Consider the following 115,343-nt stretch of genomic DNA (forward strand, 5'->3'; position numbering starts at 1 on the left):
CAACGGGCCCCATGTCCGGTTCTGTCCATTCCCCACCGGGAATCAGAGGATATCTCCGCGATGCATGCCTTGCAAATCCTCCCGCGTCAAATCGTTCTGCCATTAGAATTCTCCGATTGCTCCATGGATGCCTATGAATACGCGGTCCAAATCGCCAAATGGTTTGATGTGCCTCTGACCCTGGTCCACGCCATCGAACCATTGTCTTACAGCTTGGACTTTACCCTGACGCATCCGCTTCAAGAAAAAACCAATCGGGATAAAGTCGAAAAGCGATTGGCTGACCTCACCGCTGTCCTGTCGGAACAGGGTCTATCCGCCCAATATGAGTTACTTGATAAGCCAACCGTTGATGGCATTCTGGAAACCAGTGCCATTCAGCAGGCCGATCTTATCGTCATGGGAACTCATGGCCGAAAGGGACTGACCCGCATGATCCTGGGGAGCACCGCCTATAAATTACTCGAACAAAGCCCCTACCCTGTCCTGACGATTAAAAGTCCAAAATTCGAAGGAGGACATCATCCATCGCTCGCCAATGACACGACCACATCCTCTCCAGCATAAACTCTAAGCGTGTGCCGATGGCAGACAATCACCCTCACCCTGTAGTCGGATCGGAAGAAGGCCTTCACAGTCTGTTAACCCGATTGGAGCATCAATCGCTCCAACCGGACTTTCAGCTACAGCGACAACTGGCCTTAAGCCACGCCCTACAGCCCTATTTCCATCCACTCATGGTTCCGCCCTTGGCTCCCTTGCCGGAAGAAGAGGATCTAGCCAGGTGGTTCGTCTATGCCGATTATTTGCCGACTGACGGACATGCTTCTCTCATCGAGCAAGTGCGAGACCTGGTAACGGAACATGTCCCGGAAGAGGAACGGGTCTGGCTGGATTCCTTGCGACATTCCTATATGGATCTGCTCGAGGTGCAAGCGCTGGATCAGGGGAAGCAGGCGACTCAAACCCGTCTGCAATCGTTGGGAGACCAACAGATATTTGATGTTTTCCCCCACACGCGACCGGTTCCCTACAAAGTTGGACAGGTCCTGCTCACCCGGCTCCTTCGGGGATTGGCCGACATACGCCTGCCTGGTCCCCCGCTCATCCTTTCCTCCAGCATGGGCAAAGCAGTCTTTGAATTGACCAATGAGATGCGACGGGACATCGAGATTGGCACGGGCAATTTTGCCCTTTCCGAATGGGCAGAATTCGCCAAGAGCTTCGGATATATGATGATGTGGAGTGTCGCCAAGGTGCGCCGAGGAGCCTGGACGGTCGTTGACTCACAGATTGATTATCAGAATTCCGAAGGCGAAATTTTTCTCTATGCCATCGCCTTATATGAACACCATGACTTCCGTGCAATGGCTGACGGACTTCGTGAGCTTGATCAATTCACTCCCGGGCAGGAGCACGCCGGCAAGCCCGCGTCAACGGCTTCAACAACCGATACCTTCACGTGGGTATGGCTCCCACCACGGGACCCATCAGGTGCCGGAGCATGCCCCGTCGCCCGCCTCACCTTGACACCCACTCAACTATTTGTCGAAACCGATTCTGCAGACCGGCTGGATACCGTCAAGCACCAACTGGCCGCAACCTTTGGTTTCTCATTGCACTTCCAGGGGGAGACCACCGTTCCCCCTCAACATCGAACTCCTGAAGTGGATCTCTTATCAGACAGCTACATCGCTCCCCCCACCATTGTCCCCAAGGAAGAAGAGCAACAGATCCTCGCAACGTGGCTTGAGACCGTCTATTTGGAATGGGCAGAAAGGCCTTCGCCGCTTCTAAAAGGACAAAGCCCTCGGCATTTCTGCTCTGCGCAACAGGACACAAATGAGGTTGCAGCCATCATTGACCAAATGGAACAACATGATCTGGGTCTGCGACGCACAGGCCAATCCGCCTATGATTACAACATTCTCCGGGGTCACATTGGTCTGTAAGTTATAAGGCAACCATGGCCACCGAATCTTTTGCACCTTCTCCGCCAGGACTCTTACACCGGCAGGATTTTTCTCATCTGATTCGCATTCTCCAGAAGCTTGGCTATCGGATCCTTGGGCCGGTCCTCTCCAACGGCGCGATTCAATGGGGCGAAATTACCCGGGGAGAAGACCTCCCGATCGGGTGGAAGGACCAGCAACGTCCAGGAAGCTATCGACTGGAACCAGACTCCAATCCCCGGTATTTTAATATCGTTCACGGCCCACAATCTCTCAAGCCACTGGTGTTTACTCCACGAGAAACCCTGTTAGTCTTGGATCGCAACGGAAAAACATTTTCAGTCAAAGAAACCGTTCCTGAGATACCACGAACCGCCGTGCTGGGAGTACGAGCGTGCGATCTTGCAGGACTCGGCATTCAAGATCAGATTCTCCTGAATGGCTCCTATCCTGATCCCTACTACCAACGTAGACGGAACAATCTCCTCCTCATCGCGGTCAACTGCACGAGGGCGCTGGAGACGTGCTTTTGTGCATCAATGGGGACCGGACCAAAAGCCCAGGAAGGGTACGATCTCAGTCTGACCGAAGCCGATGAAGACTTTCTGATTCAAGCCGGAAGCCCCACAGGACTGGAAGTATTGGAACACCTTGCGTGCGATGTGGCGTCTGAAGCGCGGATTCAGCAGGACGATGAACGGATAGCCGCCTGCGCCGCCAGCCAGACGAGGACCCTTCCTCATGCTTCGTTACCACATGGCTTGTATGAGGCTCACGATCACGCCAGATGGGAGGAGGTCGCTGCACGATGCCTGGCCTGCACCAACTGTACGATGGTTTGCCCAACCTGTTTTTGTCATGGGGTGGAAGAAACTCCAACGCTTGACCACCAACAATCGGAACATGCTCGAGTGTGGGATTCATGTTTCACGTCGGATCACGGCTACATCCACGGGAAAAATTTCCGGCCCACCACCAAAGACCGCTATCGCATGTGGCTGACTCACAAATTAGGGTCATGGATCGACCAATTCGGCATGTCGGGATGCGTCGGTTGTGGACGCTGCATCACCTGGTGTCCGGTGGGCATTGACCTCACCGAGGAAGTCCACCTCCTCTGCCAGCCACCCGAATAAGCCAAACGGCAGTGAATCCTGGCAGAGGTCCGTGCAATCGACCTCCCCCGGCTACTTATGCGCGATGGGTTTCTCTGTAAACAGATAGTCCTTCAAATGCTTCGAAAATGAAGGATCCTTCCGTCGAATCCATTCAAGCACCATAGACGCATGCTCCTTCTCCTCATCTCGATTGTGCTCAAGAATCGCCTTGAGTTCCTCATCCTTGCATGCATCGGCACGCTGGTTGTACCAATCAACCGCCTCCAGCTCTTCCATCAATGAGACAATAGCTCTGTGCATGTCACGCGTGTCATCGGATAACTCCTCAATAGGCTCGTGATACCCAACGCTAGCCATAGGCTTCTCCTCTCTAAATTGAAGTTAATGGATGATGGGAATACAAATCTCTCCCCAACCAGACACCCGAATTGAGTTCCTGTTTTTTGGCTACATGAGGTGGACTCTCACAGAGACTGTTGAAACCGCCATTTACTCATGGGTTTACCCAGGAACGTGGCTCCGAATCGTTGTCGAATGGCCTAAACCATCGCGTTCCCCGATTGTAGCAAGGTTGGTCCGTTTATTGTTTTCTCAGGTCTCCGCGAAAGCGTTGTCGATGACAAACAGCCAGGATCCATCCGGTTGTTGCCGGACGACTTCGGTTGTGCGGGACGAAAGTTCGAATGGTTTGCCCTCCGGACCAATCGCGGAAAGGCGCCATTTGGCTTGTAACAACGCAAGATCACCTGACCGAATGCACGAGAGCGTGTCAATCTCCATGCTACCTTTCAGATTGAGAAAGCCCATCAGCGCTTCCCGAATGTTAGAACTGCCTGCCACACGCTGCCCGGGCTGAGGAATCAACACAGCATCCGGTTCATACAGGGCAACCAAATCTTCAAGGTTCCCGGAGTTATAGGCTTCGGCAAATGCGGCATGCATACTTTCCGGATCAAGTTTTTTCATAGAATATCCTTTCCCATACTTTCACATGAATCATAACTCTTCGCGGAACATACGATTAATCCCACTCCACCGGCAACAGTGAATACAGAGTGCATCCCTCATGGGAGAATGGGATCCCCATCCATCCCTCTCGAACATATGGTATTCACACAAAAAATGTCGAATGGCCGGCAGACCCGTAGACACCTACTCAGATCTTTGCGGACTTGCCGATTTGCACTTCCAGTGAACACACTCCACCGGGACACCCGGATGCAGGCTTGCCTTGCAGAATGACATCAAGATTGGGAGGAACACTGAAGGTCCTAACGACTTCCTGAAATGTCAGAGGCGAATCCCGGTTCCATGGGAGCAAGGAAAGCCCGCGTGCCAGCAGACAGTACCCGGTGAAACACAGGATCAATGTGCCAATAGCCGGAACCCAATAAAGGAATCGGAGTGGCGGCAGATACAGCACGACGAGGAGAAGCAGATACGCGAGACGAAGTTGCGCAGGAAAAGACGAGGCATGTTCTTCGCGAGCAAAAAAAACCAAGGCTTGGATGGTGGAAATGAGGATAGCCAGAAAGAAATAAGTCGGGTCAACAATCAGGCCGGCCAGTAAGCACCCGGCGAGGCACAACCAGATCCACCAAGTGTAGTCGGACAGACGGATAAATCGCATCATGAACCATAGAATAGGACATATGGAAAAAAATGTAAAAACTTGGATTTCACCATTCAGACATTAAACAAACCCGTCATGCTTCGGTGAGGCCTCCATTAAATTGTCATCCTTGAATCTTAGGAGGTGCATGTGATGAGTATCCGTGTTCATTATTTGGGACGTGACAGACCGACCATCCTGAGGTCCCTGGAGACCGTGGCTCAGCGCGGGTCGTCACGTCCGTCTCTTCCTGACCCCGAACAGTTGCTGGGGCCACCAAGCCCGTATTGGCAAGGCTGGGTCGCCGGAGGGCTATCTTTTTCACCAAGGAGCATCGATGTCTACCTCGGGAAGTTTCATTGGGATTGCTATTTCGAAGATGCAGCTGGACCTGGCAGTCCATGGGACCGGGGCGCCCTGGCAGGTGCCCTACGACTCGGTTGGGCTCAAACAGGTCGTGACGCAACTGCGGACCTGGGCCCCCGCCTTGATTGTCCTCGAAGCCACGGGAGGGTTGGAGACCCGCGTGGCCAGTGCGTGGGCTGCCGCCCAGATGCCCGTGGTGGTGGTCAATCCACGCCAGGTTCGGGCCTTTGCCCAAGCCACCGGGATCCTGGCGAAAACGGATCGGCTGGATGCGCAGGTGTTGGCCCACTTTGCGGCGGTGATGCAGCCCACGCCACGGCCATTGCCGGATGCCGCTACCCAGCAGCTGAGTGCGGTGCTGACGCGCCGCCAGCAACTGGTGGACATGGTGACGGCTGAAAGCAATCGGCTGGCGTCGCAGCTCAACTCGGCTCTGCGTAAACGGGTCCGCGTGCATATCACGTGGCTGACTCAGGAATTGGGGCGGACCGAGAAGGAACTGGCCCAGTTGATTCAGCAGAGTCCCGTCTGGCGGGTCCAGGATGATCTGTTGCAGAGCGCGAACGGGGTGGGCCCGATCTTGTCGCAGACGTTGCTGGCGGAGGTACCCGAGTTGGGCCAATTGAACCGCAAGCAGATGGCGGCGTTGATTGGGGTGGCCCCGTTTAATCGGGATAGTGGGAGCCAGCGAGGCAAACGTCGTATTGGGGGTGGGCGCGCTCGCGTGCGGGCCGTCCTGTACATGGGGGCACTGGTGGCCACCCGCCATAATCCCGTCATCAAAGCGTTCTCTGAGCGCCTCCTGGCGGCCGGTAAAGAGAAAAAGGTCGCCTTGACCGCCTGTATGCGTAAGCTGCTGACCATTCTCCATGCGATGATCAAACAGCAGACAAAATGGCAAGACACACGTATGAGTGCTCATTGACATTCAAGACAGTTGCTGAGCCAGAGGCAAAGGATCTGTGCCCAGCAAAATGCCCTCGCACTGCAAAGCATATGCTTTTCATGGCTTATCCCACCGTTTAGCCGACGCTCTCCCACCGATGACACAAACGCCTCAACCCTCTCAATCATACCCATACAACCATGTGGTCGTCGCATGATAAATATTCTTTACTGAATGACAGGCTTCTTTCGGAATGAATACCTCATCTCCGGGTTCCGCGATAATCTCTTCGCCCTCAATGGTCATTCGCAATTTCCCTTCAACAACGGTGACCAGTTCGTTGGTCGAATGCACGAAATCATTCCATTCCCGCCCGGGAGGATCAATAAACACATCGCACGAATACCCCCGCTGATTCCATGACTGAGAAACCTCCCGGCGATTCAGAGGAACAGCAAATTTCTTAGAGATACAGTACTTCATGATGTTCTCCGTAAAGCAGGGTTTTGAGGCGATAAGTTGGGGAAATAAAGATAACAGTCACGATCATCGCTTTATTAGGCTAATCGTTGAACTCAAAATAAATCGCCAGACCAAAAAACAATGTCTTGGGGGACATACTCCACACCAAGCGTCGAACCAGGCGGCCTTGATTGTAAACATTCCATGACGGCTGATGGAAATTCCCTTACTATTGTATTCTTTATACACACTTTGAAGGGAAACACGTCAGGTCGACCATAATCAAATTACCACCGACACGAATCCAAAAATGGTTTGATGCGGCATACACGAACGAATTGATGTAGATGCCCAATTAGCACCACGATATCGACATTGGGAAACAAAACGGGTCGACCATCTTTTGTGCGAAAAAAAGTATTCTTGGTAAATAGACCACAAGACGGATGCAGAAGGGAGGAAATCGGCTCGAAGATAAAATTGTCCCACACAATAACCAAAGCCCCAATGAAATCTCGGCGTATAGCGCGAAACCCTGCGAACCTCCCGTCGGCACTGCTAAGGAAGCCCTTAATCGGGTTGTCGCGCGGAAGCGTAGTTTCCTGGTCCCCTGATGTGATCCTTCGTAGAGTTTGGTGCAGCAATGATCGAGCAGGAAGTTGCTGCGGATTCTCGGAACGCTTTCTGGAGTGATCAAACAATGAAGGTGTCTTCACCTCGATTCCGAAATGGAGGCAATTTCCTTTCACCGAAAGCTCGGGGTTCTTACCGTCCTTAATCAGACGTGGCTCCCACAAGAAATCGACGGCGGTCGGCCATGAAAACATTATCGCCTGGTGGATCACATGAATCTCTGCCATTCGCTGCAGAAGCTGTTCCCAGTGTGGATCATACTTCTTCCTATCACAAATCGTAGCAGGTTCATCGGCCATTTTTACTGCAAAACCCGGCAAGGATCGGTCGCAGACAAAAGGACACGGACAATGTCAGGAGCAAGAGGGTGATTCTCTCCTCTCAGACGGTGCTCGAAATGCCCGCGAAACCAATGCCACTCCTTAAACATTTTGGAGCCAAAGAAATGCGGCTAGATTTCATTTTCAGTCATTCATTCCCTTCAAGAATGATTTACGGGCCATTGAACGGTGCAGCCCCATAACGTCACGGAAATGATGTGGCATACGAAGCTCCCAGCCCAATCGCTGGCACCAAACATTATCCCAGGTCCAATAGAACCACAAGAGCCAAACAAGATGCATGGGAAGACATGTTCCTCCTCTGCCCTTTCCCCCCTACACAAACCGACAACCGACTAAGAGGCGACAGAACAGTTTTCAGATGCTTTCCGAACCTTTCCTGACCTTTACGCCAGAAAGTTTGGCGTTGAATTTGCTTTTTTATCCAAAATGGCGCATGAATCGTGGCGTTTTGAGGAAAAACGCCACACTGTTCATTAGTGTTCATAATGAAGAGTTTTCACTAACCAAGATCTGAGTGATTGAATTGGTTATGATGACTGATGAGTTTCCTGAACTGGTATTTTTGCTAAATTTATTCACTCAGAAATCCGCTACGGTATGTCCTATAATCCCTACCTTATCCATCCGGCTGTAATCCTGGACAGGAAACAGGAGTCCACTGACATCGTCACCTTTCGCCTGCAACTCACCGACCCTGATCACCGGAAGTCATTCCGGTTTGAGGCGGGGCAGTTCAACATGCTCTATGTGTTTGGTGTAGGCGAGGTAGCCATTTCCATTGTCTCGGACCCCGGCGAGCCGGAATTTCTGGACCACACCATTCGTGTGGTGGGACGGATCACGCAGGTATTGGGCGCGATGCAAGTGGGAGAGAGTGTGGGCGTTCGTGGGCCGTTTGGTATTGGATGGCCCATGAAGGAAGCGCAAGGAAAGGACGTGGTTATCGTCACCGGCGGATTGGGTTGTGCCCCGGTGGTGGGGGCCATTGAATATATGTTCCGCAGGCGGGAGGAGTATGGCGCCATGACCATTCTCCACGGGGTGAAAACCCCCCATGACTTGCTCTACCGGGAACGCTTCGATGCCTGGCGCCACCAACCCCGCACACAGGTCCTATTGACCAGCGATGAACCCGGCAAGACCTGGCATAGCCATGTAGGCGTGGTCACCGAATTGTTTGACCAACTGCAGTTGGACCCTGACAATACGCTGGTCATGATGTGCGGACCGGAGATCATGATGCGGATTGCCTGTCATACCCTCTCACATCAAGGGCTTCGCCCTGACGCCATGTATGTGTCGTTGGAGCGGCATATGGAATGCGGCATCGGACTTTGCGGACATTGTCAGCTCGGGCCGTTCTTTGTCTGTAAGGACGGGCCCGTGATGCGATTAGACCGGGTGGTGCCGTATTTCGGAAAAGTGGGTGTGTAGGAGAAACTCAAAACCAGATTTCCTCCCCTTTGTAAGGGGAGGATTGAGGTGAGGTAGAATTGTCAAAGGGAAAATCAGTCGCAATAGGAGAACATCTTTCAGCCTGGGAAACTCTACCTCCCCTCGCCCCTCCTTACAAAGGAGGGGGAACGAGAATAAATGGATTCCCGATGAAAAAAGTCGGGAATGACGCAGAAAAAGAATAAACAACTTTCTCTGCTTTGGGTGCTCAAAAATGGGATTTTGCCTGTTTAATGGCCGGTGATGAATATGAACGAAACAACCGCCGCGACTCAGCATCCTCCAGCCAGGCCTCGCCCTCGGGTTGCGGTGGTGAAGTTTGCCTCTTGTGACGGATGCCAGTTAAGCATCCTGAATATGGAGGACGATTTGCTGGCGTTGGGAGAGGCCCTCGACATTGCCTATTTCCCCGAAGCCTCCAGCAATATGCAGCCTGGCCCGTATGATATTACATTCGTTGAAGGCTCCATTACCTGTCCTGAAGATCTTTCTCGAGTTCTCGATCTCCGGCAACAGACCACCACCCTGATCACCATCGGTGCCTGTGCGACTTCAGGCGGCATTCAGGCTCTTCGAAACTGGGGCGATGTGGAAGCCTTCAAGCGAACAGTATATCCCAGCCACGAATACATCCACAGCCTAAGCACATCGACTCCAATTTCCGAACACGTCAAGGTGGACTATGAATTGTGGGGATGCCCGATTGATAAGTCACAACTTCTTCGAGTTCTCACCGATTTACTGAGAGGCATCACACCCAGTATTCCCGCACACAGTGTATGCCTGGACTGTAAACGCCAGGGACATGTCTGCGTCCTGGTCGCGAAGGGACTGTCCTGCCTTGGACCGGTGACGCGTACCGGGTGCGGGGCCATCTGCCCCGCTATGGGCCGGGAGTGTTATGGGTGCTTTGGCCCGGCCGAACAGGATTCAGTGATTCCCGGAGTGCCCCCAAATACCGGATCTCTGGCCAAACAATTTCATGAGCATCTGCAACTCATTCCTCTGGAAATGGTTCGCCGCTTTCGAGGAATCAACGGCTCGGTTCAGCCGTTCCGGAGGGAAAGCGATGCCTGGGACCCCAGATAGGGAATGTTGAAAAAGCATGCCCTGAATCTGGCCGATGGGGCCACCAGCGGCATTCTCCTTGTTCGTAGGACTTTTCTGGATGGACCTTTTTGATCATTCCCAGAGTACAGAATAGAAGGTAGACAAATGAACGATTTTTTAACAAACCCGGATCAATCCAGAACCATCAAAATCGACATGATGGCCAGGGTAGAAGGGGAAGGGGCCCTTCATATCACCGTTCAGGATGGTCAGGTGCGGGATGTGGAACTCCGGATTTTTGAACCGCCTCGTTTTTTTGAAGCCTTCCTCCAGGGACGTCACGTCACCGAAGTGCCCGATATCGTGGCCCGTATTTGCGGCATCTGCCCGGTGGCTTATCAAATGAGTGCGGTCCATGCCATGGAACAAATCTTCGCTGTGGAGATGCCACAAAGCCTTCGCGATTTACGTCGACTCCTGTATTGCGGGGAATGGATCGAAAGTCATGTTCTGCATATTTATATGCTCCAGGGTCCGGATTTTTTAGGATTCGACAGCGGGCTCGAAATGGCCCGTTCCCACCCCGATCTTGTGAAGCGAGGGCTTCGAATGAAAAAGGCCGGCAATGATCTGTTAACGCTGTTAGGGGGGCGATCGGTGCATCCGGTTTCGGTGAAGATCGGCGGATTCTCCCAAGTGCCGGCCAGGAATGCCTTACATGGGCTGAGGGACGAATTTCTTTGGGCCAGAGATGCCGCTGCGGAAACGCTTCGGTGGGTGAGCGGGTTTGAATTTCAAGATCCCGAACAGGCCTATACCTTCCTCGCCCTCCGGGGACCTTCTGAATATCCGATGAATGAAGGCGACGTGGTCACCAATAGGGGACACCGCATAGCCGCATCGGAGTTTGAACACCATTTTCATGAAGAACAGGTGCCTTATTCCAATGCCCTCCACTGCACGTTAAATGGACAATCTTATCTCACAGGGCCGTTAGCCCGACTCGCTCTCAACCATGACCAGCTCTCGTTGTTGGCCAAGGAGGTCTTACAGAGCACGGGCTTAGTTTTCCCATTCAACCGGGCGTCCATGGGTATCGTGGCACGATCGGTGGAAGTGCTCTATGCCTTTGACGAGGCCCTTCGACTCATCGACCAGTATGAGCGGCCACCTGCTCCAGACGTTCCAGTGACACTCCGCGCCGGGACCGGTATGGCCGCGACCGAAGCCCCGCGAGGCCTTTTATACCACCGTTATGAGGTTAAGGCCGATGGAACCATTCGGCTGGCCAAGATTGTGCCGCCAACCTCCCAAAATCAACGCCGCATGGAGGACGATCTTCGAAACCTCCTGCCAGGTATCCTTCACCTCACCGATCAGGAAACCGCGATGAAATGCGAAGCCCTGATTCGCAGCTATGATCCCTGCATCTCCTGCGCAACCCATTTTTTAACACTGACCAAAGAAAACCTCCCTCCGGCGATGTCATAATTCCCATAAAGAATTGCGGAAGGGAACTCGCCAGCGGAAAGACCAATTCAACCGATAGGGCTTCAGCCTATTGGCCAAATTCAAAAATGTTTACCTAATGTTTTCTTGGATATTTCCCTGGGTTTATCGTAAAGAACCCAGTCAGCAGGCCAAAATCCATCCTAGCGGGTAACTGCAGGAAAATTGAAAGGGAGGTCTTAAGGAAGGGTCGCCAAATGATGACCGGTCAGCCCAAAGTAGGCTTCATCGACCGTCGCAACTGGTGAGACCTGCATCAAAAACGGGGTTCGCCAATCACCATCCCGTACATCATACTCGCTTGGAACCAACACACGCTGAAAATGATTTTCGTAGGCAGCTAAAATTTTGAGTTGAAGCCCTCCCACGGCTCCGATTGATCCTTTTTCCGTGATCGTTCCCGTGAGGGCCCGACCTTCCAGGAGATGGTCTCCCTTGATCATGGACACCACGCTCAGTCCCACCATGGCCGAGAGGCTTTCCCCATACACTGTGAGGCCGTTATAGGGAAATTTCAGGAGGACTGTCCAGGATTCCGACGGAAGATTGGCAGCAGCCAGCGCCCGGGTGATGGCTGCATGGATCGACTTACGGGCAAACAAGGAAAAATTTCCTGGTTCGGTATGAAATTGAATTTGAAGGCCGTTGCGATCCTGACGCTCATAGACATCAATCACCACCTGGCTCACCATGCCCACCGGCCTGAAATGTTTATTGAGAGATGTCCCCAGGATGGGAATGATCAAATGCGGAATCTGGTGAACGGACGGACTGGCCCAAAGACTGTTGGCACACACCAGATTAAGGGTCAAGACAAACCCTAAAAACAGTGTAACCATTTTTCTGACCAATTTATTAAGCATGTATTGATATCCTTCTAAAAAGAGAAAATATTCCTCTTCTTCCTCAGTTTTCTATATTATAACGGACAATCTAGTTTCTTGTCGCCTGTCAACTTCTGAGCGCCTCGAAGGCCCCACCAGCCTATAAGGCACCCTGTCCTCCCCATACCCTCTATATATGGGACCGGAATGCCTCTATGAACACGTTTGTAAAACGCCCCCCCAATCTCTCAACGCAGATTCTTCAGGAATGTGGCCTGAACAGGCGGAAAAATTCGGCAGGCCCGGGGAGCCAGCTTCCAGTCTACCACTCCAATGGGACCGGATCGACCTCTTCCGGGAGTTCAGCCGGACAGGGTTGCACAGTCGACAAAAATTGTGTCGCCAGCGGATGCATGAGGACGTGCGACTGAAATCGAGATTGCCCTTACTGGCAGGGGCTGGGACACCAAAACACCAGATAGAGAAAAACTACCACGCCTATCGCAATTGCACCAATAAGGTACCAGGTTTTATGCATACAACCTCGGAAACGGATTATTTGTCCAGATTGATCCTTTACCGCACAAACAAAATTGAAGACTCAGTGTGATGCACCACGGAATGGGAGACGCTCCCCAAAAGAAAGCGGCTTACCCCGGATCGGCTATGTGTTCGCATCAGAATCACATCAGCAGCATATTTGTTCGCTTCTTCAATAATCGTGTGTGAGGGTGCCCCGACGACGACAACCCCTTTGGCCTCATGCCCCATCTGCTTCAATTCCGCGCTGAGCCTGTTCGTAAATTCTTCCCCATAGGCGATCATCTCTTTTCGAAATTCCGGAGAAATCATCGCACCCACCGGCCAGACCGGTTCTGAAAACGGAATGACATGCAAAACGGTCGCAACGATCGGCTCCCGGAATGGCTTTTTTTTCAAAAACCGCACCACCACCTCACCGTCCTCCTGACTTTCAACAGGAATTAATACCTGCCGGATCTGGCGAGTGGGCTTCTTAATGATCAGAGTCGAACACGACGCATGCGTCATCACACGATGCGAAACACTCCCGAACATCTGCTCCCGGATCTGACCAATACCTCTGGCCCCCAATACCACAAGATCGATTCCCTTCTCCTTGATCATGGTAAGGATGACCTCGGCAGGAGTACCCATTTCCAGTCGTCTCATGACCGATCCCGGATGAAGAGGCAGGAGGGACAATGCCTGCTCAATGATGCGTTCGCCTTCTTCCCTCATCGCCTTGTCCACCGCCAATCTCAAATCTTTCGCGATCCCCGCCCCGATGGACGGATAGGGGATACCCGGCACATTCACCACATGTAGTACCATTAGGCTCTCCGCCGGGCTCAGTGCTTCAAACGCACGTACCGCATCCACCGATTGATCCGATCCATCAACTGCTAATAGGTATTTCATACATCCTCTCCCGGGTATGACACATCCTTTGTGCCGTGTGTATTGCTGTCAAATAACTCCTCGTCCTTATTCCAACGACCAAACTCCGTTGTGTGCACCAATGTCCTCTTCCTATCTGACTTCCTTCACCATATCGATGGCGCCGCAGGGACATTCTTCCGCGCACACCCCACATCCCTTGCAATAGTCATAATTCACTTCGTACCGTTGACCGGGGCCCAATTTGATAATGGCGTTGTCCGGACACACGCCATAACAGGTATCGCACTCAAAGCAATTTCCGCAAGAGAGACAGCGTCGGGCTTCGAGCAAAGCCGTGTCCGTATCCAAACCGCCAACCACTTCTTCAAAGCTGGCGCGACGTCTGGCCAGATCCAGGTAGGGCTGCCGACTCTTATCCGCATCGGTGTAATACCAGGTATTGAGCCGGTCATACGTCGCAATGGTATTGGGCGATGGGTTCCGATACTCATTTCCGCGGAGATACGCATCAATATGCCGTGCCGCTTTTTTCCCATGGCCGGTGGCCACCGTCACCGTGCGTTCTGCAGGAACCATATCCCCCCCGGCAAACACTCCCGCACGCCCGGTCATCATTGAGGCATCGACTTGAATCACCCCATCGGAAGAAATATCCAATCCCGGCACATTCTCTAAAAACCCGGTATCTACCTCCTGGCCCACCGCCAGGATAACCGTGTCGGCTTCCAGGGTCTCAATCCGGCCGGTGGGTTGAGGGCGCCCCTGCTCATCCAGCGTCATTTCTTCAACGGTCAACGTCGTATTGTCCACTTGTCTGATGGTATGCAGCCATCGGGTAATCACACCCTCCTCCAAGGCTTCCGCCACTTCAAAATCATGGGCGGGCATGTGCCCCCGATCACGCCGATAAATCAGGATCGTTTCCTCGGCACCCAGGCGCGTGGCGGTTCGCGCGGCATCAATAGCCGTATCACCTCCACCATAAACGACGACCCGCCGACCGATCTTGGGAACAGTACGGCCATCCATTCCTTTAAGAAATCCCAAGGCATCGATCATCCGTCCGGCATCCCGGCCGGGAATATCAACCCGCTTACTCAGATGAGCCCCAATGGCCAGAAATACGGCATCGAATCCGCCCTTTTTGATGCAGGATTCTAAATTGTCGACTTTTTGGTTCAAATGGATCGAGACGCCCATGGCCACAATTCTGGCAATTTCGGCGTCCAGGACATTCCGGGGCAACCGGTATTGTGGAATCCCGAACCGCATCATGCCTCCCGGTTTTGGCCCCGCCTCAATAATTGTCACCGCATGTCCCAAACGGGCGAGATGATACGCAGCAGAAAGACCGCTCGGTCCCGCGCCGACGACCAGGACCCGCTTTCCGGTTGCCGCGCCTGCCTCCACCTGCCAACCCTGGTCAATCGCGTAATCGCCTAAAAATCGCTCAACGGCATGAATGCTGACGGGCTGATCCAGTTGGCCCCGATTACAGGCGGTTTCACACGGGTGATAACACACGCGACCATGAATCGCCGGGAAGGGATTCTCTTCCATAATTTTCCGCCAGGCCTGTTCATATTTCCCCTCCTCCGCCTCATACAACCAGTTTTGAATATTTTCGCCGGCCGGGCAGCCCTGATTGCAGGGCGGAAGGTGATCAACATAGACCGGACGCATCGTCCGCCAGTTGCCCGTATGGTTGGCCAGGCTTGAAGCGGGGTTCAAGGTAATGGCAAAGGGTTTCTGTTCCATCATCATGCCTTTACAGAAAGGAGCTGATACCGATCAATATTCGCATCCGCCATCGCCTGAATCGCGTCAAGAGCACGCTCATCCCGTGGATGCAAAAGATGTTTGAACCGACCTTGGAGATCGAGATATTGCTCGACAGGAACTTTTTTTCTAATAGGTGTCCGATCGGTCACTTCGCCCCCTTCGGCTTCAATCAAGGGAAAGAGACCACATTCCACCGCCAGGCGGGCGACCTTGATCGTATGCGCAGGATCGGACTTCCAGCCTAGCGGACAGGGCACATGGATATGAATATACCGTGCGCCCCTGAATTTCATGGCCTTCGTCACTTTGGCCTCCAGATCATGGAGATCGGCCACCGAGGCCGTGGCCACATAGGGAATACCGTGGGCCATCGCAATGCGTGGCAGATTTTTTCCAATTCCCATGGGATTGCCGGGGTCGGTTCCCACGGCCTGCGTGGTATTGGTCCAGGCTCGTGGCGGGGTGGATCCCGAACGCTGCACTCCCGTATTCATGTAGGCCTCGTTGTCGTAACAGACATACAACACGTCATCATTGCGTTCGAACATTCCCGACAAACACCCGAACCCGATATCAACCGTCGCACCATCTCCGCCCTGGGCGATGACTCGGACATCCGTCCTGTTTTTGGCCCGCAGGGCTGCCGCCACGCCGCTCGCCACCGCCGGTGCATTCCCGAATAACGAATGCAGCCAGGGAATCTGCCAGGCACTTTCCGGATAGGGACTGGAGAACACTTCCAAACAGCCGGTGGCATTCACCGCAACCATCTGCTGATGGGTGGCGCGCATCACCGCATCAAGCGCATAGCGGGCGCCCAGCGCTTCACCGCAACCCTGGCAGGCGCGATGGCCGGAATTGAGTGAATTCGTTCGATCCATCCCCGCTTGGACCGTGCGATCGGATTCATCCAGTAACCGGTTACCAACCGTGAAGGTTCCCGTTTGATAAAATTTCACTCGTTGATAGGACATGCCGGCCTCATAATTAAAAATTAAATGGGCGATGCACCGCGAGCACCAATTTCCCGGAGAATATTTTCTGCGGTGGGTCCCGAACGCCGCTGCGCCTGTTGTCTAGTCAATTCCCGATTAATGGCATCCCAATTCAGATCGAGAAAATGAGGTTCCTCCAATCCCTCCAGGCATGCTTGCTTCACCGTATCCATGACCGAGGCTTTAGGAATCGGACGACCTCCAAGTCCCGCGATCACCGTATCCACGATAGTTGGTAATCCCCGCAGTGCCATCTTCACATCGCTGGACACGATGCCCCCCTTCCCCACCGCCAGGTCTTTTTCAAAAACAATGATTCGCTTGGCATCCTGAACAACGTGGCGCAGAGCATGGGAGGGGAAGGGACGAAATGCACAGAGCGCAATAGAACCGACCGGCCATCCTTCTTTCCGCAAATCATCCACCGCGTCTTTAATGGTCCCGTTCACCGATCCCAATGCCACCAGAATGGTTTCCGCCTCATCCGTGTGATAGGCCTTCAACAGTCCACCAGAGCGACGCTGAAAAATATCCTCAAAATCCTGAGAGAGTCGTGGGATCGCCTCTAACGCTCGCAGATGCTTGTCATGCGCGAGATAACGCACCTCGGCATAGGCTTCCGGTCCGACCATTGCGCCAATGGACACCGGGTCTTGCGGGTCTAGCACCTGGACGGGTTCAAACGCCGGCAGATACGCATCCACCTGCTCTTGCGTGGGCAGATCCACCACCTCATAGGCATGAGTGAGGATATAGCCATCCATGCAGATCATAACCGGACAACTGAGTTCTTCCGCCAGGCGAAACGCTTGAATATGAAAATCCACGGCTTCTTGATTATCTTCCGCAAACAATTGAATCCAGCCGGCATCCCTCATGGACATGCTATCCGAATGATCGTTCCAGATATTGATCGGCGCGCCGAGGGCGCGATTGGCAATGGTCATGACAATGGGAAGACCCAATCCCGCCGCGTTATAGACGGCCTCGGCCATGAACAAAAGTCCCTGGCTTGTCGTCGCGGTGTAGGTTCGCGCGCCCATGGCCGAGGCGCCGATCAGCACACTTAAGGCCCCGAATTCCGATTCGACATTCAGGAATTGGCAATTACCGATTTCTCCGGCTTTCACCTTTCGAGAAAGGGTTTCGACAATATGGGTTTGAGGAGAGATCGGATAACAAGCCATCACTTCAGGCCGGCATAAAGCGACGGCATGGGCCACGGCTTGAGATCCTTCAATGTGATGTTTCATGGTCGTCTGTTGATTCCTCGATTGCATTACACCTTGGCCAGATTGACCGCCACATAATCATACACCTCTGCGGCCACCGCCCCGTTCAATTCTCCAATCCTTCCCGGAAACTTTTCTGTGATGGCCTGCGTCACGGAAGCTTTGCTGACTTCCCCCGTCAGGGCCGCATATCCGGCCACCATCCCGATATTGGCAAAGGGTCGCCCAAGATGTTTCAGGGCCAGATCTGATGCCGGGAGTGCTTGCATCTGCACTCCGGGATGTTGGGTGACAAAATCCGTGAGATGAAGCGCGTCGACATCTCGTGTTGAATTAATCAGAACAAAGGCTGACAGAGCCAATCCGGCAAAGACATCCACCTGATGCAGCAGTGTGGAGTCCTGTATGAGCAAGACATCCGGATGATAGACCGGCTCCCGACTGCGAATGGGTTGAGAATCGATGCGGCAGAATGCGGTCACCGGCGCACCCGTCCGTTCAGATCCAAAACTGGGAAAGGCCTGAGCTTCCTTCCCATCCCGGAATGCGGCTAAGGCAAGCAACTCCGCAGCAGTCACCACACCCTGCCCTCCCCGGCCATGAATACGGATTTGGATCATCGACCTCGTCTCAATTCACCTGAATGTATCCCTGTCGTCAGCACTCACTGATAAAGGTATTTGGCAAGAGATATGCCTTATTTCGTAAGAGCTTGAAATGCTAGATTCAACTAGCAAAACCTCAGCAATCTTGAATAGGCCCAACGCAGTGAGCTGAAAAATTGGGGAAAAGAGGTACAGTCGAAATCATTGGCCATGTAGAAAAATGCCCCAGTTGATTCCCTAAATGAAGTCCATTCCTGAACGCAGCAAGGCAGATGTCCACAGGTTATTAAAAAATTAAGGAGACTCCAGTTGTCATCTTCACCATTTTTCTCAAAAAATCTTTGCCGGATTGCTCTCATGCTCTGGATAGTCAGCGCCGGCCTGCTGGGCTGGTTCTTTTTTCAAGGGGCGACCACCCCTTCAGCCGATGGCCGAACTGTTGTGCATCTTGCTCCAACCGAACGTGACTTTATCCTGACGGAAATGCGGCAACTCCTTCAGGCCGTGCATGGCGTCGTGACGGGCCTGAGCGATCCTGACCGGACCCAAGGACAGGCTCAGGCTGCAGCGGCGGCCCGTTCGGCCGGAATGAAGATGGCCGTGGATGACAATCCCTCGCTCATGCTTAAACTTCCTCTTCCTCTCAAACAGCTTGGAATGTCCGTACATCGGGATTTTGACGAATTGGCGGATGCGATCACCGGGGGCACGACATCACAGGACATTCTTCAACGTCTGTCGACTATCACGACCAGATGCCTGGCATGCCACGAGATGTATCAAATTAAAGAGGAGTAACATGCCAAGCATTGGGTGAGCTCCGAGCAGAAATCCTCTGCTGAAAGGTGAACCAACAATGCAGGGCACGCGTTCAGGGAGACATTGTCATCCTGAGTGAAACGAAGGATCTGGCTGAGCCATAGCCTCGTCACCCAGTGAACAGATCTTCCCAGCCTGCCCTGAACGGAGTCGAAGAGGGCTCAAGATGACAACATGGTCAGGGGAAAACCGAATCATCAGGTGTTCATCCCAAGTCTGAAAATTGAAATCAACGTGATAACGGCATTCACGTTCCCCAATATTTGAAAAGTCCGCTAGAGTCACAACAGACAAGATGCCCAACAAACTCACCAATAGCGGGGAGACCCCTCCCTCATCGCCAGGCGACACGGTCTGGCATACTCTCTCTATTCCGGATGTTAGTCAACGACTGGAAGTCGATCCTCACACGGGACTGAATGCCGGGGAAGCCCGCCGCCGGTTGTACCAACATGGCCAAAACACCATTCCCGAACATCGCCAGCGCAGTCTCGCGCGAATCTTCGTTGATCAATTCACCGATTTTATGATCCTGGTGCTTATTGGGGCCGCCATTGTCTCGGGCATGTTGGGAGAGCGTCTGGATGCCCTGGCGATTATTATCATCGTGGTACTCAACGGCATCATCGGATTTGTGCAGGAATATCGGGCGGACCGAGCCATGCAGGCTATCAAAAAGCTCGCCACGCCTACAACGCGCATTCGACGTGAGCAACAGGTCGCTTCGCTCTCCACGCTCGATGTAGTACCGGGCGACATCGTCCTGCTGGAAGCCGGAGACCTCATCCCTGCCGATCTTCGCTTTATCGAAGCCGTTCAACTCAAAGTGGATGAATCGGCGCTCACAGGCGAAAGCGTCCCGGTGGACAAACAGATCGACCCCCTGGACGACCCGAAGCTTTCCCTGGGTGATCGACGGAATATGGCCTATAAAGGCACGCTCCTGACATATGGGCGCGGCACAGGGATCGTCATTGGCACCGGCCTGAAGACCGAGCTAGGACAAATCGCGTCGCTCCTGCATAAGGACGAAGACATCAAAACGCCCTTACAACAACGCCTGGCGGTGTTTGGACGACGCCTCGCGCTCGCCGTTCTGGCCATCTGTATTGTGTTGTTTGCTGTGGGCGTCTGGCGGGGTGAGCCGCCGGTGCTCATGTTCCTGACGGCCGTGAGTCTGGCCGTGGCCGCGATTCCTGAAGCCTTACCAGCCGTCGTCACCATTTCGCTGGCCTTGGGGGCACGAAAAATGGCGCGAAAGCAGGCGTTGATCCGGCGACTGCCCGCTGTGGAAACCTTAGGCTCCGTCACCTATATTTGCTCCGATAAAACAGGCACGCTCACCCAAAATTCCATGCGTGTGGAGCAAATGTCGGTGGCCGGGAACATGCTGCGCCCTTCTGCGGGTAGACAACCCGACAGCGACACCGACCTCCACAATCCCATTCATCTGTTTTTTCTGGGATTGGCGCTCAACAACGATGCAAAGGCACAGACCGAAGGCCAGACCTTGGGTGATCCCACGGAAGTGGCCTTGTATCTGGCGGCCGTGGAGGCCGGATATGACAAAGCCATTTTAAAGGCCACAAATCCCCGGATAGAAGAAATCCCCTTCGACTCAGATCGCCAATGCATGACGACAATGCATCGCATGCAGAAGGACACCATCTCTTTTACCAAAGGATCGCCGGAAAAACTTCTTCCGCTTTGCCAATCCATGCTCACACAGACCGGCCCTGTGGCACTAAACATCGACAGTCTATTAGAGCAGGCCGAACAGATGGCCAATGAAGGCTTACGGGTTATGGCGGTGGCCTATCGGCAATGGGATCAAGCACCCACGGAAATGACTTCCTCGACTGTCGAACGCGAACTCACCTTCCTCGGATTTGCCGGCATGATGGACCCGCCACGGGAAGAAGCCGCGCAGGCGGTCGCCCTCTGCCAATCAGCAGGGATCACCCCCGTCATGATCACCGGCGATCACCCCGGCACAGCCAAAGCCATCGCCTCACGCGTCGGCATTATCAATAAGGACACCACGGTGCTAACCGGCCGGGAGCTGGAACATCGTTCCCCTGAAGAACTGACCCAACTTGTTGAGCATACCCGGGTCTATGCCCGCATTACACCCACGCAAAAAATTGCCATCGTCAAAGCCCTGCAAAACAGAGGAGAGTTTGTCGCAATGACCGGTGACGGGGTGAATGACGCCCCCGCATTGAACCAGGCCAACATCGGCATTGCGATGGGGCAAACCGGCACCGACGTGGCCCGGGAAGCCTCCGACATGATTCTGCTGGATGATAACTTTGCGACCATCGTCACTGCGGTCCGGGACGGACGCCGGATCTATGACAACATCCGCAAGTTTGTGAAATACACGATGACAAGCAATTCCGGAGAAATCTGGACGATTTTCCTGGCCCCCTTATTCGGCCTGCCGATTCCCCTGCTCCCGATTCAGATCTTATGGATCAATCTCGTCACCGACGGCCTGCCCGGCCTCGCCCTCGCCATGGAACCCGAAGAACGCAACATCATGCAGCGCCCACCCCGCCCGCCGAATGAAAGCATCTTTGCCGGTGGCCTCTGGCAACATATCTTGTGGGTGGGCCTGCTCATGGGCGGTGTGTCGCTTATCACCGAAATGTGGGCCTATCAGGGTAATCAAGACCAATGGCAAACCATGGTGTTCACCGTTCTCACCTTGTCCCAAATGGGCAATGTGTTAGCCATTCGTTCAGAGAAGGAGTCGTTTCTGCAGCGAGGACCATTAAGTAATCCGTGGTTATTAGGAGCCGTGGTCCTCACATTCGCCCTTCAAATGGCCACCGTCTACCTGCCCTTCCTCAATCCCATCTTCCATACCATGCCCTTAACTCCGGACCAACTCGGCCTCTGTCTCATCCTTTCAACAATCGTGTTTTTTGCCGTTGAATTCGAAAAATGGATCAAGCGTCATGGTTGGTTGACCAGGTCATAATTTGGTAGTCCCATCTCTGTCATCATGACGAGAACCTTGCCATCATTGGAGGAAAGACGCTTAATGCCAAGTGAAGTTTGATTTGAGTCATGGCAGATTCAACGTATGACGAAACCACCGAGAGATTGTATCCGCAGACGATTTTTCAACCTTGAGCGAAAAGCGATCCGGATTTTCTGCTCGAGCATACGAAAGACCAACCAGATGGTAGGCCTCTTCAAGCTGCTGACGACTTGCCTGGCGATTACACCCATCCACTAACGATTCCATCCTAAGGGGTCGAGGAACCAACTCCGCCGCAATATCCGGCAAGTCTGCTATTCGCAACAATCCCCGAATGATAGAATCTGCTGGATGATACAGAAACGGTTCATTCAGCAATGCCTCAAAACTCATAAGTCCTCCATGAACGTATACCCCTTGAATCTGTGGTTCGAAAAGTGCGGCAAGGAGAGTTGCCACTCCACCGAGCGGCTCACCTCGCTCTGGAAACGGTGTCGCATCCAAGGGGACAGCTAGTTCGTTTCCAGCTACGTTATTGACAGCAAGAGAATCACCCCATAGGCCTATCTGCCTTCGATCTACATCCTCCCGGTTTCTGAGATAGTCAATCACGGTTCGCAGGTCACGAACCCGGGAACTTCCCAAACTTTCACCCAGCATCAGACTTGTTGCCGCGACACCGGCACTCGGACTGATTCTGCCGCGGTACATTTCGCCATGGCGACCATCCCCTATCCCCCGCAACTCGGTTAAACAGAGGGCGATCCCCTGCCCTAACAGACTCCGGATCAGCGAACGACGCTCTCTCCGCAGAGGAAAATTCCCCTCCTGCGCAATGCCAATTACCACCGGTAGCTTGGTTGAGTGCAAACCCGAAGGCCATAGAAGTTGCAAGCGTACAAAAAGGTTCTTTTCAACTTCCAACACAACATATTCGGACCGATTAAAACCTTTTCGAATGGATCGAACTCGATAGGGTGTGAAGGGAGTCATTGGCCCAAGAACCTCGACGAGTTCATGCTGCAATTGCACGGCCCGTGCATGTGACTCTTGTGATGCTCTCACCCTCCGCACGCTATTGAGCTGTTTTTGGCAGATCCTCTGTGTCACCTCATGAACGGAATACAGGCTGAATAACCTGCGCGTATCCAAATTCAAACATGCAAGTTTTGCCTTGGAAAGAGGTTCATTCACTTCTTGATCTGGTATGGGAATGCCAAACCATTCCTGAAAAATTGGATAGAGCTGCCCACGATGAACCGGTCCGACATTCGTGCAATGGGTATCCATAGAACCATGCCCTGATACTCGGCCTGAACCGTGAATCGTCCGAAGGAAATCGCGTTTACCATAAAGCTCATACACTTTTTCAAGACGCTTCCAAACGGGATCATGCTCCGGGTTCCAGCCAAATTCGTGGCCATAGACCAACCGGCGAGGGGCCAGGGAGGAAAGAATAGTCCATGGCCAAAAACCCGATTGCGCCGTATTAGGAAGATTTCTTGTGGAGTCCCAATCACCCATCGACAGGCGCCCAAAGTTGAACGCAACCAATGCCGCCACACGCTCATCCAAGGCTCCAACAACCGCCGCAAGATCCCCTCCACCTGCTACGGCCCCGAGGACAATAATGCGATCACGGTCAATCTGTGAATCGGCCCATAACAGGTCAATGCCACGTTTCACGTCTTGAACCATCCAACCCATCAAACTTTCGCCGACCAGATCCAATTGCATGCCAAGCACAGACCGGAAATAATAGTCTTGCCGATCAACACGAAAGGAGCGGCCATAGTCTGTCGGATCAACAAAGGGATGCTGTCGGCGCTCGCCGTGCCCGAGCAGATCCATCACGAAGACCACACATCCCTGCTGTGCCCAGGTCATCCCCATACATTGCAATTCCTCTTCGGTTTTTGCATCGTGATGGCTGTGACAGATGACAATTGCAGGGATTTTCTGGCTGGCTCGAACAGGTCGATAGAGATTGGCCGTCACTGGCAGATCCCGATGCCCCTGAAAAACGACATTATCAATCCGGCACCCGGCATGGTTCAGAGTGCCAGTGACCATGGAGGAAACCGTGCGCAAATTCTCTGAATGATCTGGTAACGAGCGACGGAGTGTCTCCAGGCGTTCTTCACGATAGATCTCCCACTCGCCATTCGAGAGAGCACGTTCAAATTGTATGAAATCCTGTTGCGCAGCCTGATGAATCCGATGTGAAAGATGGCAACCAAGCTCCCGGGTTCGGCGATTCCCAAACTCAACCTTTCGCGCCCAGAGCCAATCACGAAACTCGCGTGGGAGCCGTTCAGCTAACCATTTTTTGAACTGCATAGGGCCCCTTATGCTCTTCTAACGATGTGTTGACTCATTATTCACAGAAGAATCTGAATTTTCTGTCTCACTCGCACACCTCTATGAAGGCTGTCCCCTTACATTCAACCCACGCACCGCTTTTCCCGCCCGCCGAATGAAAGCATCTTTGCCGGTGGCCACTGGCCACATATCTTTTGGTTAGGACTAGATATGGGCGGTGTGTCACTGGCTACTGAAATGTGGGCCTATCAGGCTAACCAAGAACAAAGGCAAACCATGGTGTTCACCGTACTGCCCCTGTCCCAGATGGGCCATGTGTTGGCGATTCGTGCGGAGCAGGGATAATTTATTCAGGGGGGACTGTTGACCAAACTCTGGTTATTGGGAGACGTGCTCCTCACCTTGGCTCTTCAGATGGCCACCATCTACGTGTTTATCCTCAATCCCATCTTCCAAGCCATGCCCTTAACTCCGGACCAACTCGGCCTCTGTCTCATTCTTTCAACAATCGTGTTTTTGGCCGTTGAATTCGAAAAATTGGGTAGACAAAGAAAACGGGTTTCCCCGTAATAACCATTCCTGTTATACCACTCTCCTAAACAAAAATCGGAAGGCGCGCTGGTTGCTCTTCCGAACGCACGCTACCCCTCACCAGCGTATCAACAGACTCAAAGCTTCTCAATAATTTTTTGGTCACACATGATGCGGGGAGGCGGGCATATCTCATGGCCATGGGTCACACTGAATGGAACCCGTCGCACTCACAATTCAACATTCCCGAAACGATATACCCAACGTTTCAGCGTTGAAACGTAAATCAAAAACCGGTTAAACCACTTTAATTAAAAGATTATTTAAATGTTCCATCCCAATGCAATCGACAATGCAATACGCTCGAAACGCATCGCCGTCTTTCCCGCTCTGCAAGGTAATACTTGACTTTTTGCTGAATACCCATATTTTTTCCGATTCTTTCGTCCCTCCAGCCCCCGTTATGGCAATTTGATGAGTATCCCCATAAGACAGGCTGGACATGCTTTCATCGAAAACAAAGGTGATTCGCACTACCTGACCTTTCGGAATTTTCAGGAAATTTTTTGGACTAAACAATTTTCCTCGTTCGTCTGAAAACCCTTTTTGGTTGACTTTGACCATAATTTCAACATCTACCTTGGATGAAAGTACGGATGATGCCAAGGAAACCGGCAAATGCAGGCTGCCACCAAAGAATGTGAATGCGGTAGCGAACACGAAAATTTTAAATGCCTTTCCCTTCATGTATGGTCCCCCTTAATACGAGTGGTGAAATTTCCCTTTGACAATGTACTTTTGTTTCATTAATGATCTTGCGCTGAAGTAACTCCCTGGCCATCAATTACTACACATACACGCAGAGACATGCCGATTAAACATCTATCCAATGACATTGGGACCTATTTTCCCCAGCTCTTTTTGATGCTTGTGAACCTCTTCTTCATGAATATTTTTCGCCTGAGATGAATGGATACATTCCTGCCCGCAGGTTGGAGCCCCATTGTTGTGCAAAAATTCCGTGCAGGTGATGGCCTCCACACCCCCATGCGTCACTCCACGGAAGACATTTACTTCAAAATTGACTTCACATTTCCTTTTGGAGTTTGGACATTCCAAGTTTGTCGTGGTGTGAGGCGCTTTTCCATTCATTGGTTCATTCCTTTTCAATTAAAAAGTAAGGTGAAAGCCCGTGAGCACTTCACTGACGGTCCATCCATAGCTGTTTATTGTTTTGTATTTCCGCGAGAATTCACAGATATAGGAAAACGACCCGTCACATATCGGATATCTGCAGGAGAGGGTAACTCATATCCCTCATCGACGTGGAAGGAACTTTCCGGCCAAAGAAGCCCTACACCAGATAAGCCATCAAAGGTTATGTCCAATTGTTTTATCGGAATAGAAGGAAAAAACTTAAAGGGGTGAAAAGGGACAAAATCGAAGTCTGTAACTACCCAACCACTAATGAGACAAGATCCAATTTTATAGTACCAAGACAATCACCATGCCCACCTTGTCCCAAATGGGCCATGTGTTGGCGATTCGTGCGGAGCGGGAATCATGTATTCAGCGGGGACCGTTAAGCAATCTCTGGTTATGAGGAAGCGTGCTTCTCACCTTTGCGCTTCAGATGGTCACGGTCCATATGCCGTTCCTCAATCTCACTTTTACAATGACCTTAACCCTGGACCATTTAGCCCTCTGTCTTCTTCTCTCAACCGTCGTGATATTCGCGGTGGAACTCGAAAAATGGGTCCGGCGTCACGGCTGGCTGGCCCAACAACCTGAAAACCTAAATCTTCAATTTTCCAATGAAGTACCTGCTTAGGAAGAGGGGCATCCGAATGGGCCGCAGCTGTATTTCGGAGGCTTTGCAAACAAAGACGATGGCCAGAATGCACGGGACACGTTTTCGAAGTTATTACGAACGAAGATTACCTGGGCACATCCGGTCTGGGATCCGGCACGAAGCCGTTTCGGTTCGGCATGTGAACAGCGGGCAGTGTCTCGGCATCCAGCACGGTCCCGGTCGAGATGATGGTGTTTTGATACAGCAACCAGGCCACGACTGCATACACTTCGTCATTCGTGAGGGATTGTGGCGCGTTGAACGGCATCGCGCGACGAATATAGTCATAGAGCGTGGTAGCATAGGGCCAATAACTGCCGATCGTCTTGACCGGTTGTCGACTGGCAAGCGTGCCCTGTCCACCGACGAGACGATCCATCGGCCCTTCCCGGCCGGTCGCCCCATGACAGGATGCGCACTTCCCGGCAAACACGGTTGCGCCCTGGCTCACCGTTCCCTGGCCGGCAGGAAGGCCGGCTCCGGTCGGGCGGACATCAATATCCCAGCCTTGCAGTTCACGGTCGGAAGGCGCATGGCCGAATCCATAACCCATGATGGGGTGCGCTTCAGGGGCCGTAGCCAACCCCTTCTGCCATCCCATGCCAAGCGTGATCACAAGAACCGCCGCAACTACATTAAACCTGAACATTGGTGACGTGCCCCTCTCGCGAGATCTTCCAGCTCTGAATCGCGTTGTTATGATAGTCTGAGTTCATTCCCCGGACTGCGATTAACGCTGTCCGAGCGGGTTGCACGTAACCGGTTTCATCGATACAACGGCTTTGCAGGATTGTCTCTTCCCCATCCCAGCGCCAAGAAAACCGAAATCTGGTGTGACATTTGGGAAGAACCGGTTCCTGTAGCTGTGCCTCCTTCCACGAACGTCCTCCGTCCGTGCTGACCTCTGCCTTCATCACCGATCCACGACCACTCCACGCAAGACCTCTCACTTCAATAAAGCCGGGTCGGACCTTTTGGCCACCGGAAGGAGTGGTGATGACGGACTTGGCTTCCATGACCATCGTGAATTGTCGTGCGCTGCCGTCGGGCATCAAGTCGGTATACCGGGATGTTTCCTCCCTTGTCATGAACGGTGCCGTTCCCAGCTTCAGTCGACGCAGCCACTTAATACAGGTGTTGCCTTCCCAACCGGGAATGACCAGCCGTAGCGGATACCCTTGCTCCGGCCTAAGCGCCTCACCGTTTTGCGCATAACAGAGAAGGCCCTCCTCCATGATGTCGGCCACCGGCAGACTACGCGTCATGACCGCCGCATCACTGCCTTCCGCCAACATCCAGGTCGCCTCCGGTTTTAGGCCGGCTTCTTTGAGGACTGTCGCCAGCCGCACTCCCGTCCATTCACTTGTACTCATAAGCCCATGGGTCTGTTGGGCCGTCTGTCCGGTCGGAGCACGCCATTCAGAGCCGGAATTTCCCGAACATTCGATAAAGACGAGTCGCGAGACGGAGGGAAACCGTTTCAGATCATCCATGGATAGAATTAACCGCCGATCGACCAGACCATGAACGAGGAGCTTATGGTGCGACGGATCGATTAACGGCACCCCATTGTGGTGGCGCTCGAAGTGTAAGGAAGCGGGAGTGACCACCCCATCAAGATCCTGCAGAGGGGTAAGAGACCCCCACCAGGACTTCACCACACGCTCACTCTTTTCGAACGGCGAGCGATGACCGTACAGGGTGGGCGGGGTACCGGGTACTCTAGTCGGGTCGGTCGGCACCAATGACTCTTCCGCCCGCAAAGGGCTCAAGATGGCTTGAGCCGCCGTCAGTCCGACGGCAGTGACCGCTTGGCACAGCAGGGCGCGACGACTGAGTGGCCGGCTGGCGGGGGTATCGGCGAGCGGCTCTCCTCGTGTTTCTGAAATAGGATCCTCGGGTGCCGGGTGCATAGGTACCCCACCATAAACCGGAGTGATGGACCGCCTTGAATGTGAAAAATCCCGCGCCCCATCTAATGGACAGATTTCAATTCATCCTACAATCTTCTTCTCGGATGAACAAGCCAGCGCCGCGCGTCACGCGACGGCATTATGAATAAGGACACCACAGTGCTGACCGGCCAGGAGTTAGAACATTGTTCCCCTCAAGTTCCGGCACACTTGTTTGAGCACACCCGCGTCTATGCCCGCACTACACCCGCGGAAAAATTGCCATCGTCAAAGCGCTGCAAGCCAGAGGAGAGTTTGTTTGTGAAATACACGATGACAAGTAATTCTGGAGAAATCTGGACGATTTTCCTGGCACCGTTATTCGGCTTGCCGATTCCCCTGCTCCCGATTCAGGTTCTGTGGATCAACCTCGTCACAGACGGCCTGCTTTCCTGATGAAAGCATCTTTGCCGGTGGCCTCTGCCAACACATCTTGAGGGTGGGCCTGCTCATGAGCCGCGTGTCGCTCATCACCGAAAGGTGGGCCTATCAGGCTAATCAAGAATAATGGCAAACCATGGTGTTCACGGGGTTATCACCTTGTCTCAAATGGGCAATGCGCTGGCGATTCGTTCGGGACAAGATTCATTTTTCCACCGAGGACCATTAAGCAATCAATGGTTACTAGGGGCCGTCATCCTCAGGTTCGCCCTTCAGATGGCTACGGTGTATGCGCCGTTCCTCAACCCCTTCTTTCATACCATGCCCTTAACCCTGAACCAACTTGGTTTCTGTCTCATCCTTTCATCAATCGTGGTTTTTTGTCCTTGAATTCGAAAAATGGGTCAAGCGTCACGGTTGGTTCTCTCGCCAGTAAAAAATCAGCCCGTCACCCCCGCCTTCACAGACGGGGAACTCTCGCTTAACAAGAGTATGAATCATATTTGAGTAAGGTAGAAAAACGGACGATTGGTAGTCTGGAGCAATCCTTTGGGGTATGCCCTTCATTATGGCGAATTACAGATTTGAAGCTGAGGGTCTGACGGAGGCATCAATAATTTCAGTAGTAATAATGAATCCCTTTTCTTGCTGAATTGACTCAGCAATCTGCTTAAGCTTTGTGATCATCTCTATTTTGGTGCGCTTGGGTGGCTTCTTGAAAAATTTCTCTTCACTATCTTTAAACCACATTGCCAAATATATACCGTGAGTAGATTTATTAGCAGTAAGGTAGGCTGGCAATTGCATTTTTAATCCGTGCTCAATATCTTTGTGATGTGCCAACTTAAATTCAACCATCACACTTAAAGGCTTAGCCTCTTTTGTAGTATATAAACATTTGAAATCAAGCAACCCAACTCCCTCATCAGTTTCTCGTTCTACGTGGATTCCAAGCCGGATTAATGTCATTGACAGCAATATAGATAAAGTTGGTTGTATTGACGGTTCTTTTTTGGGTTGCTTTGGGATAGTTCTCCTTTTCCCCGCCACATTAATTTTATGCGATTCATTCCAAAATGGCTCTATCCAGTGCCGATTTTCTACATGATGCTTGATTACCTCAATAATGGCTTCCGTTACCACTTCATGCAAATCGGCTTCGGTATTTATGTCTGTACCTTTTCTTTTCGTGACAAATCTAGAAACATGCACCCATAGATCATCGCCTAGATAATCTATGATAGATTCCTCAAAAGCATTCCTTGAGTCTAGTAGAGTAAGATGCTGATATAAGGGGTTTGTTGGTGGATCACCTTTCCGAAAGTACTGTTCGACAAAACATGTTATATCCTCGTATTGGAGTGGGGGCACGTCTGCTGGATAACTATTGCTGGAGAATAAATTATTTAGCACTTTTAAAGCCAAGAATTTGTCTTTGCTAAATATACCAGTTAATTTTTTTTGGGCTATTTCTTCTTGACTCGGCCTCCGCCAATCATCCAACCGCATTGGAAAGACTATCACAGCATAAAAACAAGGGTATTTCCCACGATTATCAGCGAAGATAGAAAAAGGCAAATTTTGGAGTTGTATATTTGCCCCAAATTGGAAATTATTTCCTAATTGAAATATTAGATCTTCTGATGAATACTCTATTTGATAGAGATTGATTTCCAAAGGCGAATCCCAATCAGCATGAGTCGCTCGATAGTTTCCTGGCACGAATTCAGCATCGTCAATAGGGAGTACCAACCGCATCACGGTGACGTATTCTTCACTTTGGCCTTCGGATATTACTTCAGGGTTCCCATCCATTCGCTCAAATGGACCTAGGGATATTATAGGAAGGTGAATTCCCCTTCTGTTACTTCTAGGCATTCTTAGATTACCTCCGTGGAGTTGCCGACATCATTCTTCTATTGTAAGGCGCAACAATAATTAGATGGAAAAGCTAATATGGTTAGCTTCTAAAGGCTTCAGGACCATTTATTTGAGTGCCTGGTGTCTGAAGAACTTCCCTGTCTTGGCATTGATGAGCGTGCTTCTTCCTTCCGCCTGATCACTGACGATATTCCAATAGGCGCCTTGACTTTTGGTGCCTTGGAGCATGACGTGGAGGGTCATCATGGCTCTGCTCTTCCCTTTGAGTCCTTTCTTTTTCGCTTCGGCCATCGCCTGGATACTATCCATAAAGTCTCCATCCACCGCATCGGTAAAACTCGGTGACACTTCAAGTGTTTGGTCTATCTTGCTGTTTTTCACGTCCACCTTGTAACTTTTTTTGGCCTGAGGCGAATGGAAGAGAAAGCTCCATTTCTCCGCGGTGCCCTCCATATTTCCTGAGACGGTGATGATTTGGACAAGAACCGCGTCCGCCTGCCATTTGACCGCAGACGCTTGCGCATGCCCGAGCCCGGTCTTTGCGGTTTCCCCACCCGCAAAGGCCGGAGACAAACAAAGCAGCAAGGCGATGAGGGTCAGAAGCGGGAACAGGATGCGTCGTTTCGATTTCATAGGAGTTTCTCCTTCAAGGGCTTTGCTGAGAACACCTTCAAGACCTTCTCACGATTCTCTCACACAGTTGCTTCGGTCGAGCGCTGCTCCAGTATCGCATTGAAGCGTATGCACGTCGCTTCACATGACGCCCGATGGTGACCCTCTGCGATATCTATCATCTTTCCATTCTGAATCGGGACGCGAGCGTAGAAGTATGGGGCGCCTTCGTCGTCAATTGACTCAACCACTGTTGCAGGAGCGATGTCGGTTCGCGCCACCATTCTTTCTTGCTTCCTGAACGGGAATCGCCATGTAATGGAGACATGTGAATCGGATTGGACGGTGACACGAAGGCAATGTTTGCTCGTGGAGCAATGCGGTGAGACCTACCGCGCCAATCCATAAGAGCGCCAGTGCGCCAGTGACGATGATCGGAGGATAGCCGAATGGTGTGCCGTTGCGGATAAACACATACGCCATGGCGGCGACAAGCAACAGGAAAATTGATGAAAAGACCCAAAGAAACGCGGCGACATTATTGCGAAAGGTCATAGCTAGGCTGACTCCCAACTCAAGCCTTCACCTGTCCGGGCCGCCACCGGGATCAGTGAAGGGAGCTCATGCTGCAGGCGCCACGACCAGCTCCGGCATTCGGGTCATCCCCTGCGCTCCTTTCCCTCCTGCGGACCTGACTGGGTCATCCCGGATCCATGCACCGCTTCCCGGTATTGTGGAAGACGAAAGGCAAAACAGGCCCCCTGGCCAACCACACTCTCACACCAAATCTGTCCCCCCACCTTCTCGATCAATTCCTTCGCGACCGCCAAGCCGTACCCTGTTGAAGGCTCTCCTGCTGTGGGCTTCGGGGTGAGTTGAATCCCGGGTTGAAAGAGCTTGGCCTGGTCTTCCACACTCAGGCCGGGGCCTTCATCGCGGACACGGCAAAGCACCCAATCATCCTGGGGCTCCACTTCAACCCAGATCCGCTTCCCGGGTGGTGAGTACTTCACCGCGTTCGAGAATAAGTTATCCAGCGCGGCGGCCGTCGCCACACGATCCGTCCACACCGAAGGAACATCCCCAGGGGCAATCGAGAGACACTGAATCTGTTTTTGATCCGCAATGCGTTGATAAAAAATCCTAAACCGCTGGGCCATGATCGGCAGTTCCACCTTTTCGAAGCGCAGCGTCGCATCCCGTCCTGTCTCGGCATTCACCATTTGGCTAACGGTGTGCGTCATCAAGTGCGTGGCATGCTTTAACGCTTCCAACCCGGTGCGAACCTGGTCGTCCGGATGTTTCGCCAGCACTAATAAGAGCAATTCAACTGTCCCCCCTACCACGGTGAGAAAGTTATTCAGTGCATGAGCGGAAAAATGGATAGCACTTTCACTGAGGACCGGCAGTTTCTCCAGATCATACAACACCTGCTCCAATTCCGCCCTGGCCTTGAGGATGCCCGACACAATCTGATTCTTGTCCTCCTGCATGAACTTTCCTCCCTGCGATGATGGGCAATCTTCCCGGAGTCAGCGAAACCCAAAGAATTTCAAGCCTGATCCGCCTCTCCTGCGGAATCCTGTTTTCCTGAATATCATCAGGTACATTGGGATTTCATGATGAAGGCAGTTAAACCTCATGTGCAGGACAATAATGAATCAACGTTGCCGGGAAACCTTTCCACATTCGTTTTCCTGCTCACATCTCAATGCGTAACAACTGCACAGCTTAATCAATTTTTCTTCACCCAACGAATTAAGTCAAGAAAAACCAAGCGGTTGGCTACCCGGTTGTGGAACGGAGAAAGCCCAAAAGATCCGTTCTTCAATGCCTCACCAATTTCGAGAGGTGCCCGTTTTGAGGGGCACCCCGTTCGAATCCCGATTTGGATGGAAACTTGATGTCCAAATCTCCACGGCAACTGTTGGTTGGTTTACCATTTACAAAGGACTGCCATCCCCTCTCTGCATAGATCCGTGCTTGCTCTGGTTGCAAGTTCCATTGTCCATACGGTCTTCTTAGGGGCAGGCCATCCCCTTGATCTCTGGCCAAACGACCTGAAGTGGATGTTCAAAAAATGCTACACACCATTATCCTTGCGAATACAGGGGATTGACCACATTCAAAATGTGCTATTCCGAAATCACCGGAACATCCGCTTTCTCCATGCCTGAATTGATTGGTAGAGAGTTTTCTGTTTCAATTAAAGGACAGGGTACGGGGAAACAACGGAGAGATTATTCACCTTTCGAAGAATCTTACGAAGAGAGCATGAGCGGGTACGTATAGGCCTTTTGGCTCAAGGACCTGCAGGCTTTTAATTTGATACCTTGCACCTCCTATGGAAATTGGCATCGTCGGTCTACCCAACGTCGGCAAATCTACGATTTTTAACGCGTTGACCTCTGGAAACGCGGCCGCATCGAACTATCCGTTTACGACTATCGAGCCCAACGTCGGTGTCGTAGCCGTTCCTGACGCGCGTCTTGGGCGCCTGACCGAGTTGGTCAAACCCAAAAAAACCGTACCCACTTCCTGCCGTTTCGTCGATATCGCCGGTCTGGTTAAAGGCGCCTCTCAGGGCGAAGGGCTGGGGAATAAATTCCTTGCGAATATCAGGGAAGTCGACGCCATCCTTCACATGGTGCGCCTCTTTCAGGATTCCGATGTGGTGCACACCATGGGCGGCGTGGACCATCGTCGTGATATTGAGGTGATTGAAACGGAATTAATGCTCGCGGACCTGGACAGTCTCACCAAACAATACGACAAGGTCACGGCCAAGGCGAAGTCCGGAGACAAGGCTTCGAAAGAGGCTCTGGTGGTGCTCGATGTTCTGAAGAACGGCCTCGAAGCGGGTAAACCCGCGCGCGCGCTGGGCCTCGAACCGGAAGTCCTCAAGAACTTTTTCCTGCTCACGACTAAACCCGTGCTCTATGTCGGGAATACCGATGAGAATCCGGATCCGGCTATCCTTGCCGATTTTCATGCATTCGCGAAGGAGCGCGGCTCGGAATCGGTCGTGATCTGTGGCAAACTCGAAAGCGAAATTGCTCAGCTGTCCGGCGAAGACCGCGAAGTTTTCATGAAAGATTTGGGCATGGAGCAGAGCGGCCTGGAGAAGGTCGTCGTCGCCGCCTACAAAACACTCGGGCTCTGCTCGTTCCTCACCTCCGGAGTACAGGAGGTCAGAGCCTGGACCATTCCCATTGGAGCCAAGGCACCACAGGCCGCCGGCGTCATCCACACCGACTTCGAGAGGGGCTTTATCAAAGCCGACATTTACTCTTTCGAGGACATCGACAAATACAAGTCGGAAGCCGCCCTGCGTGAGAAGGGCCTGATCCGCTCGGAAGGCAAGGAATACGTCGTCAAAGACGGCGACGTCTGCCACTTCAAATTCAACGTCTAGACCGGCTTTTCCTTGCCGCCATGTTGGCGCGCACATTCGGATTCAACAAACAACACATTCATCCTTCTCAACCGCTATTTTTCGGCCTGTCGGGCATGACCGCAACAAGAGCCTACCGTGACGGATGTCATCCTCAATATGATGAAGAAACTTTCATGTCCGCTTCATATCATCTTCATGTAGACAGTTTATGCTGTGTTCATGAACAGCCGGTTGCTTCCATTAATTTTTCACTAAGGAGGATGTATCATGAAGCAGTTACACACAATCAGTCTATTGGGCGCCTCAGCGTTGTTATTGACATCCGTTGGATTGGCCATGAGTCATGATGGTAAAGACAAAGCAGCCATGGCCAATCTGGCCACGTCGGTAACCATGGAAGACGCCATCAAAACTGCGACGACTCAATTTCCAGGGAAGGTGCTGGAAGCCGAGCTGGAAAGCGAAGACGGGAAGGTGACGTATGAGGTCGAGATCGTCAACGCCGCCGGAGAGATCAGGGAATTTGAGATTGATGCCCAATCGGGAAAAATTCTGAGCTCTGAACTCGAGGACGAGGAAGGGCACGAGAAGGGCGCTTCTCACAAAGATTCTGAAAAATCCTAAGAGAACAGGAAGGCCCCATACTAGAAAAACGTATGGGGCCTTCTCTCGTTTCCACACCCTGACGACACACAGGAGAAATCATGTTTGAGTTGCGATGACCTCCCATGTAAGTTCATTTCTTCATCGTCTTGCACTTCACGACTGTGCTATGTGATGCCCCAGGAGCCTGTTTCAAATCGTAAGAACTTTTGTGAGGGCGCCTTATGGCTTCTTTTTCCCGGTCTTCTCGGAAGGGTGGCTGGCGATTGGGCAGAGGAAACTGCAGAAAAAGCCGGAATTGGCGAATCGTTGATTGAGACGCACGAAGCCCTTGCCTTCGCGACTTTGGGAATTTTGAGAGTTCTCCTATAATGTGGCGGATAACACCTGCCCCCTACCGATTTTAATTTTTAGTGGGAAACCAATGCGTATTCTTTTAGTGGAAGATGATTCAAGTGTATCCGGATTTATTGTGAAGGGCTTGCGGGAAGACCAATATGCTGTGGATCTCGCCACCGACGGTGAATTGGGATTGGCCATGGCCGAGACCACCCGCTACGACGTGATTATTCTGGATATTATGCTCCCCAAAATGAACGGCATTGACGTCTGCCGCCGGCTGCGAGCGAAACGCCACACAACCCCGATTCTTCTCTTGACCGCACGGGAAACCATTGAAGATCGAGTGACCGGTCTGGACACCGGCGCCGATGATTATTTAACGAAACCGTTTGCCTTTGCCGAATTACTGGCACGCATCAGAGCGCTTCTCCGTCGGGGCAGTGCCCAACCCAGCCCTCGTCTCACGATCGCAGACCTGGAGCTGGATCCGGTGACCCACCGTGTTTCACGGGCAGGCCAAATCATCATTCTGACCAACAAAGAATATTCACTTTTAGAATATCTCATGAGAAATACAGGACGGGTATTGACCCGAACAGCCATTACCGAACACGTGTGGGACATTCACTATGAGTCCTTGACCAATATTGTGGATGTGCACATTAAAACCTTGCGCAGCAAAATGGATCGGGACTTTTCACCACAGCTGATCCATACGGTACGGGGGATCGGCTATGTCTTAAAAATTCCGGAGGCCTAAACCATGCAGGCCTTTCGCACTCGCATACGTCGTGTGGCCTTAGGTTTTATTGTGATCCTCCTAGGCCTCTTTAGCCTTCTCTTGTACCTGGGACTATCCACAATTTTACACCGCCATATCGATGGAGAACTGATGGCACTCGCACAGGAGGAAAGCCTTCGCGTGGACCTGGCGACGGATCATGTTCGTGTGTCTCCTCACCGGCAGCATGAAGAAGAGGAATTAGAAGAATTTGATGACGAAGAGGAGTTACAGCAGGCCATCCGCTACAGCGCAATTCTGGATCCCGCCGGCCATATCCTTTGGAGTGGGCAGAGCACAGAGAACCGCCTTCCTGTGACATCCCAACTGATCATGCAGGTCCTCAATGGAGAAACCGTTTTTGAAACCTTTCACAGGCCGGATCATCCACCCATTCGCCGTATCTCAATTCCTCTCATCATTGAAGACCACGGGCAATTCATTTTACAAACGGAAAAATCCCTTCAATTTGTCCAGGAAACCCTTCAGTGGTTGGCATGGCTGCTTTGTGGCACCTCCGCGATTTCCCTTCTGTTTGCCTTATGGGGAAGCGGACGATTGGCTGATGAAGCCCTGTCTCCCGTCAAGGCATTGAGTCAGACGGCGGAAACCGTATCCGGGCAGACGCTTTCCACTCGTCTCACACTCAGCTCGCCCTACGCCGAATTTCAACGCCTCGCCCACACCTTTAACGGCATGTTAGACCGCTTGCAGCAGGTCTTCGAAGGGCAACGTCGCTTCGTGGCCGATGCGGCCCATGAACTGAAAACCCCCTTAACGGCAATGAAAGGCAATTTTGAGGTCAGCTTGCAACGGGCACGGTCGGCAGAGGAATACCGGGAGACGATTCTTTCCAACCTGGCTGAAGTCGACCGACTCTCCGCCATGACCAAATCCCTCCTTACCCTGGCACAATTCGCCGGTGACCGCCCCCCGCTCGTCTTGCAAACCCTTGACCTCCCACCACTGGTCAAAGAAATCGTCAGCGAGTTGTCCGTGTTAGCTCACGAAGGCGGGATCCATCTGCAGACTGAGGTTAAACCTGTTCCTCCTTTCATGGGAGATGCCTCACAGCTTAAACAAGCCCTGATCAATCTCCTGGATAATGCGCTCCGGCATACGCCTTCAGATGGAACCATCACCGTTCGGGTCGAGTCTCAGGATAGATCCATCCGGTTATCCGTGGAGGACACCGGGCCGGGAATTGATTCCCAACATCTCCCTCACCTTTTTGGGCGGTTCTATCGAATCGACCAGGCACGGGATCGCCAGTCAGGGGGAACAGGCCTGGGATTGGCGATCGTGAAGGAGATTATCGAAGCCCACGGAGGAACTATTTCTGCCCAGAGTCAGGTAGGAAGCGGCACCACATTCACGATCACACTCCCAACCGGGGAAGAATCACCGCTAACATGAACACCATGATAATATTTCATGGTAGGAGATTTTTTGTCCAGATGGTCTATTCATGAAGAACCTGAATCACAGGCATTGGCGATGGCTCCCTCTTCTCTGTCTTATCGGGCTGTTCCCGATTGGATGTTCCGACACCCAGCCACCAACTGGCAGCTTACCGGACACAGACGTGACGGCTTCCTCCCCTGATCTCGCTTCCCCTCCCAGACAACCCTTTCACGTGGACTATGTCCCTGAACAAGCGCGTCAACGAATCCGTATTGAAGAAGTCAAAGAACGCCTGACCCCGCATTCAGTCTCGGCCCCGGGAAATGTCGCCCTTGATCTTGCCCACGTGGCAAAAGTTTCCTCTCGCATCCCCGGGCAAGTGGATAAGGTGATGGTGCAATTAGGGGATCAGGTTAAAAAAGATCAGCCGCTCGCGGCTGTCGAAAGCATGCGCTTGGATGAATTAGTCCAGGAATACCTGGTGGCCAAATCCAAATTGGATGTGGCCTCCAGCAACTTTACGCGAACCAAACGACTCCTGACTGAAAACATTATTTCCCAACGTCGGTTTCTGGAAGACCGGGGACAACAGATTGAAGCCCAGGCGGTCTACCAACACGTCCGGGAAAAGCTCCTGAACATGGGACTCAGCGAACAGGAGCTCCAGCAAATGGAGCATGGCAGTCACCTGGAAGGGCACAAATATATTCTACGGGCCCCACTCAGCGGAACGGTGGTGAGCCAACAGATCGTGCTGGGCCAGGGCGTGGCGGCAGGAGACGAGTTCTTTGAAATTGTGGATACCAGTCGCGTGTGGGTGTTCGCCAATCTGCCCATCGAACAAGCCCGCCGGTTCCAGGAAGGCGATGAAGGCCAGGTCCTTCCCCGTGGGGGAGAGCCCATCACCGCCCGACTCACCTATATCTCCCCGGTCGCGGATGCCACCACCCGGACGATCCGCGTCCGATTCGACGTCGAAAACCCCAAGGGCCGACTCAAACCCAATGAATATGTGGAAGTGCGCCTGATCGATCAACAACATCCCGCGCTATCTATACCGTTATCAGCCTTAACGATGTTGGAGGGCGTGCGCGGCGTGTTCGTCCAACGGGACAACGGATACGATTTCGTGTTTGTCGAGACCGGCCAGGAAGGCGCCGGACTGGTAGAAATCAAACGGGGCTTGAAGTCAGGAGAACACGTGGTGACCGAAGGCGTCTTCGACCTGAAAAACGCCATTATGAAAACCTCCATTCAGGGAGAATGAGCCGTAAAAAGCACACGTTAATGGTAAGGAGCATCCCCTGAACTTTCCCCTTTTCCCTTTTCACACTTTTGAGCCCTGTTGATGGAGCGTCTCCTTACACTCTCGCTTCGGTATCGGTTTTTTACCGTCGTTGCCCTTCTTCTGGTGATTGTCTCCGGAGTATGGTCGCTGACCAATCTCACGATCGACGCCGTCCCCGACCTCACCCCCGTCCAGGTACAGATCCTTACCCGTTCGCCCGCACTCGGTCCGATTGAGGTGGAACAATTCATCACATTTCCCATTGAAACCGCACTCAGTGGCATACCGGGATTACAGGAAGTGCGCTCGGTCTCACGTTACGGCTTATCGGCCGTGACGGCGATCTTTGAGGAACACCTCGACCTCTATTTTGTGCGACAACTCGTGAACGAGCGACTGACCCTAGCAACCGAACACATTCCCGCCGCCTATGGACGACCGATGATGGGCCCCTTATCAACCGGCCTGGGAGAAGTCTACCAATTCACACTCACAGGGATGGGGCACAGTCCCATGTTCTTGAGAACCCTCCTGGAATGGGATATTGGCAGGCGGCTTCGGGCTGTTCCGGGTGTGGTGGAAGTCAATATCTGGGGGGGAGAAACCAAACAATTTCAGGTGGTCGTCGAGCCCAGTAAGCTCCTCGCCTTTAACCTTACCTTAAAAACTGTGTTTGATGCCCTGGCCCAAAATAATGCCCTCGCCGGAGGCGGGTACATTGAACATGAGCGGGAACAATATCTCATTAAGGGAGAAGCGATGGCTTCGACGATTACCGATTTAGGGCAAATTGTCGTGAGTCATGGGCCGGGGGGTGTTCCCATTTTCATTAGAGATCTTGGAGAAGTCAAAGAAGGCGCCGCCTTGCGGATAGGCGCGGCCACACGGATGGGAGAGGGGGAAACCGTCATCGGGATGGTTCAAATGCTCGCAGGCGCCAATGCCCAACAGGTGGTCAAACGTGTGAAAGAACGCGTCCAGGAGATTCAAGCCACCCTTCCTCCGGGAGTGGTGATTGAACCCTATTATGACCGGACCCTCTTTGTCTCAAAAGTCATCAACACCGTCAGAAATAATTTACTCGAAGGAGGTCTCCTGGTCATCGCCATTCTCTTTTCATTTTTAGGAGACATTCGGGCCGGATTTATTGTGGCATTGGCCATTCCTCTTTCCATGCTGATGGCTTTCACGGGCATGTATCACGCCGGCATCTCCGGCAACCTGATGAGCCTGGGAGCAATCGACTTTGGACTGCTCGTGGATGGATCGGTCGTCATGATCGATAACATTCTGCGACGACTCGGAAACGTCACCCGCCAAACGAAGGAAGAAAAGTTGGCGACAATTCAAGAGGCTGCACGGGAAGTGCTGCGGCCTATTGTGTTTGCAGTCGGCATCATCATCGTTGTGTATCTTCCTATTTTGTCCTTGATTGGATTAGAAGGCAAAATGTTTCGACCGATGGCCATGACCGTCATTTTTGCTCTGGCCGCCTCACTGTTCTTCGCGGTAGCCGGAGTTCCTGTCCTGTCGTATTGGTTTGCCCGGGCCCGGCCGAACCATGAAGAAACCTGGCTCATCCGGCGTTTGCGCCGTCTCTATCGACCATGGTTAGCGATCTCTTTGAACCGGCCGGCGATGGTGGTTATCCCTGGCATCCTCCTGTTTATTCTCAGCCTGGCGCTCGGATTCCGCTTAGGGATCGAATTTGTTCCTCGATTAGAGGAAGGCGATATGGCCATTCAAGTCTGGCGGCTTCCCAGCGTCTCCCTGACCGAATCCGTGGAAACCGCCTTGGGCGTGGAACGGGCGTTACGACAATTTCCTGAAGTGGTCCAGGTCGTAACCAGAACGGGAAGTCCGGAAGTGGCCACCGACGTGATGGGCGTTGATATGTCAGATGTCTTTGTGATCCTGAAACCTCGAAACGAATGGACCACAACCACGTCGAAGGAAGCGTTGATCGAAAAATTTAAAACCGCGGTTCTGGCAGCGGTTCCCGGAGTGGGACTCAGTTTCACCCAGCCGATTGAGATGCGATTCAATGAACTCATTGCCGGCACCCGATCCGATCTCGCTATCAAAATTTTCGGAGAGGATCTTGAGGTCTTACGCCATCAGGGCGACGGGGTGGCACGTGCACTCGAACAGGTGCCCGGCGCTGCCGATGTGAAAGTGGAACAGGTCACCGGTGTCCCCAGGATTCGGATTATCGTCGACCGTGACCAAATCGGGCGATACGGGCTGAGTGCCAGAGACGTCTTAGGGATTATTGAAGCCGCCCGGGTCGGCCAAACTGTCGGGACCGTCTTTCAGGGACAACGCCGCTTTGATCTGATTGTCCGCCTCTCTGATGAGACATCGGCCGGGCCGATAGCTCTTGGCAACATTCTGATCCCCACCGCGCATGGTGAACTGGTTCCCTTGTCCCGCGTCGCAACCATTGAGGTAGACGAAGGCCCTGCGCAAGTCAGCCGAGAAAATATTCAACGCCGTCTGGTGGTCGAAGCCAATATCCGTGGTCGGGACCTCGGCTCATTTGTTACCGAAGCCCAACAGGTTATCCGCGACCGCGTCACCCTCCCGCCCGGGTACTACCTTGAATGGAGTGGGCAATTTAAACATCTTCAGGAGGCCGCACAGCGGTTGGCTGTGGTCGTGCCGATTACCTTACTGCTTATCATCGCCATTCTTTCGGTGATTTTTGGAACGATTCGTCCGGCCTTGCTCATATTTCTGAATGTGCCCCTCGCGCTATCTGGCGGAATTTTGGCCCTTTGGATTCGTGACCTGCCATTGAGCATCTCGGCGGTCATTGGCTGTGTGGCCCTCTTCGGGATCGCGGTCTTAAACGGTGTCGTCTTGGTGAGCCGTATTCAGAGGCTGGAAACCGACGGGCTTCCGACCCGGGACGCCGTGGCACAGGGAGCCATGGATCGTCTTCGCCCTGTCTTGATGACCGCCCTCGTCGCCAGTCTGGGGTTTTTACCGATGGCCATCGCCACCAGTATGGGAGCGGAGGTCCAACGGCCCTTGGCGACAGTCGTAATCGGCGGGTTGCTCACATCCACGGCCTTGACCCTATTTATTATTCCAGCGCTGTACGGCAGCGTCTGCCGTTCCAACAAACAACCATCCATACCCCATCAGTCACACACAAGCACCACCTCAATCTGAGAAGGATGGTGTTGTCACAAGAAGGGAACATGTCATGTGGTTCAAACAGATCATTTACCTCATCATGCTATACGGCCTCTGCTGGCAACCCGTGTTGGCAGCGACTGTCACCTCACCAGAGGCTGCGGCCCCGACCTATAGCCTGCAAGCTATTCTGGCCATCGCCTTAGAGAAAAATCCCCTCATGAACGAAAGCGAGGGGGTCATCGAACAGAGGGAAGGAGACAAAATCTCTGCCTCCGCTTATCCCAACCCCACCCTATGGATTCAGAGTGGCCGTGGAACCGTCAGAGAACCTACCGGCCCAACTCTCACTGAACGGTATGCCACCCTCTATCAACCCATCGAATGGCCGGGGAAACGGGCGGCACGCCAACAGGCAGCCCAGGCAGGATTGGACGGCGCACTGGCCTCAAAAGAAGAGGCCAAACTGAATTTAATTGCGGCCACCAAACAGGCTTTTTATGACCTCTTATTTGCGGAACGCCAAACGGAAACGGCTATCCAAAATGTTCGGACGATGGAAGAAGTCCAAAAAGCCGTGATTCGTCGCGTTGAGGCGGGGGAAGCGCCCCCTTTTGATGCCGTAAAAATCAAGGTTGAGGGCATGAAAGTTCAAAAAGAGGTCGCCCGGACCAGAGGTGTTGTCCAGTCCATCCAAGCCTCACTCAATAGCCTCACTGCCGGGGCGTTGGGACTTGAATTCTCCATTCAAGGTGATTTCGCCGTCTGGCCCGGAGCCTTACACCTCGAGACACTCTCGGAGCAGACTTTGGCAAACCATCCCATCATTACTAAATGGAAAAAACTCATCGTACAAGCGCAGCAGACACACCGTCAGGAACAACAGGCTCGCATACCCGATGTAACGTTGAGTGGAGGATATCAACGAGACGCAGGGCGGGAAGCCTATATCGCGGGGGTTTCCATACCTTTTCCGGTGTGGAATCAACGTCAGGGAGACATTGCCCAGGCCAAAGGCACCTTGCGGCAACGGGAAGCGAGCCTTCTTCGTGCCAAACAGGAACTACTCAAAGGCATCGCCCAGCAGATCCAACTTTCTCACGCCGCGGCCGCACAAATTGCCACATACGAAAAAGGGCTGCTCAAACAGGCACAGGAGGCACTACGCATCGCCCAAGTCAGCTTTAAATACGGGGAGGCCAGCCTGCTGGATGTGCTGGATGCCCAACGGGTCTTGCGGCAAACACAGATAGATTATGCGCAGGCCAAATACGATCTCTCGATTGCCCTGACTGAACTGGAACGCGTCACCGGCGGAACCGTACAACCCTGAAGCACTCCGGTTATGCCGTCCATTCCGGATAGTACCACCGGATCTATGCATTTATAGGTAATAGTGCTATTTTTCCGCTACTATCTTTTACTTTCCTTGTGTGCTACGATTTTTTAACTCATCGCCCTGGGCTTAGCTTTGAGAGTTCAATCACTCAAGCCCGTAACCGGTGTTGTTTAGCCCGAGAGAATAACTCGGAAGTGTCTGACCTGAGTGGCGTGGAAACAGCGTCCGTGGCCTACCTCTTCCAAATGTTTTACCCTTCTCGAGCATCAGACAATATCATCTTTTTAAAAGGAGGAACCCCATGGGTTCAAAATTGTATGTAGGTGGGTTGCCGTATTCAGCGACTCAAGCAGAATTAACCGACCTGTTTTCGGCACACGGCACCGTCGAATCAGCTAACGTCATTAGCGACAAGTTCACCGGCCAATCGCGCGGATTCGGATTTGTTGAGATGTCTACCGGAGAGGAAGCACAAGCCGCAATTGCAGCATTGAACTCCACAGAGTTTGGTGGCCGCACATTGACGGTCAACGAGGCCAAACCCCAAGCCCCACGAACCGGTGGCGGCGGAGGCGGCCGTGGTGGATTCGGTGGCAGTGGCGGAGGCGGAGGAGATTTTGGAGGAAAGCGGCGCAGCCGATTCTAACGATCATTCCCTACGTCTGATAATAAGGGAGAGGTCCATAAGGCCTCTCCCTTTTTTTATTCCATCCCGGATTTCAGGCCCTTATCCTCAGGATCTCACCATAATGACGGCGGACAAAAGCACTCCCAACCCTAACAACAGGGTCAGTCGGCCAAGCAGCGGGGACAATCGGAGCAGAAGCTTTTCGCCAGCCGATAATTCTGAAGGAGCCTTGCTCTTCAGGGTTCGTACTTTTTGTGCCATTATCCGGTCGTGACTGAAGGAAACCACCGCTAACAGGAACACCAGTATCAGTTTCGTGAAGACAATAGGTGGCCATGAGGAAAGGGGAGACCGGAAATTGATGACATTTGCAAGAAGGACCGATCCCGTCACCACCAGAGTGAATAGAGCGCTCCATACGAGCGTTCTGAATCGACGGGCAAGGCTTATAAATCCGCGTTGAGCGGTAAGAGGGTCTGAGTCCTGCCTCATGAGGGGCACTGCAACAAGGGAGAGGAATAGCATCCCTCCAACCCAGAAGGTTGCAGCAATCAGATGGATCCAGACCAGAATAATATAAAGGAAATTCACCCCTGGAATTGTAGCGGGATTAGTGTGTTCTCACCAGATAAAAATGTATCCGATCCCGGAAAAAGAACCATTTCGAGTGAATGGAATAATCTATCAGACGTAGCGACCTCTTCAGACAGGCGAATACTCGAAACAGCCTCTCCCTATCGTTGAAGCCGGATTATGACGGACCCCAACGATGTCCCGGATACCGCTCCTCTTATACAAGACGGCAGAATTTCCCTCCCCAATTGCCCTTGGGCCAACCAGGTCCGATCACCATTTCATCTCCTCTGCTTGCCATGATTCCCTGACCGATCATTAAAACGCGATGCCGACATACGCACCGGCGGTGCCGAAATTATTCGTCGTATCTGTTTGGCCGGTCGCAAGATGAAATCGGCCGTCCACTCCGAGATGAATGGCTTTCCAGATTCGATACTGCGCCCCGATGGCAAACTGGACACCGATATCCAGGACGGTCGTATCATTTGAGGGAGGACTGATGACATGGAAGTCCAGCCCTACCGGAATTACCCATGGACGAAATCGGCTGCCTTCCATAAACATGATTTTCGGTGCCACATTCACCGTCAACATCGTGATTTGGACCTTTTTATTCGTTTCGACCGAGCAAGTCGGGACTCCTGCGAGGGCACAGGTGCTGGGAACCGCCTGCGTCACGTTTTTGGAATTAAACCGTTTATATTCCACCCCGATTTCCCCCAACACCCAAGTTCCGGGAAACATATCCCAAATATCTCGGGTGAGAACCAGATCAAGGCCAGCGCCAACATAATAACCGTTATTACTATCATTGGTCCCACTCAATCCAAAGACATCCGTCTCTACCTCATTCGAACGATCATTGATTAGCCCTGCCCAACCTCCACGAAAAAACACCATATTCCCGGTTTCTTGGACAGCTCCTGGTGATGGAGAGAGCGTTTTCTGCTCCAACCGCTTCAGCCTTTCGTCCACGCTTAACTCCTGGGCGAAACCCGCTTCCGGCACTGCCCACAACAGACACCCCACAAACCAAACCAATATGCCCAAATGTGTGACCAACCGGCTTGTGCTCATCATGTCTCCTCCCATTCAAGAATTGTGGTAAAACTTCGACCCCTCACGAACATGTGCTTGACTTGTGTGTCACCTCTGCGTCCCTCATCTTCAGTGATTTTTTGGAAAATCATTGAACGGGCCGTAGGCTATACGATTCCCGAAAGCGCGACCTTGTTGGAAAACAATGGCCAACCAGATAGTTATCAATCTTTTGAATAGGCCGAATGGCCTAAGGACGGAGAGAGCACACAAAGATCGGAAAGAGCGTGTATGAGAATTAGGGCGAGGTTAAAGAAAACTAAGCAGAACCAGGGCTGGGGAGGAAATGAAAAAATGAAGAAAGAAGAAGCGTTGAGGAGGACTACTTCAACGAGAGAGAGGCATACCGGCGATTTTGGTTAAACGCTCGACATTTATAATCATCAATTCCCGTCCATGCACGACGATGAGGTGATCGTTCTGGAAATCATGAAGAAGCCGGACGAGGGTCTCTACTGTGACTGCCGTCATCTGCGCAAGATCTTCCCTTTTGAGTTTAAGGGTAAGGCGAACCCCTTTCTCATCGCTTTTCCCGAATCGATCGCATAGCTCCAATAAGAGTCTGGCTAATCGCTCCCGTGCCGGAGTGAACGCAAATTGATCAGCCGCATTCAACACAGCCGTCATTTCTTTACTGAGCACCTGAACAAGTTTGACCGCCAACTCTCCATGCTCTTTCAGAAACGAGAGAAAACTCGTGCGATCCAACAGGCAAATTTGCGAAGGCTCCAGGACTTCACAAGTGACCTGATGAACCGGTTGCTCCTGAAAAGCCTGTTTTTCCAGAAGTTGGCCGGAATCTAAAATGTCCACCAAACGCTGTTGTCCCTTGCGATTGAGCCTGGTCAATTTCACCCGCCCCTGGCAGAGAATGTAAAGACCCAGGGCCACATGCCCTTCATAGAACACAAATTGGCCGGCCTGATACATGGCCCTGCGTTTAATGAGCCCGAAGGGTTCTTCAACCGAAGGAACGAGTTGGCAGATATCGGACGATTCCCGATTGGGGCAGACTGCACATTCAGGAATGGCTGGGGAAGTAGGAACTTTCATCGCTCACTCCTCTACAGTTGGGTCCATTGGACTATACCCGATTCCGGTTATTCAACCAACCCCCTGCACTCAGTAGAACGGAATATTTTTGGAATATGATTGTCCCCAATCGTCTCTCAAGCAAGAAGATGCACCCGTATTCATCTTCAGCAGTTTCAAATTACTTCATGGGTCATTATAATCTTCGCACTGCCCACTTCATAAAAATTGTATCTGCCTATGACCAATTTGCCACACTCTGATCCTCCTCTTCTGTCTTCTCCCGCATACAAACGGGCGGACTCCGACCTGGCTTTTTTGCAGCGAGACGACCTCAGGGCTGTCCGGCTCCAACTGGAGTGGTTTAAACCGGAACTGATCCAACAGGACGAGGGCATCGAATCCACCATTGTGGTGTTCGGCAGTGCCAGGCTTCTGGAACCAGCCGCAGCCAAAGCCAAGCTCTTGCTCGCGGAAAAAGAGCTGGCTGCCTCACCCCACGATCCTGAAAAAAAACGGGCCGTGGCCATTGCCAAAAACCAGGAGGCTTATTCTCCCTATTATGAGGAAGCACGTGAATTCGGCCGCCTGGTGTCTTCCAGTTGTCAAATAGACGGCCGAAGAAAATTCGTCATCATCACCGGCGGGGGTCCCGGTATCATGGAGGCAGCCAATCGAGGTGCAGCCGATGTAAAGGCCAAATCCATCGGACTGAATATCGCGTTACCACATGAGCAATTGCCCAACCCATACATTACTCCTGAACTGTGTTTTCAATTTCGTTACTTTGCCCTTCGAAAAATGCACTTTCTCAATCGAGCCAGAGCCTTGGTGGTCTTTCCCGGCGGATTCGGGACCATGGACGAATTATTTGAGACCCTGACCCTTCTTCAAACAGGAAAAGTACGTGACGTCTCAGTCGTACTCATCGGACGACCCTTTTGGGAAGATCTCATCAATTGGGAGAAATTTGTGGAGAATGGCTTGATCGAGGCTGAAGACCTGCAATTGTTTCATTATGCTGAAACCGCAGGAGAAGCCTGGAACATTATTATGGCCGAACATCCACTTGAAGCCCCATCATGAAGATTTCGTTTCATGGAGCCGCCAGATCCGTCACGGGGAGTCGTCATCTCATCCACGCGGGATCCTCCCGCCTGCTTCTGGACTGCGGTATGTTTCAAGGGCGGCGAGACCAAGCCGCCACACTCAATCGCCAACTTGGCTTTGATCCAAAATCCCTGACGGCCGTGTGCTTATCCCATGCCCACATCGACCATTCCGGAGCACTTCCAGTTCTCGCCAAAGAGGGCTTTCGCGGATCGGTCCATATGACGTCGGCCACGGCGGACCTGACAAAAATTTTACTGGAAGATTCCGCCAGGATTCAGCAAAGTGACTGTCGGTACGTTAATAGAAAGGAACGACGGAGAGGCCCAGCCTGTGTCACACCCTTTTATTCGATAGAGGATGTTCGAATCATTGGCAATCAGTTTCGAGGAGTACGCTATGGGGCCAATACCTCTGCGGCTCCCAACCTAAAGCTGCAATTTCATGATGCCGGGCATATTCTGGGATCGGCGGGAATCTGGGTTAAGCATCAAAGTCGTGGGAATACCACCTCGGTCCTGTTTTCGGGAGATCTGGGGAGAGCTAATATGCCGATCCTTCGGGATCCTCATGCGCCTCCCTCCTGTGATGTGCTGATCATTGAATCGACGTATGGGGACCGACTGCATGAGGACGATCAAGCCAAACGAAAAGCCATCGCGAAAGAACTCGTGATCCATGCGATTCAGCACAAAAGCAAAATTGTCGTTCCGGCCTTTTCGGTCGGCCGCACTCAAGAGATCATTATGCGCATCAAGGAACTCGTGAACAATGGAGAAGTCGACCCCATTCCGATTTTTATCGACTCCCCCCTCGCGTTAAAAGCCACCAAAGTTTTTCGCCAACACCCCGAATGCTATGACGAAGAAACCTATCGAACCTTTACCTCGACCGGCGATGTCTTTGCCGCAAAATACATCAATTTCATCTCAACAGCCCAAGATAGCAAACTCCTGAACCGCCGTAGCGGCCCCTGTGTGATTATTTCGGCTTCCGGCATGTGTGAAGGGGGGCGCGTGGTGCATCATCTTAAACATACCATTGAGGATGAAGCCAATGTGATCGTCCTGGTAGGCTGGCAAGCCGAGCACACCTTAGGACGCAAACTAGCCGAGGAATGGGACACGGTACCTATTTTTGGAGTCCCTACGAAACGGCGTGCTCAAGTGGTCCGGTTGAATGGCTATTCCGCTCATGCAGACCGGGATGATCTCCTCGCCTATGTCCGGGCAATCACACCACTTCCTCGAAAAGTCTTTGTGGTGCATGGTGAAGAACGCCAGTCCCTCGCCTTTGCCATGAGGCTGACCACTGAATTTCCCGGGATGGAAGTGGAAGTTCCACGGCCTGATTCCATATATGATGTGTAAATTCATGAATCCGGTCTCCTACAGGTTTCAGGCTCTCCCAGGCGTGTGAAGGCTTGGGCAATAACCAGTTGTGGTTGTGCCTCAAATCGTTCCATGATTTTTTCATTCTGAAACAAGAACATAACAACCATATGTCCCGATAGAGTCAAACTTCAATTCATTGCCTTGAAAGTGCCACATGTCGACTATGGGCGTTCTGGATACCTTTCACATACAAGACGGGAGATGCATCGCCATATTTGCCTATGATGTGGGTGCGTCCATTCAAATCGACGAAGCCGAACAGCTGATTACCGCAACAAAAGAGCGAGGGCGAATCAAACGGAAACGGCCGGCACCGGAATACTTTGATTATCACCCTGCACCGCTCCGCATTACGGAAGAACTTCAATCGATCAGCCTGGGAACGCACTGCACCCTTCCCACCGTTGAAACCGTACTCTATGACTTCGGCGCAATCATGGTGACCTATCAGATTCCTCTGACCGGACCATTTGCGTCCCTGCTCCCGTTAAGTGAAGCACTCTACGAAAATCCTCAACTGCTTGAAGGCACTTTCCGCCACGTCCAGTCTCTCCTGACCACATTAGGCCCGGCAATTGAAAAACCGAATATATCCGAATTCGTCGAAGACTATGCAATTTTCCATATTTTCTCGACTCAACCCGCGTTAAATCTGTCGCACTTTGTGGAACAATACGGCACACTGCTTTCTCAGATTCTCCGCTGTGAAGATCAACCCTTATCAGCCCAGGAAATACATGATGCCACCACCAGCCAGATTGCCTTTGGAACACAGGATCTGACCCTCATTGATTGGAATGCGGCGCTGATGATCGGGCAGGAGATGGATGATGTACGGGCTGTCTTAGAATTCGCCAATGTAGAATTAGTCGAGCGACGATTTCTCGATCACCAGTTAGACGAGGCTCTAGATGAAGCTTATGGGGCCCTCACACAGGAACACCGGCATGGATTCCGTTGGCCGGGATCATCGGACGCCAATCTTCGCCGAATCGCACGCATGCAAGTCGATAGCGCGATTCTCTTTGAACGGGTCACCAACACCCTAAAACTATTCGGCGATCAATATCTGGCAAGAGTCTCGCGGCTGGCGTCGCAACGCTTTCACTTGCAAAGCTGGGATGCAAGCATTCTCCGCAAATTAAACACACTGGATAATTTGTATGACAAAATGGCCGGTCAAACCGGCAATCAGCGGATGGAAATCCTTGAATGGATCATCATTATTCTCATTGCGATCTCCATTCTCCTTCCTTTTATCCCCGGCTTCCCCGGATATTAGGCTGACTGCTTTACTTCATGATGCCCCACCCGTCGTCATTCCCAACAGCTATCACGGGCACAACCATACAAGGGAGTGTTGAATAATAAAGATGTTCAAGGGAAAATTTGCCCAGGATTAGATTTCTCATCAAAGGCTCCGGGTCGGTTCAAAACAGTCCGTCCAGCAAGGCCGCAGCCGTTTTTACGCGCGGAGCGTACGCGTCGTACGTGACCACGGGAAAATGGCGAGAACGCCGCTGGCGGCTTTTTTCAACAGACCCTACAAGGTGAATTCAACTTGTAAGCGCAACTCAACATTCTCAGTTGATTGAAAGAATTTGCAAGACAAGACTTCTGAGAGCGGATTATTGGGACACTTCAACAAGTAGCCGAAGAGGGTCACGATTGGAAAGAAAGGCGCTTATTCGAGTAACATTTGGCCGTCGATATTCCGAATGATTCTGGCGCGACCGGACTGGTCGAGCTGCGCTTCAATCCAGTCCCCCACATGCGCCGGACGATCAATCTGGGTATTTTCATCAAAAGGCAGTCTGGCTTCAATCTGATCGTTTACGTGCACGACATAGGCCGCGCCCTCGATTTTAAACACCTGCCCTGAACCTTTCTTAGATGCTTATTGGCGGATAACGCCTCCTGTTGAATCTGTTGGTAGCCTTTGGTGCCTTCGACAATGCCACGCCCCATAGCCGCTTGCTGAGCGCCCACGAATTCCTGCTGTCCCACGCATCCCATCAGTCCTATAGTGGCCAATGTTACGCTCATCCAGCTCCGATGACTTGATGCCATTCCCGGCTTTCCTTTCTCCTACTCACTCAGGCACATCACATCATGAACAGTACAAGTATGAATTATCCTATCACACGCGCTCAGAGAATCCAGTAAATAGGGCTCATTTCAGACCGTGTGACGCCGGCAACTCCCCATCCACTCAATCACTTTTCTCTTTCTTACCCACAATCTTTTCCTCCGACTTCCCAAAGAAAATTGACCTTTACATAGAATTCTTTTACCCTTCCCGTGAACATGTTCACAACATGAGTGATCCGCATTCATCGATCCGTCCAGCCATGTCATTCAGAGGCGCGCCCGGCTTCATCAAGCTAATTAATATATACCTTCAACCAACCCCCTCTTCAATCCTTTCATTGAGGTCAGGCACCTTCGATTGATGCTTCAAGATTTTTGGCAAGAAATTCTTACGGTCTGGCAGATCGGCGTTTTACATACCACCCTGGGTGATATCTTTCTTGCCTTAGGCGTGTTTTTGGTATTCTTGTTTGTCCGCCGCATTTTCTTCCGTTTTTTTTCCCGTCTTTTGCGACGGTTGACCGGACGAACCAAAACGGACATAGATGATCGGATCCTGGAAGCGATTGAACGCCCCCTTGAATTCACGTTTGTCATTATTGGTCTGTACATTTCCGGGCAGGTCATTTCCTTGTCTCCCGCGTTGGGTGCGATCTTTGGACAAATCATCCGGTCCTTGATTGCTTTCACGATCTTCTGGGCTATTTTTCGAATACTGGATCCGCTGTCAATCCTACTGGATCGATCCATCACGCTCTTCGGCAGCCAAAGCATGCACGAAACCGTTAAGGGTTTTTTCTCAAGGTCGCAAAGTTCGTGGTGGTCTGCTTAGGCATTGCCGCGGTGTTTCAGGAATGGGGATTCAATGTCGCGGCGGTCCTCGGTAGCTTGGGACTGGTCGGCATGGCGGTCGCCCTCGGCGCCCAGGATTTCATTAAGAATATGTTTGCGGGGTTCACGATATTTTTGGACCGGGTCTTTGAAAAAGGCAATTGGATCAAAACGCCTGACGTGGAAGGCACAGTGGAGGAAATTGGATTTCGTGCGACAAAAGTCCGTCAATTTGACAAAGCCCTGGTCACACTGCCCAATTCCAAATTGGCCAATGAAGCGTTAATCAATTACTCCCGCATGACGAACCGGAGAATTTATTGGAAAATCGGGATCGAGTATCGTTCGACTCACGATCAAATACGGAATATTATCCAAGCCACTTCGGCCTACATTTACGAATGTGGAGACTTTGAAACCAATCCGGAACAGACCAAAACATTTATTTTCCTGGATTCATTCGGTAACTCAAGTATTGACATTATGCTGTATTGTTTTACGAAGACTATTGTATGGGGTGAGTGGTTGGAAGCCAAAGAACGCTTGGCTTACAAAATCAAGGAAATCGTCGAGGGCGAGAAAGCCAGTTTCGCGTTTCCATCGAGTTCCATTTATGTCGAAAGTCTGCCATTCGGCACACCAGAATCTTTCATGCCACCCCTCTCCCGGTCGCCTTCTTCTCCATCGCCAACATAGTTTCCGTGTTTCTGTAGGTGGGCATAGCAAGCCCAGCAAGCAAAGAATTCTGTTTCCTCAAGGAAAACCGCTGCCTGCATTCCAGAGAATGTGTAAATGCCATCGAAGACCTCCTTCCTGACTCCCTTCCACGCCATATGCCTCATGTGGTCCATTTTCCCTCCTGTTCGCAGAACTACATGATATCGGCTCATCTATATTAGGCCCCAAATCAATTCCATCCCTTTCCTAAATTCCTTCCCTATTCGAGCAGTTCGTTGGACGTATGAAAAGATTTTCCCCAAATTGCCCGCAGAGCTATTAAACTCCATAAACTTTCAGTAACATTAATCGTTCCTCTCTGGCTCCCCATATTGGCATAGCTGCCAAACTTGGATCTGACCCTCGAAGCCATGAGATAAAATGATGGATTCCAGTCCTGGATCGGAAACGCCACCCCATTGCGACCCTTTTATTAAAATGCTGACGGAGCCTGGTTGGAGAAACCGAAATGGACAGAAGGGAGGAAAACAGGACTATTCCCGTATAGGCTTCAGGAACAATATTGGCCACGCCCAGGCGATTTACCCTATATCCGCCTTTGTCATTTCCAATATACCCAGGATTAAGGGCAAATTAACCCTTTCTCTTATTGGTTGATTACGATAATATTGTGCCTTCAGAAGTGATAAGAACTTTTTTCTTTTCCCTCTGACCAATTGAAAATCTAATCAGGCCACTCACCTAACAACAAAGGAGAAGAGTAATGGCAGAAACAACGGCAGCAATGTTTGGAGGACACAAAACCAACGGCCTGGTTCTCGTCGTGGACGATGAGCCTGATGTCCGAAAAGTAGTACGAATGACACTCGAAAAGGCCGGATATGATGTCATTGAGGCGGAGGATGGGGAAAAGGCTATCGAAGCAATCCATCAAGGTGAAAACCCTTTAATGTTGGACGTTGTTATTTCCGATATTCGCATGCCAAAAATCAACGGCGTGGAAGCCATTAACTATTTTCAACAACAATGGCCACGTGTTCCCCTCATTGTGCTGACGGGATTTCCGGACATGGAAATGGCCACCGGATTTCTCAATAAGGGGATTGTGGATTATCTGGTCAAACCGGTTGAAAAGGAAAAATTACTTAAATCCGTGGCCACCGCCATGGAAAAACGAGATCTCAATCGCCTGTAATCTGACGGGACTAACTTTTCAGATTTCGAGTTTCTTCTCGCGGGAGAATCGTTCCCCATGAAGAAGACTATGGTATATCAAGTAAAGCCCTATCCTCAGGATAGGGCTTTTCTACCATATGAACGTTAAGACATGGAGAAATACCGCATGCTCCCCGTTTGACCTTAGCCTTTCCTCATCCTCCACTCCAACCATCATGGAGGGATTCCATGGCGACCGTTGAACCTCCCATTACCATTGCCATTCTCGGGGCCGGCAAGGGAGGAACGGCGATGTTGGAATCCTTTCTCAATTTACCCCATATCCGTCTACTGGGCATTGCCGACACAAATCCCCATGCGTTGGGTTTTCAACTTGCCCGACTTCACAATATCCCTACTGTCTCTCATCCTCTGAAGCTTATTCAGGAAGACCAGGTGAATTTGATCATTGACGTGACCGGGGATCCCATTCTTCCTTCATACATTACGGAGCACAAACACAGCGGGGCTGAAGTGCTTGGAGGGACCGCCGCCAAAGTTCTCTCAGAGTTGATCCAACATCAAAGATTTATTCAAACACAACTGTTTCAATCGGAAAAATTAGCCAGCATGGGAACCTTTGCCTCGGGAATTGCCCATGACATTAATAACCCGCTGTATGTCATTTTGGCGATGGCCGAAGAAATTCAAGAGGAAACCAATCTTGATCGCATTCGACTCCATGCCGCCAGCATCCATGAAGCGGCACAACGCATTCAAGCCATTTCACGAAATATCACTGATTATGTTCGCACATCCAGCCATCAAGAACTCGAAAGAATCGACCTCCATGCCAGACTGGATGAAGCCTTAAGCATTTCCAGATTTGCAACAAAATTCCGAGAAATTACGGTTCAGAAACATTACCAAAACGGCTTGACCGTCCAGGCTAAACCGGAAGAAATCCTCCAGGTTTTCATCAACCTTATCACCAACGCTATTCATGCCATGGAAGAGAAAGGCAGCCTCACCATCACCACCTCACACAGCAACGGAACCGTACAAATTGCGATCAGCGATACCGGCTGTGGCATTTCCCCGGAACACCTCCAAAAGATTTTCAATCCCTTCTTCTCAACGAAACCGAAAGGCCAGGGGACCGGCCTCGGACTCTATAACGTCAAAACCATTGTCAAAAAATATCATGGGGATCTTCAAGTCGAAAGCGAATTAGGGAAAGGCACCACGTTCCGATTGTCTTTCCCGGCCATTCCTCCTGTAGAAGGTACGGTGTCCGGTGGACAACCCTGAACCCAAACCCGCCAAAAGAAAAAAAGGACTGACCCAAAAACTGGTTCTGTCCATGCTGTTGGTCGGCGCACTCCCCTTGATCATTGGACTTCTGCTGGCTTTCTACCAGGGCACACAGGAAATTCGCGAGGTCAATGGATCCAGCTTTGAAGCTCTCGCAACAGAGACGGCCAGAAAGCTTGATCTGGTCATGGCAGATGAACTGGCCCGCACGTCCTTACTGACAACCGATGTGAAAATCATTGCACGCCTGGAAGACATCCGCGATGCCCTCAGTGAGCTGAGTCCCCAAGAGCTGGCTCGCACCCTCACGCAGGAACAAGAAGCCTGGAACGCCAAGGATGCCGACATGCTTCAACGAATTCTGAAAGGACCATTTGCCGAGATCCTGCAATCACATGTGGGGGGAACCTTTATGGACCCGGGCCATCCCATTCCGCTGATTACCCGATCTGCCACACGTGGCTTATTTATCACCGATCGTGCAGGACGGGTTGCTGCGAGCCTGGATTCCGAGATTCCCTACCTTCACCGGGAAGAGGTATGGTGGCAAGGTGCCTTCCACAATGGAGTCGGTCAACCGTATATAGGCCAGGTAGCGTTTGATTCACGATTGGGAGTCTATACCTTTACTCTTGCGCTCCCCATCATGGATAGCTTGCGGTATGAAGCCATCGGCGTCCTGCACCGGATTTATGACGCCAAGGAGTTCTTTGCCCCTTCCATCGATATTATTCGATTTGGCAAAACCGGTCATGTCATGCTCATTGACAGCCGTGGCGTCGTTTTGAGCTGCCCGATCCTTCCCACGGGCACCTCAATTACCGACACCCGCCTTATTCCTCTCGTCACCCCCTTAAGGCGGGATGGACTCCAGCCCCAAGCGATGGCCATGGGGGCACTGCAGCCTCCATCATTGGATTCGCCCCCCTGAGTAATACCAATCAGATCACCAAATTCTCCACAGGCCAGACCTGGCATATGTTTGTCTGGCAGTCATCCGAGGAGGTCTTTGCCCCCATAGAGCATTTTTTCAAATGGACGGCCGCTTTTGGATTACTGGGAGTGGCACTGCTCGTCACATTGGGATATATCGCCGCCAATCGAATTGCCGCACCCATTCGTCGCCTTCAGGAAGCGGCCCGGCAAATCGGCAGAGGGGAATATCGTGAGCCCCTAACATTGTCCACCGGCGATGAAATTGAGGAATTAGCTGATGAAGTCAATCGGATGAACCAACAGCTGGCATCACAGTTCGCCGGATTGGAAAGCCAGGTTGAGTTGAAGACCCAGGAAGTGAAATACCTTGAAGAGTCGACCATTAAAATTCTCGATAATGTGCCTGACCCGGTCCTCATGATTGGCCCGGACGAACACATCGAATATGTCAATAAGGCCTCGAAGGAAGCCTTTGCCATCACGAACGGCGAGATCATCGGCACGCCACTATTCCAAATTTTCTCCTCCTTGGATCCTGCGACACGAGACCGCCTGAAACAGGAAATGCACGCGGTCCAGGTTATGGAACCTCTATCTTCAGACAATACGAAAGCCCAGCCGTCCAACACCTCGTTACAAGATCCCCTGGTTCCCATGAACTGGGCTCAATCAGGCACCAATCGGCAGGAAATTCGGGTCAATCAGCGAACGTTCCGGTACCGGTGGTTTGGTGTCCAGGCCCGCCCAGGAAGGGAGCCAAGTGCCGGATTGGTATTACGAGATACGACGGAAGAAAGTATCCTTCAGGACCGTGTCATCCAAGGGGAAAAGCTTGCCAGCTTAGGCGTTCTCAGTGCCGGGATTGGACATGAACTCAATAATCCTTTAGTCGGAGTTATTGGATTAGGTGAAGCGATACAAGAGGAGACCAATCCCGAACAAATCAAAGAATATGCCAGGGGCATTGTTCAACATGGAAAACGTATGGCTTCCGTCGTTCGGGACTTTACCGGTCAATCCGGAAAAAATTTGACTGAAGGGCAAACGCTCATTAACCTCAATGAACTGTTGGAACAATCTTTGACTACGGTCAAGGGTCTCTTTCCATCAGTCCGGATTGAAATAGAGACTCACCTTGGTCCCATTCCTTCCATTCAGGGAAAGGTATTAGAACTTGGACAGGCCTTTACCAACATCATCACTAATGCTTTTCAAGCCATGAAAGAAGGGGGGAAACTTGTTATTTCAACAGAAGCGTCTGGGCACGATCTGGAAATCCGCATAAAAGACACGGGGCGCGGCATCGCCCCAACTCATCTGCCCAGAGTCTTTGACCCTTTTTTTACCACGAGGGGGCAGGGAGAAGGATCGGGTCTTGGACTGACCGTGGCCTATCGAATTATCAATAAACTAGGCGGACACATTCGAATCGAAAGTGAAGAAAGCCGGGGACGACCTGCTTGATTACCTTACCCGTTTCGAATGCCCACCCGGCGAAGGAAAGGAGTTCGACGTCATGACAAGCCTTCGAGGTAGTAGGACCGGCTTATCTCTGGTTGTGCTTGCCACTCTCCTCATTGGAATAGGTGTTTCTTCATCTCTTCAAGCAGGTGATTCCAACGCCATGAAAAATCTATCACCGGAGAAAGTTGCAGACTTCATTCATGCCATCGTTGAGGCCGACCGTCACGTCTACACAACGCATATCGTGAAAAGAATGCAGGAGCAAGGCGTCGTCATGGCCCGAGAAGATTGGGAAAACAAAAATGCCATTCCCCTTCCCGCGCAGTTTCTCCATATTTCCAGTAAATTGGTCGCGGAATCAGGACACGGCATTCGATTCCGTTTGATTAGTCTATGGCCAATCTATCGGAGGAATGGGCCTGCAACAGATTTTGAACGGAAGGCCTTGGAGCAACTTTCGCTCAACTCCGACACACCTCAACGTGGAATTGTGTCCACTGGAAAAAGCGATTATTTCAAGCCATATATGCCGATACGGCAATTAACGATACCTGCACCACATGTCATAATGCTCACCCCTTAAGCCCCAAACGTGACTTCAAAAGGGCGACCTCATGGGGGCCATTGTCATCACCATTCCTCTGGAGGACTAACGCCCGGCACAGATTCCGCCACAGGCTCCATTTTTCACACATTCGATAGACCTTCCCCTGTTACACGTATTTTTTCAATCTCCGTTTTGACAAGGAATAGGTAGGAAACTTGGTACGACTTCCCATAGTTCAATTTTTGATAGGACTTGCCCTCACAACTCCTGTTTTGGGCTTTGACTATCAGCCCTCCTCTTCTTCATCCATACCCCTGGATATTGGAAATATCATCAAGGACATTCGCGAACTGAGTCGTCCATCATATCAAGGTCGGCAGGCCGGCACGGATGGTAGCTTGCAATCGGCCGACTATCTGGTTGATCGATTCCGATCTCTCGGCTTGCAACCGGCCAACCACCTTTCAAAACACGAACAGGATTTTCATTGGTTACAACAACGGTTCATGACGGCAATTCAATTGCTGGAGCCATCGACCATCACCCTTTCCCTTATTGGCGCGAATCAAACGTCAATGACGATGTCGCTTGTCCCAGGTCAAGCGTTTCTTCCCATTTTGGATTCTCCTTCCACCAGAACCACAGCCAGAGTCGTCTTTGTGGGATACGGCATTGTCGACCCTGCCCGCGGAATAGATGAGTATCAGGGAATGAATGTCGACAATCGCATCGTCCTATTTCTCCGGGAAAACCCCATCCTACACGGGGTGGATCACGCATGAAGAAAAAGCGGCCATCGCCAAAGATAGAGGCGCGGTAGGCTATTTAACGGCAACCGGTCCACTACTTGGCCGTTATGAAGCCCGCAAAGGTCTGGGGCAGGGTCCTTTAGCCATCTATGGAGACACACTTGATAACCGTCCCATCCCTGGGGCATGGATACATGGGAAACTTCTTGATCAGGCCTTGAATGCAGCCAATGATTCGCTCGAAGCCCTGCAACAGGCTGCTAATGATATCGGGACATTTCGTAGCAGACCCCTTCCGCTTCTGGTCCAATTCCATTGGGAAATCCGCAGTCAGCCCGGAACCCTAACCAATGTCATCGCCATGTTACCCGGTCGTGATCAGGAGCTACGCAAGGAACTCATTCTCATCGGTGCCCATCGCGACCATTTTGGCCAACAAGCCGGCTTGCTTTTTCCTGGAGCCGATGACAATGCATCCGGAACATCAGTGATGTTGGAACTGACCAGAATGCTCTCCCAAAGCGCTACCTCACCGAAACGGACCGTGCTCTTCGTGTCATTTGACGGGGAAGAACGTGGCCTACTGGGCTCGAAGCACTATGTCAGCCACCCCGCCTTTCCATTGGATCGAACGGTCGCCATGATCAATCTTGATCATCTGGGAGCGGGGGATGGGAAACTGACGGTTGGAATTACTCGAATGGATAAGATGCTGGCTCAGCAGGCAGCCGACCGGGCGGGATTAGACGACAATATTCAAATGTATGGTTATTTCCCCGGTGGCGACCATGTCCCATTTTTTGAAGCCGGGGTGCCGACCGTGACAGTTGTCAGCAGCGGCAGGCACCCCCATTTTCATCAACCATCTGATTCCCTGCAGTCCATTCAACCCGAAAATTTGTCCATCGCTACCAAATTCCTCTTCTCACTGATTACCCTGTTAGCTGACAAGCCTCAAGGAGCCTGTCATCCTCAGCTTACCCCGAAGGATTTGTGTCCAGGGTGAAGGTATCTGGAATTTGTTAAATTCTTTGAAGGAAATGTTCTGAGCTTGCCAATTGGCTTACCATACAATATGGCGGCACCGAACCTTCTTTCTCCTCCATTCCTTCACTGCTCAGATTTCCTCGTGAATTCTCACAGGGAACATGCAGATTGTTACCATCAATTCCCCCGATCACGTTATTCTTTTTCTTGTTTCACTTTTTCGACTGTCTTTTCTTTAATTACTTCAATTTCCAGAATGATTTTGACCTCATCACCCACGAGCATTCCGCCACTATCCAATAATTTGCTGAATTTCATGCCGAAATCTTTTCTGTTCAGCGTTCCGGAAGCGCTGAAGCCAGCCCGTGTATTGCCCCAAGGATCCTGAGAGACCCCATTAAACGTTCCGACTAATGTAATCTCTTTAGTGACTCCCAACAAAGTCAAATCTCCAACAGCGGTGTAGTCGTCTCCGGTTTTCTTATAACTTTTCATGGTATAGGCCATGGTCGGAAACTTTTGAACGTCAAAAAATCCGGACTTCGTAAATGCTCATCCCGTTTCTGATGATCAGTCGTGACCGAGGCGGTCTGGATGACCGCTTCAATGGTTTTAAATTCCTTCTCCTCTGCGTCCATCTCCACAGTTCCTGAATACTCTGTAAACCTGCCGTTGGTTTTGGACACCACCATATGGGCAACTTGAAATCCAACCCTGGAATGATCATGATCCAGTTTCCATTTTGCCATTTCTGCAACCGAAGCGGTGACAAACCCAAAACCAACAATCAGAACCGTTCCAATTCCAAAACACACTTTGGAAACATTCCGCATCACATAACCTCCTGTGAAAATTGAAGACATACTGGATGACTGGTCTTCGTTCATGAATAAACAACAGCACATGATCTACGGATCAACTATCATCCAGCGCTCAACGAATAATTTACCCGACCGGCGAATTGCTGTTGCCGGAAGCCGGATCATCCAGCCATTCGTCAATGAGTGGAACTATCACCCCCGCAGGTTGATACCCCTGCGTCAATCTGATGTGGACATTACCATTTTGACCAAGCAGCGCCGGGAAACCACTCACTCCCAATTGGCGAGCCCGATCAAATTCCTGCCAGACCGATTGTTTCGTCGCAGAATCATGAAACCCTTCCAGAAACCGGTCCTGTTCAATACCTTGCGTACCGGCAAGATCCGCCAAAATCTCCGGATGCGTGACAGCCTTGTTCTTCACGTAAAATGCTTCCTGAACAGCATGTAAAAACACAAATTCCTTATCCGGAGCCAATTGCCGAATTACTATCATCGCCCGTGATGGCGGTTCAGTGTCATACATGAACGAAGGCTCAGGATGGAAATTGAAATTAAATGGCTGACCGGTTCGTTCATGGACCGCATGCCAATGGCTGAGAATATAGGCACGCCGTCGCTCATCAAATCGTTCAGTATTGCCGGGGCGCAACCCACCCAACAATACCTCGATCGTCATCCGATCTCCATATCGCCGAACGATCTCAGCAATGACTGGTGAAAATCCCCAGCACCACGAACACATGGGATCAACAACATAGATAAGCGATTTCACCATCATATTTACCACCTGGCTCCCTCGGTGGGCTCCCTCGGTGACCTGCCCAGACATACCCAACAAGTGAATATCCTTGAATGAAATCAAGATACTTTACCACACCGGAGGTTTGAAACTTATTAATTTTCCATCAAAGGTTTTTAAAATTCATGCAGCTTCCTGTGGCTCTGAAACAACACAGGGGAACTCCCTTCCCTTCCGAACCTCATCAACCGCTGCACATTTGCATCCTGTAAAATCCAGCATCCCCGAACATTTAATAACCCAATCTTTACACCTTAAAAACAAATGGATCATAATAAGATTCTTATCTGGGAGACGCTATGGCAGGGTCCCGTCACGATTTATTAACGAACCTCAACGAAGAGCCTGCACTCCGAACTATCCTGGAGGGGACCGCCACGGTCACGGGGGAACGATTTTTTGAAGCCTTGGTGGAGAACCTGGCCAAAGCCCTGCACACCCACGCCGCCTGGGTCACGGAATATTTTCCGGAATCCCGCCGTTTGAAAGCCCTGGCCTTTTATTTGAATGGATCTTTTCTTAAAGATTGGGCCATGGACCTTGCCGGCACGCCGTGTGAGCATGTTATCGACCAGGCCCGTCTCATCCATTTTCCGGACAACCTCTTGAATCTCTTTCCCATTGATCCGGATATCGCAGGGCTCAAGGCCGCCAGTTATATAGGACTCCCGCTTACCGATACAGCCGGAAAAATTCTCGGACATCTCGCGGTCATGGATACCCGCCCGATGCCGGCTGAATCTCGCATAGAGGCCATTATTCGGATTTTTGCTGCACGGGCAGCATCAGAACTTCAGCGGCTCCAAGCGGAGTCCGCCACACGGGAACGGGAACAGAAATTACGCCGGCTGGTGGACAGTGCCATGGATGCCATTATTGAATTGGATGAAGATCTTCGGGTCACCCGAATCAATCCGGCTGCCGAGAAAGTGTTTCAATGCGAGGCAATTCATCTCGTTGGAATGGATTTTTGTCTCTCCCTTGGCCCGAATGACCGGGAAAAATTATGGAGACTCATTCAGGATCTCCACACGAAACCTGCAGGTCGGCGCTCTCTCTGGATTCCCGGTAACCTCAAAGCCATACGAACAGACAGTACCGAATTTCCGGCAGAAGCCACCCTATCCCAATTTCAAATGGAGGGAAAAGTCTTTTACACCCTGATTCTTCGTAATGTGAATGAACGTCTGGAAGCGGAACAAAAGATTCGATCCCTGACGATTGAAACGGAATTTCTTAAAGAAGAATTACATGAACTGCAACATTTCGGCGAAATTCTTGGAAGCAGTCCCGCGTTGATGCGCGTCCTCCGGGACATCCAACAGGTCGCCGATACCGAAGCCACTGTGCTCATTTCCGGTGAAACCGGGACCGGTAAGGAGGTGATGGCTCGCGCCATTCATGCCAACAGCCGGCGTCGGAGTCACCCATTCATCAAAGTAAATTGCGCGGCCATTCCTGCGACCTTAATCGAAAGCGAATTTTTCGGACATGAGCAAGGTGCCTTTACCGGCGCCACGAAAAGAGGGAAGGACGCTTTTCATTGGCTGACGGAGGGACCATTTTTCTGGATGAAATCGGTGAACTGCCCCTGGATCTTCAAGGCAAATTATTGCGCGTGCTTCAAGAGGGGGAATTCGATCCGGTCGGCAGTTCCCACACCAAAAGGTAAATGTCCGCGTCCTGGCAGCCACAAATCGTGATTTACGGAAGGAGGTCCAAGACGGAAAATTTCGTGAAGATCTTTATTATCGATTGAATGTCTTTCCCATTCATCTTCCGCCTTTGCGGGAACGAGGAGAGGATGTGGTCCTCCTGGCCAACAACTTTGTTCAGCATTTTGCTCAACGAATGGGTCGGACGGTGGCCCCCCTATCCCCTGACGCACTCAGAGGCCTCACGGCATACCATTGGCCGGGAAATGTACGGGAATTGCAAAACGTCATTGAACGGGCTGTTATTACGGCCCAAAACGGTCAATTAAATCTTGACCGTGCCCTCCCTGATGTTGAAGAGAAGCTCTCCTCTTCTCCAGAAACTCTTACACCGGAGCCACCCACCTGCATTCGCACTTTTCAGGAACTTCAGAATTTGGAGCGGCAAAACATTTTGCTCGCCCTTGAACAAAGCGGCTGGAAAGTGTCCGGTGAACAAGGCGCGGCCAAACTGCTGGGCATGAATGCTTCAACCCTTGCGTCTCGCATGAAAGCATTAGGCATTACTCGCGCAAAATAATTTCTGCTCAATTTCTACCGTATTTTTTCAATCCTTCCCGATCCTCTTTCAGGATTTCTTCATTTCCAGGATACTATTGCATTTGCGATTTTTCGCAAATTCGTCTTATGAAATTTCGTAATTCGGAAAATTTCACGAACGAATTTCACCATCATCAAATTACAACTGATTGATTTTATTTATTTTTGTTTAGAATTTAAGCCTGGCACACCGCCTGCAAAATAGTTTTGGCATGGAAGACAGCACTTATCAAACAAGTTCTCAAGGAACCGGTAGGAACAATATGACGAGTCAGGATGAGCGAGATTCAAAGTCTCAAACACCCGCTGGAAAACGGAAATTTCAGGATATGTGCCGTCAGGCAGATCAACTCTTTTTTCACATGCTGTTTCACACCCAACAAGGAGGATGTGCCATGTCATCAGTCACCACCACACCAACAACCATCAATGGGGTCAACATCGAACAATTAGGGGCCAATATCAATGCCATTCAAGGCGAACCGGGCTTAGCCAAATTTCAGTTCCGGGCCACCAACACCTGGATCAATGGCGGTCACAATCGCACCACGATCAAGGAGTTTTACGGAGTGGGCAAAGAAGATACGACCCGAACCGAGCCGTTCGTGCTTGATGCCGATGAACCGCCTGTCTTGTTAGGAGAGGATCAGGGAGCTAACCCGGTGGAGTTTGTGTTGCATGCGCTGGCATCCTGCCTGACTACGTCGATGGTCTATCATGCGGCCGCCCGAGGTATCAAAATCGATTCAGTGGAATCCCGGCTAGAGGGGGATTTAGATCTTCGCGGGTTTCTAGGTTTATCGAAAGATGTTCGTCCGGGCTATCAAAATCTCCGGGTACATTTCAGCGTGAAAAGTGACGCGCCAGCCGAAACACTGCGAGAGTTGACGAAGCATTCACCAGTATTCGACATCGTGTCCAATCCGGTTCCAGTAGTCATTTCGGTGAATAAGGAAGAGACCAACTGAGGACTAATACCGCAGATCGCCTCAGGCCAAACCTGAGGCGGTCGGCCCTTGAGCAAACAAATTAAAAGGAGTCACGATCATGAAACGAATCACGTTCTTCATTTATGGCACTCTGTGCTACGTGTTCTTTCTGGGCATCTTTTTATATGCCGTGGGCTTTCTGGGTAACTTTGGTGTCCACAACACCATCGATGGTCAAGCCCAGGTTTCAGTCTGGCAGGCATTGACTATCAATACGCTCCTGTTGGGTCTTTTTGCCATCCAACATAGCGTGATGGCCCGGCAGGGCTTTAAACGGTGGTGGACGCAATATATTCCCAAACCCATTGAGCGCAGCACCTATGTGCTCTGCACCAACATTGCACTGGCTCTTCTGTTTTATGCCTGGCAACCCATGGGAGGCGAGATTTGGCACATTCAAGATACAATCGGGCGGGGCCTGCTCTATAGCCTTTTTGCGGCAGGTTGGGGATTGATCCTCATGGCCACTCTCCTCATCAATCATTTTGATTTGTTCGGCATGCGGCAGGTCTGGCTCTATTTGCGAAAACAGGAGTATACCCCATTACCATTCAAGACCCCCGCCCTGTATCAGCAGGTACGGCATCCTCTGTATGTCGGTTGGCTCTTGGTCTTCTGGGCTACCCCAACGATGACGGTTGCCCATCTTGTCTTTGCGATGACGACAACCATCTATATCCTAATGGCCATTCAATGGGAAGAAAGAGATTTGGTGACTTTCCATGGGGAAGCGTATAAAGACTATCAACAACGGGTACCCATGCTCATTCCCCGTTTTTTCAGAGGGAACCACATGGGTAAACCACAAGCCGCAAGGACATTGTCTGCATGAAAGCCTGAGGAACAAAACCCGCTGCGTGGCTTTGCCACGCAGCGGCGGCTTTATCTCATTGCCAGAGAAGGGAAGACACCAATGCGGACAGGTAAAACCGAAATTTTTCTAAATCTTTCCCAGGAAGCTAGCTGGATGAAAAAGTTTAGATGGTATGGAGTAACGTTTTTCTTGATCAAAGGAGCATTTTGGCTTATCACCCCTTTCATTATCTATGCCTTCAACTAAATCTCTCGAGCTTTTCCCAGACTGTCGGCCCATGAGCAAGTTAAGAAGTAAAATCCACGCAGACGAACGTATCCCACGATTGAGTTTGAACCCCAGCAAGGCATCATGGCTTCCAAAGCACTGCGAGCCAGATCGTGTCTTGTTGGGGGTCGGTCCATTCCACCCGATGTCTGGTATGCGCTGGAAGATGAAGGGCATCTCCAGGTCCAAGCATCCTTTCAGGTTGTCCTTCAATCTTGAGTGTCGCCTTTCCTGCCAGCACTACAACCCATTCATGCTCTGCCTGGTCATACCAGAAATCTGGTGGAGAGGACTGGCCCCGCGACACGATGCGTTCAATTCTTACAGAACGACTCCTCAAGACCTCACTCGTCAATTCGTGGTCAACATGTTCAGGAATATTGGCGAAGAGATTTTGAGATAGTTCCATTCTCTGCACTTTTCTTGACAAATCGGCCATATAAAATGTAGCTCACAGAAAGGTTTCGGCCTTATGGCATCCTCTTTCCTGGGCCCGGCCGACTGCCATAGGTTCATTGAGGCGAGCTCTGATCATTGGGAATAATCAGAACTCAGCCATCTTTGGGGGGAAAAACCGAAGGATGGATCAGCGGCTGAATACGAAGATGTAAAGGCCCACGGAGAAGAATCAGGAGCCTGCCGAAAATTTAAAATGGGGACCATAAAAACGGACCAGACAGACTTTCCAAAAAGAATTGATTCCTCTGCTCTACATCCCAGACGCTCCCTCAAGGCACGTCTTTAGCCAAATTGACTTACAACCTTTACTGCACGACAAAATGACCACGTCGGTTTTCCTGCCAGCACTCTTCATTCTGATCGGTGCAAAACGGCTTCTCTTTTCCATAACTCACAACCTGCAGATTTTCACTGGGGACGCCCAAATCAACTAAATATTCCCTCACCGCATTTGCCCGTCGCTCGCCAAGCACCATATTATAACTTTCCGTGCCACGCTGATCACAATGTCCTTCGATCACAATCTTATTATTCGCCAAGCCGGAAGCCAGTGTTTGGGCATTTTTCTGCAGAACAGAGATCGCATCCGCCCGAATAGAAAATCGGTCATAATCGAAATAAATATCTCCCAACGATTTGAGCAAAGCTTCCGTCTTCTTTTCAATGACTTCAGGCACTCCTGAGGCTTGCTGAGCTGATGAGTCCATCTCAGGCTCCACCCGAGCGATCATTTGATCCGGGGAGCCGCCTCTTCCCGAATTACCGGTCGTGCGGGCATTTCCGGTTCAAGCGCAATCGGCGGGATCCCAGCCACTTGTGAGTCTTGAGGAGATGCCTGGCCTGGCATGGTTGGTAAGATAGGAGACGGAGTAATAACGGGTTCAGCTACCAGGGGAGCTTCTAGAGGCGAAGAAACAGCAGGTTCAACAACTGTCGTTCGAGGAGTTGCAAAAATATCAGCTGGAGCCGCGGGACGAATAACCGGGCGGACAGGCTCTTCCACAGGAATGTCCATAGCGGCGATCCCATTTAACGCTTCAGCTTGCACGGGCGGCCGAACAACCGCCTCAGCAGGTGGTGTCTCAGGTTCGACTTTTACCGCTTGGGGCATAGCTGGAGGCTCAGTCACACTAATAACCGTCGTTTGTAGTTTGGAACTACACCCCCCCATTATCGCAATCAGGCATCCGCCCAATAGGCCAAATTTTCCTACTCTCCTTACATTCGAAAAAGACAATACTTCGATCATGTTTTACCTCCACCATTTCCTTTTCTTGACTGCCGATGCCTCAGCTACATCCCATTCGCAATTTGATTCCTCATGCCCTTCAAGAATTTCTCTTAGCAGGGCCTCTGTCTTTCCTCATGATAATCTTATTCCCAAACTTTATGCAGTCCCTTAGAATTGTGTCAAGAACTCAAATGTGGCATCCCTGAGCACCACTTTAGTCTCATTACAGAATGCCTTTTGGTAAATTCCAGGTCAAGCGTCGTCCGAACAAAACTACATGAAATCCCTGCGTAAAACAACCTTTCATCCTGATCTTGGCAAGTCCATTGGAGCAGGCCCTGCTATATCGAACATCTCTTTAGGTTGCATCACGATAGCATGGTGTCTCCCACAACTATGAAAACTTTTTTTGTTTATCCAGAATATCTATAGAGAACTCTGAGCCCCTTCCGTCAGGATATTTCAGAGAATCGAATTCACCAACTAATTGGCAACGTGAGACCGGAAGATTTTTGAGCTCTCTAAAGTTCTTCAGTGCCGCCGCAAAAGATGATTCCCCGGAGGCCAGCCTCTATCGAATCCTAAGTGCAACTTCGAAACAATACCCAAATCAATACGCCTCAGTTCATAATAAGGTTCCCTACACCATCATCCCCAATTTGAAATTATTTTGAACCCCATCAACCCTAATATAAGAACCGGCACTTTCCGTTTCACTCTCACGAATCACCTCTCGTCATGACTCATTCATCCATTTGGGAATTGTGGGTTATTTCTCATATTTTCCCATTTCAATATATGAGTGCCAGAACACCTCTATTCTATTTCCGGCTTTCGTAGTGAGCTCTTTCAAAGTTCAGGCAGCCTTATTAAATGATTCCATTTTGTCAGGCAATTGATGAATATGATTCATTGATGGATTAATTTAACGATCATAAAGTCCATGATTGATCTTTACCCTTAAGTCCCTGATACTTCTGAAGGAAGTTGACTCCGTCCTGTAGGGTTTCACCTGCATGACTTTCATCAAATCTTATACCAAGGCAATTCATAAACATATGAAATATTTCAACTTTTATGAAAATTTCCACCTGGAACACCCCTTGCATTTAAACCGCTTAAACATTGCAACTCACCAACTATTGGGGCCAGTAATTTTTTGAATATGCCGTTTCATTAACTAGCTCAACGATATGGAGCCAGACGTGGTATGGATGTCCTAAGTTGAAACATGGCAAGAATGGAATTGAGCGCCATTTTATGAGCCTCGGCGGAGGGACTGGTTTCAGGGGAACTACGATTTCGACCGCACCCGAAGTCTGGTCTCCTCATCAGCCACCTTCTCAAAAGTCCCTCCGCCATCTTTTGAGAGAAATCATTTCAACACCAATAATTGTAAGGCATCATGAAAATTTTAGGCGTGTATCAGCATTCACCAAAATCCGGCCCTCCCAAGGTTCCCATCAAAGACAGAATCCTGTTAGTTGATGATGATCGACATCATCGAACCTGCCTGAAAGAATTTCTAGAGCTTCGGGGGTATGTGTGTTCAGAAGCAGGAAATGGTGTGGAAGGGCTTCAGAATATCTATAGAGAACTCTGAGCCCCTTCCGTCAGGATATTTCAGAGAATCATTACCACCAACTAATTGGCAACGTGAGATGGAAGATTTTGATTTCTCTAAAGTTCTTCAGTGCCGCCGCAAAGATGATTCCCGGAGGCCAGCCTCTATCGAATTTTCTAAGTGCAACTTCGAAACAATACCCAAATCAATACGCCTCAGTTCATAATAAGGTTCCCTACACCATCATCCCCAATTTGAAATTATTTTGAACCCCATCAACCCTAATATAAGAACCGGCACTTTCCGTTTCAATTTCACGAATCACCTCTCGTCATGACTCATTCATCCATTTGGGAATTGTGGGTTATTTCTCATATTTTCCCATTTCAATATAAGGAGTGCCAGAACACCTCTATTCTATTTCCGGCTTTCGTAGTGAGCTCTTTCAAGAAAGTTCAGGCAGCCTTATTAAATGATTCCATTTTGTCAGGCAATTGATGAATATGATTCATTGATGGATTAATTTAACGATCATAAAGTCCATGATTGATCTTTACCCTTAAGTCCCTGATACTTTGAAGGAAGTTGACTCCGTCCTGTAGGGTTTCACCTGCATGACTTTCATCAAATCTTATACCAAGGCAATTCATAAACATATGAAATATTTCAACTTTTATGAAAATTTCCACCTGGAACACCCCTTGCATTTTAAACCGCTTAAACATTGCAACTCACCAAGAATTGGGGCCAGTAATTTTTTGAATATGCTGTTTCATTAACTAGCAAAAAACGATATGGAGCCAGACGTGGTATGGATGTCCTAAGTTGAAACATGGCAAGAATGGAATTGAGCGCCATTTTATGAGCCTCGGCGGAGGGACTGGTTTCAGGGGAACTACGATTCCCGACCGCACCCGAAGTCTGGTCTCCTCATCAGCCACCTCTCAAAGTCCCTCCGCCATCTTTTGAGAGAAATCATTTCAACACCAATAATTGTAAGGCATCATGAAAATTTTAGGCGTGTATCAGCATTCACCAAAAATCCGGCCCTCCCAAGGTTCCCATCAAAGACAGAATCCTGTTAGTTGATGATGATCGACATCATCGAACCTGCCTGAAAGAATTTCCCAGAGCTTGGGGGTATGTGTGTCAGAAGCAGGAAATGGCGCATGTGGAAGGGCTTGAAATTTTACAGAAAGAGTCCGTCTCCATCATCATTACCGACAACAATATGCCACAGATGGATGGACTTGATTTCATTGAACAAGTGAATCACAGATATTCCCAGGAAATTCTCTCCATTTTTCTCATCACTGCCGAATTATCCCACCTTGTCCGTCTTCGGGCATTTAAAAACGGGGTCAATCGGGTCTTTGAAAAGCCCTTGGATTTTCAGGAGCTCTGCAATGCCGTAGACTGGGTCACAAAATTTGACATCCATCAATCGACGACCAACAAATACTCCTCCGCCAGATACTTCTAAAATTCTTTTTCTTTCAGGATGGAGGGCCGCCACCTGAGTTTCTCCAGATTATTCAGGGAATTGCTCATAGAATTACAACATGACAGCTATTTTAAAATACCGTACACCTTTTTGGAAGGACTGCTACACGACAACACCTGCTCAATCTTTTATTCGTCACCGACTCACTGTTCACTCCAAGAGACTTTTTTGTCCAATGTGATTAGCTGACACCGCTAAAAAGTTGCGCATTATTTGAATTTCCATCCTCTTCCCATCTCCTATCGGCAACTACCGATCGGCTCTAGGGACAGACGCTCTTACCTTTCGAGAGGGCCTTGTTTGCCTTAACCCCGAATGTTGCCCTGCTCCTCCGTAGTTCGCCTCCGTCCCATCCGATAAAGCCGGATAAGGCGTCCCTTGGTTTTAAGTCCTTTTGCCGAAACAAAAGGACCTCGGCTGCCGGGACGACACCCATAGCTGTTAAGCTAAGAAGAGTTTTGCTCTGGAGACAGTTGCGGGTCGACTCGGGCTTCCAGCATTGCCAGCGTCGTCATTCCGTGATCGTTGGGACTGTTTGGTACAGTGCCGCAGTAACGGCTCGAGTTCACGAGACAGATGGGCCCTCCCTTGCGCTGAACGAGATGATCATCTGTTGTGCAAGCTGAAAGGCGCGCTCCTGGAGTCGCTTGTACAACTTCTCCAGGCTGATCTCTTGGCCCGCGGTCAGCCACAGCGCGGTGATTGGCGCCGGTATGAAGGCGATGCACCCACACCGCCGTAATCCATTTGCCATAGAGTTCACAGCGCACTCGATGTTCATTGCTGGTGGTCGAGTGGTGCACGCGCAGAATCGATTTGAATTGTTTGAACACCAACTCGATCTGCCAGCGCAGCGTATACAAGGCCCGCACCATGTTGAGGGGCAGCCAGGCTTCAGGCGCATTCGTGATGAAGAGCGTCCAGTCACACCACGTCAGATGTCGAGCGTCTGAGCGGTCCGGCCTTGCTGCTGGGCGTGAGCCTTGACGCGCCGCCGCGTTGTCGGGCTATCTGGGGACTCACGCGCAAGCACACGAGGCGGCAGGGAGTTTGTTTGCTGAGGGCCCCTGGCCCAGGCGCACCAGGGATCTCCCAGGTCAGGACGGGCCCCTGGGCCAAGTAAGCGGTCGAGGTCAAGCGGCGCGCCGGTCTGGGCTACTTCGACCGTGGTGCCGACCATGAACCGGGTTAAAAAATACGCGTCGCGGGCCATGATGGCGTTCAGAGTGCGCAGCTTGAAATAGCCTTGGTCCATGAGCACGAGATCCTGCGGGTTGAGGAGAGCGGGCAGCCGATCCGTGTAGCGATTATCCGGAACCGTCCCAGCGGTGGGCTCCAGGAAGATCAGTTCTCCCTGTTTGTAGTCATAGGCGACTTGGATCTTGCAATTGGCCGGGGAGGCATTCCCGCCGGCCCCCGGCCAGACCTTCTGCAGCTTTGGGCTGACATCCCAACTCGAACTATCCACCAGCAACACGCGGCCGAAAGGCCGCAGCAACATCGTGCGTATTCCCGCCCCCTGGAATTTCTGGTGCAAGATCGTGTGCAAGCAGCGCTTGAGAAACTGAGCGGCAGAGGCCGTAAACCGCTGATGCAGGGCTTCCCGACTCATGCGGGCTTTCAGAGCCCCCACCATTCCCCCCAGCGACGGATGCTTCATCCCGAATTGTCCTAGGGTCATCAGCACCAGGAAGTCATACGGCTGGAGCACGCCTTGGCGTTGAGCGAACCCCGTTGCCTTAGCCAGCCCATTGAGGTGTTTTTTTTAAACCCCTCCACCATCCCGAACAGGGCGGCCCTCATGCTCGGCTCCCGAAGCCCTGGCAGCGAGCCAGCGCGACTTCGGCCTGCACCCAGTCGGTCATCAACGTTTTCAAACGCTGATACCGTTTGAGCCGCCGCCGGACCTCCGCCAGATCCTTCTTTGGAATAAACAGGGTGGAACTCTTGCCGGCTACGGTGAAGCTCAGTTGATGGTACGGCCCATGCTTCTTCGGCTCCTGAGGGTCTTTACACTGACACCCGGCCGTGCCGCAGACATTCCATTGGGTGGTCAGGCTCCCCGGCAGGACGGGGCCGAGGTCAGTCAGCTGAGCCTTAATGCGGTGCAGGGTGCGTTCTTCTCTCGTCATGGGGACCTCCTGGTTGAACCGATAGCCGCTATAATGCTATCGGTAATATAGCACAAAAAAAGCGCCCGGCCAGCGCTCTTTGAAAGTTTTCTGTCTCCTTAGCTTAACAGCTATGGGACGAACCCCGGCTTAAGAGGATCTCTGAAACTTTTGTACCTATACATCGGCGAAAAACTTCCCAAGACCAAGATCTCGCAATAATCGCTCCGTTCGCGTGGGCACTTCAACCTTCGTCTGTTTCTATAGAGAGCCTGTCTCTTCCAGATTCCCACCAGACTCATTTCGTGTTTCACTGTCGACACACTCCGTCTGTAACATTCGCATTGCGTGCTTCACGGAAGATAGCTTCTTAAAACTTCTGCGGCAACAATCCCCAGGCTGAACTCCATATAGAAAACCTCCTTCCACCAAACCTGCACGAAACAAGAACTAGGTGCAGTGTTTGAAGTCCTAGCTATTCCAAGCTGCCACCCTTGAAGCATGATCACTATGAGAGGGTTGCTGGCCTCTTCCTGATAAAATTAAGGATCTCAGCTAAAGATAACCTCCCCCCCTTTGGCGACACATGGGGTCAACGGTTGAACTGACGTATGCCATGGGAAAAGGGACGAAATGCGACCACATGCAGGGCTTTGTCGGCGGCCAATATCAAAAGGGATTTGATGGGAAGCTTCACAATCTCCATCCGGAAAGTACCACAGCATGTCCACAGTGGCCGATCCTGACCATGTGCTTCTTGCCAACATCGAATTCCATCGCGATGAAGGAGAAACAACCAACGACAGGACAGGAGGAGAATACCCTGCTAAGACACCGATGAGTCGTTGACATGCGGCGGAAGGGTCGGACAATTTCTCAGGGAGGATGAGCAGAGAACAGAAACCTAAACGGGGATGGAAGTTATCACCAGATTATTCCTCAAACAATACGGGTCGATTCCGGTGTGGATCCCATATCCAGGATGTCCCGGAGCGCAAGAGCCAGAGACAGCCCGTTGACCGGCTTCATCAAGAAAGCCCGAATGCCGAGTTGCTTGGCTTTCTCCTGAGTCATAGTGTGGCTAAACCCCGTACACAACAGAATGGGAATATCTGATCGAATACCTAACAAGGCACGAGATAAGGCCTCCCCGCTCATCGTCGGCATGGTTTGATCCGTCACGACCACATCAAAATCCCACGGATGTGCTCGAAACAAATCTAACGCTTCATACGGATTGACGCTCGCCACAACGGTATAGCCTAAATGGCTGAGAAATTGCGTCCCCCAGCGGGTCAGCATTTCTTCATCATCCACAAATAAGACCCTTTCCGACCCGGTCGGCCAGGCAATGATTTCCTCAGGTTTTTCTGGCGCGATCACATCCAAGCGCGGAAGAAGTACCGTAAAGGTCGTGCCCTCCCCCGGACGACTGGACACCGAAATGCCACCCCCGTGGTTGTGGACGATCCCGTGGACAACCGCCAGCCCGAGTCCCGTGCCCTCACCTGCAGGCTTGGTGGTAAAAAATGGCTCAAAAATTCTCTCGACCATTTCGAGAGGAATACCCTTTCCTGTGTCACAAATCATCACCTGAAGGTAGGAACCGGCTTTGCATAGGCCCACGCCAGGAATTCCTTCCTCAGGAATACACTCATGACCTAAGGCTATTTCCAACAGACCGCCCTCTTCCCGCATGGCATATTCCGCATTGGCACACAGATTCATAATCACTTGTTGCATTTGCGTCCGGTCACCATAAATCACCGTGGACTCAAGATCCAAAGACGTTCGAATTTCAATCGAGGAAGGAAAGCTGGCACGGACCATTTTCAGAACATCTTGAATGACCACTCGCAGATCAATGGCCTCTTTATCCTTTTCCGAGCGCCGGCTAAAGGCTAAAATTTGCTTCACAAGATCACGGGCCCGATTCCCGGCGGCGACCACTTCGTTTAAATACGATTTTAAGCGTTCATCCTGCGTAGCATAGGCCATCGCCAATTCGGAATATCCCAGGATCGCACCCAAAATATTATTAAAGTCATGGGCAATGCCCCCGGCCAAGGTCCCGATCGCCTCCATTTTTTGGGTATGCCGCAATTGCATCTCACTCAGTAATAAAGCCTCTTCGGTCCGTTTCCGCTCGGTGATATCCTCACAAGACAGTAACCACACCCGAGGCCCTGACTGTTTCTCAATGGCCTGAATCGTCTCTTTCACCCAAATGATGGTCCCGTCCTTTTTGACTTTTCTAAATTCAGGAAGAATACCTTTGGTGGATTCACGCAACCCCTTTTCCAGACCTGATTGAAACAGGGCACGGTCCTCCTCATAGACCACGGAAAACGCAGAGGTGCCGAGCAATTCCTCAACCCGATACCCCAATACTTGAGCCCCATATTGATTCACGGAAAGAATGAGACCCTGACTATTCACCGTGAAATAAATTAATGGAGTCTGATCATAGAGTTCACGATACTTGTCCTGGCTGTTTTGGACTTCTTCCTGTGCCCGCTTGCGCTCCAGTTCCGCACCTGCCCGTGCGGCAAAAATCTTCAAAAGATTATGCCCTTGAGAGGAAAGAACAAGCGGATTGGTATCCAAAAGCGCTAGATTTCCCACGACCTCATTCTGAGCATTAAAAAGAGGAATCCCGTAATACGCCTCAACTCCCAGAGCTCGAATCGTTTCACTCCGGGGAAAGAGGTGTTGGACACCGGAAGGCTGGTCCACCGGGTTACCCTGAAACACCTCTTCGCAAGGGCCTCCAATACAATCATACTCGGAGGAAGGCTCAAAATGGTCTTGCTTCCAAAAAGCCAATGTCCTGGCTTTGCTGGTATTTAGCTCAATCCGCTCTGACAAAAAGACCATGGGCACCTGAAGTGCTTTCGCCAATTCACCGACAAGGACTTCGAAGAAATTTGGAGAGCCGGGGATCACATTGCCTTTGACAATCGCCTCCAGTGCATCTTCCCATTGTTTTCTCTGCGTGATATCGCGCGAGATGACGACAGCGCGCAGTTCCCCAAGCGCCGTTTGAAAGGCCCGTCCGGTGCTTTCAAACCAATGGTACTCCCCGTTCTGATGCCGATAGCGGTAGACCGAACGACCGGAACCGTGGGTCTTCATGCCTTGACAAAACTCCTCCACCACCCTGTCTCGATCTTCAGGATGAACCGGGGCAAAGACACTCGTGCCAAGCAGATCTTGGGGGCTGTACCCAAGAGATTCCTTAAAATTCGGGCTCACATAGAGGAACCGTCCTTCTGCATCGGCTTCCGTGATCAGATCATAGGCATTTTCCATAATGGCCCGAAAGCGTTTTTCTCGTTCCTGAATGATGAGCTCAGCGGCTTTTCTGAACGTAATATCGCGAGCAAAACCCAAGACCCCGTTCTGACCATCCCGTAAAGATCCAAACGAGTCTTTCGTCACTAAAAACGTTCGGGACACTGGATGCTGCTCCTGAACCTCGACCTCAAAGGTTTGAGTTCCTGCGGATTGCATCACAAGATCATCCCCCTCGACAAACAACACATGGGCCTGGGTGCCAAAAATTTCCTGATCGGTCTTTCCGATGACCTCATGAATGGCCTTTCCCATAATCTCCGCCCCAGAAGGATTCACCAGGAGGTAACGACCATCCTGGTCCTTAACATAGACCACATCACTCATTTCTTCGAGGACAGCATCCAACAGAGCGTGGTTCCGCCTCGATATGTCCTCCGCCAACTTGCGCTCCGTGATGTCGCGTATGGTTCCTCCCCCTCGTAGCAACCGGCCATCGGCATCAAAGGTTCCCTCCCCGGTGGCCTCAAACCAACGATAACCTTTTGATTTTGTCAATAACCGGGACTCCACATGATAGGGAATCCTCTTTTCAATATGATTGGTTAAGGCCTCAAACACTCGCTCCCGATCGTCAGGGTGTAACCGTTGCTCCCAACTCCCCAGGACTCCGGGGAACTCAGATTCCTCATACCCCAACATCGCGATAAACTGAGGGGAGTACCACACCGGACAATCTGGGGAGTACCAGGGAATACCCGGACGAATTTCAGCCACCCACAACCCCTCACGAGACCCCTGAGAGGCCAGAATGAACCGCTCCACCTGCTGTCTAAGAGCATGCAATTCCTCTTGCAATTCAGATTGTGGGGTACTTGGGGACATTTTAGATTGGCGGGTCTCGGGCAATCGGGTATTATGGCTGGAACCTTCCGATTTCGAAGAAAATTGTTCAGGTGACCCTTGGGAAGATCCAAGGGAAAGCGTCAGATCTCCCAGGCGCTTTCGATGAATTTCTTCATCGGAAGGAGGAGAAGACTTTGAAAAATGGGGAGATTCCATACAGCATCTATCCTTGAAAAGCCCGGAATGACCAGCTCCTCAAGGAGTGACTCTATAATCAAACACCATGAAATATTTTTCCTATAATGTCAAGAAAAAATACGCAAAAACACCTGATCCTCAGGCGTAAGCTGGAACAGCAGGATTTCCACGCTTACCAATCATAAGATTGCAGCATCCCTGGATCAGCAGAATATGACATGCTAGACTCACCGTTCGTCCATACATTCTTCATTTGCTACCACTTATGAAAAAAGCTGTTTGCACCATCGCCGGCTCTGATTGTAGTGGAGGGGCCGGCATTCAAGCCGATCTCAAAGCCATGTCCGCAAACGGGGTGTTCGGAATGTCGGTGTTGACGTCCATTACCGCACAAAATACGCGTGGCGTCTCTGCCGTTTTTCATTTGCCTATCTCGATCATTACCGCACAACTCGATGCGCTCTTTTCCGATATTCCTGTCACCGTGATTAAAACCGGAATGCTGGCGACCTCCGACATCATCACAACCGTCAGTCGGCATCTGGCCAAACAACATCTCGAACACCTGGTTGTTGATCCGGTTATGGTCGCGAAAGGAGGGTATCCACTGCTGGAACAGGAAGCGATCGCCACTCTGAAAACCGAATTGCTTCCTCAGGCTTCCCTGCTGACCCCAAATATTGCCGAAGCCGAAATGTTATCCGGCCTCTCCATTAAAACTCTGGCCCATGCCAGAGAGGCGGCGAAAGTCATTCATCAATTCGGCTGCCAACATGTCCTGATCAAGGGCGGGCACCTGCTGGAACAGCCTGGAACCGACCTACTCTATGACGGCAGGTTTTTCCGCATGTTTAAGGGGGGATTTATTCAGACGAATACGACTCACGGAACCGGCTGTACCCTGGCCTCTGCCATTGCCGCCAACCTTGCCAAGGGGAAGTCCATCCCCGATGCGATTGAAGCCGCTAAACATTATACGACTGAGGCCATTCGTCACGGCCTTCCTCTTGGCCAGGGAAATGGCCCCACCGACCATTTCTACTTTCTGCAAGCATAGCCAACTCGTGGAGACCGCATCGCCCACAAATAGCTGGGACGGGAGGACTGAAGCTCCTGTCAGCTTTACCGGTTCATCCGGCATTGTGACGACAGGGATTTTCGCCCAACCGGCTGCTTCCACGAATCGAGCCGTAATCCTTTGCCATGGATTTCCCTCCGATAAAAACAGTCGAACCAACCGGCGGCTAACGGACCTTCTCATTCCTCAATCCATCGCAACGTTTCGATTCGATTGGTATGGGATGGGTGACTCACCGGAGCCCTTGTCACAGCTCCGCATCAAAAAATGTGAGGAACAACTGGATGCGGCCATCCACTTTCTCACCGAAAGATCCATGAAGGCTCTCGGACTCATTGGTTCCAGTTTTGGTGGATTCATGGCCATACTTTCGGCACCCCGATATCCTCATCTCCAGGCCCTGGGCCTGAAATGCCCCGTGGTCGATTTTTCTGAAGTGCTTCGCCTGGAATTGGGAGCAGACGCCATGGACCGATGGAAACGCACCAACCACATACCTGACGTCTTTGGTGGCGACCGTCCGACACCCTTGCCGTATGCCTTTTTCGAGGAATGCCTCTCCTATGACGGCTACAACTCAGCTTCACGCGTTCAAGCCCCCACACTGATTGTGCATGGGGATCAAGACGAAATCATTCCGGTCCATCAGATTGATCGATTACTGACGTCTCTGAGCGTGCCCAAGGATTTTCGTCTCATTCCCGGTGCCAACCATCAATTCGGACGGCCGGAAGATTTTCGTCTCATGACCACCCATTTGGCCAACTGGATGATCGCTCATCTGCCTCTCTCTTGAGGCGGCAGGACCCGATTTATGCCTGACCCACCACACACCAACCGTGAATTATCCCAAGCGCAACTCGAAACCATTCGTATGCTCTATCCGTTATTTAAAAACGAGGTGCTCCGGCGGCGGGAATCCATGAGCCGGTTGTCGGTATTCTACAATACCATATTAGTGTTCCTGATCATGATCATCGCGGTGATTTCCCCTGGACAGCCCGACTTCACCATGCGATGGTTAACGATTACCGGTGTGGTCATCTTGTCCGGGTTTGTGGTCTATCTGATTCTTCAACAAGCCACTCGACACCGAATGGCCAAACGACAATTAATTGAACTCGAGAGGGGGATGGGGCTGTACCAAGAAGGCTGGATGTTTTCGGGAAAAACCACCTATCCGCAACATTGGCAAACCGATTGGCTCTCAGACCGGAGCGTGGCGACGTACCTCACCATCCTCATTGTTCTTACAGGACTGGCTATCTATACTATGCTCATTCGCCTCTAGCCTCCACCTCACGTCCTCACATGAAGATACTCTATCCGGCGAAAGGATCGCGCTCATGTTAAGAACGTATCGAGGGATTGCCCCAACTGTGGCGACCAGCGCGTTTATCGAAGACACGGCCGTCGTTATTGGGGATGTGTCCATCGGATCGGAATCGAGCGTCTGGTTTCATGCCGTCATACGCGGGGATGTACATTCTATCCGCATTGGCCATCGGACCAATATTCAGGATCTCTGCCTGTTGCACGTCACACATGACACCCATGCCCTGACTCTTGGCGATGACATTACCGTGGGGCATCATGTGGTTCTCCATGGATGCACCATTCATGATCGGGTCCTGATTGGTATGGGCGCTATCATCATGGACGGCGTTGTGATCGAAGAAGACTGTGTCATTGGCGCTGGATCATTAATTACGGGGAATATCCACATCCCCTCAAGGAGCCTGGTCACGGGGTCTCCGGCCAAAGTGAAACGCCTGTTGACGGATGCTGAAATACAGTGGATCAAAGAATCTGCCGCGAACTACATCCGATACGCCCAACAATATGTCTCAGAACAGAATGAGTAATGTCGGTATTCCCGCAATCCTGAATCAGGGTATGCCCTGGCTCTTGAAAAATTCCTCTCCCCAATCGCACATTCGGATAAGACCTCTCCCTTGAGCCCTTCTCTTTTTCAACACATTCCACTGATCATTTTGGGAGCCGGCTATACCGGTCGACGGCTCTATCACCAGGCTCGTGCAGCAGGGTGGAATGTTTTCGCGACAAGCCGAAGGCCGGATGTCCATCTTGCCGATATTTTGCCTGCGGATCGAATCCTTTTTGACCTGACTCAGACCGAAACCTGGCGATCCATTCCCACTCCGGCCCATCTCATTTGGTGTTTTCCTGCGACGCCACTGGATGTGGTCCAGACATTCTTTGCCGGCCGCCCCAAAGAGTCCGGTAGAATTCTGGTGTTGGGAAGCACATCCGCCTATGGCACGAACTGCGGAGCCATTACGGAACAGACTCCCGTTAACATGGACCTTCCAAGGGTTCAAGGAGAAGAATATCTTCGGACACAATTGGGGGCTGTGGTCATCCGACTGGCTGGATTATACGGGCCAGGTCGTCATGTGTTGGATTGGATAAGAACAGGCAGAATTCGCAATACTCCGAAATGGGTCAATCTCCTCCATGTAGAAGATGCGGCAGGCATCTGTTTACGAGCCCTTGAACGGGCTCAAAATGGTACCACGTATTTGGCTAGCGATGGGACCCCACGGACCTGGTCAGAGATTTTTTTAATGGCGTCAGAAAAGTGGAGCATACCCATTCCCTCACCCACACCCCCTCGAGAAACCGGCAAACAGATCTCCATTCACAAACTCCTCACCATCCTTCACTATACTCTTCGATTTCCCGACCTCTATCAGGCTTTGGACGACATTGAACGGCATTCATCATCATGAAAACACATCACTGCAAGCAGCCACATGATCATTCCTAACGGAAAAATGCGATAAGAGAATACACCACCACCCCGTTATTCACGGCATGCGCCACCATGCCGGGAATCACACTCCCGGTTCGTTCGTAGGCCCATGCCCACAACAACCCACTCCACAAAACCGTCAGAAACGCGATGAGCCCATAGCCATGGGCTAGGGCGAAAATCAACCCACTTGCGACCATGGAGAGGGAAAAACTGAATTTGGTTCGAAGTGTCGTAAAGAGAATTCCCCGGAAAATGAGTTCTTCAAAAAAGGGCGCCAGAAGAACGAAGTCGATTGTGGTTTTGATAAGTTCCATCCGCGTTCCCCAAATCAACTGCGGGACAAACCATTCTGTCCAATGCACAGAAGATTGAAACGCATCCCCCCCGAGCACAATCATCCAGTCCCCAACAAGTCCAAGCGTCACCAACATCACGACCAGTGGCAGACCGGATTTCAATCGTGACCACACATTCGAACAGCCCACGGCCTGCAGGAATGATTGTTTTCTGGGTCGACACAACAGCAGGGAGGTCAGGACGACGGGAGGAAGATACAGCAAGGCAATCCCGAAATCCTCTATAATTCCAATACCATCAGGCATGACCGCCACCAGCGCCATCAACAGTATCGTCAGGGCACCTCCACGGGCTAAGACCGCGATACCCTCCCGGAATGTCCATGGAATGCGCCAGGCAGCCAAGTCGGTTTGGGACTGTGAAATCGGGCCTTTCAACCGTGCAACACCCAGACGGAGAAAGAACACCCCCCCAATCCCGATCACCACAACCTCACCCGCCAATAGCATGCGCCATTTCCATAATGGGGGGTCGGTCAACTGAGACTCTTGTAATTGGAGATTTTCCTGTAAATCTCGATCTCCCGCCTGAACAGCTATTCGTCGCGCAAGATGAAAGTAAAACCAATTTGCGGGGACCTCTTCAGCTAACCTCGACTGCAAGAAGACATAATCAGCAGGCGACGTTTCGCTTTGCCCATATCCCACTTCCAATAATCGACGAAAAAGAGCAGACTGATCGCGCTCCATACTCCAACTCATCACAAACTGGTTGAATTGGTCGGTCAACCCGGCTTCGCCATAGACCATGCCCAAATACAATTTATCCAATGGTAAGGATTGATCATCCACCCTTTCTTCATACCAGAGTTGGATTTGATCCAGCGTTTCCCCGTCTTGTCCCCCCAAACGATACATCACTTGTTCAAACGAAGAGAGTTCAGGAAGGCGAGATTCAAAACCCAACATCCGGCTGGCGATCCGCTCAAGATCCCGGCTTGCAGGTGAAGCCAGGCGCACATCATCAGAAAGCGTCACCGCCCAAAACAACAAGCTTAGCCCCCCTATGCAGAACAACAAACACAGGCCAGTGAGCCAACGGGAAAATTGAATTTCTTCTTCAAGATCCGAACGGGTATCGGATGTGACGTCAACTAATTGCTCGGTTTTCATGATCATGGCTCACGTGTAGAGGGGAATTTTGCCTTCGTCCAAGGACAGAGACGATATCATGATCAACGAATGCCATGCTCAGGCCTGACGTAACTGTGGGAGTACCCACAAGGAATCCGGATAAGTATTTCATTGGGTTCAGACCTGTGATTGAAACAAATAGCCAGTCCTGCCCTACACCGCGAACATCGAAACCAGGACGGTCCGCGGCAAAATAATCAAAAAAAAATTACAATCAATGGACTTTCAAATTAAATTTTCACAATCTTAATAGGCAGAGGATGGGTATTTATTTCAAGAGCTTCAGCTCATTCCTTTCTTAAGATCAAAATTTTATTTCTCTAAAATCAGGATCAGCCAGCATCTCTTCTACAGCCACCATATCAAAACCTCATGCATCTGCCAGTTCCTGGTTTGATATACCGAGGTTTCCCTCTTGAAAGAGAATAGGCTCATTTCGTTTCAGGTCTATTGAGGGCTGAATCCTCTTTGGGAATTTCCCAGCGATCAAAGAGGATCGAAAGGCCCTATCTGGCATGATTCCGGACCACATTATGATCTACGGCTGCCCGAGACTCATTTTCTGAAATTCTCTGTCTACAAATTCATAGATCGTTATTCCTATAACGATGAGAAATCTCCACAGCACTGAGGCCACAGGTAAGACAAGCCTGTTTAAATTGTTCATTTTTCTGAATATTTAGGCAAATTCTTCCCCCGAAAGTACCAAAAACGATCCTGACCAAAACCATCCCTCACCGCACGGTTGTTAACCCACCATTGTATCGGCCAATCCATCCGCAGGGTAAACTGACAAGGCAAGAGGAGACTATAAAATCTCATCGTTCTATAATTTATCTAGGCCTGGTCAAGATGCGGAGCCGCGTCCAGAGTCACGGCGAGCACTATCTGAGCAACTTGAGTTGGGCCGCCGCCGGGTTCGACGAGCATCGAAAGGGTACTTTCGGACCACGCCCAGGGGCAGGGGCTTTAGCCCCGTTGGCGAATGTGGGGTCACGCCCTATGGATCACCCTCTGTAATTTGGGCTCGGCTCCCAGGATGAACCCCGTCCTTATTTCTTTCATTCCTCAAATGATTTTCCGTCGAGAGTAACGGCCTATTTCTGGCCCCCAGTACATACCCCTAACTTGGATAATCCGATACAATATAAGAAAAAGATCTGTAGCCTCTGGGTAACCTGATCAAGATTGATCCGTTGCGCAACTAAAGAGGAGGGACTTCTTGGTGTGGAATTTTTTTAAGCGACAGCAAAATGGGCAAAGTTCCTCGCAAGATATCGGCCCCTATTCCAATTACCGGATGGCCGTGCGATTAGAATTGACCCAACGCACCGGGGTCTTCGCCCAATTAGCCACCGCCATCGCAGAAGAAGGCGCCAGTTTGGGCGCATACGACATGGTCTCGGCCACTCGCACCAAAGTGATCCGGGATATTACCCTGGATGTCCAGAGTGAAGAACATGGCGAACGGGTCATGAAACGCCTGAATTCGTTGGCCGATGTTCGGGTCATCGCCTCATCGGATCGGATTTTCCTCATGCATTTGGGCGGAAAAATCCGGGTGGAGAGCAAGTTCCCGGTGAAAACCAGAAATACCCTGTCTATGGTCTACACGCCTGGAGTCGGTCGCGTCGTCAAAGCCATTGCCGCGGATGAGAAAAAGGCCTACTCCTTTACGACAAAAAATAACAGCATCGCTGTCGTGACAGACGGATCCGCCATATTGGGCTTAGGAAATCTTGGCCCTCTCGCCGCCTTACCGGTCATGGAAGGCAAAGCCATGTTGTTCCATCAATTTGCCGGTATTGATGCCTGGCCTCTCTGTCTCAATACCCAGGATTCAGAAGAGATTATCCGGACGGTGGTCGCCATTTCTCCGTCATTTGGAGGCATTAACCTGGAAGACATCAGTGCTCCCCGATGCTTTGACATTGAGCGACGACTGCAGGCCGAACTGGATATTCCGGTCATGCATGATGATCAGCATGGAACGGCTGTGGTCATTTTGGGTGCGCTTCTGAATGCCTTAAAAGTCACACGCCGAACCATCAATGAAATTACCGTGGTGGTCCTCGGATTGGGAGCGGCAGGCACGGCCTGTTGTGAATTACTTTTAGGAGCCGGCGTCACCAGGCTCAAGGGGTGCGACAAACAGGGACTGGTGTTGGATCGACCAGTGGAAGAACTTCTGCCGCATCGCCATATGCTTCGCAGCATCATTCCGTATGATCAGCCGACCGGAACCCTTCAGGACGCCCTGAAAGATGCCCATGTCATTATCGGTCTTTCCTCGGCCAACATTTTAAAACCCGAAGACTTGGCCCTAATGGCCAAGGATCCCATTGTGTTTGCCTTAGCCAATCCTGATCCTGAAATCCTACCCGAGGTCGCCATTCCCCACTGTCGCGTCTATGCCAGCGGGCGGTCGGATTATCCCAATCAATGCAACAATCTCTTGTCGTTTCCCGGCATCTTTCGTGGAGCCCTTGATGTGCAAGCCAAAACGATTAATGAACCGATGCTCATTGCTGCCGCTCATGCCCTCTCCAAGATGATTCCTGACTCCGCACTCAGTGAGGAATATATTATTCCCAGCGTATTCGACAAGCAGGTGGTACCCAAGGTCGCCAAGGCCGTCTCTCAGGCTGCTATTGACTCCGGCGTGGCACGCCGAATAAAGAAGGACATGGAAGAGGAGCTGTAAGTACACCAACTAAGAATGGTTAGGGAGACAGCAGGGTTTATTTTAAAGAATCCCAAAGGATGATGCTTATTCCGAGTGGCCACAGATAATAAGCGAATAAATGGAAGTGATCCTGCCTGACAAGTCTAATGATCAACGAAATGGACCCATATCCCACCAGGGCCGCGACGACCATTCCGACCACATAGACACCTATCGGGTCATGAATCTGATCCATGCCTTTCCCAATTTCTAAGATCGTCGCCCCCACAATCGCTGGCATAGAAATCAGAAGAGAAAACCGGGCCGATAGCTCACGATCCAAACCTAACAACACTCCACTGGCTATGGTTGACCCAGACCGGGAAATCCCTGGAAGGACCGCCACACCCTGCACCATGCCAATCGCCAGGGCATCCCGTATGCTCATCTCCTGAATACCTCTTGCACGGCTTCTCCCATGCCCCAACCAGAGAATCACACCGGTAATCAACAACATAACGGCTACAACGGAGGGCTGAACCAGCGTTTCAAGACCGATCGATCGAATACCTAATCCAATGATTGCCGTAGGGATAGATGCGATCAGAACATAGTGGATGGTGCGTCGCTCAAATCCTTGAAATAGGCTGCCTTGTGTTGTCGTCCCTCCAAGATAACCTAAGCCCAGGGTGAGGAGATCATGGCGAAAATACACCAGGATCGCGGTTACGGTCGCCAGATGCAACATGATGTCATACAACAAATTGGTCTCACTAAAATGACCAAACCAGTGTTGAGCCAGAACTAAATGTCCGGATGAGGATACCGGGAGGAATTCCGTGAGTCCTTGAATGACCGCAAGCACCACCGCTTCGATGTAGTCCATCGTTTAGGAATGCCTTTCTTGTAGCTGATGATCAGGAAAAAGATGATTCACAGAACAGATGACGACCCCTAGCCTTTCCACTGACTGGCAAAATCGCGAACGCCCTCTTCCCAGGGCGGCAACTTAATCAAAGGGTCCTGTAAAGAAGTCAGCACGGCATAGGATGGCCGTCGTGCCGGACGAGGAAATTGAGCTGTCGCTATCGGCACAACCGAGGTTTGAATATCCAATGCCTGATATAGTGTTTGAGCCAATTCATACCAACTGGTCCCGCCTGTACCGGCCATGTGATAGGTCCCAAACGCATCAGTCTCTCCCAATTGGAATACCGCCTGGGCAAGATGGGGGGCAAAGGTCGGTGACCCATACTGGTCACTGACGACTTTCACGACCTCCCGGCCTGCCATTCGACAAATTGTACTGGGGAAGTTCTTCCCTACAGTGTGGTAAAGCCAGGCTGTCCGAACAATAAAATGCCGTGGGTTCGCGACCCGCACAGCCTCTTCACCGGCTAATTTACTGAGCCCATAGACGCCTAACGGATTCGTACGATCAAATTCATGATAGGGCCGATTCTGCTGACCATCAAATACATAATCAGTGGAAAAATGAATTAGGGTCATCCCCAAATCATTCGTCACCACGGCAAGATTTCTCGGGCCCAGGGCATTACCCCGGTAGGCGGCATCCGGCTTCACTTCTGCCTCATCCACCTGCGTAAATGCGGCCGCATTGATGACAATGTGTGGTCGAAGTTGATCAAGGGCTTTCCTGACTTCCTCGAACTGCGTGATATCCAAATCCTGGAGATCCCAAGCCGTGACCTCATGGTCGGCATATTGCCGTTGAAGGGCCTGCCCTAATTGCCCTTGAGCCCCTGTGATTAAAATTCGATTCTGCCTCATGATTGATAATCCGGAAGCTGGTCGCACAGGTCATCGAGTAACAGCCCGGCAGCATCCTTTGTGGAGAGAAGTGGCCGTTCGATCGGCCAATGAATGCCAATACGGGGATCTTTCCATTGAATGGTCACTTCACCACCAGGTGCATAAAAATCGGTGCATTTGTACTCCACTTCAGCCACATCGCTGAGGACACAAAATCCATGGGCGAATCCCATAGGAACATAAATTTGTCTGAAATTCTCTGCCGATAAGGTCACCCCCACCCATGAGGCAAAAGTCGGAGACCCCTTACGAATATCAACCGCGACATCAAAGATTTCTCCACGGATCACCCGAATGAGCTTTCCTTGTGGACGAGTCATTTGAAAGTGTAACCCACGAAGGGTCCCGAGAACCGACGATGAACAATTATCCTGCACAAATGGAGGCAGAATCCCTGCCTCCTGATACTTTTGCACATGATACGTTTCTAAAAACCATCCACGGTGATCCCGGTACACATCAGGCTCAACAATCAGAACCTCCGGGAGTCGCGTTGGGAGAAATTTCATATCCGGTTACTCCTGCCCCTGATTGACCAAATGCAGCAGATATTGCCCGTACCCGTTGTCTTTCATTTTCGTGGCTAAGCGCAACACGTCACCTGGCTGAATGTATCCCATTTTGTATGCGATTTCTTCCGGACAGGAAACCATCAGGCCCTGTCGCTCTTGTAACACTTGAATATAGTGGGCTGCTTGCATGAGAGATTCATGAGTCCCAGTATCCAACCACGCAATGCCACGCCCAAGCACCCGGACCTGCAGGGATCCGGCTTCTAAATAGGTTTTATTTACATCCGTGATTTCGAGTTCATTTCTCGCCGAAGGCTTGAGAGAATCGGCGATACCCACGACCCGATTGTCATAAAAATATAACCCGGTTACGGCATAGGGCGACTTGGGACGGGAGGGCTTTTCCTCCAGGCTCGTGGCTTGCCCGTGATCATTAAAGGTCACCACACCGTATCGTTCGGGATCCCGTACCTGGTAGGCAAACACTTGAGCCCCTGTGGCCTGAGAGGCCGCCTCCTGAAGATAGCGAGACAGCCCATGCCCATAAAAAATATTATCCCCAAGAATGAGCGCCACCCGATCCTGTCCGATAAACTCACGCCCAATTACAAAGGCTTGCGCAATTCCTTCGGGTCGGGGTTGCACCTGGTATCGGATCGTTAACCCGAGATGACTGCCATCACCTAACAACCGGACAAACCCTTCCTGCTCATGAGGAGTGGTGATCACCAAAATTTCCCGGATTCCAGCCAGCATCAGAGTCGACAATGGATAGTAAATCATCGGTTTATCAAAAACCGGCATGAGTTGCTTGCTGACTGCGTGGGTTAAGGGATAGAGTCGGGTTCCCGATCCGCCCGCTAGGATGATTCCCTTCATCGTACCCCCTTGCATCCCAATGTCTTCATCATCCTCATGTGACCTTGCCAAAATGAGAGAACGTTTCCGCCCCTATAGCGATGGGACAGAGGCTAACCCGAGTCGTTCCCGTTGATAGGAATTCGTGGTCACGGCCTGACACCATTGGCGATTGGCAGCATACCATTCAATCGTTTGCCGCAACCCGGACTCAAAAGAGTGGCGTGGGCTCCACCCCATTTGCGAGTGAACTTTCGTGGTATCAATGCCATAACGAAAATCATGCCCGGGACGGTCGGCCACAAATACTTTCAAGTCTGCGTATCGTGTGATACCCCGTTGAGACAGGTAAGGATTGGCAGCACCCGGGGCAACCTCTTCCAAGATCCGGCATAGAGCATCCACCACCTCAAGGTTCGATCGTTCCGATCGCCCGCCCAGGTTATATTTTTCTCCAGGCGTTCCCTCCTGAAGGACCAGGAGTAGGCCCTCACAATGGTCTTCCACAAACAACCAGTCCCGGATATTCTGCCCGTTCCCATAAATCGGAAGAGGCTTCCCTTCTAAGGCATTCAAGACCATGAGAGGAATAAGCTTTTCCGGAAATTGATAGGGCCCATAGTTATTGGAACAATTGGTCATCAGGATTGGAAGACCGTACGTGTGATGAAAAGCCCGCACCAAATGATCTGCGCTGGCTTTCGATGCCGCATAGGGTGAATTGGGGGCATAAGGGGTCTCCTCGGAAAACAATCCTGTCGGGCCCAACGTCCCATACACTTCATCAGTTGAAACATGCAGGAACCGAAAACGTTGGCGATGATCAGCATGCCCTTGCTTCAGAAATCGCATGACCACGTCCAACAATACCAGCGTACCCGTGACATTGGTATGAATAAAGGGGTAGGGGTCGTCAATAGACCGGTCCACATGCGATTCAGCGGCAAAATTCAGCAACCACCTGGGAGAAAATGAATCCATCATCCTGGCCATCTCACCCGCATCGGCAATATCGGCCTGGATAAACACGAGACGAGGATGGTCCCACAATCCATCAAGATTTTCTCGATGACCCGCATAGGTCAATTTGTCCACGACGACAATTCGTGCGTCGGTCTTGTGAAGGGCCATCCGGACAAAATTGGCGCCAATAAAACCAGCGCCTCCGGTTACAATCATGGTCTCCATGATTCAATATTCTCCACTTAATAGAAGTGGTGAGAACCAAGCAGGAAAGACTCTGGTGGGAGATTGGAAGGATGCCTTACTCAACCGTCACACTCTTGGCAAGATTTCTCGGACGGTCAATATCTACTCCTCGCAACACCGCAATATGATAGGCCAGCAGTTGAAGGCCGACGGTAAACAGAATCGGGGTCAAAAGTGCATGGACAGCAGGAATCGCGAACACGTGATCGGCAACCTGATCCAAGGCATGATCCCCTTCGGTCACAAATGCAATCACGGGAGCACTCCTGGCGCGCACTTCCATCAGATTACTGACAGACTTTTCGTAGAGCCGATCTTTCGGCGATAGCACGACCACAGGCATGTCTTCATCAATCAATGCGATGGGACCATGCTTCATCTCCCCCGCCGCATATCCCTCGGCATGGATATAGGAGATTTCCTTGAGTTTCAAGGCACCTTCCAGGGCAATGGGATAATTAATTCCCCGACCCAAATACAAAAAATTTCGTTTTTGATAATACCGCTGGGCAATCGCTTGAATCGACGCTTCCTGCTTGAGAATGTGCTCGACCTGGCCGGGAAGCTTGAGAAAATGATCCAACCACCATCGCCCTTCCTCCGGACTTAAGGTGCGACGCACTCGTCCCACATGCAAGGCCAAGAGATATAAGGCAATTACCTGCCCGGTAAAGGCTTTCGTGGAAGCCACACTAATCTCAGGACCACATCTGGTGTAAATCACCCCATCGGCTTCGCGAGCCAGCGTACTTCCCACCACATTTACAATCACCAGGACACGGGCCCCCCGGTGCTTGGCTTCCCGTGCCGCCGCCAATGTGTCCGCCGTCTCGCCTGATTGTGAAATGGCAATAAACAAATCGTCCTTTTGTATCATAGGCTCCCGGTACCGGAACTCTGAACCGATATCCACCTGAACGGGCCGTCGAATCATTTCTTCGAATAAATATTTCCCGACGAGCCCCGAGTGCCAAGACGTCCCACACGCCACGATCCAGATTCGCCTGGCGTTGAGCAACTCCTCGTCGGTCATGGCCAAATCCGGAAGATCCGCTTCGCCCGTTTCATATTGAAACCGGCCCCGAAGCGTATCCATAATCACTTGTGGCTGTTCGTGGATTTCCTTCATCATGAAATCCGGATAGCCCCCCTTTTCAGCCGCCTCAGCATCCCAATCAATGGTAACGGGATTGAAACTTTTCGGTTGGCCATCCGAAGCAAAAATGGTGATACCGGAATTCTCTAAGATGCCTACATCTCCGTCTTCGAGAAACACCACCTCCCGTATATGAGCTAGGAGAGGCGTGACATCAGAGGCCAAAAAGGCTCCTTTTCCATTCTGACCAATCACCAGGGGACACCCTGAACGACTGACGACGATGCGTCCTGGCTCAGCCAGCGACATCACGGCAATGGCATAACTCCCATGCAGTTCATTAGCAATTAATCTGACTGCCTCTTGAAGCCCATGCCCCTTCATCGTGAGCGAGGATAAAAGGTGCGCAATGACCTCGGTGTCGGTTTCAGACTCAAACCGATAGCCTTCTAATTCCAATCGATGGCGGAGATCGAGAAAATTTTCAATAATTCCATTATGGACGAGAACAATCTCTCCCGAACGGTGAGGATGGGCATTTTGTTCAGATGGCCGGCCATGCGTGGCCCAGCGCGTATGACCGATTCCTATTGTTCCGGCGACAGACCCGTTTTGTAAAACGGCCTGAAGATTGGTGAGCTTGCCCACCGTCCTTCGAATTTTCAACTCTCCATTATGTTGAATCGCAATCCCGGCGGAGTCATACCCTCGATATTCCAGCCGTTGTAGCCCGGCCACTAAAATAGGGGTCGCTGGTTCACCTCCAACATATCCGATGATTCCACACATACGCTAACGCTCCTTACATCGCATCTTTTTTACAAATGATATTGGAATGATCGGAATGGTATCGCTCAGCCTGGATGAAAACACAGGATTCCGCCCAGATATCGCTCGATTTGGTTCATCAAAATTGGCCACTAGACAGGGTCTTTTTGTTGCTGAGGGTTCGGTCGTAATGAGGACTCAGCCGGGGCACCCTGCTCTTTGTCCTGAACATGGGCAGCTGAGGAAGAAGCCAGAATTTCTCGCCGTTTCGCCGCCGTACCTTCTTTATTGACCTGCGCCACTCGGGAAATACTCAATGCATTGGCCGGAACATTTTTCGTGACGGTGGTTCCTGCCGCAATCAACGCCCCTTCCCCTATTGTCACCGGGGCAATTAATTGCACATCACTCCCAATAAAGACATTGTCCTCAATCTGTGTCCGTGCCTTTCGAAATCCATCATAGTTGCAGGTAATGGTCCCGGCCCCGATATTCACATTCCGGCCAATCACGGTATCTCCGAGATAACTCAAATGATTGACCTTAGACCCCTCCCCAACTTCAGTCTGTTTCAATTCCACAAAATTTCCAACCTTGCCTTTTCGATGAATATGGCTCCCCGGACGCAAATGCGCAAAAGGCCCGATGACCGCCCCCTCTTCTATCCTGGCTTCCAACATGACGCACGAATCCTGAATGAGGACATTATTGCCGACCAGGCAATTGTTCAGCCTCGAATTGCCGTGAATAACGCAATTCGCTCCAATGACGGTCCGGCCTTCAAGTATGACTCCGGGATACAGACTGGTATCCCTTCCAATTTCAACTCCATCGTCAATAATCACACGTTCCGGATCCAGCATGGTGACACCTGACAACATGAGACGCTGGCAAATTCGTCGTCGCATTTCTTTTTCGGCTAGAGCCAGATGTTCCCTTGTGTTAATCCCAGTCGTCTCCAAATGGTCATTGGTTATCCATGCCGAAACTTTCAGACCTTGCTGGACAGCCACTTCAATAATATCGGTGATGTAATATTCCCCTTGGGCATTTTGGGGACGCAATTGGCTCAATGCCTTTCCAAGGAAGGTGCCATCCACGACATACGTCCCAACATTAATTTCCGAAATACTTCGTTCTTCTGCTGAGCAATCTTGATCCTCGACAACACGACGGATCTCGCCCGATGGCGCGCGAACCACCCTCCCGTAACCACGGGATTCCGGAATGACCGTCGTTAAGATTGTCAGGGCGGCTTTTTCAGATTGATGGTAATCAACCAGGGAATTCAGCGTGGCCTGCGTTAATAAAGGTGAATCGCCATTCAGAATCAAGAATTGTTCGGCCTGCTTGAGGTCGTTCCTGGTAACGACTGGATACGCCTGCTGAACCGCATGCCCCGTCCCCAATTGTTTCTCCTGAATCACCACTTCAAAAGGCTCAAAATTAGCCTTTTCTTGTTCGAGGTAGGCCTGGACCTGTTCCGATCCGTGGCCGACCACAATAGCAACGGTCTGGCTGCCCACTTGCCTGGCTAAGTTCGCGGCATACCACAGCATGGGACGACCGGCCACACGATGTAGGACTTTGGGCAAAGCCGATTTCATCCGGGTTCCTTGTCCCGCAGCCAGAATCATGGCAGCCGTGTTTTTTTTACCACTCATTACGCCTGTCATACCCTTCGTTAAAGGTCTCTTCTCATGGGGTTTGAACTTTAGGTGAGTCCTTGAGGGTCATTCTATCCCGTTTTTTTGCAATTTCAATGCTAGAGGACTTATCCGGAGGAGAATAAAATCCTCCTGAAACAATAAGCTTCATGGCTTCCTCAACCCCCATATCTACAGGAATAATTTCACTCTCGGGAACCAGAAGAAAATAGCCAGAAGTTGGATTCGGAGATGTGGGGACAAACACATGGACCAAAGGCTCCGGAGCCAGATTCTGGATTTCCTTTCTGGTCTCCCCGGTAACAAACGACAAACAATAGTTCCCCTCTTTGGGAAATTGAATCATTACCACTTTGTTATATTTTTCGCGTTGTTTGAATGATAAGATGTCCATCATCGACTTCAATGTGGCATAAATACCACGTACAATCGGGACGCGATCTAAAATTTCTTCCCACCGGACGACCAATCGTTTTCCCAAAAAATTTGTGGCAAAGACACCGGCTGAAAAAATCAACAGCAATAATGCCAAAATACCCAGACCGGGAAAGTAATAATCCGGCAACACCAGGTCCGCTAATGCCGTGCCAAGGATACTATCCACAGTCACAAACAGCGTTTTTAAAATGAGGATCGTTCCCCAGATTGGGGTAATTACCAACAGGCCTGTCAAAAAATAACGTCTGAGAGAGGCGCGAAGGGTATTCATGAGAAAAATCCGCCTTATACCCGCCACACAGAGCGGGCACAGTTTCTACGGGAGAGGTAGGAGGTCACCGTAATACTATCGCATCTTACAATCAGGATGGCACTCCTGCAAGACTTTTCTTGCGAATTTCAATGACTTAGACTAGGATCGTTCAGGGTAAATTTCCATGAAACCGAGAAACCACGCAAAGGGAAAACAGGGCATGCCTTCAGGGTTATTCATTACCTTCGAAGGCACAGAAGGCTCTGGAAAGACCACCCAATCTCACCGATTGGCACAAGCACTTCGAGCTCAAGGCTATCAGGTATTAGAAACCCGCGAGCCTGGAGGAACTCCATTGGCTGAGGCCATTCGCCGCCTTCTGCTTTCCCACTCCAAAACGAAATCCAACAAGGAAATCATCACTCCAGAATGCGAAACAGCTCTAATTCTGGCTTCCCGGTCCCAACATGTGGCTCATGTGATTCGGCCAGCCCTCTCAAAAGGCATAATTGTGCTGTGTGACCGGTTTTTTGATTCAACTCTGGCCTACCAGGGATACGGACGACACCGGGATATCAACTTTCTAAAGCATTCCCATCAATTCGCCACGGAAGGACTGACTCCACACCTCACGTTTTTACTCGATCTCCCGACCCAAGAAGGGTTGGCGAGGCGACAAAAGGCCCGGCACCAAAATCGACTTGACCAGGAATCCTTGGATTTCCATCAACGAGTACGTCGAGGTTTCATTGCCCTCGCTAAACAGCATCCCCAACGCATTCAAAAATTAGATGCCAGGCAATCCCCCGAGATCCTGACTATTCTTATATCATCCATGATGGCACGCCTCATTCAGTCGTTACCATCGACAAGCCTGGCTCACGTCACTCCTCAACCCAGCCGCATTATCAAGCGAATCCGGACGAAAGGGACCCCTCAGCATGGCATTTCGAGATCTCGTCGGGCATCAACGCCCAATTAAATGGCTCCAAACAGCGGTCTCTACCAACCATCTGGGGCATGCCTATCTGTTTCATGGAGAGCCGTCCATTGGGAAACGACTCACCGCTAACGCGCTTGCCCAGTATCTTCATTGCGAGGCCCCACAAATCGCACCAACACCCGATGCCTGCGACCACTGCCGATCATGTCATCAAATCGCCCAGGCCACTCATCCCGACTTTTTGTTGGTTCAACCTGAAGATATGCAAAAGCAGAATCCCAAAATTACCATTGATCAAATACGCGATATCGAACATCTGGTTATTTATCGTCCTCTCCTGGGGTCACATAAGATTTGCCTCATTGATCAGGCCGACTCCATGACCACTGAAGCAGCCAACGCCTTGCTCAAGACATTGGAAGATCCGCCAGACCATTGCCTCTTTCTCCTGATCACCAGCCGCCCGGAGCACCTTTTGGCAACGATTCGGTCTCGATGCATTACGTTGCGATTTGCCCCGCTGCCCTCTGCCAGCATTTATGAATTCCTGAAGGAACGGACAGACAGGGAAGACCAGGATAACCGGTTAATCGCGGCATTTGCCGAAGGCCGGTTGGGTTCAGCTTTGGCCTGTGACCCCGCAGAGTTAAAGGTAAAAATCCGTCAGTACTGGGCATTGTTATTTGGGGAACATACGGCGTTGGCTTCACGGGTGATGGATATGAGTGAAGGGCTGGTCAAATCGAACCAAGTACAGGAAGCGATTCATTGGTTTTGGGCAGGGCTCAGGGATTTGCTCTTGCTGACCCTGGATCATTCCTTGTCGCCCACCTTGTACCAGGATCAAGAAACGGCGCTTCGCGAGTTGTCTCTCCAGATCACCCCTTCTTCACTTCTGGACCTCATCCATGAACTCAACCAACTCGAGCGAGGGCAACAACGAAATCTTAATGTGCAAATCGGATTGGAGCAATTTTTCTTTCATCTTCACGACCAATTGGAATTCTCGCATTCACCAGTGATCGCTTAACCATCAATTACCTGCTTACCCCGGTTCTGCGACCACGTGAGTCGTTTGGCACTTGTGGGTTCGGAGCTAACAGAGGATGTTCTGTCATGTCCAACACGTTTTATGTCACCACCCCTATCTATTATGTCAACGATGTGCCTCACATTGGCCACGCCTACACCACCATCGCGGCCGATGTTCTAGCCCGGTTCTATCGGCTAACAGGGCACGAGGTTTTTTTCCTCACCGGATTAGACGAACATGGGCAAAAAGTCCAACAGGCGGCGGCCAAGGCCGGGGTCGATCCACAGACACATTGTGACCTCCTCACGCCGAAGTTCAAAAATCTCTGGTCCCAATTGCATATCTCCAACAATGGGTTTATTCGCACCACCGATCTTCAACATCAAGCCATCGTCCAACGCTACCTTCAAGCCCTCTATGACAAAGACTTAATTTATCAGGCCGAATATACCGGCTGGTATTGCACATTTGACGAGCGATTTTGGACAGAAAAGGATGTGGAGAACGGGCTGTGCCCGGATTGTCGGCGACCAGTGGAACAAGTCAGTGAACGAAATTATTTTTATCGCATGAGTCGCTTTCAGAACCGGTTGAAGGAGCATATCCAGACAAATCCCGACTTCATTCAGCCGGACACCCGTCGCAATGAGGTCCTAGGGTTTCTGCAAAAGCCCCTTGAGGATCTGTCCATTTCCCGACCCAAGTCACGGTTATCGTGGGGCATCGAATTGCCATTTGATCGGGATTGCGTGGCCTATGTATGGTTCGACGCCTTAGTGAATTACCTGTCAGCCCTGGAGTATGTCGCTCCAATTCCGAGCACTTCAACATTCTGGCCCGCGTCGCTCCATCTGGTCGGAAAAGATATCCTGACTACCCATGCTGTGTACTGGTCGACCATGTTAATGGGCTTGGAACTGCCGCTCCCCCAATCCATCTTTGCGCATGGCTGGTGGACGGTAAATGGGGAAAAGATGTCAAAAAGTCGAGGGAATGTTGTCGACCCCTATGCCGTGGTCAAAGAATTCGGCGCTGATGCCTTTCGCTATTTTCTGTTGAGGGAAGTTCCATTCGGCCAGGATGGAGATTTCTCCATCACGGCATTCGGTAGCCGGCATAACGCTGAATTGGCAAACGATCTTGGCAATCTGCTGTCCCGAACTCTTACGATGCTGGCGAATTTTTCCAACAATACCGTTCCTCAACCCGACGCCAGACACGAAACCGATCAGGATCGTCAACTCCAGCATGCGGCTTCATCCCTTTTCCCGTCTATTGAGACGCACCTTCGCCACTTAGAATTTAATCGCGCGCTGGAAACGATGTGGGGATTTGTCCAGTCAGCTAATCAATATATTGATAAGACCGCTCCATGGATGTTGGCCAAAGATCCTGACCATACCCCTCGCCTTCACACGGTCCTGTTTCATCTCACAGAGGTCTTGCGATTTCTCACGGTGGCCGTTTACCCGTTTATGCCACAAACCGCCGAAACGATGAAGATCCGTCTGGGGTTATCGATGGATTTTTCTACATCCGTTTTGCAGGAATTCCCTCGTTGGGGAGCATACCTCTATAAAGGGCAAACCAGTAAAGGCGCTTCCCTATTTCCCAGAAAAGATTCCCGTCCATTGGACTCCCAGAAGAGTCCCGCACAGAAAACACCTATTCACCCAACCAGGACACACATGGAAACATCTCGGCCCGTTCCATCCACCCAACCGCAATCGCCACCCGGCGACGTGACACAAATCGGCATTGCCGATTTCCAAAAAGTTCAATTGAAGGTGGCCAAAGTCTTAACGGCAGAACGTGTTCCAAAGTCTGAAAAACTGCTCAAGCTCCAGGTGGATATCGGAACAGAACAGCGTCAGATTGTGGCTGGAATTGGGAAAAAGTATGCTCCCGAAGAAATGGTGGGCCGAACCATTGTCGTTGTGGCAAATCTCAAGCCGGCAAAACTGATGGGGATTGAATCCCAAGGCATGGTATTAGCCGCAGGAGATCAAGAGGTCCTTGAACTTCTTAACATGTCCCAGGAAATCCCCGCCGGGACAAGGATCAAATGATACCCTCTATGGTTCTTTCACCCAAAAACCGCGACGGACATCTGCCCAAAATCTTCCTTGAATAGACTCGCTGACGCCCTTGTACGCAATGAGGAAAATGCCTCCTCTGAGAAATATCAGGGATAATCAGGAGGAGGGAAATTCAACCCCATTGGCAAGAGACTCACATGGGAGAACTGCCCCGTTGCCACACGAAGGATGAAAGGCTAATACGCCTCCCGATGGATCAACCCCTTCCAAAGGGTCATAATCATAATTTTCACATCCAGCCATAATGACCAATGCTCTATATAATACATGTCGTAGGCTAACCGTTTTTCCCAAGAGGTATTCCCACGCAATCCATTAATTTGCGCCCAACCCGTAATTCCCGCTTTCATGGTGTGACGCAGGTTATATTGGGGAATCTGGGCCCGGAATTTCTCGATAAACTCCGGTCGCTCAGGACGCGGCCCCACAATACTCATCTCTCCCTTTAAGACATTCCAGAATTGCGGTAATTCATCCAAACTGGTTCGTCGCAAAAACCTCCCGATAGGCGTCCTGCGTGGGTCATGGGCTTTGGCCCAGACGGGACCGGTCTTTTCTTCGGCATCCATACGCATGGTCCGAATTTTAACAATATTGAACGATTTCCCATCGAGACCAACACGAGTCTGCCGGTAGAAAACAGGACCTGGAGAGGTGAGCTTGATGAGTACCGCAATCATCAATGCAATTGGTGAGGCCACCACCAGGGCCACGGCGGCACCACAGACATCAACCATTCGCTTCAGAAACAAATTCCACCCGTAAAGAGGAGATCCTTGGAGGGTAATAATAGGAAGGCCTTCAAACATTTCGGCTTCCGCCCGCAACGTCACGAACTCATAAATGGATGGAATGATCTTCACTCCAGCTGTGGTGGCAGACAGGATTTTCATCAGTCCCTCCGCTTCACATTCCACTTCCGGAGGCAAACACAAAAAGACGATGTCCACATGGCTGGTTAAGATATCTGCCGCCTGGTCAAATGTTCCGATAACGGGTGTTCCGTCTAACATTTGACCAACTTTTTCGGCATTCCGCGTCAAATACCCGCGAACCTGGAGGCCAAGTTCGGGATGCATTTTGAGGGTATCGCCAACGCGCTGCCCAAGTTTTCCCGCGCCGATAATTACCACCTGGCGTTGGTTGTATCCCATTCGCCGGAAAACCCTGAGAATTTCCCTAAAGACCATGCGGGAAAAGCCCAAAACCACCAGATTCAATAACCAAAAATACATGATCACCAAACGGGAAAACTCAAACGGCTTCAAGAAAAAAGTTAATGCGACCAGGATCAGAATACTCAGCGTATTGGCCTTGGCAATGTCCACAAATTCCGCCAGATGAGAGCCCATTCTGCGAGGGCGATACAGATTAAATGAATAAAAACAAATTCCCCATACGACGACGATGGGAAAAAGAAGCCAGAGATACGGGTCAATGGGAGGAATACCTTTAGTGATCGGAAAGAGCGGAACTGAAAAGCGAATGAAGTAGGCGCCGACCCAACACACACATATCACAACCAGGTCGGAAAGGAAGAGTAGGTTTTTTAAGAATTCACTGTGGCGTTTCAACATGGTGAGGTACGACGGAATTCGCGGTAACAGGACATGATCACCTGCTGTATCCGCTGCTTAAAATGAGACCGATCGAACGGTTCAACATGTGCCCGAATGGCATCCGGATTGAAATCTGCGAGGTGCTGCGTGAACAATTGAACAGCTTCGATTATGGCTTGAACCGACTGTTCATAGTGAAAGACCCCCGTTAGAGTAGAAGGGAATCCACTTCCGTGAACACCATGTTCCATATAACTTTCGCCTGGCTTAGACAAAGGATTGAGAGGGACGATTGTTTCAAGGGCCCCACCTTTTCCATAGGCAATTACCGGTTTTCCGGCGGCCATGGCCTCCAAAGGCACAATACCAAAATCCTCTTCACCGGGGAAGAGAACGGCCAGGCACCGGCTGTAAAAGTCCCTGACACGATGGTCTGGCTGCCAGCCAAGGAATTCGACACTTGGACCGGCCATTCGTCTTAAGCGTTTCTCATCTTGCCCCCGCCCAATAATTTTCAATGGAAGCCCAAGCGCATTGGCCGCAGCAATGGCCAGGTCGACTTTTTTGTAGGGCGCAAAGGCCGTGACCATTAAATAAAACCCTTCATCGCGATGCGCCACGTGAAAAGTCTGCCAATCAACAGGAGGGTAGACCACGCAGGCCGCCCTTCCATACTGGCGTGCAATTCGCCCTGCTACGTTTTGCGAATTGGCAATAAAACAACTCACATGGGCATTGGATTCCACATCCCACTGCTGAAGTCGCATTCGAAAAAGGCCCATGCCCAGCCGGCTAAAATTCCATATCCCTCTATTAACAAAATAGGTATCAAATCCATCCCAGATATACCGCATGGGGGTATGAACGTAGGAAATATGACAGGTCTCCCGCGGCACTCGAATACCCTTGGCCACGCAATGGCTCGAACTCACCACCAAATCATACTGATGGAATTTCAATCGCTGGATGGCTGAAGGAAAGAAAGGCAGCAAATACCGATATCGATTTTTTGCAAATGGAACTCGATTCAGAAAGCTGGGAATAATAGGATGCCGCTCAATCGTCTCCGACACACTGCCCTTCACATGGAAGAGCGTATAAATTGGCGCATCAGGAAATAATTCACACAATGCCTCAAGGCACCGCTCACCCCCTCGCATACCAGTCAGCCAATCATGAACCAGCGCAACTCTCACTTGTGCCCTCAATGACCTGCATGTGAGACAGACAGTTCCTGATATATTTTCAGAATCGAAGCCATCATCATTTCGATTGAAAAATTTTTTTGTATAGTCTCCTGTGCCTTCGTAATGAGCGAGATCCTGAGATCCTCATTGTTTGTGATTATTTTGACCCTTTCGGCAAGGTCTTCTCCTCTCCTGTTCTCTACCAGCATTCCGTTTACCTCGTCATGAATGATCTCTTCCAACCCACTCACCTTCATGCTCACGACCGGAACTCCCATGCCCATAGATTCTAAGACCAAAATCGGCAGGCCTTCCCACCTGGAGGTTAAAACGACCACGCTGAACGTAGCGAGGATTTCCAGAGCCTCTCCATGAGACAACTCCCCCACCATGTGAACTCGTCCACCTAAACCCCGCCTGGCTATTTCCTGTTTGATCATGGGAGCCAAAGCCCCATCACCAACAATCGTGGCCGAATACTCAGGCAGGCACTCCATCATCTCTACAAAAAGGAGAGGATCCTTCTGAGGTTCTAATCGTCCGATAAAGCCAATATGCAGGAGCGCCTGAGGCAGAGGCGGTGGAAGATTTTTCAAAGAGAGACCTGGATAGATGACTGACCTTTTGGTGCTACCTGATAGCAATTGAAATTTTTCCGCAAGAACCACATCATATTTCGACACAAAAATAGAATGACACGCACGTCGCAGATTCCAACGTTCGGCCATTAACGCCATCCGGCGAATGGTCGGTGACTTTTCAACAAAATGAAATCCATGGACGGTATAGACCATCGGGACTTTTAAGAGAGATACGGTAAAGAACAACCCTGCACGCCCACCATGGATATGAACCAGATCAGGTTGAAAGGCCATAACCAACGCTCGAAGTTGGAAAGGGATAGCAGGATTGAGCCGACTAATGAAAAACCGAAGCCCCTGACAAGGAATACCAAGAGCTCCGGCTTCCTTCATTAAATATGATTGTTCTTCGGTAATGAGTTGAAAGGAAACGGCATGCCGTAAGCCTTTGAGAATCTGTAGAACATGCGTGGTTCCTCCACCCGGCTTTCCATCGGCAACAATTTGGAGAACCCGCATTACGTCCTAAATTTCCCAAGTAAATTTCCTGTGATTCTCAGACCACACACTATCGCAGAGCGCGACCTATTCGATCGGTTCCAAGGCTACGGTACATACCTAATCGAGCATAGACACTCTGCAAAGCCCGCAAGGCCCATGCGACCGGACGACCAAAATGCTTCTGGAAAAAATAATATTGATTAACATAATAAATTTCTTTTTGTTTAGAAAGATCACCCCCAAATGAAGCTCCCGATTGATGCTCTACAACTGCCTCAGGAACGTGCCACACCTCCCAACCAGCCTGCGTGGCCCTGAGGCACAGATCAACATCTTCATAATACAAAAAAAACTTTTCATCAAAGCCGCCAATGTCTTTCCAGATTGAACGCCGGCAACAAAGAAAAGCACCGGACACCCATGCCACAGGCTCCGCTTGATGAGGGATACAAAATTTTGTCGAACACCGGCCTACCACCCGACGAAAGAGCCCTCGAGGCCCCACACGCTTCGCCATCCAGGCCAACGGCTTATCCAGCACAAGGCCAGTCAAAGAAGGTGTATCCCCCATTGATTGCAAAGGCCGTCCAGACGGATCAACAAGACGGCCCCCGACAATTCCGACTCGAGGATGCCTCTCATAAAACCTGAAAAGAGTTCGGAGGGCCTTTTCCGTCGCAATGGTGTCCGGATTCAAAAAGAGGGCAAAGGATCCACTCGAAGCCGTCATCCCGATATTACACGCACGCCCAAAACCAATATTATCGTGAAGGGCAATAAGGGTAACCTGCGGAAACTCTTTCTGCAATTTAGCTGTGGTACCATCCTTCGAATCATTATCCACCACTACAAGCTCAACATCAGAAATGTTGAGTAAGGGCCCCAAACAGGCACCGATGCAGGAGCTGGAATTATAGGTCACAATGATGACGGAGCATAGCTTCGGGGTATGCAGAGTACCCTCCTTTGATCCAGAATTCGTCATGGGATTCTACTATGTCACGACCAACGCCCATTCTCCAGAAAGCTTCCTGACAACCATCCCATCCAGTCGTTGTAATCTCTAGACTGTAGACATGAATAACACTTTTTTGCTTCTGCGGCAGGCTCCCCTTCCCATCCTTGCCCATCCAGCGCCATTGCTGCCGATAACGCGGGAGCCTGCCGTGTTCGTCTCAATGGTTCAGAAGGGGGCAGATGGCCGCTTTCTCGGATAAGTTGTAGAAGTTGAGCGAGGCATCAGTGGATTTTCCGTCGACATTTTTTCCATGACAGAAGAGTGCCGATATGCCTTCGGTATTGGCATCCTCAATTAACACGATTATCGTTCGAAAGACAGCGGAACCAAACTATCACCATAGCCTCAAAAGGGAAAAATAATTATCAATTAAACAGGGAACGCTCTATCAACATCAGACTCAGTTTCTTCATAGCGAATTTATTTCCAGAATCATTTAAATGCCTATCACTCGGTGAAACGACAATTTCGTTCCCACCCGGCAAATCAAAGAAAACTAAGTCTTCAGAGGAGATGACGTCCATCAACCGGCTTGCATAGTCCAATGAAACTCTAAATATATCTCCTTGAGCATCCATCACACACCTAACCATTTGCATACCTCGCTTATCAAAATCTTCTCGAACAGGATAAAAAACAAAGAATTTTGAATGGTGCCTTTCAACTTCCTCTTTTACATGCTGCAATAAACTTTCAGTAATCGCAACCAGATATTCATCTCGCCTGGATGGATTCAGCATAAAAGGAGAAAAGTGGCTTCTGCTGTTCAGAAAATCCTCCCCGGACCTTATGGTGTAACCGATTTCACTATTGAGATTAAATATCGTATTAAAAAACTCTACCTGATTAATAACTGTCAGTCCCTCACACACATGGTCATTTTCGGCTATGTGAGCTCTATGGGACGATGGCATTCCTTGAAGCCAACGACGAAGAATGCGTTGCTCTAATGTTTCTTTCTGTAAATTTGCCATCACCGTCTCTATTAACTGGGCAATTGCACTATTATGCAGGTAAGATTCTGATGTAAAATAGGGGCCATAGAGCTCACCCTCCATAAGCCTAAAGGTTGGCTTCAAGGGTCCCGCCTGTGGAGTCGCACTTCTATCAGGAAAGGCATTTTCCCAAAAATCATTTCCTGGGGTTGCCCACAACAAAACCAAGTCTGCCCTATACAAGTTGAAATACTCCTGTAAGGCGAGTAGCTGTTGATCCTGACCCCACCCTGAAGAAGCCAGGGAAAACACTTTGACTGGTGTATGCAACTGACTCGTTAGGAATTCCTGAAGAAACTGTTCAGGCATATGTTCCGGGCGATTGGCATACGCTTCGACTTGGCTGTCGCCCACAAGCAATACCACATAATCCTCGGTCTGATAGTGAATGCTTTGTCCTCGATATCCAAATTGATTGGTTGTTAAATCAGCATATTTCGATAATTTTCTACCCGCGGAATTTTCCCACCCCCACCCTGACTTCAGGGTAGATGGAATTCCCATACCACGCAGTAAGGCCTCCATTATGAAAATCGCAATTATTGCCGATCCAACAACAAGGGCCAAGTTCTTTTTCATCTGCTTTCAGGCTTCCACCGCACGCTCGCGCCCAAGGAGGCGGGAACCTAACGTTAACTTCGAACAATCATGTTCGATTCAATCATCATCAAAAGGATGCTTTAGGAAATATGTTGGGGCAACCGGTTCAATCCTCTCGCCCCATTTATTGAATAACATTCGCAGCGGGAACAAACGTTTGGTTTCCAAAATCAGACAGACCTACCTGAGCATAACTTCCATGAAATACAGGCCAAACGATCCCACAAAATATGCCCCACTCAATCCGACGTCAAGAAGCTTCCCTGAAAATCCTAAAAAGGCTCGTCCGAGTGCCAAGCCCCGCACTAAAGCAAATGCTGAAACTGTTCCTCACATAATCCACCGGGTTCATGGGGGTCCGGTTAATCGATAGCTTTGGTTTGTCTCGGCTAATGACTGGATTTGCCCTTATCGGCCTGGTCATTGACTGAAATTCTTTTCCTCAAGCGTCGAGCGAATTAAATCCAATTGTTCGGGAGAAAAGGAGAATTCCCATGCTCGGTTGCTTAACGAGACAACAATGAGTCTGATATCACTTGGATTAGGCTTGGGAACTTTCACCGGGATTTTAATCCTGAACCCACTGTGGAACAATGACTTCTGTTGATGAGCCTCCACGACATCTTGCCTGGAGATTCCAACTTCCGCCCTAGCCGTTAATTTTCCGTTTGTGAAAATGAAAACCTCTTCAGCCGGTTGATTTTCTTCGAGATCGGCAGCCCATCCCTCCACAACAATTGACTCCTCTGAAAGAAATACACGATCCAGGTTCCCAGTCAAATGCTTTTCACCCACATCGACCATGATTTCCCGCTCACCGGAAAACACAAGTTTTGATTGCCCCGAGGCTTCGTGATGCAAACGGATCATGGTCTCCTCATCACTCAACGCTCCCTGACTTGCCAAGGGTATGGGAGTTAAGATTGCATCATGATCTCCAATCAGAAAAACCCTGACTTTGTTCTCACCTGACTGGAAAGCCGAAGGGGGAAATAAAACAGAAAAATAATTCCGATTTCCATCCCATAAGGATGCCTGGGTAGTAGCCCAAACTTGCCCATTTAGCGAAATCGCGATCGGCAAGTTTCGGCGACCCGTGCCAATAATTTGTCCGCTAAAAAGAGCAGGCAGATATCCGCTTTCAAGATTCACCCGATCTAATTGATGAGGATTTTCATTTATATATTTCAGAGAAGACGAGTGACCAATGTCTAAATGGCCAAGCTCTTGTCCAACCAAAGTTGAAGCCGGCCCCTTTGGCACAAGTCGGTCCAGTGCCGTGTGCTCCCCAAAATGCTCGACCTGCCACTTGAGACGAGGAAATCCGCTCAGATCTTGTAATTTGATTTTTCCTACTCCGAGAAAATCTATCTCGTCCCTCGGCGGAATTTCATTGTCCAACATGGGAAACCCATCAATAGCCTTGGGGATCTTTAAACCTAGGACATCGGCAATGGTTGGCAACACATCAATTCCACTGACAAGCCGCTCACGAATGCCTCCCTCACGTTGCCCAGGCAGCTTGACGAACATGGGAACCTTTAGAATGTCGCTCTCATTTCCCTTTTGTACCTCTCGCATGGATAGCCCACGCTGAAAGGAAACACCATGATCGGCTGTCACAATAATGAGCGCCTTATCGAAAAGATCTGCGGTTTCAAGTGAACGTCGCAATTTCCCGAGGAACTGATCAACATATCCAATTTGCTGAAGATATTGGTGGTACGCCGTAAGAATCAAGGGTTCTTTCCCTATCCACCTCCCCCCCCATCCGGGTCCATCGATCCACCCGACAGGAATGAATCGTTCCCTGTTAAAATATTTCTGACCAGACACCAAATATTCATACTTCGTATGAGGCAGGATGACATGAAGAAAATGGAGGACAGGACTTGAGGTTTGCTCTATTCGAGAAAGGAAAGAAGTGATCCGCGATTCTCTTGAGCTTTCGCCCCCCGCAACAAGATCGGGATGGATACTACTTTTGTTCTGCCCAAGAATCCCATTCTTCAACAATTCCTCACCGAAACCGGTCCATTGGGCGTGGAGCGGGGGCAACTGTTTTTCTAATTGTGGCGGGGCAATAATATGTAAAAATATCACTGCCAGATCTGCAAAAAAGGACTGGTAAGGAAGGAACAGACCAGCAGCAGCATCTTCTTCTTCCTGGCATAGTTTATGGGGACAAAGTCTTGTCACAGATTCCACGATATTGAGAGCGTAACGGTCTCCCAACATTGTGAACAGATTTTGCGGATGATCTGTTGCCGTCGGGTTGAGTCGAACACCAGCTTTTGGTTGTCGCCCAGTCAAAATTCCAGACACCGCAGTTGCAGTTTCTACATACGTTGCAACTGCATTAGGAAACCAATAACTTTGTGCCGCTAGAGCGGCAAAGTTAGGAAAACGCACCGAATCGATTCGACGTTCAGCGTCTAATAATGCGGTGATGTTGAATTCATCCAGCACTACAAGGACAACCGGGATCGGGTTACTAATTGCAATTGGGGCCTTTGCCTCAATGGCATCAGGCATGACAAGACGACCGACCGGAGTAAAGAACAAAAACCATAGCGGAAATGCCACCACGACAGGTGAAAGTACCGTGAGAAACAGCCGAAACGCCTGCCCGCGAGCATAAAGCACCGAAAAGAGAAAGCCGATCAACAATGCAAACCCGACAATCAGGAGATCAGATCCACCCACTAATCGCTGAACCGGAGGCAGGACTGTGAGAAACGCCAGGCCAAAGGTAAATACCAAATGCAGGCTATTCCGAACACGCTCTCCGACTAGCCAAGCGACCAGTTCAAGCAGCACCAGGCCTAGTGCCACACCAATCGAGAGGACGAAGACCATCCCGATGATAAGTCCCGGACTGGCCTTATGAGAAACAAAAAACTCCGGATTCTGGCCAAGAAGGTCATAGAGCGGCTGGGCAACGGCGAAGCCAGCCAGGGCAAAAAGATGCAAAAATTCCATAAGGACCATACGAATACCAGGCATATTTAACTCATCTTAGGAAGTGGGCATTGGAATCCCTGATGACAGAGTTTGAGTCAAATTCAGATGTTTATGGTTGAGATAATCAAGTGTCTTTAGAGGAAGGGGTGCGGAAAAATTCAAGGCGTATGGCAACGACACCTCAGATTTTTCATGATGGTTCAAATTCTTAAGTAAATTTGACCGGGTTATATGCCTCTGAATTACATTCGTTTAAACCACACCAACACTCGTCCGCTTTTTGAGATGGTTTCATTCTTAATGATCACCGCCTTTTCTTTCAGAAGCGCCATGAAATGTTCAGCGGTGTAATCAGGGAAAATATCCTGACGCAAACTTAACAATTCTTGCACCATAGGATCATTTTTCGGAACAAATTCGATAACCCCCTGTGGCGCAAGCGTGATGAGCCAACTGACAACCTGAACCAACGGGATATTCCTGGCAATAGCTAAGTGATGAACAAGAGCCAAGGCGAGGACGGCATCCGCTGAGGCCCGGGACTGCAGACTTTCTCGCTCGTGCCCATTCCACCCTTGGCTTGGACTCGGATTAGCCGCATCCATAAACAGAGCTTGAAAAGCCAGACGCCTCTCGGCTGCTCGATAGTAACTGCCATCCAGCGCCCCCTGATCAAAGTCAAACCCCACGACGTTCCGTGCCCCGCCTTCCAACGCCGCCTCCGAATATTCACCCGTATTACACCCGAAATCCCATACAAGTGTGGGCTGGACCGTTTGGGAAAATTCAAGAATGAATTGTTTTTTAGATTGGATTTCCATTGAAGAATAACTACAGGTCTTATCGTAATCCCCCCAAGTGCTTTCACCCTTATTCAAAGGTGTCAGTTGACTAATCCAATGAAACATTTTTTCCAGCATCGCCTTGAAAGAAGAAAGAGGGAACGAGGCCTTGGCTAATGAATGATCCTGAAGGCTTTTCGTACGTTTTGTAGAAGTTTTTTGGAAAAGATCTTGCAAGACGACGTGGGTCAGGACATTCCACTTCCAGCAGTGTCTCCACTTGAGTAGCTTTCGGATCTCTCCAGTTGTAATTCCTTCCTGCGTTCCCCGATACCAGGCGTTGTGAGATATGCCAAAAAATGCGCGAAGTAACAGAGGGTTTAGAAATTGTTCGCAAAATTGGCGATGCCCAACCCACATTTCACCAGATTGGTAGCGCCTAAAGGAGAGGTGATCAATGAAGACCGGCTGATTTCCCTGAAATTGAATATTGTAAGCCGAGGCATCGGAAAGCGTGACACCGGCTGCCAATGATTGCAAATGGACTCGTAAATGCAGGAGTGCAGCGGCCTTCAGTGCCGGGAATGACCATTCATAGGGATAGGAGATAAATGGGAGCCTGGGTGCTTCCAAAACATACCGAGGCTTTGGATCTGAGTGCCCCAGAATGTCTGATGACACAACCTCAAACGGAAGGAGCAAGCCTTCGGTCGCAAGCTTTTGGAATAATCCCGTGGAAGTGACAAAATCAAAATCCTGAGAAAAGGAATCATTGACCGTCCTAAAGATACGCCCCTCAAGCTGATATACGTTTCCACTGGGATCACGGAAGGATCCTGGAAGGGGTTGGACACCAACCATTACTTCTGATCTTCGGAAGAGGAATGTTCAGATTCTTCTCGGGCATTTCCACGAAATAGCCCGACAAATCGCCTCCAGTACAACTTGAGAATCACTACGGCGCCGGCGATGCCGCCCAGCAAGAGTTGCAACACCATACTTCCGGTACCGGGGTCAAGGTAAGCCTGTGCCGAATTTTCGAATCCGAATACAATCAGAGTGATACTAATGGCAAGAAAACTCCCTAAATATTTCATTTTGCAATTTCCTCCCTGGCCTTTCCCAACACCCTCGTCATTTCAAGTTCGAGCCTTAGTGGCACATGAATTATCGTCAACCAGTAACAGGGCTATTATCCTCCGCGACAAACTCTGAAGTGACATCAGGAAAATTGTAAATCAAAATCAGGAAGGCTGTTTGAATCCTCTTCTGTTATTTTTCCCAACACTCGTTCTTGAACCTGATAAAAGGGATGGCCCCCTGCCGACTTATACGGATTATTTGATTTGGTATTATAACAACCGATTAAGGCAATTCTGGAATGGAGAGACACGTTATCATTGGAACCATGTAAGGTATTACAGTGAAACATCACGACATCTCCTCGCTTCAATTCCACGTATACTTCCGGCAAACGCGTTTCAATGACAGCGAGGCGGTCCTGACACACACCACTGTCAGACACCCCATCATGAAACACATGGTCAATCCTGCCCATCTTATGAGACCCCTCGAGAATTTTCAAACACCCATTTTCCCTGGTCATCGGGTCAACGGCAATGAGAACCGTAGCCATATCCGGATACAAATTCCCCATTCCATACCAATAGGCATAATCCTGATGATAGCGGAATCCGACCATACCAGGATATTTCAAGGTAATTTTATTATGATACACGTATATAGAATCGTTAAAAAAACATTCCAATCGATCGAAAATCGACGCACGTCGAGTGGCTTTGGCGAAGACATCATTTCCCGATGTATCATTCCACACAAAAATGGTTTCAAAGGATGGCCGTTTTCCCTGAGAAACTTTATTCATGAGACCTTCAGTCCGCAGTTTCATCCCCTCATGATTCACGATGATATTCTTTAGAATATGCATCTCTTCCTGGTCGAACAGATCAGGAACAATCAGGTATCCCTTCGTCCAAAATTGCTCAGACTCCTTTTCAAATCCCATCCCACTCTCCATGTTTGCCGAACGGATGCCGTTCAATTAATCCCCGTAAAAATCATTTCCCTCTGAGCGCGTTCATAGTCGCTTGGCGTGCCGATATCAATAAAATATCCTGTGCTGACGAATGCACGTGGCTGCAGCTCCCGACAATACGGCTGAAGGATATCCGTCTCAAAGGAAAAGCGCTCTCCGCTTCCATATTGGGAAAAGATTTCAGGTCCAACAACGTACACACCCGCGTTTACTAGGCCTGGACCTTCCTGACCCTTTTCTTGAAACTCTACGATCCGTTCACCTAGGAGCACGACGGCCCCATACCGACTGACATCCGGGACATGCCGAAGTACGATTGCGACTTGCGTTGGGGTCTGTGCATACCAGGCCATCAGGGCCGGATAATCAATATCAACGAGCGTGTCGGCATTAAGGACCAAAGTCGGAGAAGATTCACCACCTTTTAGCGCTAAAGCCATCGCTCCTCCTGTTCCTAAAGGATAACGTTCCCTTGAATATCTGATTTGAAGTGAGCGGTAAGCCTGACCAAAATGCTCTTCAATGACCTCCGCCTTATACCCAACTGATATAGTAACTTCGGTCAGCCCAGCATCGACAAGCCTATCGAGAATATACTCCAAAAATGGCCGGCCTCTCACAGGCGCCATGGGCTTAGGAAGATCTGGGACCACCGGCTGAAGCCTTTCGCCACGTCCCCCGGCCAGAACAATGGCATTTTTGATTCCTACTTGAGCCACATGAATCACTCCTGACTTCAGGCATCAATCAAACACATGCCAGAGGAGGATAACCCTGGCGCAAACATATCAGCGACTCAGCTTCTTACGGAATAATTCAGTTGAATACGCATCAGACCAAAACCTTACAATCCCTATCCGTGGTTGTTCGGACTAAATAGGTTCTCAATTTACCTCACCAACACATTCGGTTTTTTCAAACAACCATGCAAAAAGGCCAACCGCGGTCTGATTTCTTCCACACGATTCCATTTATTCAATCTTCCAACCTTGCATCCCGTATTTGGTGAAATGACAGTTACTGACTTGACCGGAAAATTTTTTTAACGCAAAAATTACTTCCATGCGTTTTTCCGGTGGGACGAAAAACATCATGAATCCTCCCCCGCCTGCCCCCGACACCTTACCGGCCAAGGATCCCGCTTTGACTGCCGCTTCATAGATTTCATCGATATGCGCGTTGGACACACTCTTGGCTGAACGTTTTTTGCTGACCCATCCCTCGCGCATGGATTCAACCAGTCCGGTGAAATCCCCTTTCAACAGACACTCCTTCATCGTACAGGCCTCACGCTTCATGGCATGCATGGCAGAAACTGCCAAGTCAGTGCCAGCCTCGACATTGGTACTCTGATCACTGATGATCTTTGCCGAAGATCTGGACACACCAGTAAAAAAAAGCACTAATGAAGCCTCCAGCTCACAGATGATCCAATTTTTGATACGCAAGGGATTGACGATCACCCGATTGTCTGCATAAAACTCAATAAAGTTAAATCCCCCAAATGTCGCGGCGTATTGATCCTGTCTCCCGCCCTGCAGACCACAATCGACTCGCTCAATCTTAAACGCCAAATGAGCCAACGCGTAATCGTCAAGCGGGACGTTCAGCAATTCCGCAAAGGCCTTAAGCATCGCCACGACCAGAGTGGAGGAGGATCCTAACCCAGATCCTACAGGAGCATCGCAGTAGGTGGTAACTTTCACAGGCAACGGGCGTCCTTCATTATGCTGCTCAACCATGTACAGATAGACGGCTCGATGTAAATCGAGCCCTCCATTGCATGGAATGGTTTCTCCCAACTGATACTCACTAAAATGCTGGCGATCCGCAGAACAAAACTGCACCTTATGGCTCGTTAACACCTCCAGCACCGCATAGGCATATCGATCAATCGTGGCATTGAGCACACAACCGCCATATAGATCACAATAGGGCGACACATCTGTCCCGCCTCCCGCCAGGCCAAGCCGAAGAGGCGCCCGCGCGCGGATGATCATCGAACCCTCCAGATATCAAAGGGGCTGGTCATTGTGAAACGGTGGTTTTTCCCGGTTGAAATGTTTAAGCGTTCGAAGATCGTCCCGGTACTGGTTCAGGTGAATCCGTACTTCGTCTCGAGGTTGGTCTGAGGATCGACACCAACGCCCACCTGCGTCCACTTCCGCAATAGGACGCTTGCGAATGACAAATTCGATCCCGCATTCCCCAACCGAGCTTAAGGTCTGGTCGTATCTGGGAAGATTAAACCGATACGTCGAAATGAGCTGTTCAATTTTGACCGGCTCGGCAGCAGCACCAAGGTCACGTACCAAATCCAGAACATTCAGAGACTTTCGACTCCATGACTGCATCTTGAAAATGGTAAACGTCCATTTATGATCGGCATTAAATGTGCTCGGAAACTGGCCTTGTTCATATAAATCTTCATCCGGGACGGTTATGACGAGATGACCGCCTGGCCGCAACACCCTAAACCAATTCCGGAGTCCTACGACAGGATCATGCAAATGCTCCAGGCAATGACTGCTATGCACAAAGTCGAAGGTCTCATCCTGCACCCCCTCAAGAAACTGCGCATTGCCATCAACCAGGTCCCATGTTCGCACATCCTCCATCCGACAGAATAATTCCTGATATAAACCCAAGGGATCGGGATGGCCACCGATGTCCAGACCCATCCCGACGAAAAACCGGTTAATGAAGTTTGGCTCGGATAGTCGCCGAGCAATGGACTTGCTACATTCTTTCATAATTACGTTGACGAATAATGGAACGGTTAGGTATCACACTCCATGAGACCGAAAGACAAAGTGGGGGAAAATTTGCTCACTATGCATACGGTCGCGACGAATCACCAATTCTTCTACCGCTTCGGTCGCTCCTAAACAGCTTGAGGTGGTCGCATCATCAAACACCAGATACCCACCTGGAACCATGAAGGGCTTCACCAGATCATATGAAAAAGCCACTGCAGAATAAATATCACAGTCGATATGGGCCAAGACAATGCTTCCAATCTTGTCGACGGCAGAGGGGCCAGTTTCCTGGAACAACCCTTTGATAAACTCAACATTTCTCAAACCCTCCCGATCAGCAAATTCTCGCAACTCCTGCAAATCGACGTCTTGAAAATCTCCTGCTCCGTGGGCATCGATAGCCGATTCGGTTGCCGGCATTCCTACAAAAGTATCCAGCGCAAAGACTTTTCTGCCAGGATACAGTTGATCGACCACATAGGCCATAAACAGCGCATTCCCACCTTTATAGGACCCAAATTCGACAATGTGGCCAAAGGGAATATAAGGAAGAAAATATTTCAGGATCAGAAAAATATTCATCCGGTTGTCTTCAGAGACCACAGTTCGGCCAGAAGCCAACCTGTATGCCTCTTGATATAACGCATCCTTACGCACCGACTCACGCAATTGGCCGCATTGCAATCCCCATCCTCTGGCATAGCCATCCCGAACATTACGGGACTTCCGGACGGGATAGCCTCCCCCACCCCCGACAGGAGGGACAAATAGATCAAAGACCATTTCCACTTCTCTCAGATCGGGCTTCATTCCTCTGTCATCCCTGGGTCACACATCATTCACAGTCATTTCACGGCACCAATGAGAAGCCGTGCCAATCACGATCCCTTCCCATTATGAAAATGAAGGGTCTTCTCCTTCACAGTTCATCTAGCAGGTTTAAAGCCTCAAGTCGACCTCGATATTTGGTCCCCACCGCCTGTGAGCTATGATGGGTTTTGATAAAGTCCGCCGCATGTTGACCAATTGTTTGCGCATAATGCGGCTCAGTGACGACTCGCTTCATAAACCACACGGCATGCTCAATGTCAGGGTCTGCCCACTTCTGCCCTTTTCCAAATGGATATTCATCTTCCCTGACCGGAATAAGCTGATAATCCACGAGGCACGAATTGTGGGCATTAGTAAAATCAAGATTTCCCGAATACCCGGTCGCAATCACCGGCTTCCCGAGATACATGGCTTCCGCCAGCCCACGGCCGAACCCTTCCGATCGATGCAGGGACAGAAAACAGTCGCACAGCTTGACCAGGGACTTGGTTTCCCGATCCGTTAATACCTTATCTATCAAGATGATTCGAGGATCCTCACAATCAATGGATTCAAGAAACGCCTGGTATTCCTTCGGACGCAAGCCCATGCCATTCATCTTAATGACCAATCCGACGCGCGTATCCGAAAGATCGGGAAATGCCTGCAAAAAAGCCCGGATGACCGCATGCGGGTTTTTTCGATGCACATAGGAGGTAAAATCGAAAAAGAAAAGGAAAAGAAAACGATCCTCTGACAATCCAAAGGATTCCCTGGTCATCCCTTGTGGCACTGGAAATTCCACGGCCAAAGGCATCCTGATGACGGGAGATGAGGTTTTATCGGCAATGGCCTGTTCAATAAATCGTGAGGGAGCCCAGACTTCATCCACCAATTGAAGGGACGGATGCCACGCCTCGGGAAAATGGCTTAACTCCCATGACCAATATCCAATATTATACCGATCCGCAAATAGATCCTTGCCCAAAAGCTTTCGAGCATTCCCCATCTCATCTGCATTCAGATGAAATACATTAGTCCGATAAGCTCCAGCTCTGGAAATCTTATCCATAAAAAGGAAATCCTTATGGACCTCGGCAACGTGAACCCCATGCTCACCATAAACACTTCGAATACCGAATGGGACTTGTGCCGCCGAACATGCTGCCGCAGACAGCCGTATA

99 protein-coding genes and 3 pseudogenes (2 of these 102 cut by a window edge) are annotated in these 115,343 nt (G+C 50.6%); 47 read left to right on the top strand and 55 right to left on the bottom strand.

From position 1 onward, the window contains the following. The 3 genes in view from H6750_01070 to H6750_01080 are tightly spaced (at most 17 nt apart) and all read left to right on the top strand, a layout consistent with a single transcriptional unit that may run on beyond the window. On the top strand, window positions 1–567 hold the 3' portion of the coding sequence (locus H6750_01070; protein ID MCB9772903.1) for a universal stress protein. The gene continues 432 nt to the left of window position 1, outside the view; 567 of the gene's 999 nt are visible here — the last part of the coding sequence; the start codon falls outside the window, past its left edge; its stop codon occupies window positions 565–567. A 17-nt stretch (window positions 568–584) separates the two neighbouring features. Continuing rightward, window positions 585–1,952 (top strand): hypothetical protein, encoded by a 1,368-nt coding sequence (locus tag H6750_01075; protein ID MCB9772904.1) that lies wholly within the window; start codon window positions 585–587, stop codon window positions 1,950–1,952. A gap of 14 nt (window positions 1,953–1,966) precedes the next feature. Then, window positions 1,967–3,088, top strand: a complete 1,122-nt coding sequence (locus H6750_01080) for a 4Fe-4S dicluster domain-containing protein (protein ID MCB9772905.1) — start codon at window positions 1,967–1,969, stop codon at window positions 3,086–3,088. Between the two features lie 51 nt (window positions 3,089–3,139). Here H6750_01080 and H6750_01085 read toward each other — a convergent pair whose 3' ends face one another. From H6750_01085 to H6750_01095, 3 genes are all read right to left on the bottom strand, one after another. Further along, window positions 3,140–3,427, bottom strand: a complete 288-nt coding sequence (locus tag H6750_01085; protein MCB9772906.1) for a ferritin — start codon at window positions 3,425–3,427, stop codon at window positions 3,140–3,142. Window positions 3,428–3,661: 234 nt separating this feature from the next. Further along, on the bottom strand, window positions 3,662–4,036 hold the full coding sequence (locus H6750_01090; GenBank protein MCB9772907.1) for an SgcJ/EcaC family oxidoreductase: 375 nt from the start codon (window positions 4,034–4,036) through the stop codon (window positions 3,662–3,664). 190 nt (window positions 4,037–4,226) lie between these two features. Continuing rightward, window positions 4,227–4,703 (bottom strand): hypothetical protein, encoded by a 477-nt coding sequence (locus H6750_01095; GenBank protein MCB9772908.1) that lies wholly within the window; start codon window positions 4,701–4,703, stop codon window positions 4,227–4,229. A gap of 316 nt (window positions 4,704–5,019) precedes the next feature. Between H6750_01095 and H6750_01100 the strand changes: the two genes are divergently transcribed. Next, window positions 5,020–5,973 (top strand): IS110 family transposase, encoded by a 954-nt coding sequence (locus tag H6750_01100; protein MCB9772909.1) that lies wholly within the window; start codon window positions 5,020–5,022, stop codon window positions 5,971–5,973. A 141-nt stretch (window positions 5,974–6,114) separates the two neighbouring features. Here the strand turns inward: H6750_01100 and H6750_01105 are convergent, their stop codons facing one another. Then, window positions 6,115–6,417 (bottom strand): cupin domain-containing protein, encoded by a 303-nt coding sequence (locus H6750_01105; GenBank protein ID MCB9772910.1) that lies wholly within the window; start codon window positions 6,415–6,417, stop codon window positions 6,115–6,117. Window positions 6,418–7,970: 1,553 nt separating this feature from the next. On the opposite strand from H6750_01105, the gene H6750_01110 reads away from it, so the two are divergent. From H6750_01110 to H6750_01120, 3 genes are all read left to right on the top strand, one after another. Further along, window positions 7,971–8,807, top strand: coding sequence for an FAD/NAD(P)-binding protein (locus H6750_01110; GenBank protein MCB9772911.1), 837 nt, complete (start codon window positions 7,971–7,973; stop codon window positions 8,805–8,807). Between the two features lie 270 nt (window positions 8,808–9,077). Next, window positions 9,078–9,917, top strand: coding sequence for a hypothetical protein (locus H6750_01115; GenBank protein MCB9772912.1), 840 nt, complete (start codon window positions 9,078–9,080; stop codon window positions 9,915–9,917). Between the two features lie 126 nt (window positions 9,918–10,043). Beyond that, window positions 10,044–11,369 (top strand): Ni/Fe hydrogenase subunit alpha, encoded by a 1,326-nt coding sequence (locus H6750_01120; GenBank protein ID MCB9772913.1) that lies wholly within the window; start codon window positions 10,044–10,046, stop codon window positions 11,367–11,369. Window positions 11,370–11,566: 197 nt separating this feature from the next. Here the strand turns inward: H6750_01120 and H6750_01125 are convergent, their stop codons facing one another. The 6 genes from H6750_01125 to H6750_01150 all read right to left on the bottom strand — a co-directional run bounded on the left by H6750_01125 (window position 11,567) and on the right by H6750_01150 (window position 18,262). Beyond that, window positions 11,567–12,250: a hypothetical protein gene (locus H6750_01125; GenBank protein MCB9772914.1), complete on the bottom strand. Its 684-nt coding sequence runs from the start codon at window positions 12,248–12,250 to the stop codon at window positions 11,567–11,569. 537 nt (window positions 12,251–12,787) lie between these two features. After that, window positions 12,788–13,651 (bottom strand): universal stress protein, encoded by an 864-nt coding sequence (locus H6750_01130; protein MCB9772915.1) that lies wholly within the window; start codon window positions 13,649–13,651, stop codon window positions 12,788–12,790. A gap of 111 nt (window positions 13,652–13,762) precedes the next feature. Beyond that, window positions 13,763–15,394, bottom strand: coding sequence for an NAD(P)-binding protein (locus H6750_01135; protein MCB9772916.1), 1,632 nt, complete (start codon window positions 15,392–15,394; stop codon window positions 13,763–13,765). Beyond that, entirely contained in the window at window positions 15,394–16,389 is a 996-nt protein-coding gene (locus tag H6750_01140) for a pyruvate ferredoxin oxidoreductase (GenBank protein ID MCB9772917.1), read from the bottom strand. The genes H6750_01135 and H6750_01140 overlap by 1 nt, the downstream gene beginning before the upstream one ends. A 20-nt stretch (window positions 16,390–16,409) precedes the next feature. Continuing rightward, entirely contained in the window at window positions 16,410–17,663 is a 1,254-nt protein-coding gene (gene porA / locus H6750_01145) for a pyruvate ferredoxin oxidoreductase (GenBank protein MCB9772918.1), read from the bottom strand. Between the two features lie 26 nt (window positions 17,664–17,689). Then, on the bottom strand, window positions 17,690–18,262 hold the full coding sequence (locus tag H6750_01150; protein ID MCB9772919.1) for a 2-oxoacid:acceptor oxidoreductase family protein: 573 nt from the start codon (window positions 18,260–18,262) through the stop codon (window positions 17,690–17,692). 342 nt (window positions 18,263–18,604) lie between these two features. Between H6750_01150 and H6750_01155 the strand changes: the two genes are divergently transcribed. After that, the gene (locus H6750_01155; protein MCB9772920.1) at window positions 18,605–19,045 is read left to right on the top strand and encodes a hypothetical protein; all 441 of its coding nucleotides are present in this window, start codon (window positions 18,605–18,607) and stop codon (window positions 19,043–19,045) included. A 316-nt stretch (window positions 19,046–19,361) separates the two neighbouring features. Continuing rightward, window positions 19,362–22,052: a cation-translocating P-type ATPase gene (locus H6750_01160; GenBank protein ID MCB9772921.1), complete on the top strand. Its 2,691-nt coding sequence runs from the start codon at window positions 19,362–19,364 to the stop codon at window positions 22,050–22,052. Window positions 22,053–22,139: 87 nt separating this feature from the next. On the opposite strand, the gene H6750_01165 is transcribed toward H6750_01160, so the two are convergent. Continuing rightward, on the bottom strand, window positions 22,140–24,395 hold the full coding sequence (locus H6750_01165; protein ID MCB9772922.1) for an acetylxylan esterase: 2,256 nt from the start codon (window positions 24,393–24,395) through the stop codon (window positions 22,140–22,142). Between the two features lie 90 nt (window positions 24,396–24,485). Between H6750_01165 and H6750_01170 the strand changes: the two genes are divergently transcribed. Both H6750_01170 and H6750_01175 read left to right on the top strand, forming a co-directional pair. After that, window positions 24,486–24,722 carry a cation transporting ATPase C-terminal domain-containing protein gene (locus H6750_01170; GenBank protein MCB9772923.1) on the top strand — a complete coding sequence of 79 codons (237 nt, stop codon included), beginning with the start codon at window positions 24,486–24,488 and terminating at the stop codon, window positions 24,720–24,722. 18 nt (window positions 24,723–24,740) lie between these two features. After that, window positions 24,741–24,947, top strand: coding sequence for a cation transporting ATPase C-terminal domain-containing protein (locus tag H6750_01175; GenBank protein MCB9772924.1), 207 nt, complete (start codon window positions 24,741–24,743; stop codon window positions 24,945–24,947). Window positions 24,948–25,205: 258 nt separating this feature from the next. Here the strand turns inward: H6750_01175 and H6750_01180 are convergent, their stop codons facing one another. After that, a complete protein-coding gene (locus H6750_01180; GenBank protein ID MCB9772925.1) occupies window positions 25,206–25,655 on the bottom strand; it encodes a hypothetical protein in 450 nt (149 codons plus the stop codon). Window positions 25,656–25,790: 135 nt separating this feature from the next. Beyond that, a complete protein-coding gene (locus tag H6750_01185; GenBank protein ID MCB9772926.1) occupies window positions 25,791–26,060 on the bottom strand; it encodes a hypothetical protein in 270 nt (89 codons plus the stop codon). Window positions 26,061–26,517: 457 nt separating this feature from the next. Between H6750_01185 and H6750_01190 the strand changes: the two genes are divergently transcribed. Beyond that, the gene (locus H6750_01190; GenBank protein ID MCB9772927.1) at window positions 26,518–26,739 is read left to right on the top strand and encodes a hypothetical protein; all 222 of its coding nucleotides are present in this window, start codon (window positions 26,518–26,520) and stop codon (window positions 26,737–26,739) included. A 106-nt stretch (window positions 26,740–26,845) separates the two neighbouring features. On the opposite strand, the gene H6750_01195 is transcribed toward H6750_01190, so the two are convergent. Both H6750_01195 and soxC read right to left on the bottom strand, forming a co-directional pair. Then, a complete protein-coding gene (locus H6750_01195) occupies window positions 26,846–27,409 on the bottom strand; it encodes a cytochrome c (GenBank protein ID MCB9772928.1) in 564 nt (187 codons plus the stop codon). Continuing rightward, on the bottom strand, window positions 27,396–28,673 hold the full coding sequence (soxC, locus tag H6750_01200) for a sulfite dehydrogenase (GenBank protein ID MCB9772929.1): 1,278 nt from the start codon (window positions 28,671–28,673) through the stop codon (window positions 27,396–27,398). The genes H6750_01195 and soxC overlap by 14 nt, the downstream gene beginning before the upstream one ends. 141 nt (window positions 28,674–28,814) lie before the next feature. Here soxC and H6750_01205 point away from each other — a divergent pair. After that, window positions 28,815–29,529, top strand: a pseudogene (locus H6750_01205) (cation-translocating P-type ATPase). Between the two features lie 140 nt (window positions 29,530–29,669). On the opposite strand, the gene H6750_01210 reads toward H6750_01205, so the two are convergent. The 4 genes from H6750_01210 to H6750_01225 all read right to left on the bottom strand — a co-directional run bounded on the left by H6750_01210 (window position 29,670) and on the right by H6750_01225 (window position 33,079). Then, complete coding sequence (locus tag H6750_01210) at window positions 29,670–30,971, bottom strand: hypothetical protein (GenBank protein ID MCB9772930.1); 1,302 nt, start codon at window positions 30,969–30,971, stop codon at window positions 29,670–29,672. A gap of 108 nt (window positions 30,972–31,079) precedes the next feature. Beyond that, window positions 31,080–31,607: a hypothetical protein gene (locus tag H6750_01215; protein MCB9772931.1), complete on the bottom strand. Its 528-nt coding sequence runs from the start codon at window positions 31,605–31,607 to the stop codon at window positions 31,080–31,082. 222 nt (window positions 31,608–31,829) lie between these two features. Next, the gene (locus H6750_01220; GenBank protein ID MCB9772932.1) at window positions 31,830–32,141 is read right to left on the bottom strand and encodes a hypothetical protein; all 312 of its coding nucleotides are present in this window, start codon (window positions 32,139–32,141) and stop codon (window positions 31,830–31,832) included. 104 nt (window positions 32,142–32,245) lie between these two features. Next, a complete protein-coding gene (locus H6750_01225) occupies window positions 32,246–33,079 on the bottom strand; it encodes a HAMP domain-containing histidine kinase (protein MCB9772933.1) in 834 nt (277 codons plus the stop codon). An 851-nt stretch (window positions 33,080–33,930) separates the two neighbouring features. Here H6750_01225 and ychF point away from each other — a divergent pair. From ychF to H6750_01265, 8 genes are all read left to right on the top strand, one after another. Further along, a complete protein-coding gene (ychF, locus tag H6750_01230; protein ID MCB9772934.1) occupies window positions 33,931–35,001 on the top strand; it encodes a redox-regulated ATPase YchF in 1,071 nt (356 codons plus the stop codon). Between the two features lie 249 nt (window positions 35,002–35,250). Then, window positions 35,251–35,607: a PepSY domain-containing protein gene (locus H6750_01235; protein MCB9772935.1), complete on the top strand. Its 357-nt coding sequence runs from the start codon at window positions 35,251–35,253 to the stop codon at window positions 35,605–35,607. 403 nt (window positions 35,608–36,010) lie between these two features. Next, complete coding sequence (locus tag H6750_01240; protein MCB9772936.1) at window positions 36,011–36,688, top strand: response regulator transcription factor; 678 nt, start codon at window positions 36,011–36,013, stop codon at window positions 36,686–36,688. 3 nt (window positions 36,689–36,691) lie between these two features. Next, entirely contained in the window at window positions 36,692–38,125 is a 1,434-nt protein-coding gene (locus H6750_01245) for a HAMP domain-containing protein (protein ID MCB9772937.1), read from the top strand. A 52-nt stretch (window positions 38,126–38,177) separates the two neighbouring features. Continuing rightward, a complete protein-coding gene (locus tag H6750_01250; GenBank protein MCB9772938.1) occupies window positions 38,178–39,380 on the top strand; it encodes an efflux RND transporter periplasmic adaptor subunit in 1,203 nt (400 codons plus the stop codon). A gap of 81 nt (window positions 39,381–39,461) precedes the next feature. After that, window positions 39,462–42,578 (top strand): efflux RND transporter permease subunit, encoded by a 3,117-nt coding sequence (locus H6750_01255; GenBank protein MCB9772939.1) that lies wholly within the window; start codon window positions 39,462–39,464, stop codon window positions 42,576–42,578. Window positions 42,579–42,612: 34 nt separating this feature from the next. Beyond that, window positions 42,613–43,875 (top strand): TolC family protein, encoded by a 1,263-nt coding sequence (locus tag H6750_01260; GenBank protein ID MCB9772940.1) that lies wholly within the window; start codon window positions 42,613–42,615, stop codon window positions 43,873–43,875. Between the two features lie 307 nt (window positions 43,876–44,182). Next, window positions 44,183–44,527, top strand: coding sequence for an RNA-binding protein (locus tag H6750_01265; GenBank protein MCB9772941.1), 345 nt, complete (start codon window positions 44,183–44,185; stop codon window positions 44,525–44,527). Window positions 44,528–44,614: 87 nt separating this feature from the next. On the opposite strand, the gene H6750_01270 is transcribed toward H6750_01265, so the two are convergent. The 3 genes from H6750_01270 to H6750_01280 all read right to left on the bottom strand — a co-directional run bounded on the left by H6750_01270 (window position 44,615) and on the right by H6750_01280 (window position 47,236). Beyond that, window positions 44,615–45,001, bottom strand: a complete 387-nt coding sequence (locus tag H6750_01270) for a hypothetical protein (protein ID MCB9772942.1) — start codon at window positions 44,999–45,001, stop codon at window positions 44,615–44,617. 399 nt (window positions 45,002–45,400) lie between these two features. Beyond that, window positions 45,401–46,165, bottom strand: coding sequence for a hypothetical protein (locus H6750_01275; GenBank protein ID MCB9772943.1), 765 nt, complete (start codon window positions 46,163–46,165; stop codon window positions 45,401–45,403). A gap of 345 nt (window positions 46,166–46,510) precedes the next feature. Then, the gene (locus tag H6750_01280; GenBank protein ID MCB9772944.1) at window positions 46,511–47,236 is read right to left on the bottom strand and encodes a Crp/Fnr family transcriptional regulator; all 726 of its coding nucleotides are present in this window, start codon (window positions 47,234–47,236) and stop codon (window positions 46,511–46,513) included. A gap of 219 nt (window positions 47,237–47,455) precedes the next feature. Between H6750_01280 and H6750_01285 the strand changes: the two genes are divergently transcribed. From H6750_01285 to H6750_01295, 3 genes are all read left to right on the top strand, one after another. Next, window positions 47,456–48,301 carry a TIGR00730 family Rossman fold protein gene (locus H6750_01285; protein ID MCB9772945.1) on the top strand — a complete coding sequence of 282 codons (846 nt, stop codon included), beginning with the start codon at window positions 47,456–47,458 and terminating at the stop codon, window positions 48,299–48,301. Further along, window positions 48,298–49,695, top strand: coding sequence for an MBL fold metallo-hydrolase (locus tag H6750_01290; GenBank protein ID MCB9772946.1), 1,398 nt, complete (start codon window positions 48,298–48,300; stop codon window positions 49,693–49,695). Before H6750_01285 ends, H6750_01290 begins: the two co-directional genes overlap by 4 nt. A 178-nt stretch (window positions 49,696–49,873) precedes the next feature. Beyond that, window positions 49,874–51,001 carry a hypothetical protein gene (locus H6750_01295; GenBank protein MCB9772947.1) on the top strand — a complete coding sequence of 376 codons (1,128 nt, stop codon included), beginning with the start codon at window positions 49,874–49,876 and terminating at the stop codon, window positions 50,999–51,001. A gap of 402 nt (window positions 51,002–51,403) precedes the next feature. Here the strand turns inward: H6750_01295 and H6750_01300 are convergent, their stop codons facing one another. Beyond that, window positions 51,404–51,592, bottom strand: coding sequence for a hypothetical protein (locus tag H6750_01300; GenBank protein MCB9772948.1), 189 nt, complete (start codon window positions 51,590–51,592; stop codon window positions 51,404–51,406). 579 nt (window positions 51,593–52,171) lie between these two features. On the opposite strand from H6750_01300, the gene H6750_01305 reads away from it, so the two are divergent. The 9 genes from H6750_01305 to H6750_01345 all read left to right on the top strand — a co-directional run bounded on the left by H6750_01305 (window position 52,172) and on the right by H6750_01345 (window position 60,490). After that, window positions 52,172–52,642 carry a hypothetical protein gene (locus tag H6750_01305; protein MCB9772949.1) on the top strand — a complete coding sequence of 157 codons (471 nt, stop codon included), beginning with the start codon at window positions 52,172–52,174 and terminating at the stop codon, window positions 52,640–52,642. Then, window positions 52,627–53,337: a mechanosensitive ion channel family protein gene (locus H6750_01310; protein MCB9772950.1), complete on the top strand. Its 711-nt coding sequence runs from the start codon at window positions 52,627–52,629 to the stop codon at window positions 53,335–53,337. The genes H6750_01305 and H6750_01310 overlap by 16 nt, the downstream gene beginning before the upstream one ends. Before the next feature lie 745 nt (window positions 53,338–54,082). Further along, a complete protein-coding gene (locus H6750_01315; GenBank protein MCB9772951.1) occupies window positions 54,083–54,514 on the top strand; it encodes a response regulator in 432 nt (143 codons plus the stop codon). 209 nt (window positions 54,515–54,723) lie between these two features. Then, window positions 54,724–55,785 carry a GHKL domain-containing protein gene (locus H6750_01320; GenBank protein MCB9772952.1) on the top strand — a complete coding sequence of 354 codons (1,062 nt, stop codon included), beginning with the start codon at window positions 54,724–54,726 and terminating at the stop codon, window positions 55,783–55,785. Beyond that, the gene (locus H6750_01325; protein ID MCB9772953.1) at window positions 55,772–56,719 is read left to right on the top strand and encodes a cache domain-containing protein; all 948 of its coding nucleotides are present in this window, start codon (window positions 55,772–55,774) and stop codon (window positions 56,717–56,719) included. Before H6750_01320 ends, H6750_01325 begins: the two co-directional genes overlap by 14 nt. A gap of 47 nt (window positions 56,720–56,766) precedes the next feature. Beyond that, complete coding sequence (locus tag H6750_01330) at window positions 56,767–58,188, top strand: HAMP domain-containing protein (GenBank protein ID MCB9772954.1); 1,422 nt, start codon at window positions 56,767–56,769, stop codon at window positions 58,186–58,188. 52 nt (window positions 58,189–58,240) lie between these two features. After that, window positions 58,241–58,771 (top strand): DUF3365 domain-containing protein, encoded by a 531-nt coding sequence (locus H6750_01335; GenBank protein MCB9772955.1) that lies wholly within the window; start codon window positions 58,241–58,243, stop codon window positions 58,769–58,771. Between the two features lie 179 nt (window positions 58,772–58,950). After that, the gene (locus H6750_01340) at window positions 58,951–59,517 is read left to right on the top strand and encodes a hypothetical protein (protein ID MCB9772956.1); all 567 of its coding nucleotides are present in this window, start codon (window positions 58,951–58,953) and stop codon (window positions 59,515–59,517) included. Then, window positions 59,450–60,490, top strand: coding sequence for a DUF4910 domain-containing protein (locus H6750_01345; GenBank protein MCB9772957.1), 1,041 nt, complete (start codon window positions 59,450–59,452; stop codon window positions 60,488–60,490). Before H6750_01340 ends, H6750_01345 begins: the two co-directional genes overlap by 68 nt. Window positions 60,491–60,666: 176 nt before the next feature. Here the strand turns inward: H6750_01345 and H6750_01350 are convergent. Beyond that, window positions 60,667–61,304: pseudogene (locus H6750_01350) on the bottom strand (polyisoprenoid-binding protein). 112 nt (window positions 61,305–61,416) lie between these two features. After that, entirely contained in the window at window positions 61,417–62,133 is a 717-nt protein-coding gene (locus H6750_01355) for a DsbA family protein (GenBank protein MCB9772958.1), read from the bottom strand. A 260-nt stretch (window positions 62,134–62,393) separates the two neighbouring features. Here H6750_01355 and H6750_01360 point away from each other — a divergent pair. The 3 genes and pseudogenes from H6750_01360 to H6750_01370 all read left to right on the top strand — a co-directional run bounded on the left by H6750_01360 (window position 62,394) and on the right by H6750_01370 (window position 66,170). After that, a pseudogene (locus tag H6750_01360) lies at window positions 62,394–64,329 on the top strand (sigma 54-interacting transcriptional regulator). 415 nt (window positions 64,330–64,744) lie between these two features. After that, window positions 64,745–65,317 (top strand): OsmC family protein, encoded by a 573-nt coding sequence (locus tag H6750_01365; GenBank protein MCB9772959.1) that lies wholly within the window; start codon window positions 64,745–64,747, stop codon window positions 65,315–65,317. Window positions 65,318–65,396: 79 nt separating this feature from the next. Then, entirely contained in the window at window positions 65,397–66,170 is a 774-nt protein-coding gene (locus H6750_01370; protein MCB9772960.1) for an isoprenylcysteine carboxylmethyltransferase family protein, read from the top strand. Between the two features lie 331 nt (window positions 66,171–66,501). Here the strand turns inward: H6750_01370 and H6750_01375 are convergent, their stop codons facing one another. The 3 genes from H6750_01375 to H6750_01385 all read right to left on the bottom strand — a co-directional run bounded on the left by H6750_01375 (window position 66,502) and on the right by H6750_01385 (window position 68,127). Continuing rightward, window positions 66,502–66,828: a cupin domain-containing protein gene (locus tag H6750_01375; GenBank protein ID MCB9772961.1), complete on the bottom strand. Its 327-nt coding sequence runs from the start codon at window positions 66,826–66,828 to the stop codon at window positions 66,502–66,504. A 355-nt stretch (window positions 66,829–67,183) separates the two neighbouring features. Further along, window positions 67,184–67,585, bottom strand: coding sequence for a peptidoglycan-associated lipoprotein Pal (pal, locus tag H6750_01380; GenBank protein MCB9772962.1), 402 nt, complete (start codon window positions 67,583–67,585; stop codon window positions 67,184–67,186). A 20-nt stretch (window positions 67,586–67,605) separates the two neighbouring features. Continuing rightward, window positions 67,606–68,127: a hypothetical protein gene (locus tag H6750_01385; GenBank protein ID MCB9772963.1), complete on the bottom strand. Its 522-nt coding sequence runs from the start codon at window positions 68,125–68,127 to the stop codon at window positions 67,606–67,608. Window positions 68,128–69,514: 1,387 nt separating this feature from the next. Here H6750_01385 and H6750_01390 point away from each other — a divergent pair. Together H6750_01390 and H6750_01395 are read left to right on the top strand one after the other, a co-directional pair. Then, the gene (locus H6750_01390; protein ID MCB9772964.1) at window positions 69,515–69,712 is read left to right on the top strand and encodes a hypothetical protein; all 198 of its coding nucleotides are present in this window, start codon (window positions 69,515–69,517) and stop codon (window positions 69,710–69,712) included. A gap of 985 nt (window positions 69,713–70,697) precedes the next feature. Further along, window positions 70,698–71,156 (top strand): response regulator, encoded by a 459-nt coding sequence (locus H6750_01395; GenBank protein MCB9772965.1) that lies wholly within the window; start codon window positions 70,698–70,700, stop codon window positions 71,154–71,156. Between the two features lie 467 nt (window positions 71,157–71,623). Here H6750_01395 and H6750_01400 read toward each other — a convergent pair whose 3' ends face one another. From H6750_01400 to H6750_01415, 4 genes are all read right to left on the bottom strand, one after another. Beyond that, entirely contained in the window at window positions 71,624–72,115 is a 492-nt protein-coding gene (locus tag H6750_01400) for a transposase (protein ID MCB9772966.1), read from the bottom strand. Then, complete coding sequence (locus tag H6750_01405) at window positions 72,112–72,924, bottom strand: IS4 family transposase (GenBank protein ID MCB9772967.1); 813 nt, start codon at window positions 72,922–72,924, stop codon at window positions 72,112–72,114. The genes H6750_01400 and H6750_01405 overlap by 4 nt, the downstream gene beginning before the upstream one ends. A 52-nt stretch (window positions 72,925–72,976) precedes the next feature. Continuing rightward, window positions 72,977–73,309 carry a hypothetical protein gene (locus tag H6750_01410; protein ID MCB9772968.1) on the bottom strand — a complete coding sequence of 111 codons (333 nt, stop codon included), beginning with the start codon at window positions 73,307–73,309 and terminating at the stop codon, window positions 72,977–72,979. A gap of 918 nt (window positions 73,310–74,227) precedes the next feature. Beyond that, window positions 74,228–77,644, bottom strand: a complete 3,417-nt coding sequence (locus H6750_01415) for a PAS domain S-box protein (GenBank protein MCB9772969.1) — start codon at window positions 77,642–77,644, stop codon at window positions 74,228–74,230. Between the two features lie 247 nt (window positions 77,645–77,891). Between H6750_01415 and thiD the strand changes: the two genes are divergently transcribed. From thiD to H6750_01440, 5 genes are all read left to right on the top strand, one after another. Further along, window positions 77,892–78,683 carry a bifunctional hydroxymethylpyrimidine kinase/phosphomethylpyrimidine kinase gene (thiD, locus tag H6750_01420; GenBank protein ID MCB9772970.1) on the top strand — a complete coding sequence of 264 codons (792 nt, stop codon included), beginning with the start codon at window positions 77,892–77,894 and terminating at the stop codon, window positions 78,681–78,683. A 7-nt stretch (window positions 78,684–78,690) separates the two neighbouring features. Continuing rightward, window positions 78,691–79,500, top strand: coding sequence for an alpha/beta fold hydrolase (locus tag H6750_01425; protein MCB9772971.1), 810 nt, complete (start codon window positions 78,691–78,693; stop codon window positions 79,498–79,500). Between the two features lie 18 nt (window positions 79,501–79,518). Further along, on the top strand, window positions 79,519–79,995 hold the full coding sequence (locus H6750_01430; GenBank protein ID MCB9772972.1) for a hypothetical protein: 477 nt from the start codon (window positions 79,519–79,521) through the stop codon (window positions 79,993–79,995). Between the two features lie 55 nt (window positions 79,996–80,050). Next, window positions 80,051–80,569, top strand: a complete 519-nt coding sequence (locus H6750_01435; GenBank protein MCB9772973.1) for a gamma carbonic anhydrase family protein — start codon at window positions 80,051–80,053, stop codon at window positions 80,567–80,569. Between the two features lie 90 nt (window positions 80,570–80,659). Then, the gene (locus tag H6750_01440; protein MCB9772974.1) at window positions 80,660–81,457 is read left to right on the top strand and encodes a hypothetical protein; all 798 of its coding nucleotides are present in this window, start codon (window positions 80,660–80,662) and stop codon (window positions 81,455–81,457) included. A 34-nt stretch (window positions 81,458–81,491) separates the two neighbouring features. On the opposite strand, the gene H6750_01445 is transcribed toward H6750_01440, so the two are convergent. Further along, window positions 81,492–82,952 (bottom strand): CPBP family intramembrane metalloprotease, encoded by a 1,461-nt coding sequence (locus tag H6750_01445; GenBank protein ID MCB9772975.1) that lies wholly within the window; start codon window positions 82,950–82,952, stop codon window positions 81,492–81,494. A gap of 1,321 nt (window positions 82,953–84,273) precedes the next feature. Between H6750_01445 and H6750_01450 the strand changes: the two genes are divergently transcribed. Beyond that, window positions 84,274–85,677, top strand: a complete 1,404-nt coding sequence (locus H6750_01450) for an NAD-dependent malic enzyme (GenBank protein MCB9772976.1) — start codon at window positions 84,274–84,276, stop codon at window positions 85,675–85,677. A 37-nt stretch (window positions 85,678–85,714) separates the two neighbouring features. On the opposite strand, the gene H6750_01455 is transcribed toward H6750_01450, so the two are convergent. The 8 genes from H6750_01455 to H6750_01490 all read right to left on the bottom strand — a co-directional run bounded on the left by H6750_01455 (window position 85,715) and on the right by H6750_01490 (window position 94,290). Next, window positions 85,715–86,524 carry an undecaprenyl-diphosphate phosphatase gene (locus tag H6750_01455; protein MCB9772977.1) on the bottom strand — a complete coding sequence of 270 codons (810 nt, stop codon included), beginning with the start codon at window positions 86,522–86,524 and terminating at the stop codon, window positions 85,715–85,717. Window positions 86,525–86,592: 68 nt separating this feature from the next. Continuing rightward, window positions 86,593–87,429 (bottom strand): dTDP-4-dehydrorhamnose reductase, encoded by an 837-nt coding sequence (gene rfbD / locus H6750_01460; protein ID MCB9772978.1) that lies wholly within the window; start codon window positions 87,427–87,429, stop codon window positions 86,593–86,595. After that, entirely contained in the window at window positions 87,426–87,980 is a 555-nt protein-coding gene (gene rfbC, locus H6750_01465; GenBank protein MCB9772979.1) for a dTDP-4-dehydrorhamnose 3,5-epimerase, read from the bottom strand. The genes rfbD and rfbC overlap by 4 nt, the downstream gene beginning before the upstream one ends. A 6-nt stretch (window positions 87,981–87,986) precedes the next feature. Then, window positions 87,987–88,862 (bottom strand): glucose-1-phosphate thymidylyltransferase RfbA, encoded by an 876-nt coding sequence (gene rfbA / locus H6750_01470; protein MCB9772980.1) that lies wholly within the window; start codon window positions 88,860–88,862, stop codon window positions 87,987–87,989. Window positions 88,863–88,934: 72 nt separating this feature from the next. Beyond that, complete coding sequence (gene rfbB / locus H6750_01475; protein MCB9772981.1) at window positions 88,935–90,029, bottom strand: dTDP-glucose 4,6-dehydratase; 1,095 nt, start codon at window positions 90,027–90,029, stop codon at window positions 88,935–88,937. 76 nt (window positions 90,030–90,105) lie between these two features. After that, window positions 90,106–91,935: a glutamine--fructose-6-phosphate transaminase (isomerizing) gene (glmS, locus tag H6750_01480; protein ID MCB9772982.1), complete on the bottom strand. Its 1,830-nt coding sequence runs from the start codon at window positions 91,933–91,935 to the stop codon at window positions 90,106–90,108. A gap of 131 nt (window positions 91,936–92,066) precedes the next feature. Further along, window positions 92,067–93,578, bottom strand: a complete 1,512-nt coding sequence (glmU, locus tag H6750_01485; GenBank protein ID MCB9772983.1) for a bifunctional UDP-N-acetylglucosamine diphosphorylase/glucosamine-1-phosphate N-acetyltransferase GlmU — start codon at window positions 93,576–93,578, stop codon at window positions 92,067–92,069. 34 nt (window positions 93,579–93,612) lie between these two features. After that, complete coding sequence (locus tag H6750_01490) at window positions 93,613–94,290, bottom strand: DUF502 domain-containing protein (GenBank protein ID MCB9772984.1); 678 nt, start codon at window positions 94,288–94,290, stop codon at window positions 93,613–93,615. 202 nt (window positions 94,291–94,492) lie between these two features. On the opposite strand from H6750_01490, the gene H6750_01495 reads away from it, so the two are divergent. The 3 genes from H6750_01495 to metG all read left to right on the top strand — a co-directional run bounded on the left by H6750_01495 (window position 94,493) and on the right by metG (window position 98,317). After that, a complete protein-coding gene (locus tag H6750_01495) occupies window positions 94,493–95,254 on the top strand; it encodes a dTMP kinase (protein ID MCB9772985.1) in 762 nt (253 codons plus the stop codon). Then, window positions 95,214–96,245, top strand: a complete 1,032-nt coding sequence (gene holB / locus H6750_01500) for a DNA polymerase III subunit delta' (protein MCB9772986.1) — start codon at window positions 95,214–95,216, stop codon at window positions 96,243–96,245. The genes H6750_01495 and holB overlap by 41 nt, the downstream gene beginning before the upstream one ends. A gap of 86 nt (window positions 96,246–96,331) precedes the next feature. Further along, the gene (gene metG, locus H6750_01505; protein ID MCB9772987.1) at window positions 96,332–98,317 is read left to right on the top strand and encodes a methionine--tRNA ligase; all 1,986 of its coding nucleotides are present in this window, start codon (window positions 96,332–96,334) and stop codon (window positions 98,315–98,317) included. 206 nt (window positions 98,318–98,523) lie between these two features. Here metG and H6750_01510 read toward each other — a convergent pair whose 3' ends face one another. The 14 genes from H6750_01510 to H6750_01575 all read right to left on the bottom strand — a co-directional run. After that, window positions 98,524–99,924 carry an undecaprenyl-phosphate glucose phosphotransferase gene (locus H6750_01510; protein ID MCB9772988.1) on the bottom strand — a complete coding sequence of 467 codons (1,401 nt, stop codon included), beginning with the start codon at window positions 99,922–99,924 and terminating at the stop codon, window positions 98,524–98,526. Beyond that, on the bottom strand, window positions 99,918–101,066 hold the full coding sequence (locus H6750_01515) for a glycosyltransferase (GenBank protein ID MCB9772989.1): 1,149 nt from the start codon (window positions 101,064–101,066) through the stop codon (window positions 99,918–99,920). Before H6750_01515 ends, H6750_01510 begins: the two co-directional genes overlap by 7 nt. 44 nt (window positions 101,067–101,110) lie before the next feature. Beyond that, the gene (locus H6750_01520; GenBank protein MCB9772990.1) at window positions 101,111–102,193 is read right to left on the bottom strand and encodes a glycosyltransferase; all 1,083 of its coding nucleotides are present in this window, start codon (window positions 102,191–102,193) and stop codon (window positions 101,111–101,113) included. A 49-nt stretch (window positions 102,194–102,242) separates the two neighbouring features. Then, complete coding sequence (locus tag H6750_01525) at window positions 102,243–103,160, bottom strand: glycosyltransferase family 2 protein (protein MCB9772991.1); 918 nt, start codon at window positions 103,158–103,160, stop codon at window positions 102,243–102,245. Window positions 103,161–103,558: 398 nt separating this feature from the next. Next, window positions 103,559–104,767 carry an SGNH/GDSL hydrolase family protein gene (locus tag H6750_01530; protein ID MCB9772992.1) on the bottom strand — a complete coding sequence of 403 codons (1,209 nt, stop codon included), beginning with the start codon at window positions 104,765–104,767 and terminating at the stop codon, window positions 103,559–103,561. A gap of 441 nt (window positions 104,768–105,208) precedes the next feature. Continuing rightward, window positions 105,209–107,794, bottom strand: coding sequence for a sulfatase-like hydrolase/transferase (locus H6750_01535; protein MCB9772993.1), 2,586 nt, complete (start codon window positions 107,792–107,794; stop codon window positions 105,209–105,211). A gap of 200 nt (window positions 107,795–107,994) precedes the next feature. Next, entirely contained in the window at window positions 107,995–109,395 is a 1,401-nt protein-coding gene (locus H6750_01540; GenBank protein ID MCB9772994.1) for a class I SAM-dependent methyltransferase, read from the bottom strand. Next, entirely contained in the window at window positions 109,395–109,631 is a 237-nt protein-coding gene (locus H6750_01545; protein MCB9772995.1) for a hypothetical protein, read from the bottom strand. The genes H6750_01540 and H6750_01545 overlap by 1 nt, the downstream gene beginning before the upstream one ends. A 125-nt stretch (window positions 109,632–109,756) precedes the next feature. Continuing rightward, on the bottom strand, window positions 109,757–110,560 hold the full coding sequence (locus H6750_01550) for a phytanoyl-CoA dioxygenase family protein (GenBank protein ID MCB9772996.1): 804 nt from the start codon (window positions 110,558–110,560) through the stop codon (window positions 109,757–109,759). Between the two features lie 32 nt (window positions 110,561–110,592). Beyond that, window positions 110,593–111,309: an NTP transferase domain-containing protein gene (locus H6750_01555; protein ID MCB9772997.1), complete on the bottom strand. Its 717-nt coding sequence runs from the start codon at window positions 111,307–111,309 to the stop codon at window positions 110,593–110,595. A gap of 252 nt (window positions 111,310–111,561) precedes the next feature. Beyond that, complete coding sequence (locus H6750_01560; GenBank protein MCB9772998.1) at window positions 111,562–112,590, bottom strand: dehydrogenase; 1,029 nt, start codon at window positions 112,588–112,590, stop codon at window positions 111,562–111,564. Window positions 112,591–112,605: 15 nt separating this feature from the next. Continuing rightward, a complete protein-coding gene (locus H6750_01565; protein MCB9772999.1) occupies window positions 112,606–113,343 on the bottom strand; it encodes a class I SAM-dependent methyltransferase in 738 nt (245 codons plus the stop codon). 33 nt (window positions 113,344–113,376) lie between these two features. Next, window positions 113,377–114,159, bottom strand: a complete 783-nt coding sequence (locus H6750_01570) for a class I SAM-dependent methyltransferase (GenBank protein MCB9773000.1) — start codon at window positions 114,157–114,159, stop codon at window positions 113,377–113,379. A 109-nt stretch (window positions 114,160–114,268) separates the two neighbouring features. Beyond that, on the bottom strand, window positions 114,269–115,343 hold the 3' portion of the coding sequence (locus tag H6750_01575) for a glycosyltransferase (protein MCB9773001.1). It continues 116 nt past the right edge of the window; 1,075 of the gene's 1,191 nt are visible here — the last part of the coding sequence; the start codon falls outside the window, past its right edge; its stop codon occupies window positions 114,269–114,271.

It is taken from the genome of Nitrospiraceae bacterium, from assembly GCA_020632595.1.
Classification (GTDB): Bacteria; Nitrospirota; Nitrospiria; order Nitrospirales; family UBA8639; genus Nitrospira_E.

Bases quoted from the DNA above. Each gene is read 5' to 3' on its own strand.
- H6750_01075 (MCB9772904.1), top strand. From the start codon at position 585: ATGGCAGACAATCACCCTCACCCTGTAGTCGGATCGGAAGAAGGCCTT.
- H6750_01080 (MCB9772905.1), top strand. From the start codon at position 1,967: ATGGCCACCGAATCTTTTGCACCTTCTCCGCCAGGACTCTTACACCGG.
- H6750_01085 (MCB9772906.1), bottom strand. From the start codon at position 3,427: ATGGCTAGCGTTGGGTATCACGAGCCTATTGAGGAGTTATCCGATGAC.
- H6750_01090 (MCB9772907.1), bottom strand. From the start codon at position 4,036: ATGAAAAAACTTGATCCGGAAAGTATGCATGCCGCATTTGCCGAAGCC.
- H6750_01095 (MCB9772908.1), bottom strand. From the start codon at position 4,703: ATGATGCGATTTATCCGTCTGTCCGACTACACTTGGTGGATCTGGTTG.
- H6750_01100 (MCB9772909.1), top strand. From the start codon at position 5,020: ATGTCTACCTCGGGAAGTTTCATTGGGATTGCTATTTCGAAGATGCAG.
- H6750_01105 (MCB9772910.1), bottom strand. From the start codon at position 6,417: ATGAAGTACTGTATCTCTAAGAAATTTGCTGTTCCTCTGAATCGCCGG.
- H6750_01110 (MCB9772911.1), top strand. From the start codon at position 7,971: ATGTCCTATAATCCCTACCTTATCCATCCGGCTGTAATCCTGGACAGG.
- H6750_01115 (MCB9772912.1), top strand. From the start codon at position 9,078: ATGAACGAAACAACCGCCGCGACTCAGCATCCTCCAGCCAGGCCTCGC.
- H6750_01120 (MCB9772913.1), top strand. From the start codon at position 10,044: ATGAACGATTTTTTAACAAACCCGGATCAATCCAGAACCATCAAAATC.
- H6750_01125 (MCB9772914.1), bottom strand. From the start codon at position 12,250: ATGCTTAATAAATTGGTCAGAAAAATGGTTACACTGTTTTTAGGGTTT.
- H6750_01130 (MCB9772915.1), bottom strand. From the start codon at position 13,651: ATGAAATACCTATTAGCAGTTGATGGATCGGATCAATCGGTGGATGCG.
- H6750_01135 (MCB9772916.1), bottom strand. From the start codon at position 15,394: ATGATGGAACAGAAACCCTTTGCCATTACCTTGAACCCCGCTTCAAGC.
- H6750_01140 (MCB9772917.1), bottom strand. From the start codon at position 16,389: ATGTCCTATCAACGAGTGAAATTTTATCAAACGGGAACCTTCACGGTT.
- porA (MCB9772918.1), bottom strand. From the start codon at position 17,663: ATGAAACATCACATTGAAGGATCTCAAGCCGTGGCCCATGCCGTCGCT.
- H6750_01150 (MCB9772919.1), bottom strand. From the start codon at position 18,262: ATGATCCAAATCCGTATTCATGGCCGGGGAGGGCAGGGTGTGGTGACT.
- H6750_01155 (MCB9772920.1), top strand. From the start codon at position 18,605: ATGCTCTGGATAGTCAGCGCCGGCCTGCTGGGCTGGTTCTTTTTTCAA.
- H6750_01160 (MCB9772921.1), top strand. From the start codon at position 19,362: ATGCCCAACAAACTCACCAATAGCGGGGAGACCCCTCCCTCATCGCCA.
- H6750_01165 (MCB9772922.1), bottom strand. From the start codon at position 24,395: ATGCAGTTCAAAAAATGGTTAGCTGAACGGCTCCCACGCGAGTTTCGT.
- H6750_01180 (MCB9772925.1), bottom strand. From the start codon at position 25,655: ATGAAGGGAAAGGCATTTAAAATTTTCGTGTTCGCTACCGCATTCACA.
- H6750_01185 (MCB9772926.1), bottom strand. From the start codon at position 26,060: ATGAATGGAAAAGCGCCTCACACCACGACAAACTTGGAATGTCCAAAC.
- H6750_01195 (MCB9772928.1), bottom strand. From the start codon at position 27,409: ATGTTCAGGTTTAATGTAGTTGCGGCGGTTCTTGTGATCACGCTTGGC.
- soxC (MCB9772929.1), bottom strand. From the start codon at position 28,673: ATGCACCCGGCACCCGAGGATCCTATTTCAGAAACACGAGGAGAGCCG.
- H6750_01210 (MCB9772930.1), bottom strand. From the start codon at position 30,971: ATGCCTAGAAGTAACAGAAGGGGAATTCACCTTCCTATAATATCCCTA.
- H6750_01215 (MCB9772931.1), bottom strand. From the start codon at position 31,607: ATGAAATCGAAACGACGCATCCTGTTCCCGCTTCTGACCCTCATCGCC.
- H6750_01220 (MCB9772932.1), bottom strand. From the start codon at position 32,141: ATGACCTTTCGCAATAATGTCGCCGCGTTTCTTTGGGTCTTTTCATCA.
- H6750_01225 (MCB9772933.1), bottom strand. From the start codon at position 33,079: ATGCAGGAGGACAAGAATCAGATTGTGTCGGGCATCCTCAAGGCCAGG.
- ychF (MCB9772934.1), top strand. From the start codon at position 33,931: ATGGAAATTGGCATCGTCGGTCTACCCAACGTCGGCAAATCTACGATT.
- H6750_01235 (MCB9772935.1), top strand. From the start codon at position 35,251: ATGAAGCAGTTACACACAATCAGTCTATTGGGCGCCTCAGCGTTGTTA.
- H6750_01240 (MCB9772936.1), top strand. From the start codon at position 36,011: ATGCGTATTCTTTTAGTGGAAGATGATTCAAGTGTATCCGGATTTATT.
- H6750_01245 (MCB9772937.1), top strand. From the start codon at position 36,692: ATGCAGGCCTTTCGCACTCGCATACGTCGTGTGGCCTTAGGTTTTATT.
- H6750_01250 (MCB9772938.1), top strand. From the start codon at position 38,178: ATGAAGAACCTGAATCACAGGCATTGGCGATGGCTCCCTCTTCTCTGT.
- H6750_01255 (MCB9772939.1), top strand. From the start codon at position 39,462: ATGGAGCGTCTCCTTACACTCTCGCTTCGGTATCGGTTTTTTACCGTC.
- H6750_01260 (MCB9772940.1), top strand. From the start codon at position 42,613: ATGTGGTTCAAACAGATCATTTACCTCATCATGCTATACGGCCTCTGC.
- H6750_01265 (MCB9772941.1), top strand. From the start codon at position 44,183: ATGGGTTCAAAATTGTATGTAGGTGGGTTGCCGTATTCAGCGACTCAA.
- H6750_01270 (MCB9772942.1), bottom strand. From the start codon at position 45,001: ATGAGGCAGGACTCAGACCCTCTTACCGCTCAACGCGGATTTATAAGC.
- H6750_01275 (MCB9772943.1), bottom strand. From the start codon at position 46,165: ATGATGAGCACAAGCCGGTTGGTCACACATTTGGGCATATTGGTTTGG.
- H6750_01280 (MCB9772944.1), bottom strand. From the start codon at position 47,236: ATGAAAGTTCCTACTTCCCCAGCCATTCCTGAATGTGCAGTCTGCCCC.
- H6750_01285 (MCB9772945.1), top strand. From the start codon at position 47,456: ATGACCAATTTGCCACACTCTGATCCTCCTCTTCTGTCTTCTCCCGCA.
- H6750_01290 (MCB9772946.1), top strand. From the start codon at position 48,298: ATGAAGATTTCGTTTCATGGAGCCGCCAGATCCGTCACGGGGAGTCGT.
- H6750_01295 (MCB9772947.1), top strand. From the start codon at position 49,874: ATGTCGACTATGGGCGTTCTGGATACCTTTCACATACAAGACGGGAGA.
- H6750_01305 (MCB9772949.1), top strand. From the start codon at position 52,172: ATGCTTCAAGATTTTTGGCAAGAAATTCTTACGGTCTGGCAGATCGGC.
- H6750_01315 (MCB9772951.1), top strand. From the start codon at position 54,083: ATGGCAGAAACAACGGCAGCAATGTTTGGAGGACACAAAACCAACGGC.
- H6750_01320 (MCB9772952.1), top strand. From the start codon at position 54,724: ATGGCGACCGTTGAACCTCCCATTACCATTGCCATTCTCGGGGCCGGC.
- H6750_01330 (MCB9772954.1), top strand. From the start codon at position 56,767: ATGTTTGTCTGGCAGTCATCCGAGGAGGTCTTTGCCCCCATAGAGCAT.
- H6750_01335 (MCB9772955.1), top strand. From the start codon at position 58,241: ATGACAAGCCTTCGAGGTAGTAGGACCGGCTTATCTCTGGTTGTGCTT.
- H6750_01345 (MCB9772957.1), top strand. From the start codon at position 59,450: ATGTCGACAATCGCATCGTCCTATTTCTCCGGGAAAACCCCATCCTAC.
- H6750_01365 (MCB9772959.1), top strand. From the start codon at position 64,745: ATGTCATCAGTCACCACCACACCAACAACCATCAATGGGGTCAACATC.
- H6750_01370 (MCB9772960.1), top strand. From the start codon at position 65,397: ATGAAACGAATCACGTTCTTCATTTATGGCACTCTGTGCTACGTGTTC.
- H6750_01375 (MCB9772961.1), bottom strand. From the start codon at position 66,828: ATGGAACTATCTCAAAATCTCTTCGCCAATATTCCTGAACATGTTGAC.
- pal (MCB9772962.1), bottom strand. From the start codon at position 67,585: ATGGACTCATCAGCTCAGCAAGCCTCAGGAGTGCCTGAAGTCATTGAA.
- H6750_01385 (MCB9772963.1), bottom strand. From the start codon at position 68,127: ATGATCGAAGTATTGTCTTTTTCGAATGTAAGGAGAGTAGGAAAATTT.
- H6750_01390 (MCB9772964.1), top strand. From the start codon at position 69,515: ATGAAAATTTTAGGCGTGTATCAGCATTCACCAAAATCCGGCCCTCCC.
- H6750_01410 (MCB9772968.1), bottom strand. From the start codon at position 73,309: ATGACGAGAGAAGAACGCACCCTGCACCGCATTAAGGCTCAGCTGACT.
- H6750_01415 (MCB9772969.1), bottom strand. From the start codon at position 77,644: ATGGAATCTCCCCATTTTTCAAAGTCTTCTCCTCCTTCCGATGAAGAA.
- thiD (MCB9772970.1), top strand. From the start codon at position 77,892: ATGAAAAAAGCTGTTTGCACCATCGCCGGCTCTGATTGTAGTGGAGGG.
- H6750_01430 (MCB9772972.1), top strand. From the start codon at position 79,519: ATGCCTGACCCACCACACACCAACCGTGAATTATCCCAAGCGCAACTC.
- H6750_01435 (MCB9772973.1), top strand. From the start codon at position 80,051: ATGTTAAGAACGTATCGAGGGATTGCCCCAACTGTGGCGACCAGCGCG.
- H6750_01445 (MCB9772975.1), bottom strand. From the start codon at position 82,952: ATGAAAACCGAGCAATTAGTTGACGTCACATCCGATACCCGTTCGGAT.
- H6750_01450 (MCB9772976.1), top strand. From the start codon at position 84,274: ATGGCCGTGCGATTAGAATTGACCCAACGCACCGGGGTCTTCGCCCAA.
- H6750_01455 (MCB9772977.1), bottom strand. From the start codon at position 86,524: ATGGACTACATCGAAGCGGTGGTGCTTGCGGTCATTCAAGGACTCACG.
- rfbD (MCB9772978.1), bottom strand. From the start codon at position 87,429: ATGAGGCAGAATCGAATTTTAATCACAGGGGCTCAAGGGCAATTAGGG.
- rfbC (MCB9772979.1), bottom strand. From the start codon at position 87,980: ATGAAATTTCTCCCAACGCGACTCCCGGAGGTTCTGATTGTTGAGCCT.
- rfbA (MCB9772980.1), bottom strand. From the start codon at position 88,862: ATGAAGGGAATCATCCTAGCGGGCGGATCGGGAACCCGACTCTATCCC.
- rfbB (MCB9772981.1), bottom strand. From the start codon at position 90,029: ATGGAGACCATGATTGTAACCGGAGGCGCTGGTTTTATTGGCGCCAAT.
- glmS (MCB9772982.1), bottom strand. From the start codon at position 91,935: ATGTGTGGAATCATCGGATATGTTGGAGGTGAACCAGCGACCCCTATT.
- glmU (MCB9772983.1), bottom strand. From the start codon at position 93,578: ATGAGTGGTAAAAAAAACACGGCTGCCATGATTCTGGCTGCGGGACAA.
- H6750_01490 (MCB9772984.1), bottom strand. From the start codon at position 94,290: ATGAATACCCTTCGCGCCTCTCTCAGACGTTATTTTTTGACAGGCCTG.
- H6750_01495 (MCB9772985.1), top strand. From the start codon at position 94,493: ATGCCTTCAGGGTTATTCATTACCTTCGAAGGCACAGAAGGCTCTGGA.
- holB (MCB9772986.1), top strand. From the start codon at position 95,214: ATGGCATTTCGAGATCTCGTCGGGCATCAACGCCCAATTAAATGGCTC.
- metG (MCB9772987.1), top strand. From the start codon at position 96,332: ATGTCCAACACGTTTTATGTCACCACCCCTATCTATTATGTCAACGAT.
- H6750_01510 (MCB9772988.1), bottom strand. From the start codon at position 99,924: ATGTTGAAACGCCACAGTGAATTCTTAAAAAACCTACTCTTCCTTTCC.
- H6750_01515 (MCB9772989.1), bottom strand. From the start codon at position 101,066: ATGCGAGGGGGTGAGCGGTGCCTTGAGGCATTGTGTGAATTATTTCCT.
- H6750_01520 (MCB9772990.1), bottom strand. From the start codon at position 102,193: ATGCGGGTTCTCCAAATTGTTGCCGATGGAAAGCCGGGTGGAGGAACC.
- H6750_01525 (MCB9772991.1), bottom strand. From the start codon at position 103,160: ATGACGAATTCTGGATCAAAGGAGGGTACTCTGCATACCCCGAAGCTA.
- H6750_01530 (MCB9772992.1), bottom strand. From the start codon at position 104,767: ATGAAAAAGAACTTGGCCCTTGTTGTTGGATCGGCAATAATTGCGATT.
- H6750_01535 (MCB9772993.1), bottom strand. From the start codon at position 107,794: ATGCCTGGTATTCGTATGGTCCTTATGGAATTTTTGCATCTTTTTGCC.
- H6750_01540 (MCB9772994.1), bottom strand. From the start codon at position 109,395: ATGGTTGGTGTCCAACCCCTTCCAGGATCCTTCCGTGATCCCAGTGGA.
- H6750_01545 (MCB9772995.1), bottom strand. From the start codon at position 109,631: ATGAAATATTTAGGGAGTTTTCTTGCCATTAGTATCACTCTGATTGTA.
- H6750_01550 (MCB9772996.1), bottom strand. From the start codon at position 110,560: ATGGGATTTGAAAAGGAGTCTGAGCAATTTTGGACGAAGGGATACCTG.
- H6750_01560 (MCB9772998.1), bottom strand. From the start codon at position 112,590: ATGATCATCCGCGCGCGGGCGCCTCTTCGGCTTGGCCTGGCGGGAGGC.
- H6750_01565 (MCB9772999.1), bottom strand. From the start codon at position 113,343: ATGAAAGAATGTAGCAAGTCCATTGCTCGGCGACTATCCGAGCCAAAC.
- H6750_01570 (MCB9773000.1), bottom strand. From the start codon at position 114,159: ATGAAGCCCGATCTGAGAGAAGTGGAAATGGTCTTTGATCTATTTGTC.